Source organism: Marivirga aurantiaca (genome assembly GCF_016679925.1).
Lineage (GTDB): Bacteria > Bacteroidota > Bacteroidia > Cytophagales > Cyclobacteriaceae > Marivirga > Marivirga aurantiaca.
Genome location: NZ_JAEQBW010000003.1, coordinates 403,701 through 519,043, shown reverse-complemented (window position 1 = coordinate 519,043; position 115,343 = coordinate 403,701). Strand labels below are relative to the sequence as shown.

Genomic DNA, 115,343 nt, shown 5'->3' with positions numbered 1-115,343 from the left:
CAATCCCCAATAGCACCGTTAAAAGAGAGTGCTCCCTTAAACATTCCTGACATATATTCTACTGCTGAAAGATCCGGCTGATCTGTTGCATTATAAGTTAAGTTGTTACACCCCGAAAATGCATGAGCCATATTTGCCCAAGCTATATCTCCCCACTGCTCTATAGTCATTATTTTAGCCTTGTCACCTGCATTTGCAAAGTAAATCCGTGGAAAATCTCCTGAAATGCTTACGGTATAAGTACCTGCTGTTGCGTATTCATGTATAGCATTGCCAGTAAATCCATTTTCCACTGTGCCGTCACCCCAATCTACTGTATAGTTGTAGCCTATGCCTGTGGTAGGTATCGTTATGGTTTCACTGGGAGTTGTTGTTTGCCAGGTGGTGATAAAAGGTTGTTGAACAACTTCTACTACGTCATTGATAGAGATAGTAAATTGTTGTAGGTCAAAATCGCCAGACGCATCAAATACTGCTATAAGTATGCTGTAGCTGCTTTTAGTCTCATAATCGAAGGTGTTGCTTGCCCTCAGTTCGTTTCCAACAATATTGAAGACATTATTATTATCATCATCACCTGCACCTGTGGTGAAATCAAAAAACTGTGTATCTCCTGCATCTTCATCTGTAGCACTAAATGTACCTATTATAGCATTAATGGCATTTCCTTCATCTATTGATGTAGAGGATAAGGTTAGATTGTGAGGTGCATCATTAGCATTCTCAATGGCAACAGCAAATTGTCTTTCATAAAACAGTCCGTCCTGGTCTGTTGATCTTACTCTTATAGAATAACTTTCCTTAGTTTCAAAATCAAACATAATGCTGCTCCGAAGTTGATCCCCACTAATATTGAAGCTGGCATTATCAGTGCTGCCAACTCCTGAAACCAGGGTATATGTATGCGTGTCACCAGCATTGGGATCAGTAGAGGTTAGTTGACCTACTTCTGTGTTGGCAGCGAGGAGCTCAAAAATAGAGTTTGAAGAGATTTGAATACCCGTTGGTGCCTCATTTGACTTTTCTTCTGTTGTAAAAGTAGTGGTGGTAGAAATATTGCTGCCTGCTGAAGAGTTTCCTGAGGCGTCATAAAAAGTACCCGAGGTTAAATAAAACCAATATAAGGTATTATAATCAAGGCTTCCAGTTACTGGTATGGTAACTTGATTACCATTATAGATGGCATCGTCCCGATTTATATAAGTGTATTCATTTGTGCCGGTATTTTTTAATGTAAAAAGGTTCTCAGCTGGAGCTCCGGTGAATACAGGTTCATCAAACTCAATAGTAACATTTGTAAATACCGATATTCCCGTAGATGATGCGGCAGGTGTAACTGATACTATTTGAGGGCCAGTATTATCAATGGTAAACCTGTAGATATTACTTTCGAGTCGGAACAGGGTACCCTCAGTACTGGCAAAATAATCTGAATTTGTAAATATTTCATATTCAATTCCTTTAACAAAAGTAACATCCGACACATCAAATGACAACGTGTTTGTTCCCCATCCCGATATTCCAGTACTACTGTGCGCAAAACCTTTTTTAAGAGTTGCATTAGTTATATCCCGCACATATAAATATCCTGTTGTCCCTTGGTAAACCGGACGATCGAAATTCAAAGTGACCTGGCTTAAGGTGGCATCAACATCAGTATCATCTATAGTTGGAGAAGTGGCAACTAAGGCGGGAGGTGCTATATAATCAACAATGTTAATGGTGAAAACCTGTTCAAAAATTCCACCTCCAGTGTCATTAACCCTGACACGTATGCTGAAAGAGTTTTTAATGTCATAATCAAAAACTACAGAAGCCCTTAGGTTGTTGCCGCTTATATTAAAGCTACCATTATCTGTACTGCCAGCGCCCGCTACCAGAGCGTATGTATAGCTATCACTGTTATCTTCATCAACTGTAGAGAAGGATCCAATAATAGCATTAACGGCATTATTATCTTCTAAATTATTTGGTGATAAAGTAATGCCAGTAGGTGCTTCATCAAAATTGGTGATATTGATGGTAAAACTTTTCTCAAAAGTCCCATTAGGAAATCCGTCACTAGTACGTACACGGATACTGTAACTGCTTTTTTCTTCAAAATCAAATGATCTAGCCGCTTTTAAACTATTATTATCAATAGTGAAGTTTGCATTATCCTGATCCCCCTCACCTGACACTAAGCTGTAGGTATGTGTATCTCCTACATTAGCGTCAGTGGTAGAAAAATTACCAATATTGGCTCCAACCAAATTATTCTCAACTACTGTGGAATTACCCAATGTAATATTAGTTGGAGCTGAATTTCCTGCATATACTGAAGTCACTCTAAATTTTCGCGATATGTCACCCAAAGAAGCTGAATTTCCACTAAGATCAGTGGCCAATGGAAAACTCACATAATATTCTGCTATTCCATTACTGATCAACGGCTCTTGAGGGTCAATTGTCAACACTGTATATGGAATGGTTTCACTGTCAGTTGTAATTGTTACCTGACCAGCATTAATATCTACATTCTTCGTAACACCATTAGCGTCTAAAGCATGAAAAACGATATTACCTGCGGCAAAGTTGACAACTTCATCAAATAGAATTGTGAATGGCCCGGCACCATTTACGGATTTCATTTCACCCGGAGTAATATTTACTGTACTGGTATTTATAGAAGGATCAGCCGTATCAGAACCTGTAGTAAAAGAATGAAAATTACTCGTATTTCCCGGAAAATAGCTGACATTCTGTGAACCTGGAGTTTTAAATACTAAACCATTGCTGGCGGCCATATGGTAAGTGGAATTAGGAAGCAGCTGTGCCCCTCCCATTCTGAAATATGATTTATTATCTCCATTTTGATGTTCAATTATAAATCCTTTTACAAGAGTCATCGCATTATTATAAAGGAATACCTCATCGGAATTTACATATATTACATCCAATGCATGATCAAAATCTAACCTGATAACTTTCTGGTCAACAGGCACATTAGTTGTACCTGGCGTTGAACCTGTAATGTTCACCTGGGCTAATGACGTGTTGATGAAAGACATTAACAGTATCAGACAAAGACTGAATACTGCTTTTCTGGTGGCAGATATTTTCTTCCCGAGTCTCCCCTTCCGACTGGGAGAGTTGGACGAATCTTTTCGATGGTGATTGATCATAATGATTTGTACTTTAGTTTAAGTACAAAGCACTTAAAATCAACGGGGAATCAGAATAGGGGAAAATCCTTGAATCGGACAGGGAAAAATCCTTACCTCCTACAACTCCACTATCTTATTTCTGATAGCATACTTCACCAGTTCCGCATTGTTGGAAATATTCAGTTTGTCGAAAATGCTTCTTTTGTGGGTCTCAACAGTCTTTTTAGAGATATTAAGCTCTTCAGCGATATCCTGGTAGGATAAGCCATTGGCAAAACCTCGGACAATATCCACCTCCCTTTCAGTTAAGTCACGGTCAGGGGTGGAGTATTCTAAAGCTGATATATAATTACGCACCATGTCCTGGTTAAGGGAACGATCAATATAATAGTGTCCTGAAAAGACTTGCTCAATAGCAGAGATAAGCTCTTCTTTTTCACAGTCTTTGGATAAAAACCCTTTTGCTCCTGCTTTTAAAGAGGCCTCTAAAAAATGGCGGGCAGTATTAGCCGTGAGTACAATGATCTTAGATTTGGGATTTGACTGTAGCACTTTCCTTGTCAACTCTATACCTGACATCTGCGGCATTGTGATGTCCATAAGTGTAACATCCGGGCATGAGTTTTCTTCAAGCCATTTGAGAAAGGATATTGGATCACCGAAAGATCCTACAAGCTTAATATTCCTATTTCCAAGTAGTAGTGCTTTCAGCCCATCCCTTACAATCCGATGGTCATCTATGACGGTTATTTGAATTTCCATGTGCTAAAGATGTGGGCATTAACCTGCAAAAACCATCAGGAAAAACCCTTATAATTTAAAAGGCTATGAAGCTACTTGCATTTGCTCCTGTTTTACCGGAAGTAAGATTTTAAATACTGAACCTTCACCTACTTTACTCTCAACTTCTATTTTTCCACCATGTTTTTCTACCAAATCCCTGCAAATGATCAATCCCAAGCCTGTGCCATTTTTAGAAGAAGAGCTTAATCTTTTGCTTTCAAACAGCTCTGCCATTTCCTTTTTATTCATTCCTATTCCTGTGTCTTTTACTACAATTATATTATATCCGTTTTGGTCTTCATTAAAAACAGCAATACTTCCTCCTTCAGGGGTAAACTTGATAGCATTTGAAATCAGGTTTCTAATTATCGTTATAATCATAATATCATCAAAATATCCCAACCCTGAGGTTTCATTTATAAAAGAAAGATTTTTAAGTTTTGCACTAAGACGAAGAGGCTCGTAAGCTTTATCTACAACTTTCTGTATATCTTCGTCTTCAGGTTTGTAGATCATATTGTTACTTTGAATCCGTGCCCAGTCAAGCAGGTTTATGAGCAACTTATTAATGTCTTCTGAAGAGTCAAGTATTGTATTTAGGTATTCATCAAGCTCCGCTCTACTTAAGTTTCCACTATTCTCTTTAAGAGCTCCCACCAACATACTAAATGCTGAGAGCGGACTCTTCAGATCGTGTGCTATAATGCTAAAAAGTCTGTTCTTTGTATTATTCAATTCGGAAAGCTGCTCATTCTTAACAGAAAGCTTTCTTTCTGATTTGATTTTAATTCTATAACGACTGTATACCAGGCCAATCATCAATACAAGCGTAAAGGCTGTAAGTATCAGAAAATATCTATACTGTTTTTCCTGCCGTGACTGAAGTTCATTAATCCTATTTTTCTGTTCAAGCCCCGCTATTTGTTGCTCCTTTTTTTCAGTATCATATCTTTTCTCCAATTCATCTATTATAGCTGTTCTGTCAGCATTAAAAATGGAATCTTTATACATGGAAAATTGCAAATGATAGTTGTATGCATCTTTATATCTTCCTAACTGCGCTGAAGCTGTTGACAATGATTCATACGCCTTATATTTATTTACACGGTTAGTAGATGACGCCAAAATTGAACCAAGTTTTATTGCTTCCTCATTTTCATTGAAATGAATAAGAATTTCAAGAAGACCTATTTGATCATCCTCTAAGGCTATAGAATCATTTAATACTAAATCAAGATGTATTGCTTTTCTAATATAATGCAGGGCTGAATCCTTTTGATCCAGATCTTTAAAATTCAACCCCATAGTTCCATAGGTAATGGATAATCCTCTTTTATCATCAAACTTTTCTCTAATTAATCTGCTCTTTCTTAAATAAATTTGGGCAGAATCTTTTTGCCCCATAAGATAATAGGTTCTACCCAGGTTGTAATATCCGGAACCCAGCCCTCTATCATCTCCAATTTTTTCCTTCATCCACACTGATTTTTCTAAAAACTCAAATGCTTTTTCATGGTCATCAATAATACTATATAGAATGGATAGATTATTGTAGAGACGGGCCAGGCGATATTCATCATTCAATCTTTCAAATATCTTTACACACTGAAGCCAATATCTCATTGCCAGTGTATCGTTTTGTTGATAATAATTTAAATTTCCAAGTTCAGAGTAAGCCAGACCAATGCATCTTTCATCGCCAGAGAGCTCACAAAAATTCAATGCCGCATTAAAGATACTATCCGTTTTCTCAAATTCATTTTTATACAAGTGATATATGCCCCAGTTAATATAAGTAATACCCTTCTGATAATTACCAACTTTATCTTGTAATGAAAGTGCTTGTTGTAAAGCAGCATAATTTTGTTTTGGGTCAGCCCGAATTGCAAGCTCAGAAAACTCATTAAGTACGCTTACTTTTAAAGAATCACTAATCGCAGAATTATCAATTAGGGATTGAATTGAGTCCGGCAAATGTTGGGAGTACAAAGGAATTACAAAAAACAGGAGGAGCAATAAAAAGCCTATATTTTTCATTCTAAATTTATATTTAAAAATAAAAATAATACTTTTTATGAATATTCATCAGAAATACCTAGAGACTTTCTTTTTAAATTTAAGGGTTCAGCTTTTCTAAAAGATCAAAAGCAATTCATACATCAGCCACAGAAGTTTTTCCCTATGATAGAGCAACAATTCCAAAGTTATATGCTTTGGAATTGTTAATAGGGAGTGAAACAGATAAAATTTGTAGCACCTTCTTTCACACATGTTTTTAATTCATCTCTCCCCTCAGCTCATAGGCCATGTTCATTTTCCTGATCATAGCTGCTGATTCCTCAAAATACAAAGATTGCTGCCCATCGGACATAGCTGTTTCAGGATCAGGATGCAATTCGAAAATTACACCATCGGCCCCAGCCATGATACCGGCCAATGCTACCGGCTCCACAAACTTTCTGATACCAATTCCATGGGATGGATCTATGATAACAGGTAAATGTGTTTTATCTTTTAATACCGGGATTGCATTAATATCCAATGTATTACGGGTCATGTTTTCAAATGTACGTATACCTCGTTCACATAAAATCAGGTTTTCATTTCCTCCACTAAATACATATTCTGCTGAATACAGCAACTCTTCGATGGTGCCGCTTACCCCCCTTTTGATCATTACCGGTTTATCTACTTTACCCAATTCATCCAACAAGTTGAAGTTTTGCGTATTTCTTGCACCTACCTGATAGATGTCGATAAAATCATACATTTCCTCCACCTGGGAAAGCTGCATTACTTCTGTAATAATTAATATGCCGGCTGCCTTGGCTTTTTTATACCACATTTTTAAGCCTTCCATTCCTAATCCACGAAAAGAATAGGGAGAGCTACGGGGCTTGTAGACGCCACCGCGCATAATCTTTACATTATTTTCTACCAAATGAGCGATCACTGAGTCCACCTGCTCTTCACTTTCAATGCTGCATGGACCCGCCATAATGGAAAAGTCATTCTGGGAAATAACAGATCCATCTTTTAAATGAATTTGTGCAGGATTTACTTTCCATTTTTTAGATACCAGCTGATAATTATCAGAAACTACGTGTACATCTTTTACTCCCGGCAATTGTCCAATGTCACGGATATCAATATTGTTCTTCTCCAGAGCTACCAGGTAAAATCCTTTTTGAGTTTGTACCTCATTTACTGATTTGGTAAACTTCTGTAAATCTTTAATCAGCTGTTCTTTCTGATTTGTATCTATACTTTTTTCTAATTGGAGTATCATTTCTTTGTGTTTATAGCCTCACCCTCGTTCCCTCTCTCCCGGTTAGGCCGGGACAATGCAATAGAGAGGGATGACTCATAATGCTGAATTTCCAATATTTAAGCTTCTTCGGTTCTTATCCCTTTAATAAAAGTTTTTATGCTGCCTTCCAGATTATCCGGATCAAGGTTTCTTAAAAATGCGCTCCCTACAATAGCGCCATCAGTATACTGATTGACTAATTTAAGTGCGGCATAATCTGATATACCAAAACCTATCATTTGTGGCGTTTTCAAATTCATATCTTTTATTCTTTCCAGATAAGCTAGTCTTTCAGGGCTATCCTGCCAGCTTCCTCCGGTAGTGGATGAACTGCTTACCATATAAATAAAGCCCCCGTTTTGTGCATCCACTTCTCTGATGCGTTCTTCTGAAGTTTTAGGAGTGATCAGGAATACATTCTTCAGTCCGTACTGCTCAAAGAACTTCTTAAACTGAAGCTGGTATTCATTCATAGGCATATCCGGAAGGATTAGGCCATCCACTCCTACCTCCACACATTTTTTACAGAAAGCTTCTGTGCCATATTTAAGCACATTGTTGCAGTAACCCATTAGAAACACCGGCTTTTGAGTGATGCTCCTTAGCCCTTTCAGTTGTTCAAAAAGTTTATCCAGGTTCATACCGTTTTCCAGAGCTTTCATACTGGTTTCCTGAATGGTAGGTCCGTCAGCTATAGGATCGGAGTAAGGTATACCTATTTCAATAATATCAACATCTTCTTTCTCCAATGCTTTTAGAATAGTGTTGGTGTCTTCCAGGGCAGGGTATCCGGCAGTAAAATAGATAGTGAGTTTTTCTTTATCCTTTTGCTTGAAAGTTTGTTCGATTCTGTTGTTCATCGTTTGGCTTTGATTAATAGTTACCATAGTTAATGTAGGTTTGTAAATCTTTATCTCCTCTGCCGGACAAATTCAGCACTACGATATCCCCTTCTTTAAATTTAATATTGTTCAAAGCAGCCAATGCATGGCCTGTCTCCACAGCAGGAATAATTCCTTCCAGCTTACTTAGCTCTACACTTGCCTGCATGGCTTCATCATCAGTTACATATTCAAATTGGGCTCTTTTACTGGTATATAAAAAAGCATGAAGCGGGCCTATTCCCGGGTAATCCAAACCTGCAGAAATAGAATAAGGCTCCGTTACCTGACCATCATCGGATTGCATCAGCAGGGTTTTTGAACCGTGCAAAACGCCCGAACTACCTTTGGCAGTAGTAGCTGCTGTTTCTCCACTGTCAATTCCGTGACCTGCGGCTTCCACAGCAATTAATTTCACCTTTTCATTATTGAGGTAATGATAAAAAGCCCCGGCCGCATTGCTTCCCCCACCTACGCAAGCCACTACATAGTCAGGAGAATTTTTGCCTTCCTGCTCCTGTAGTTGTTGCATAATTTCTTCACTAATTACAGATTGGAAACGGGTCACCATATCAGGATAAGGATGAGGGCCCACGACAGATCCAATTATGTAATGAGTATCATTGGGGTTATTGATCCAGTGTCTCATAGCTTCATTAGTGGCATCTTTCAAAGTTTTACTTCCTGAACTGGCAGGTCTTACTTCTGCCCCTAGTATTTTCATTCGCTCTACATTGGGACTTTGTCGATCGATGTCTTTTTCTCCCATAAAAACGATACATTCCAACCCCATTAAAGCGCAAGCTGTGGCAGTAGCTACTCCATGCTGTCCTGCACCAGTCTCAGCTATAATTTTACGTTTACCCAATTTCTTTGCTACCAATGCCTGGCCTATGGCATTATTAATTTTATGGGCTCCTGTATGGTTCAGGTCTTCTCTTTTCAAATAAATTTTTGCTCCATACTTCGCAGAAAGCCTTTTAGCCAAAAACAAAGGGGTTGGTCTGCCAACATAATCTTTTAACAAACTCTTGAATTCCTCCTGAAAGCCAGGTTCCTCAATTATTTTCAAATACTGGTCTCTCAATTCTTCAATATTTGGGTGTAGCAATTCAGGAATATAGGCACCCCCAAACTCACCATAATATCCGTTTTCATCTACTTTAATATCTAGTTTTGACATAACTTTTATGTTTAATCAATCTTTTAGTAATTTCTCTACTTCATCCAAGTCTTTTAAACCTGGCAGTAATTCAATTTTGCTGTTATAATCCAGGGCTATCATATTATCAATTCCCATCAATTGAGCCAGCTTCAAGTCTGAAACTTCCAACCCCCCGCTCAAGAAAAACGGTTTGCTAATCTTTACCCCCTGAAGTACATTCCAATTAAATTTGACTCCGTTTCCACCGGGATTAAGGCCCTTGGTGTCAAAGAGAAAATAATCTGCTATCTGTTCATATTTCTTCAGTATTGCAGGATCAAAATATTCTCCCACTGAAAATACTTTGATGATTTCTATCCCTTCGTATTTCAGTTTTATAATATCTTCCGGACTTTCATCGCCATGTAATTGGATTAAATCAAAATATCCTTTCTCAAAAAGCTCAATGATTCTGTCTGGCGATTCATTCACAAATACCCCTACTCTTTTGGTGGCACCAAAATTGAGGTTCAACAGCTTATCCATCTGCTCTTCTGTCACTATTCTTTGAGACTTCTCATAAAAAATGAAGCCCATATAATCCGGCTGATGTTTGAGTACGTTTTTCACATTCTCAAAATCACGCATCCCACAAATTTTGATTTTAAGTTTAACTGGCAACATTATGAATGCTTAAGTTTCTTAACTGTTGTGAGAATTTCTGACAGGCTTTATCCGGTCTGGCACTTTTCATAAAAGCAGTTCCTATTAAAAAGCCCTGAAAGCCTGCAGTTCTTAACATCAAAACATCTTCGGGTGTTTTAATTCCGCTTTCCGCAACTTTAACATAGGAATCAGGAATTTGAGCTACCAAGGAACCTGCTGTTTCTAAACTGGTGGAAAAGGTTTTCAAATCACGGCTGTTGACACCCACTAAATCGGCATAAGTACCAAGGTGTGAATCCAGCTCTTCCTGATTGTGGATTTCCAATAGTACTTCCATACCTAGTTCATGGGCCAAACCTGCCAAATCTTCCGCTTCTGATTTATTTAAAGCAGAAGCAATTAATAAAACAGCATCCGCACCATGTGCTTTAGCTTCATAAACCTGGTAGGCATCTACCATAAAATCTTTCCTAAGAATGGGACAATAATTGAATTTCCGTGCTATTTCCAAATCTTTTAAACTGCCCCCAAAAGAAATATTATCTGTCAAAACTGAGAGTGCACTAGAACTTGCCTGCATATAGCCGATAGAAACTTCTTCCACGGAAATATGCTTATTGATAAATCCTTCTGAAGGTGATTTACGCTTTATTTCTGCGATAACCCCTGTTTTATCATCTCTTTTGATATAATCAGAAAGAGAAACAGCTTTAGCATTAAAAAACATTTTTTGTTTCAAAAGCTCAATCGGGTAAAGCTTTTTAGCTTCATTTACTTCATCTCTTTTATAAGCTATTATCTTTTCAAGTGTGTTCATTTGGTATCGGTCTTTATACTTTTAATTTATTTACAGCGCTAAATGAATAGCACATTTTAATTTCAATTCAGATTCAATAATTCTTTAAAAACTTTATAGGCTGAGCCTGATTTAATGGCCTCTTCGGCAGCTTGTACTCCACCTGTTAAATTTTCATGCATTCCTGCAGCTTGCAAAGCCAGCGCGGTATTTGCAAATACCACCTGATTTTGTGCTTTTGTCCCTTCTCCTTTTAAAATATCCGTAAATATTTTAGCCGCTTCCTCAATGCTTTCGCCTCCATAAATCTCGCTGACTTCAATGCGTTCCAATTTAAAATCTTTCGGGTTGATTACTGCCTCGCCTTTATTGGAAAATACTTTTGTCTGGCCTGTTAAGGAACATTCATCATAGCCTGCCAAATCGTAGACTATACCAAACTGCACATCGGTATCCTGAAAAAGGTAGGCGTAAATTCTGGCCAATTCATGATCAAATACACCTGCCAATTGTTTTTTAGGTCTTGCCGGATTTACCAGGGGTCCCAACATATTGAAAAATGTTTTTACACCCAATTCCTTTCGGATGGGGCCAACATGTCGCATGGCAGGGTGAAATTTTGGTGCATGCAAAAAGCAAATCCCACTTTTATCCAGCTGCTTTTCCAGTTCAGATTGCTCATTAGTAAATTCGTAACCGAAGTGCTCCAGTAAATTAGAACTTCCACATTTTGATGAAACTCCATAATTACCATGCTTCACCACATTTTGCCCACAGGCTGCTACCACAAAAGCTGATAAGGTGGAGATATTAAAGGTGTTTTTACCGTCTCCCCCGGTACCGCAAAGATCCATTCCATCATAAGATGAAAGATCAATCGGTACACAAAGCTCCATTAAAGCATCCCGAAACCCGGAAAGTTCCTCCACTGTAACGGGGCGCATCATAAACATTGTCATAAATGCTGCCAAATGGGAATTATTGAATTCTCCCTGGCCAATCCGCATCAGAATTTCCTTTGCTTCAGCCTGGCTGAGGGTATTATATTGTGATAATCTGTTAAGTATGTCTTTCATTTCTATTTGTATGTATAGAGTGATATATATTCAGTAGCTCATATAGAGTTATTGATTAATCCAGTTTTTCATCATTTTCGCACCTTCGGGAGTCATAACTGATTCAGGATGAAACTGCACCCCGCACACATCATATTTTTTATGTGCTACAGCCATTATTTGGCCTGTTTTATCTTTCGCTGTAATTTCCAGCTCTGTGCCCAATGTTAGTTCATCAATCATCCAGGAATGGTACCTGCCAACTTTAATATCAGCAGGCATGTCTTTGAAAAGATAATGATTTTGTAAATGGATATCTGTTTGGATGCCATGCATTACATTTTTCATATTGATCAGTTGGCTTCCGAACACTTCTCCTATGGCCTGATGACCAAGGCAAACCCCAAAAATTGGCTTCTCCTGAGAATATTCTCTAATTAAATCATTCATCAATCCTGCATTTTTGGGAATTCCCGGCCCGGGTGAAAGCAAGATTTTATCAAATTGAGTAACATCTTCCAAGTTTAATTTGTCGTTTCTCACTACTGTTACTTTAGCAGATGGAATCTCCTGCCTGATTACTTCCACTAAATTATAGGTAAAAGAATCATAGTTGTCCAGCAAAAGAATATTGATATGGCTCATAATTGTTTTGCTTTTTGCGTGTCAAACATGTTTTCAGCTTTTTCCATGGCCATTCTTAGGGCGTGTAATTTATTGTGTACTTCCTGTAGTTCGCTCTCAGGATCGGACAACGCCACAATGCCGGCTCCTGCCTGGTATTTCAGTTCATTGTTTTTACTCACGAAGGACCTGATGATGATAGCATGGTTCATATTACCATTTAAACCAATCAGGCCAACTGCTCCTCCGTATAATCCTCTGCCTGTCGGCTCATAATGATTAATTAATTCCAGGGCTTTATACTTAGGCGCCCCGCTTAAAGTACCTGCAGGAAAAGTGTCTCCCAATAAATTAATGGATGACTTAGGAGCCACATCAGCACTTACTTTGCTTACCAGGTGGATCACATGGGAATAAAACTGTACCTCTTTATACACCTCTACTTTCACATTTTTACCATTTTTTGAAAGGTCATTTCTGCCCAAGTCCACCAGCATGGTATGTTCTGCATTTTCCTTTTCATCATTCAGTAATTTTTCAGCTAAGGCTGCATCAGCCGTGTCATCTCCCGTTCTTTTATAAGTGCCTGCAATGGGATTAACAAAAGCTTTATTTCCCTTCACACTTACCTGAGCTTCAGGTGAAGATCCGAAAAGTTTGTAATCTCCATAATCAAAATAGAACAAATAAGGAGAAGGATTTAAAGACCTTAATGCACGATAAACGGTGAATTCATCTCCTTTAAATTTCTGAGAAAACTGACGGGAAAGCACCATTTGAAAAACATCCCCCAGTTCACAATGTTTAATTCCTTTTCTTATGATCTCTAAAAATTCTGAATCGGTCTGATTAGAACTTTCCTCCCCTGCTTTGGAAAATTTAAACTGAGGGATTGATCGGTTCAATATTACCTTTACCAAATCATCGAGCTTCAGGTCATATTCTTTATCCAATTGGTGTTCAAAAACATGCAATTCATCTTTGAAATGATCAAAAACAATTACGAAACGATAGAAGTGATATCGGAGGAAGGGAATATCGTCCCTTGTTTTTTCAAAAGAAATATCTTCAAAAAACTGAACACCATCGAAACCAGTAGCACCAAAGAAAACGCTTTCTTCAAAATCTTCATTTTTGAGGATGGGAGCGCACTCAAACTGAAAAATAAAGTCATTTAACCTTTGAGAAACCTGTAGAGGATCATTGATTACTTCTTCGCTCTCCTTCCCTTCAATATTGGTTTTCACATGATGCTTGTCAGCCTGAATGTCAATTATTGACTGTACACCAATATAAGAGAAGCTGTTTCTTCTGGTATGGTAATCAGAACTTTCCAAAAGAATGGTATTTGAAAACTGATCTCTCAATCTCAGGTATAAGCCAACAGGAGTAAAAGAATCCGCAGGCAGGGTAATATGTTGTTTTCGTATTTTCATTGGTTCTGTTAAAATTTAATCATAAAAAAAGGCTTGCCGGATGTCCGACAAGCCCTTAAAATTTCACATAGTGGCTTTCTTCATCCTTATTTCTAAGTTTCCAAATGCCACCACCATGCTTTGTTTATGCTTATTTTCATTTTTACTATTTTTCTTTAAAACAAAAAAACCCGCAGTGTGCGGGTTTCATGAATATCATTTATACCGGTACTGCCCTCTCAGTTATAAGAAGTCCACCACCAGATTTTATTTGTCATTTCTATTGCCATTGTTGCAAATGTATGTGCAGAATTTGATATCACAAAGTTTTTGTTAATTTTTATTTATTTCTTTTTAGTTGATTTTGTTGCTGCTGCTTTTGGCTCAGCTTTAGGTTTTTTTTCTGCTTTTTTAGTTGGCTCGATGGCCGTTGGCTCATTGGATTTCTTCGGTCTTAACACACCATAAGAACCCATTGAAATTTTGCCTTTTTTCGTTTTTCTATCTCCTTTTCCCATAAATAGTAAGTTAACGTTAAAAATTCGGTATTCAGTGTTAAAATAATACTTTTTATAGAATTTCGTAAATTATTTCTCTATATTTTATTTATCATATTAAATCTTGTATTAGATTTGATTAAAATTTAAATAACTTTTTTTGGATATACTTATCAACAGTGGTCTAGTTATTATAGGCTTCGTTTTATTGCTTAAGGGTGCTGATTATATGGTGTCAGGGGCCTCTTCATTAGCCAAAAAATTCAATGTATCAGAACTGGCCATCGGATTAACCATAGTAGCCATGGGCACCTCCGCCCCCGAGTTGGTCGTTAATTTAGTCTCGGGCTCTCAGGATCTCGATGATGTAGTTTATGGCAACATCATCGGAAGTAACATTTTTAATTTATTCCTTGTTTTAGGTCTCTGCGGAGTTATAAAACCTTTGGTGGTACAGTCTGATACGGTGTGGAAAGAAATCCCCTTCTCAATGGGATTGGTCTTTGTATTCTTCATTCTGACCAATGATGTGCTTTTCTTTGGAAGTGAAAGTAATAAGCTGGGAACCATTGACAGCATTATCTTATTACTCCTATTTGTAGGCTTTCTCTATTATGTTTTCTATAATGTCAAGCATAATAAGCATGAAATCAATATGCCTGATAATCTGAGACCCCACAGTAACCTGGCTACTTTTCTCATGATTTTCGGAGGTATTGCCGGCTTAATTATAGGGGGCAAATTGGTTGTTGACAATGCTGTGGAAATAGCAAGAAGTTTTCAATTGAGCGAAAAGTTAATTGGCTTAACCATCTTAGCAGCAGGAACCTCCTTGCCCGAATTAGCAGCATCCGCAGTTGCAGCTTATAAAGGCAGGGCCGATATAGCAGTAGGTAATATTATTGGCTCCAATATATTTAATATCACATTTATCCTGGGGCTTAACAGCCTAATTACTCCATTAGATTATAATGTCGATTTTAATGCTGATTTATATTTCTTAATGGGTGGTGCTGTTCTACTTTTTCTCTTTATGTTTACTATGACAAAAAGGAAACTGGATCGCTGGGAGGCTATTCTCTACTTGCTAGGTTTTATAGGTTATATGATATATATTTTCATTCGAAAATAAAAATGGAACCACTACAACCATGCGAAGTGTTCTTCGTTGAAAATCACATTTCCAAATAAGAGTTGAAAAACAAGTTACTATCGCTGGATATATCCAGACAACCAACAGACACGACATGCGGCCCCACAAGCTTACATGCGGTCTATAATTTTTTTGATGTTCATTTACCCCTACAGGAAGTAATAAGCTCCATTGAATATTTAGATGATGGTGGTACTTTAGCAGTTATGCTGGGTATTGATGCGCTAAAAAAAGGCTTTAATGCTGAAATAATCACTTTCAATTTAAGGGTTTTTGATCCCAGTTGGTTTAAAGAAGCGGATATCAACTTAGTTGATAAACTAAAACAACAATTAAAATACAAAACATCTCCGAAGTTTCGGCAGGCCTCCAAGGCTTATATTCAATTTTTAAGTTTAGGAGGAGTGATCCATTACAAAACTTTAAATAAGGAGTTGCTGGAACACTATCTGTTAAAGAACGTTCCTATCTTGACTGGATTAAGTGCCACTTACCTCTACAATGAGAAAAGGGAAATAGGAGATCCGGTATATTTTGATGACATTAAAGGAATCCCTTCGGGCCACTTTGTAGTGCTGAATGGAATTGATTTGAAAAATGGCACTGTAAAAATATTGGATCCTTTACATGCCAATCCATTCGAAAAACAAAATTACTCTGTTAACATAGACCATTTGATCTGTGCCATTTTACTGGGAGTAATTACATATGATGCCAATTTATTAATCATTGATAAAAAACCAACATGCGAATTATAATTACAGTTACTAATCTCAAGGATTGGGATTTTAATATACAAGGAGTAGAAGTAATTACAGGCAAACAGTACCTGACTGACTCCCAATATTCTAAAATAAAGAATGCCAGAGTATTTAATCTTTCACGCAACTATAAATACCAAAGCACCGGTTATTATGTATCTCTTTTAGCCGCAGCAAGAAAACATAAGGCTGTTCCCAGCATTTCCACCATTCAGGATATGAAATCGGCTGCAGTAATCAAAATACTGTCTACTGAGCTGGAGGCACTGATTCAAAAATCTCTAAAAGATATAAAATCAGATAAATTCACATTAAGTGTTTATTTTGGAAAGAACCTCTCAAAGAAATATGATGCTTTAAGTGGCCAGCTTTTTAACCTGTTTCAATCCCCTTTTATCAGAGCACACTTCAGTTATGCTAATGATAAATGGTTTCTTCAGAATATTTTCCCTATTACAGCTGGAGATGTGCCGGGAGAGCACAAAGAATTTGTAGAAATGGCAACCAAGAAATATTTTGAAGCCAAAAGATTCAGTGTACCCGTGAGGAACACATCCGGCTATGATATGGCTATTTTATGGGATCCACTGGAAAAAACAGCCCCCAGCTCAGAAAAGACACTACAGAAGTTTATTAAAGCTGCTGCACAGAAAGGTATTCAGGCTGAACTCATTACCAAAGATGACTACAGCGAGCTTTCATCTTATGATGCCCTTTTTATCAGGGAAACTACAGCCGTAAACCACCACACTTTCCGATTTGCACAACGAGCTAAAGCTGAAGGACTTGTGGTAGTGGATGATCCGGAAAGTATTATTAAATGCAGCAATAAAGTTTATTTAGCTGAACTATTGAAAATGCACCAGATGGATGCTCCTGAAACCATCATTATTCATAAAGATAATGTAAACCTTGCACCGGACATTCTGGGGTTTCCAATTATATTGAAACAACCGGACAGTGCTTTCAGCCAGGGGGTAAGCAAGGCTCAAAATTTGGCCGAATATGAGCTGAAAGTAGCGTCTCTCCTTGAAAAATCTGACTTAATTATAGGTCAGCAATTTCTACAGACAGATTTTGACTGGCGAGTAGGGGTATTTAATGGGGAGGCCATTTACGCGTGTAAATATTTTATGAGCAAACAACACTGGCAAATTGTGAACTGGAATAAAGAAGGTGGTGGAAGTTACGGGAAAGTAGAAACTTTACCCGTAGAAATGGCTCCTCAGGCACTTATTAAAATGGCTGAAAAATTATCAAAACTGATAGGCGACAGCTTATACGGAGTGGATATCAAGCAAAAAGGTCAGAAATTCTATGTGATTGAAATCAATGACAATCCTAATATTGATACCGGTATTGAAGATGCCATATTAAAAGATAAACTCTATCTGAAAATGATGGACGTTTTCTTAGAGAGAATACAAAAGTCAAAGCAAATAATATCTTAAATATAAAAATGCCAATGGAAGCATCTACATCCAAAACCTACCACTTATTTGAGTGCATTGGGATAGAACTTGAATATATGATTGTGAATACAAGCAATCTAACACCACAACCAATTACTGATGAAGTAATCATTAGAAAAAATGGACAAATAACAGACGAATTGTCGAACGGCCCCATTAGCTGGTCCAATGAATTGGTTTTACATGTCATAGAATTAAAAACCAGCTTTCCGGCAGAAAGTGTAGAAAACCTATCTCATCTGATGCATCAAAATGTACTTGAGATAAATAATATTTTGGCTCCGTTAGAAGCGAAATTATTGCCCACAGCCATGCACCCTTTATTAAACCCAATGACTGATGTGAAACTATGGCCACATCACAGAAATGAAATCTACGAAAAGTATAATGAGATTTTTAATTGCAAAGGCCATGGGTGGGGGAATTTGCAAAGTATGCACATCAATCTCCCTTTTGGGAATGATGAAGAGTTCTATGTTTTGCATGAGGCTATCAGACATTTAATGCCATTAATTCCTGCATTAAGCGCTTCCTCGCCATTATTTGAAGGTGGAAAAGGAGAATTTTTGGACAACAGATTAGCTTTTTATGAAGAAAATCAGAAACGAATTCCTTCTATTGCAGGCAAGGTAATTCCTGAATCGGTAAAGACTAAAAAAGAGTATGAGCAGAAAATATTACAAAAGCTCTATACAGATATAGAACCTTTTGATAAAGAAGGGATTCTGCAGGAAGAGTGGTTAAATTCGAGAGGAGCAATTACTCGTTTCGACCGTAATGCTATTGAAATCAGAATAATAGATTTGCAGGAATGTCCAAAGGCAGATTTGGCCATAGCAGAATTAGTTGTAGAAGCCATCAAGGTGCTGGTAAAGAAAGTTAAAAATTTCACTCCTATTTCAGAAAACAACCTCTATAACATTTATAGAGCCTCTTTAGAGAAAGGGTCAGAAAGTATTATAGATGATTTGGAGTATTTGAAATTATTTGATCCTGCTATCAATACTGCAATGAGTATAAAAGACCTGTGGAAAAAAATAATTACCCAACTCTATTTATCAGAAGATAGTCAGGGAATTATCCATTACATCCTGGAAAATGGGAATTTGTCGCAAAGAATATTGAAGAACCTTTCCGGCTCAACAATTAATAATGAAAGTATCATAAAAGAATATCAGAAATTGGCGGAATGTCTAAATAACAACATGATTTATCATGTAAAATAATGATAAAATACCTTGTTAGTTGTGAGCATGGAGGCAATCAGATTCCTACCACTTACAAAGCTGATTTTATGGCCCATGAAGAAATCCTGCAGTCCCATAGGGGTTGGGACAAAGGAGCATTGCTTTGCGCTCTGCTCATTTCCAAAAGATTGAATTACCCTATTTACTACAATGAGGTAAGCAGGCTTTTAGTAGAGTGTAACCGTACATTGTCGCATCCCGATTTATTCTCCTTTATCAGCAAAGAGTATTCAGATGCTATAAAAGAAACAATTATCAACCAATACTACCTTCCTTACAGGAATAAATTAGAGACTTTTATTAAGGGAAATATTGAGCAAGGCCACCAGGTAGTCCATCTTTCGATTCATAGTTTTACTCCCATTTTGAATGGAGAAACACGTAAGACAGAAATAGGCATATTGTTCGATCCTGCAAGAAGTGTAGAAACTATGTTTGCACTGAAATGGCAAAAACGCATTCTGAAGAAAAATGATACCTGGAGGGTAAAACTCAATTATCCTTACTTAGGCACGGATGATGGACTTACTACCTACTTTAGGGAACTTTTTCCTGAAAATTATGCCGGGCTGGAATTGGAGATTAATCAAAAATTATTCGATTGCTACCCCACTCATCAAGTAAGTAATATGGTGATTCCGAATTTTAAGTTTGAAGTAATATTTGACTAAATTTATTATGCATGCATAATACTTTTTAATATCTTTAGGTATGATTATTACCGAAAGTCATTTTATAGATAAGGGCCAGTATCAATTACATGCCAGGAGATTTTACACCCCTACTGCCAAAGAATCCATTTTCTTGCTTCATGGCAGTATAGAAGATGGGCGCATTTTCTATTCCAAATCAGGAAAAGGATTAGCTCCATTTCTGGCAGAAAGAGGATACGATGTTTTCGTTGGTGATTTAAGAGGGAAAGGGAAAAGCACACCCAAAATAAGTCCCGGCTCTAAATTTGGCCAGAAAGAAGCCATTATGGAGGATATGCCTGATTTTATCAGTTATATTCAATCAATAAAAGGAAATAAACCGGAATATATGATGGCTCATAGTTGGGGAGGGGTCATTATCCTTTCCTATTTAGCCAGATTTAAGCACGAAGGTTTAAAAGGTAAAGTTTTCTTTGGCTCCAAAAGAGATGTGAAAGTAAATAATATTCATAAGTGGTTCAATATCGACTTGCTCTGGAACAAAGTGGGTACTTATTTGGTCAAAAAACATGGTTATTTGCCTGCTACCAAATTCAAGATTGGTAGTGATAATGAAGCCAAAGATTTTTATTTACAGGTGAACCGTTGGGTCTATTCCGATGAATGGAAAGATCATGAAGATGGTTTTGATTATGCCAAAGCATTGCAGAAACAAAACCTTGCCCCTTTACTTTCACTTACAGGATCTAAAGATACACATTCAGGTCACCCAAAAGATGTTGAACGTTTACTGAAGGAAATAGGTGATCAGCCGAATCACCACTTTAAAGTGGTGGGCAGGAAGCATGGCTACAAAAATGACTATGATCATATTAATTTACTCATACATCCTGATGCTCCAAAAGATCATTTTATAGAAGTGGCAGACTGGATCAGCCAACGTTGCTGAAAAAGGCGGAAATAGGTTTATACTGGTAATCCGAGAAAGGACACTTTTATTTAACAGAAAAAACCACCCTTAAAAACGCATTATACGTTAGATAAAGTATTAACACAATGTAAGCCCATGAAATGAGCATCCCGAGTTGAAGATGAATATTTACATTCTCCCAAAGGGATTCCTTTAGGCATAGCCTCTCACAACTAAATTGGAGCGGGCATTAAAAAATAAACAATATACATATGAAAAATTTATACTCTCTACTATTCATCTTTTTGATTATTAGCTTTATTACTGCCTGTACATTGGAAAGACAACTACCCGGCACCTGGCAAATTGCTTCCTATTCTGAGGAGGGGGTAACCGGGCGCTCAACCAGTGCAACTAATGTAGGAACTATTGAATTCGATTCAGATGGAACCGGAACAAACGATTTGGAATTTAAGATTTTCGGATCCAAACAAACTGACCAGCGTGAATTCACTTATGACATTGGTGACAATTATATTACTATTAAACCTCAGCAGGAAAATGATTCATCATCAGTTAAGTCCTGGATAGTGATGGAGAATAAAAGAAATTCACAAAAGTGGAAATCAACAGACGATGAAGGCAATGTTCAAACAATAGAATTGAAGAAAGAAGATTGAGGTATGAATCCGGTATAACTAAAATGAACTTGTCATATTAGAACAAATATTATTTTAGTTATACTTCTACCTATTTGATTAAATTAACAAAAGAAGTCCCCAGGTTATCTGCCACAATTTTCTTATACACTATGCTGGATTTGAATTCAGGAGTTAAAAATTCATTCCAAACTGTTACCCAATCCGAATTCTTAGGGAAAATAAAGCCTAATTGATCCTCCAATTCATTGAGAGGCACAATATGTCTTTTCACATTCAGGTTCTTTTTCACAGCATCATAATATTCAGTGAAATCAATCAACGTCACATAATTGGCTTTGCTTCCTAGCCTTTTATTCACTTCGTTTCCGGAAGTAACCAATTCAACTTTCAACTCAGGATAATATTGCTTCTTTATTTTCTCAAGATATTTTTCATGTGTAGAGCCTTTAATGACTACTATTGTATAATCTGCAAAAGCTTTAGGCATCTCTTCAAGGTTTTTAATGCCTCTCGCCTCATTATTGGACAACAAAACAGATGGATTGTTCATATAGGATGGTGAAAAACTTAAATATTTTTTCCTCTCTTCTGTAATGCTTGTGTTGCATACTCCCATAACATTTTCAGCTGTTTTTATGCTGTTAATGAAATTAGAAAAAACCTGCTCTTTTTTCAGAAATTTAAAGTCAAGTGTGACACCATGTGCTTGCTTTACATGTTTTTTAAATTCCTCCATGATATCAATGCAAACTCCTTTCATTTGACCGTTCTCTTCAAAAACCAGTCCCGGAGTAGAATAATATATCGCAGAGAGAGAGCCTGAACCCTTACTTTTTACTTGCTTCCAACTTTCACCTGTAAAAGTTTGTGCTAGTATGGGAGAGTACCCTATAAAAAGTAATATGGTAGAAATGGTAAGTAAACGCATAATTAAAGAGTTCTAAATTTCATTTAAATATCCTTACAATATAAAAAGTAAATCTTAAAAACATCCTGTTTACTCTACAAAAGTTTTTCAGGCATGCCTCACTCCCATCAAATCAAGTTCCGGTATATACTGCAGGTTTTCTTCAGTAATAGAATCAGGTACAAATACGAACTTCTTATCAAATACCTGATTCAGAATAAAATAACTTACCCAATATTCATTATTGAGTTTAAAAACCGCAGGGTCAATAGGTTCTACTTTGGCATAACTTTGCTCTTCTAATTTTTCAATTAAATGCCGCAGGGTAGATGTTTTCTTTTTTTCGCCATTCAACTTGCCATATCCTTTAGAAGTAACCATTACAGTTTCCAGTTCAATCAAATTTCTATTGATCAAATACACATCCCATTGTGCCTCTGGTTCATCTGCCGATTTGGCAACTACCAAATCCACACCTGTAACCGGTGAAAAATCAATATCCTTTTTCATAATTATTCATATAATTCCATTTCAAACAACAAAGCAATGTTTTTTTTCAATTTGGACGAAACCTCTTCTATATTCTGTCGAGCCTTTAATTCATGTTCCATAGAAGTCACTGCTTTATCATCAATCCCACAAGGGATGATATTATTAAAGTAAGACAAGTCAGTGTTTACATTAAATGCAAAACCATGCATAGTTACCCATCGGCTTGATTTAACTCCTAAAGCACAAATTTTCCGAGGATTTTCTGCGCCTTCTTCAAAATCAACCCATACGCCTGTCAAACCGGGGATTCTTCCTGCACTAATTCCATAATCTTTTAAAGTCAGTATAACAGCTTCTTCCAATAAACGTAGGTACTTGTGAATATCTGTAAAAAAATTATCCAGGTCAATTATGGGATATCCTACAATTTGCCCGGGGCCATGATAGGTAATGTCTCCTCCCCTATTGATTTTGTAATAAGTGGCATTCTTCTCTTTTAACCCTTGCTGATCTAACAATAAATTTTCTTCTGATCCGCTTTTCCCTAATGTGTATACATGAGGATGTTCCAGAAATATCAAATAATTAGGTGTAATATCCTGCTTACCTGATTTCCTATTTGAAATTTTAATCTCAATCGTCTTTTTAAACAACTCTTCCTGATAATCCCAGGCTTGCTGGTAATCCAACTCCCCAAGGGAAAGAAATTTTGTTCTTTTATTGATACTGCTATTCACTCAGCTACATTTAACTTTAAATAAATGAGAAATATTCCCTAAAACTGTGATAAAAACTTTCATTTCAACAATTTCATGATTAAAGTAAATTCCTTACTTTAACATTTCGGTACAAATATAATACTTGATAACTTCATAGCACTTGAATACGAAAAAAATAGGTGACTTGGGAGAAGATATAGCTGCTACCATACTGGAAAAAGCAGGCTATGAAATATTGGAGCGAAACTATCGCTACAAAAGGTCCGAAATTGACTTGATCTGCCTTAAAGATAACCTCCTGGTTTTTGTGGAAGTAAAAGCATTAAAATCGCATCATTTTGGCCATCCGGAAGAGCGGGTAAACGATCATAAAGTGCAAAAAGTAATGGAAGCAGCTGAAGATTACATTTTTGCCATCAACTGGAAAAGTGATATCCGCTTCGATATCCTCAGTATTGATTTAAGAAACCATGCCAATTACCTCCACATTAAGGATGCTTTTTACTAAATGATACTCAATCAAGGCAAATAAAAATCAAAAACAATTTTGTTCATACAATTGAAATGGCCCTTGGGACATTTCTGATAACCAATTTTTGAGCAGGGTCTGCAATTCACTTTATTATTTTCCAGAACAGTAAATTTTGTTTTATAAGGATACATCCCAAACATGGGAATAGTATTTCCCCAAATACTGAAAATGTTTTTCTTAAATGCTGCTGCAATGTGCATTAAGCCTGTATCATGGGAGAAAACATAAGTGGCATTTTTCACAAGAGAAGCCGATTGATTGAGGTTGAATTTTCCACAAGCATTGAAAATATGTGCTTTTTTACCCAATTCCAACAATTTCTCCTCGTAAGGAGCTGATTTTTCTGTGCGCTCAAAAAAGTTTACAATCTCCTCAGCAGTTGCCACATCATCAGGCCCACCTACCAGTATAATAGGTTTATTGATCTTATCGCACAATTCAATCATGCGCTTAACAGGTAGTTTTTTTGTGTTATGTTGGGCACCTATCACATAAGCCACATATTCCTTTTGATGTGTTTCCGGGAGCCAACTCTTTTCCACTTCATCCTTTTCAGGAATAAAATAATCCAATCCGAAGCTGTCTGTTTTTACTCCCAAAGGGGAAGCCGCCTTCATGTATCTTTCAACAATATGCGTATTGGGCAATTTATTGATTTTGAAATTCACCATTAACCATTTCTCCCAATTGAGTTTATTGAAAGCTTTGGATGGAACACCTAATCTTTTTTTAATGATTTTAGTACGGAGGTTATTATGCAAATCAATTACAAAATCAAAAGATTCAGCTTTTAATTCACGAACCAGACCAGACAAGGAATCACCCAAAGTATGTACTTTATCTACATAAGGATTATTCTCCAGCATATCCGAAAATTGCTTCTTGGTACAATAATGCACCTCCACATCCTGCATTTGTAATTTTACTGCACGAATAACCGGTGTAGTTAAAACAATGTCCCCAATAGAGGAAAAGCGAATGATAAGGACTTTCTTAACGTTTTTCAAATGAGTATTTTTACTATTAAGCCTTTGAGAGGGCCACTTGTTTTCTTTTTTCGAAATACTTTTCAAGTTCTGCTTTACCCAAAGCATTAAAAGTATCCTTTGCTGTAAGTCCTGCTTTTCTCCCTACGCATACGCCATAGTACATATCATGATAACCTGCTTTTTCATGTGCATCCGGATTAATCGAAATCTTCACACCTTTTTCAATGGCATAATGTACATAACGCCAATCCAGATCTAATCGGTAAGGATGTGCATTAATTTCAATGACTACACCAAATTCCGCACAGGCATCAATAATAGCTTCATGGTTAACCGGGTAAGCTTGTCTTTGCAACAAAAGCCTTCCGGTCGGATGTCCCAAAATAGTTGTAAAGGGATTTGAAATAGCTTTAATGAGTCGGTTAGTAGCTGTTTTCTCATCCATATTGAGCTGGGAATGAATGGAAGCGACTATAAAATCAAAGCTTGCCAGCACGTCTTCTGAATAATCCAATGAACCATCTCCCAGAATATCCGATTCAATTCCTTTGAACACCTTGAACTCACCTAATTCAGCATTTAGTTTGTCAATTTCAATTTGCTGTTCCTTAACACGAAACTCCTGCAATCCATTGGCATAAGCAGCTGTTTTACTATGGTCACTTATACCCAGGTACTCATAACCTAATTCTTTACAATATTTAGCCATAGCTTCCAATGTATGAATGCCATCACTGTAAGTACTATGGTTGTGTAGAATACCTTTTAATTGTCCTGTTTCAATCAAATCTGGCATTTTACCCTCTTTGGCCCACTCAAATTCCCACAGACCTTCCCTTAACTCAGGAGCTATAAAGGGTAATTTTACTGCTTCATAGATTGCCTCTTCAGAATCAAAATTCTGCTGTTTCAAAAGCTGCATCAAATTTCCTGCTCCATCCAGCGGATGAGCCAGATGCTGTGGGCTTGCCGTTGTACGGAACAATTCGTTGAAAAACTGCTCAGGTTTACAAATGTGGATAGATATTTCTCCCATAGTCGTTAAATGAGAAGCACGAAGATTTCGTGGACCAGACATTTTTTCATAAAAGTCCAACATTTCCGAGTTTCTTAAATAATCCCTCAATTGGGAAGCATCATTGGTAGCTACTAATATTTCTATGGGTTTGATAACCTCCATTTTACGCCTGAGCTCAGCTGTTAGAGATACATTCTCTACCCCCACCAGTGATTTCAAATCTTCCACCAACATATTCCCTAGCTTTTCAGCTTCTCTGAAGTGCAAGAAATGTCTACTATTGATTTTAAAAAGAGCCGCCATTTTAAGTTTCTCCTGGGTTTTATCCCCAAAACCTTTTAAGGCTGCTATTTTGTTGGAGTCACAAGCCAGAATTATATCCTCAAGGGTTTCTATTTTTAATTCTTCCCAAATCAATTTGATCTTTTTAGGGCCAAAACCACTCAACTTCATCATTTCCTGCACACCTTTAGGAGTATTGGCCAAAAGTTCCTGATAATACGCCAGATTTTGTGTTTCATTGATCTCATTGATTATTTTGGCAATGCTTTTACCAACTCCGTCAATCCTTTCCAGCTCCTCAATTGATAACTCAGCCAAATTCACATCAAGTTTCTCCAAATTAAAAACAGCAGAATTATAGCTCCGTAGTTTAAAATCGTTTTCACCGTATAACTCCATGAATTTAGCGGTGTCTTTTATTAGCCTAATGATGTACTTGTTCTCCAAAACGTTTATTTTTTTTGTAAAATTAAAAGATATATCGTTAATGATAAGTATGTATAACCTAAAATAAAGACTCAAAATGTTCTATGGCTATTTTTTCAAATACATATAGCAAGTAGTATGTAACAATAGGCCAGCCATAAAGGTTGTTGAATATATAATCAGAAAAATATTAAGGCGCAAAAAACATGCTCTACAAAAGATTGACTCAATAATAAATTAAAAAGTATAACTTTCTTTAATTTTTGCAAGCTTTCATTATTATCTTTAGTAGACAAAGCCGGAATTATATATGCAATACTCAATCACTTTATTTTTTATATTTTTCAGCCTATCTGTCTTTTCACAGATTACACAACCTTTAAGATATGAAATTGAAATAGATGATTTTTACGATCCCTATTTTATTGTATCAGCAGAAGAGAAAGGGATTTTTATCTTTAAAGAAATGCCTAAAGAGAGCACCTTTAAGGAAAATGTGTGGGAAATCATAAGACTGGACACCCTACTTCAGGAGGTAGACAGACAGGAAATTATAATTGATAAGAAATTCAACTTCAAGGGATACGACTACCAGAAAGGGAGATTTGTGATGCTTTTCCAGGAAGGGAGGGATTATGCAGAAGATTTACTTTTTATCTCATTTATGGCAGATGAATTCCATATTCAGACTTATATATATGACAATTTAGTCCCTATTAACCTCACTGAATTTGAAATGAAAAATGATGCGGTGGTCTTTGGAGGCAATGTCAATACAAGAGCAGCTTTAATGATGTACAATTTCACTGCAGAAAGAGGCGTAGTTTTACCTGGATTCTACAACGATAGAAGCAGTTTGTTGCAGATAGTTACAAAATCTGATGATGAATGGGTGAGAATTATTACCAGTGAACGCAGATATGACAAATCTTATGGCATCACAGTGCGGGCGTATTCTACACAAGGAGAATTGATGTTTACGCAGAACATTGATGGGGAAGAAAACATAAGCCTAACTGATGGCCGAATAGTTGACAGCAGTAAAGGCGGGGACTTATTGGCGGGAACATATTCCACCAAACGAAGACGTGAAACGTCAAGAGGACTGTATATTGCCGATTTAAGCGATCCTGATGAAAAAGAAATCAATTTTTATAATTATGCTGATCTGGATAATTTCTTCAATTACATGAGAGAAAAAAGGAAGGACAGAATAAAAAAACGGATTGCCAGGAAAAAAATAAAAGGCAAAAAATTACGGTTCAGTTATCGCTTATATGTCCAGGACATAGTTAAACAAAAAGACCAGAATATCTTAATCGGGGAAGGTTACTACCCTACTTACACTAACAGTAGCAGTGGTTTTATGCCATATAGTACAGATGCCTTTATGACCAGAAATTCGGCCCAGGTTTTTGACGGCTATAAATACACTCATGCCGTTTTAATGGGATTTAATGATGAGGGTAAGTTATTATGGGACAATAGCTTTGAAATTAATGATTTGAAGAGCTTTCAACTGGAAAAGCATATCCACCTGGCTTTTACAGAAGATCAAATTATCATGCTTTATCTGTTCAAACAACAATTGAAAGTGAAAGTAATAAAAGGACAGGAAATTGTAGAGGGTAAATTCTCCGAGGATTTAAAGCTTCTTTACGATGACGATGAAGTAAAAGCCAATAATGACGAATTGGAGGGGCTTGAAAATTGGTATGACAATACTTTTTTTGCCTATGGAGTCAATAGGGTCAAGAATTTACGAGATAACAATATTGAACTCAACAGAAAAGTATTTTTTATCAATAAAATAGTGGTTAAATAATTTAGTAGTTTTATATCTTTGCCCCCAGCATTATGGAAAAACGTCTGATTTTAGATACAGAACTTTTACAAATCACTATCAACCGCCTCGTAGAAGAGTTAATTGAAAACCATACTGATTTTAGTGACACCGTGCTCATAGGCCTACAGCCAAGAGGTATTTACCTTGCCAACAGAATTCAGAAAAGACTTGAAGAACGATTGGGTAAAAGCATATCCATTGGATACCTGGACACTACTTTTTATCGTGACGATTTCCGTAGAAGAGAAACACCCATCCAGGCAAATGCCACCAAAGTACCCTTTTTGATTGAGGACAAGAAAGTAATTTTAATTGATGATGTGCTATTTACAGGAAGAACTGTAAGAGCGGCTTTGGATGCCATGATTGCTTTCGGAAGGCCCCGCTTAGTAGAACTCCTTACCTTTATAGACAGGAAATATACGAGAGATCTTCCTATTCAACCGGATTATGTAGGAAAAAGAGTCAATACATTGAAAACACAGCGGGTATTGGTAGAATGGATGGACCAAGGTGCTGAAAGTGACAAAATTTGGTTAGTGACAAACGAATAAATATGGCAAATTTAAGTGTAGATCATTTATTGGGCATCAAAGAGTTAAGCAAAGATGACATCCAATTAATATTTGAAACTACAGATCATTTTAAAGAAGTGATCAACCGCCCCATTAAGAAAGTACCCTCATTAAGGGATATTACCATTGCCAACATCTTTTTCGAAAATTCTACACGCACTAAACTTTCTTTTGAACTAGCTGAAAAAAGGCTTTCTGCTGATGTAGTGAATTTTTCCTCCTCCAATAGCTCTGTAAAGAAAGGAGAAACCCTGCTGGATACTGTCAACAATATTTTATCTATGAAAGTTGATATGGTGGTGATGCGTCATGCAAGTCCGGGAGCAGCACATTTTCTTTCCCGCCACATAAAAGCCAACATCATTAATGCCGGAGATGGAACACATGAACACCCAACACAAGCTTTGTTGGACACTTATTCCATACGGGAAAAGCTAGGTGATTTGACTAATAAAAAGGTGGCTATTATTGGCGATATACTTCATTCAAGAGTGGCACTTTCCAATATTTATGCGCTACAAAAATTAGGTGCGGAAGTAATGGTTTGTGGGCCTAACACTTTACTGCCAAAATACATTAAAGAACTGGGAGTGAAAGTTAGCCTGGACGTAAAAGAAACGCTGGAATGGTGTGATGTAGCCAATATTTTACGAATTCAACTGGAAAGACAACAATTAAAGTATTTTCCTTCATTGAGAGAATATTCATTATACTATGGCATTAATAAGAAGTTGCTCAATAGTATCAATAAAGAAATTATAGTGATGCACCCGGGGCCTATCAACAGAGGGGTGGAGATTAGTACTGACGTAGCCGATTCCAAACAATCTATTATACTCAATCAGGTAGAAAATGGTGTAGCCATCAGAATGGCAGTATTGTTTCTATTAGCACAAAAAAAGCAAAACTAAGAGTCTGCCTTCATTAAAAATTCTGCTAGTTCAGGCGAACCCGAAATACCATACCCATCAACAATAGATCCTTTTGTACCATCATTGGTTTGTATCAGGTACAAAATTGACATGTCATCTGGATTAGAAGGTCCTTCGAAGCGGAATTCATTTACTATTTCAATCTTGTCTGCAGTGTATTGATTACTATCCGATTTTAATACACCTTCGCTTTCATCAAACTGAAAATCAACTGTATACCCATCCGATTTAATCTCTTCCAATCTCTGGGAAATAGTTTTCATTGCGTTTCTATCTTTCATGTGTCTATGTTTGTTTTAAGTTATCACATGGAATTCGCGATAAATATTCACCTGGCGGTTGGTATAAATTCGCCCTCGAGTATTTATGCTCATTTCATAACTTTAGTGGGTCTATGAGCTATTATTTAACGATAGAAAAGACTGCAGGTTATCATAAAAAAGGGATGGACTCTGAGAGTACCATCCCTAATTTAATAGATAACCCATTTTAATACAACAAATAAAGAAACAGAATAATTAATATATAAAAGCCAAATACTTACCCTCATAACCATTTAGAGAGAATTATGGCAACAATTATTTAAAATTTTCAATCGTCCAAAGCTTCATAAAAATTAATAAAAGGAAATTCCCCGGTAGAATTCATCTTATCAATTACATAGCCCAATTCCCCATCATTGGTCATTAGAGTAATCACCGCGGAACCTTTTTCTTCATATAGGAATTCTGCCTCTATGGAAACTTGTTCAGCTACGTAGTCCTTTACAATTTTTTGATCATCAACTTCTTTTTCAAGTATCAGGTGTCCATCTTTAAATAAAAAATTATGAATGTAACCATAGTTCGAGAGCTCGTTAATTTTCGATTCTATAATAGCGTTATACCTTTTCATAATTTTTTATTTTAGTAACATTATAAATATAAGTATAGCTACTATAGCTATTCTTTATAAAAGAACATGAATATTACACGCGTCACTTTTCAATGATGATTATAAATAATTAACTTTGCACAAAGAAAAATAAAAACATGTACTATAACTCCATTATAGATACCATCGGAAATACACCTTTGGTTAAACTTAATAAAATAAATAAAGGCATTTCGGGTACTATACTTGTAAAAGTGGAATATTTCAACCCCGGAAATTCCATGAAAGATAGAATGGCTATCAAGATGATTGAAGATGCCGAGAAAGCAGGTATTTTGAAGCCCGGTGGCACTATCATAGAAGGAACATCCGGAAACACCGGAATGGGACTTGCATTAGTGGCAATATCCAAAGGGTATAAATGTATTTTCACACTTGCCGATAAACAATCGAAAGAGAAAATGGATATCCTTCGTGCTATGGGTGCTGAAGTGATAGTGTGTCCTACCAATGTTTCACCGGAAGACTCTCGCTCTTACTATTCCATTGCGAAAAAATTAAACCAGGAGATCCCTAATTCATTCTACCCCAATCAATATGACAATACTTCCAATGCGGTAGCCCACTATGAAACAACTGGCCCGGAAATTTGGGAACAGACAGATGGTAAAATCACTCATTGGGCAGCTGGTGTTGGTACTGGTGGTTCTATGTGTGGAACCAGTAAATACCTCAAAGAACAAAACCCTAAAGTAATAAGTGTAGGAATAGACTCTTACGGTTCCGTATTCAAAAAATATAAGGAAACTGGCATATTTGATGAAAAAGAGATTTATCCTTATTTAACAGAAGGAATAGGAGAAGACATCCTGCCTAAAAACGTAGACTTCTCTTTAATTGACCATTTTGTAAAAGTAACAGATAAAGACGGTGCCATAATGACCAGAAGACTGGCGCGTGAAGAAGGCTTGTTCTGTGGTTGGTCATGTGGATCGGCTGTTCATGGAGCTTTGGAATATGCCAAAGAAAACATGAAAGAGGATGATGTAATGGTGATCATATTGCCAGATCACGGAACCCGTTACCTCGGCAAAATCTATAATGATGACTGGATGAGGGACCACGGCTTTCTGGAGAACAATGAATATGCTACAGCAAAAGACATCATCGCTAAGAGAAACGGTTCTTTCAAGTTAATTTCCGTTAATAGTGATACCAAGGTAGGCGAGGTTGTTAAACTATTGGACGAATTGTCTATTTCCCAATTGCCGGTTCAGGAAAACGGTCATTTTGTTGGAAGTATTTCCGATACTAAATTATTGAATAAATTAGTAGAGAAGCCTGAATTAAAGAATAAACCTGTGTCTGAGATTATGGATGATTCATTTAAATTCATTGCCATGAACACTACTGTGGACACCATATCATCAATGATGAATCGTGGTGATAAGGCCCTAATGGTAATGGATGAACAACAAACCCCGCATATCATAACCAAGCAAGATTTATTAATGGCTTTTTCTGATTAATTTTATTAGAAAACCTGGCAAAGAAAAAGGCTGCAAATCGAGAATTTGCAGCCTTTTTTGTTGATAATAATTCTAAACGGAATTGTGCGCACGAGAAGATTCGAACTTCCACAGGGTTGCCCCCACCACCCCCTCAAGGTGGCGTGTCTACCAATTTCACCACGTGCGCATGGCTTATGCCTGCAAATATACAGTCATAAAGCAAAAAACCCATCCGAAGATAGGTTTTTTGTGACTCGCTTGGGGTTCGAACCCAAGACCCCATCCTTAAAAGGGATGTGCTCTACCAGCTGAGCTAGCGAGTCATTTATATTGTTTATCATTTAAATCTAAGAGATTGAAGTCCAATCCTCCTGATTCTTTTAATCAGTATAAATCCTATAAGAAAAAAAATGCTCCAATATTTAATTATTGGAGCCTAATAGTGACTCGCTTGGGGTTCGAACCCAAGACCCCATCCTTAAAAGGGATGTGCTCTACCAGCTGAGCTAGCGAGTCAAACAGAACGGAAACTAATTTCCATCGTAATACTTAACTCAAAATCCTTCCGTTTCTTTCAAGCAGAAGGTATCTGTTTTTTTGCTTTTGAGGAGTCGTTTTCCTTAATTGCGTTGCAAATGTAAGCACTATTAAATAAAATGCAAAAGGTAATTCTCAAATTTCTCGTTTCTATTTTTGTCAGCCTCTCTTTTTTCTTAAATGTAAACGCTAATACTGTTGAAAATGAATTAGTTAAAGCCGATTCTTTATATTCAATAAAATTGTATACCGAGTCTATAAAAATCTACGAATCAATTTTGGAAGAGGGAAAAGCCAGTCCGGCCATGCTTTTAAAGATGGCAAGGATAGAGGAAGGACTTACCAATTATGGGCTAACCATTTACTATTTGGAAAAATATTTCGAATTAACCGAGGACAAAAAAGTATTAAACCATATCCAACAAATAGCTGAAAAAGAAAAGCTAAGTGGCTATTCATATGATTTCCCATTCTACCTGGAATACTTTTATGATAAATACCAACCATTACTCATATTAGCACTTTCTCTGTTACTTATAATTGTGTTGGGCTTCATGATCAAAAACTATCAATCCAGGCAATTAAAAAAGCAGTACTTTTCGTTCGTTGTCATCATTGTTCTGTTGGCGGGTGTCGCCAATAATGTCTCAAGCCCTGAATACGCTATTATTCTCAACACACCTACCTTTTTGTTAGAAGGACCTTCAGCTGCTTCTAATGCAGTTGACAAAGTGAATGGCCATCATAGAATAATAGTTAAGGATCATGTAGATGTATGGACAGAAACAGAATGGAATGAAAATAAAGCTTATATAAAAACAGATCATTTGAAAAAGCTTTAATTTTTCGGAAATATTGCACTAATTTTGCCGCTTATGGCAAGAAAGAAACATCCCATCATTGAAAAATTACGAATAGAAAAGATTGCTGCTGAAGGAAAAGCACTAGGCTATTTTAACGATAAAGTTGTTTTTGTACAAGGCACAGCACCCGGGGATGTAGTGGATGTAAGGGTTCACAAAAAGAAAAAGAGTTTTTTGGAAGGAAGTGCCATTAAATTTCATGAAAGATCTGGCCTAAGAGTAGAACCATTTTGTACCCATTATGGAATTTGTGGTGGATGCAAATGGCAACACCTGGGATACGAAGATCAATTAAAATTCAAGGCTCAACAAGTAACTGATGCGCTGGAAAGAATAGCTAAAGTAGAGTTACCTGCTATTCAGCCTATTTTAGCCTCGGCCAATACTACCTATTATCGTAACAAATTAGAATTTACCTTCTCCAATAATCGCTGGTTAACTGCCGAAGAAATTGCCACTGGTGAAAATTTCAGTTCATCGGCTCTGGGCTTTCATGTACCGAAAAGGTTTGATAAAATTGTACAGATAGAACATTGCTATTTGCAACCTGAGCCATCAAACAAAATCCGTATGGCAGTTGATAAAATCGCAAAGGAAAATAACATCTCCTATTTTGACATTGTCAACCAGGTAGGATTCTTACGGAATTTGATCATTCGCACAACATCCACAGCTCAGGTAATGGTGATACTACAAGTAGCTGAAGACAATGAAGAATGGTTGAACCTGATTTTATCTCACTTGAAAAATACATTTCCGGAAATTACAGCCTTACTATATGTAATCAACCAGAAGGGAAATGACACTTTCCATGGTTTAGAAGTTCAATCCTATTCCGGACAAGATCATATTCTGGAAGAAATGGAAGATCTGAAATTCAAAATTGGTCCAAAATCATTCTATCAAACCAATTCTGAACAAGCCTATGAATTGTATAAAGTAGCCAGAAACTTTGCGAAACTGAAAGGTGATGAATTAGTTTATGACTTATATACAGGTACTGGCACTATCGCCAACTTTGTGGCCGGTAATGCCAAAAAAGTAATTGGCGTAGAGTATGTGGAAGAAGCAATTGAAGACGCTAAATTCAATTCACAATTGAATGGTATTGACAATACTGATTTCTATGCCGGTGATATGAAAGATATCCTAAACGATGAATTCATTCAAAAGAACGGGCAACCTGATGTAATTATTACCGACCCTCCACGCGCAGGAATGCACCCCGATGTAATCAATATGCTATTAAGAATTGAAGCTCAGAAAATAGTGTATGTCAGCTGTAATCCTGCAACCCAGGCGAGGGATTTGGCTTTGCTCGATGAAAAATATAAAGTAACAGCCGTGCAGCCTGTAGATATGTTCCCCCAAACACACCATGTAGAGAATGTGGTATTACTGGAAAGGAAGTAGTAAATCCGTGAGAGATATTTTTTGACAAAAAAACTTTCCTATCCGAAAAATCTGCCTTTTGACTAAAAGTATCTCGCAAGCATTTGTGGAGCTGAATTTCTTTGGCCTTTTTAATTTCTCAGCAAGCCCTTTTAATTGAATGCTTTTTAACCAAAAAATAGAATAACTCGTTAGAGGGGAAATACTCGTTAAAATATCAGGCTTTTGGTGTTTAGTATTAAAGTTTAATTATTAGCAGAACTGCTGATAAGGTTGATTAAGATAAGTATTGTATCAATTAAATAAAGGAAAACCAAATGGCAGATTTGAGAGAATTGAATGAAGAATTAGAAAATTATTTTCGAAATACAGTCATCCCACAGCTATTTTTTGATGCTCATTTTATCCTTCGGAAATTTACCCCACCAGCAATGAAGCTTTTTAACCTGTCTCAAAAGGATTTGGGCAGGCACATCAGTGATATTTCCGATAACATTCGCTATCCCACTATACTAGAGAATATTACGGAAGTAATGGAAACCCAGCAGGATTTTGAGAAAGAAATCCAAACAACAGATTTCAAGTGGTACCAGATGAATATTTTACCCTATATTACCCGCAAAGAGGGCAAATCCAATGGGGTCATTATAACTTTTGTAGACATCACTGATCGCATCGAAACACTGAAAGCATTTGAGAAACTCAATCGAAATTTTGAAAATATTTTTTACACCGTTTCTCACGACCTCAAAGGTCCTATAGGGAATGTAGAAGTTTTAATTCAGTTGTTAAAAGATGCTCCTGATAAGGAGTCGGAAGATGCTAAATCCATTATTGAATTATTGATTAAATCAGTGAAAAACCTAAAACAGACCATCGAAGAAATCACAGATATTAGTGATGGAATTGATAGTCATAGCCTTGACAAACAAGTAGGAAGAATCTATTTAGAAAAAATAGTGAGGGATGTTCAACTTTCACTAAAAGACAAAATCGCACAGTCTAATGCGAGAATTACGACTGAATTTAATATACCCGAAATAAAATTCTCCAGAAGAAAAATCAGAAGTATTATTTACAATCTTTTGAGTAACGCCATTAAATATACCGCATCAGAACAGGTTCCTGAGATTTTCATTAAAACGGAAAAATTAGATGACTTCATTCTCCTGACTGTTAAGGATAATGGTATTGGTATTGCAACTGATAAACATGAGGCGGTCTTTTCCCGATATACCAGAATAGTTGAAGATGTAGAAGGGACAGGGGTAGGATTGTTTATAGTAAAAAGGATGGTAGAAGATAGTGGAGGGAAAATTGAAGTAGAAAGTTCCTTAGGGAAAGGCTCAACTTTTAAAGTTTATATTAAGGAGTAGCGAAACTGTGAGGAAGGAAAAATTATTTTCACTTTATTTTAACATTACCAATATCTAAAAAGTTGGCCTCCTCTGTCATCTGCAAAAGCCTCATTCCTTTAGGAAAGGGAATAACGTGAAAACCTGATAGATAAATGGGTGATTATTAAAAATTAAAATTTATTACTTCAATAAGTCAGACAGCGTTTAAGCGTTTCCTTTTTTGTCACACATTTTATAGATGTTCAAAATAATCATATCCTTTCTGCTTGTACCATCGAAAAAATAAATGACAGTGTTATTTCCCATAAAATAAAGTACTTTTAAAGCCATAAATAAGAGTTGAATTTAAGAACATGGCAAAAAAAGCACTTTGGATATTATTTGTGTTCCTGGCAATAGCAGTGGGCCTTTACCCATTAATCTATTTTATTATTGATAGAAAATTTGGACTCTTGAGTTCTAAGGATATAGAGCTCTTAGTTAATGTGTACTGGAATATCGGATTTTATATGCACATTATTCTTGGGGGAATTGCATTGCTGGTGGGGTGGATTCAATTTAGTTCAAAGATTCGTGCTACCAGATTAAAATTGCACAGGCAAATTGGGAAAATCTATATAATATCCTCATTATTAAGTGCTTTAGCAAGTTTGTTCATTGCTTATTTCGCAACTGGCGGATTAATAAGTGCATTAGGGTTTGCTTGTCTGGGAGTCATCTGGTTTTACACTACCCTGAAGGCATTTTTGGTGATTAAAAAAGGAAACATCGTAGCTCATGAAAAAATGATGATCTACAGTTATGCCTGTTGCTTTGCAGCTGTAACACTCAGAATCTGGCTGCCTATTTTAATTAATATATTTCATGACTTTATTCCTGCCTATCGTATAGTGGCCTGGCTATGTTGGGTGCCTAATCTTTTAGTAGCATTTTTAATTATCAGGAAAATAAAAGTACCTGTATTGAAGGAGGCAAAACGATAGAACACTCCTGTTTTGTGAATCTGGAGCTCTAAGATAAAGAGGTTGTGTTTGAAAAAGTTAGGTAACGTAAGTCTATTTGGAACAACAATGTTCGTTATCTTCAAAAAGCACTACCATCTCTTTCAGCACCATCTTCAGAAACTAAAGCTATTCATCAACATAAAATTGATATATTTACTCCTAGGGTAAATATATCCAAAGTTCAAACCATGCAAAATGAAAACAAACCTCCTCTTATTTCAGTTTCTTTTTTTACTTTCTAGCACTATATCTGTTAATTCATTTGCCCAGGAAAGTATTTCTCCTCCCCTTACTGTTTCTGCAGGAACTCCAATAATTAAACAAATCTCTTCCTATCCGCCAAAAGCTAATTTCACCAATTTCGACACGGAGGAAGGTCTGGCTCTCGGCACCATTACATGTGGGTTTATGGATAAAAAAGGAAACCTCTGGTGGGGAACTGATGGTGGAGGCGTATCACATTATGATGGAAAAAAATTTACCAACTTTACTACAGAGCAAGGGCTGGCCCACAATAGTATTTATAGCATTACAGAAGACAGAAACGGGAATATTTGGTTAGGAACGTTGGGAGGAGGAGTATCTCATTATGATGGCAAAACTTTTACCACATTTACTACAGAGCAGGGATTAGTACATGATCGTATATTCAGAATTATCGAAGACAAAGCGGGGAATATTTGGATGGGCACCGATAGAGGAGGTGTATCTCGCTATGATGGGAGCTCATTTGCGAATTTCACCACCGAACACGGCCTTGCCAATAATCGCGTTTTCAGCATCATGGAAGACAGCAAGGGGAATATTTGGCTGGGCACGCTTGGAGGTGGTGTTTCCCAATATGATGGAAAGAACTTTACCAATTTTACTACCGATCAAGGTTTGGTAAGTAATGTTATTACAAGCATCACTGAAGATGAAAATGGAAACTTATGGTTTGGCTCCTTAGGAGATGGTGCCTCACGTTATAATGGCAGTTCTTTTAGCAGTTTTACCACAGAGCAAGGACTGGCTGACAACAGCATTTACAGCATTACGAAAGATAAAAGTGGTGACATATGGTTCGGAACCGATGAAGGTGGCGTGTCGAGATATAACATGAAAAGCAGCAAACTTCCTTGCCAGTCAAATACCTGCAATCATAATCTACAACTCAGACAAGAACTTGAGAAGCATAATCAGGAACTGCGTAAATCTTTTACCACTTTTACCAATGATCAGGGATTAGCCCACAGCAGTGTATGGAGTATCACAGAAGACAACAGTGGAAGTATTTGGTTTGGCACCTATGGTGGAGGTGTGTCACGATATGACGGGGAATCATTTGTAAGCTATAACACGGAACATGGGCTTTTCGAGAATAGTGTTTTCAGTATTACAGAGGACAGAAAGGGAAATCTGTGGTTTGGAACTTCCGGAGGAGGGGTTACCCGCTATGATGGTGAAAACCTGGCTACTTTTACCACTGCGCAGGGCTTGCCTAATGACCGGGTGTATTGTATCATTGAAGATAAAAGTGGAAATATGTGGTTCGGCAGTAACGGAGGGGGTGTCACTCGTTATGACGGGGAATCTTTTACCATATTCACTACAGCACAGGGTTTAGCCCATGATGTGATCAATACTATCTCAAATGATTCTAAAGGAAACATCTGGTTGGGTACAGCTGGTGGCGGTGTTTCCCGCTATGATGGAAAATCTTTTACCAACTTCACAACAGAAGCAGGACTGGCTCACAACAGTGTATGGAACATTACGGAAGATGAAAGTGGCGATATTTGGTTTGGCACAGCAGGAGGAGGAATATCCCGTTATGACGGGCACTCTTTCACTAATTTCAATACTCAACACGGATTGGCAGATAATTTCATCAACAATATTACTAAAGATGTAAAAGGAAACCTTTGGATTGGTACATCCGGTGGTGGGCTTAGCGTATTGAAACAGGAAACTATTAATGAATTATCAACAGAAAATACGACCACTCTAGAGAAAATAAAAAGCGGGGATAAAATCTTTCACAATATCACCAAGGCTGATGGTCTGGCAGATTTAGTTGTTTACGATATGATAGAAACTCCTGAAGGCAATATGGTTTTCGGTACCAACTTGGGTTACAGCATATTAATAGGAGGAGCCAAAAACCTCGATAAAGAAAAAATGGAATGGGAATATTATAACAATAAAACCGGCTACCCTATTAAAGACCTAAACACAAATGCCATGTGTATTATCAAAACAGGCTTTCCTTATAAGAAGTCAACAGAAAATGTAGGAATCATCTGGGGTGGCTGTGGAGATGATAAATTAATTCGGTTTGACCCCAAAGCAGTAAAGAGAAATGCCAATCCTCTTCCAGTATTTATTCAAAAAGTAAAAATTAATGAAAACAACATTGATTGGTATAATCTGGAAGCAAATACCCATGACAGTACAACCCTCTCTCAACAGGAAGTAATCACACACGGTCAATTGTTATCCGCGGAAGTAAGAGACAGTCTTCGTACGAAGTATGCTGATATACAGTTTGAAGGCATCGATAAGAATTTTTTCCTTCCCGAAAATTTAATACTCCCCTCCCGGCACAATAGTATTGGTTTTGATTTTGCAGGAATAGAAACCGCCAAGAATTTCATGGTACGTTACCAATACATATTGGAAGGCTACGATAAAGATTGGAGCCCGGTCACTTCAAGAACATCTGCCACCTTCGGTAATATGTATGAAGGGGATTATATTTTCAAATTGAGAGCCAGAAGTCCTGAAGGCATTTGGAGCACTCCGGTTTCTTACGCATTTACTGTACTGCCCCCCTGGTGGAGAACCTGGTGGATGTACTTAATATATGGCACCTCTGCCATTGGCTTGATTGGTCTTATTGTCTGGTGGAATGGAAGAAGATTGAGAAAAAGGGCGAAGGAACTTCAAAAAGAGGTACGAAAGGCCACAAAGGAAATTCAAAAAAAGAATAGAAACCTTGAAAGCGCCAATAACGAAATCACTGAACAAAAAAAGGTGGTGGAAGAAAAGCATAAGGAGATAACTGATAGCATCCATTATGCTAAACGCATACAAGATTCTATATTGCCATCGGAAGAAACCTTGAGCAAGGATTTGAAAGATGGATTTTTGCTCTACCTTCCAAAAGATGTGGTGGCGGGGGATTTCTACTGGATGGAGCAATACCATGGCAAAGTATTCTTCGCAGCAGCTGACTGCACGGGTCATGGAGTTCCGGGAGCTTTGGTAAGCATGGTTTGTAGCAATGCATTAAGCAAGACACTTCTGGAAGAAAACATTACGGAAACAGGCAAGTTGTTGGACAGAACAAGGGAATTGGTAATTGAACGCTTTGCCAAAAGTGGTGGCGAAGTGGAAGATGGAATGGATATTTCACTATGTGCGCTGGACATGAAAACGATGATATTGCAATGGAGCGGGGCCAATAACCCACTATGGGTAATGCGCAATGGAAACCTGCTTAAACACAAGGCCGACAGAATGCCTATTGGGAAATATCCGGCTCCCAGGCCTTTTTCCACTCATAACTTTCAACTGGAAAAGAATGATATTATTTACGTTTTTTCTGATGGCTACCCTGACCAGTTTGGAGGGCCTAATGGAAAGAAGTTCATGTTCAAGCAACTGGACAAGTTACTGATTTCCATTTACACAAGGAAAATGAATGAACAAAAAGAAATTCTTCAGAAATCTTTTGAGGATTGGAAAGGAGATCTGGAACAAGTGGACGATGTTTGCATAATTGGAGTGAAAGTGGGTTAAGGTATTGATACGGAATCTTTAAAAACGAGGAAAACAAAAGTGATGAATTAACTACTTTAAGTCCTTATACCTTAACCAAAGATCAGGTAAACCGGCATTTATTTAATACCAATGTTACTTTATCCTATACTACCAGGTATGTCACAATTTTCTACAACTGGTTTAGCTTTAGTCCCGAAACTCATTTAGGAAGCCTGAATACCTCCGATGAAAGAGTAAAAGATATCAATTTATCAAAAAGAAGACATCATTTTGCTGAAATAGGTTTGACTTTTAATATACATTAGTGGCAATTGTTTTATAATTTGAGGTGGATGTATAATAGTAAATAGTCTAATAGTAGATCATAACATGAAAACTTTAGTTTACTTTTTAGTTCTTTTACTGTCAATTTCGGGTTGCAGTAAAAATGACGATGGAATCCTGCCAATAACGGATTCTATGTATTTTCCTTCAACTACTAATAATGATTGGGAGACTAAATCTATTTCCAGCTTAGGTTGGAATCAAAGCGCTATTCAACCCCTGAAAGATTTTCTTGCTCAAAAAAACACAAAATCCTTTATGATACTTGTAAATGGAAGGATTGTAATGGAAGAATATTTTAATGGGCACAATTCTTCTGCTGAATGGGAATGGAACAGTGCAGGTAAAACATTAGTGGCAACAACAACGGGAATTGCACAGCAAGAAGAATTGCTGAATATCAATGATAAAGCGTCAGATTATTTAGGAACAGGATGGACAAACATGCCATTGCCAAAAGAAACCTTGATTACAGTAAGAGACTTATTGTCAATGACATCAGGAATTGATGACACAAAACAATTAATTATAAAATCCAACTTGACTTATGTGGCTGATGCAGGAACGAGGTGGGCTTACGGCAATGTTTTTCAAAAATTGACAGATGTAGTTGCCAACGCAAGCAATAAAAACTTTGAAACCTATTTCAATGAAAAACTGGCGAGCAAAATAGGGATGGAGGGAAATTGGAATTTCGGGATAATTTTCACTATATACCACAGTAACACAAGAAGTATGGCAAGATTTGGTCTTTTGGCTTTGAACAAAGGAAAATGGAACAATGAACAGGTAGTAAATGAAACTTTTTTTAGTGAGAGTACATCTTCTTCACAGCGTATCAATACTTCTTACGGATACTTCTGGTGGTTAAATGGGAAAACGAGTTTTATGATTCCTGGTGAGCAAACTGTTTATCAGGGTCCATTACTATCCAATGCACCTGTGGATATGTATGCTGCAATGGGAGCAAATGACCAGCGTATCTATGTTATCCCAAGCAAAAAAATGGTGGTTATAAGAATGGGAGAAGCCTCTGACCCTGTAAATCCTAATTTTGCAGTATCTGGTTTTGACAACGCTCTTTGGGAGAAAATAAATACAGTTATAAACTAACAAGAGAAAATAAACAACGAACCACCAACGCCTGAGATAGAGTGTGCTGATTTCAGTGGTTTTCTCCACAATTAATCATGAAATTACTGCTAATTGGGTAAATCACTGACGATTCGTTAGCATCACCACCAATTAATAGAATTGTATTGCTTAATTCCTTTAGTTGTGAGATAAGGGTAAATTGACTGCATAATCATTTCCAAATATTCAGCTATTATGTTTTTGGCAATTTGATCCTTTTCAATTTCAGCTGATGCCATCCAGAAATCTCCAAAAATCTGAATCCTTTTATAGAGATAATAGTACTCTTGAGGCAATTTTTCTTTACGCATTATTCCATCTTCAATCATCATATTAAATAATCCGATAATTTGCCCTTGCCTCACTTTAGTAAGATCTTTGAAGTGCTTTTTAATTTTTGAGTTTTCTCGCATAACCTGAGTGAAATCAAGAAGGAAAAAGCGATACTCATATGAATTCCGCATGATAGCAGACGAAATATCATACATTAATTGTAAACCAATTGTTGATTGCTGGATTTTAGCCATGCTGCTATCCATATCTTTAACTAACCTATGATATAACGCTTCAATAATGTCATCTCTTTTTTTATAATGATAGTTCAAATTACCTTGACTTATCCCCATTTCCTGAGCAATGGTTCGCAAAGTAACCTTTGCCAATCCTTGTGAATTGAATAAATGTAAGGCTGTATGTATTATTTTTTCACTGGTACTTTCCATATGCCAAAGATAATAATATTAGTAACATTGACCTAAATTGAATTAATTTTAGTAACTTTGACCTAAATTAAAATATTATGAACTATACAAAATTAGGATACAAAATTGGCTCTTGGGCTTTTATCATAGTAGGAACTGGTCATATCCTTACGGATCAATTAAGTCCGAAAACACCAGACCAACATCAGTCTATCCAAACAATGAAAGGCTTTGCCATTCAATTAATGGGAACCGAAACAACTATTTTTTCTTTTCATCAAGGGTTTAGTTTAATGATGGGACTATTATTGTTCAGTTACGGATTATTGAATCTAATGATTTTAAGCATTAACAAAGAGGTCAACTTACCCACTAATATTTTAGTGCTTAACATCATGGTCTCTGTAACATGTGCCATATTATCTTTTATGTATTTCTTTATTGTTCCAATTGCGCTAATGAGTGTAGCTTTCTTAGGTTTTACATTTTCAATTCTTAAAAGAAATACAACAAAACAAATGGCAGTATAAGAGCAGCGACTATATGAGCAAAACATGCATTCTGACAGTGATTGTAGCAGAAATGGGAAAAAGAGCAAAAGACCTATTCCCGAAATAATATTAATTGAATTGAAGTGTCAAAAAAAAACTGCCAACCATGATCAATTATGAAATGAGCATAAATATTCGAGGGCGAATTTATACCAACCGCCAGATGAATATTTATCGCGAATTCCATGTGACCTATAGAAATAAACATATACACATGAAAGATAATTTTTCTTCACAATCAGACAAGTATATGAAATTCAGACCGACTTATCCGTTGGATTTCTTTAACTATCTGAACTCAGTGGTTACCAACAAACAAAACGCTTGGGACTGCGGAACGGGAAATGGACAAATTGCATTTGAATTGGCAAAAACTTTCAACAATGTTTTCGCTACCGACATCAGCCAAACGCAAATAGACAACGCCTTACAAGCGAATAACATAAAATATTCGGTTCAACCAGCCGAGAAAACTAATTTTGACAATCAAAAGTTCGACTTAACTGTAGTCGCCCAAGCTGTCCATTGGTTTGACTTTGAAAAATTTTATAAAGAAGTAAAACGTACCTCCAAAACCAATGCCTTGCTTTGTATAGTAGGCTACGGTAGAATTGAAATCTCTTCACAAATAGATGATATAATTAAGGACTTTTACACTAATGTCATCGGGAAATATTGGGATAAAGAACGGAAATATATTGACGAAAACTATGAAACCATTCCGTTCCCTTTTGAGGAAATCCAATCCCCAAAATTTGAGAACAAACATCAATGGACTTTAGAACATTTAATTGGATATTTAAATACATGGTCAGCTGTAAAACATTTTATCAAAAAAAATGGATATAATCCGATTGACGAATTAGAAGGCAAACTAAAACAACAATGGAATAGCGAAAGAATAAAAGAAGTAAATTTCCCGATACTTTTAAGAATTGGGAAAATATAAATGGCCGTACATAATATTGGTGGTTATGAATAATAGCCATTCGGAGGCTAGATAACTTCATGCGTTAACAGTTGTTCACTACATTTCGATAAGCCATTTGATTTCAATACAGAAGGAAGTAGGTTGAAGGTTAGAAGAGGAAGAGTGTAGCGTTAATATTGTTGCCAACTTGTGTTTCATGTCACAAGCTAGCCTCTTAATAATATTCGAAATAAATGAAACTATATTTCGTTTATTTTGTTTATAATTGCAACTAATATTAAAAACACTCGGGCATGAAATTCACAGAAGAAATAAAAAAACCTTCAAAGGAGGAGCAAAAAGCAGCTATGGAATCATATGATGCGCTATCTTCAATGCTGAAAGAGATTCATACTGATTACCCTGAAATTGAAATTGAAGAAACTTCTGAAAGAATAAAAATTCCACTCAATGCATTAAAACTTTTAGCTGAAATTTTAAAAGAAACAAGTCAGGGAAAACTGGTTTCAATTGTTCCTGTGGCAACTGAAATAACCACGCAAGCTGCTGCAGAACTTCTCGGGTGCTCAAGGCCTCATTTAGTAAAACTATTGGAAAGTGGAGAAATTAATTTCACTAAAATAGGCAAACACAGAAGAATTAAATATGATGATGTTATCCTATACAAAAAGAAACTCAAGGATAAGCAAAAGAAGCTTTTAATAGAAATAATGAAGTCAGACGAAGAATCTGGTTTATATGATTTATAGTGTAAGATTCACATGTGTTTTAGATACCAATGTCATTGTCCCCATAGATGTTCGTGACTTATTATTTTGGTTTGCCCACTATGACTTATTTACCCCTAAATGGAGTAAACACATTTTTGATGAGTGGAGAACGGTCATGGAACGAAAAAACATTCCTGAATCTGAAATTAAAAAGAGGGTTCATAAAGCCCAATTAGCCTTTCCTGATGCTTTAGTGGAAAACTACGAACCACTTATAGATTCACTACAACTACCGGACGAAAAAGATAAACACGTCCTGGCTGCAGCCATCAAAACAAACGCTAATATTATTGTCACCAATAACTTGAAAGACTTTCCTGCTGATTATTTAAGTAAATTTGGTTTAAGTGCTAAAAGTGCAGATGATTTTTTAACAGATACGATTGATTTAAACCAACAAATTGCTGCTCAGGCTTTTCGGGAATTAGTAATGAACCGTACGAACCCCAATCTGGACGAGTATCAAATTCTTGACATTTTCAGAAAAAACGGCCTTCAAGATGCTGCCAACTATCTACATTCATTAATATAATCACAGCACCCCCCTTCCTGAGGAAAACACACCACTAACTCAAAACCCAAAGAAGCCCTAAAAGAAAAATTCAGCTGCCCTGAATGTGGAATTAAACAAGAAAAGCTTTTCCAGCCCCACTGTAAAATACCACTACCTACATATAGGTAATTTACACCGCATTTCGGGAAGCCATTAGGATTTCAAATGAGAAGAAAGTATGTTGAGGGTTAAAAGAGAAAGGATGATAATTGTTATGTTATTAATTGTTACAGTACAGAATCTCACATGAACGGACTTGCAATTTTTGGATTAATTCTCCTCGCTTTAATTGGAAACATCCTATGGTATTGGCTCAAATTTGATCTCAAGAACAAAGGGTACAAAATCCAATACTTCTATGGACATTTTAGCGATTTAGCAAAAGCTACTGAGGTCATTAAAAAAACAGACGAACCTCGAACAAAACGAACATATCGAGGAATTCTATTCTCGCTAATCTTAGTAATTATCCTTATGCCTATAATATTCTTTATGAACATGGAATCAACCGAGAATAGGCGTTGCAGAAGGTTTAATGACTATAAGCTGTATAGCTTGAATGGGACAATCGCATTCAAATACATTGATAAACCAAATCATGCAATGGAAACGCTTTCATTTGAGGATGGGACTGAGGAAAATGAAGTGCCCATTTTTGTGGATGAACTCTTTGAATTCATACAACCAGGTGATAGTATTTGCAAAGTTTCAGGCAGCACTGAACTCCTTGTATACAGAACTGGTAAACTGACTACCTTCAAAGTAGACCAAAAAAAATATTGTACCGAATAAAGACGTGCCGTAAAATGCTCTATGAGCTCATGGTTGTTCAGTGGGGCATTGTGATTTTAGCTCTTTACTGAAAGCCCGTCAATCCGCAGGATTGACTTACTGTATAGAAATAATCTAGTAAAGAAAATGAAATCGGTAATACTACTTAACCAACACATCACCCCCCCTTAGGCCTGAAAATCTCAAATTCCACCCTCCTGTTCAGTCTTCTGTCGTCATCGGTTTGCTCATTTTTCACAATCGGTCGGGTATTACCAAAACCCGTGGCGTCTACCCTATCCGGTTCTATGGGATGCAACATGATGATGTAATCCCGAATGGCATCGGCTCGCTCCTGCGAAAGCGATTTATTCTTACGCTCATCCCCCGAGGAATCAGTATGACCGGTGATTTTCAGCCTGAACTCCGGGTAATCCAGCAAAAAATCCACCACCTTATCCAAATCAGCATACATATCCGGTCTCAGCTTGGCTGAATTCTCTGCAAACTCCACTGATTTAAACCTGATTTTGCTGGCCAGCGGATCCACATTTTTGTTGATCACCGTATCTCCCTTAAGAAAAAACATCTCTTCAATTTTAAACAAATCTCCCGCCTGCACCACCATTACGTATTTGGTATTATTGATTAGGTCAAACTCGAAACTACCATCTTTGCGGGTGAATTTAGGAGCAATTTCTATTTCATTTTCCAAATCTATAATGGAAACAATTCCCCTGAAAGGTGTGCCAGCCACCGTATCCTGCACTGTTCCTGACACCTTAGTGGTGGCTCCGGGCTGGGCTTCCATCGGCAGGGGAAATGAAAAGAGGTCCAAATTTTTACTGCGCAAAGAAGAGGTGCCTGCATAAAACAAGTCTTTGGAATCGGAATCAATGGTGAAATAGTATTCATCACCTTCATTATTGATCAGTGGGCCAATGTTTTTGGGTTCTCCCCACAAAAAGCCTTCTGCCATTGTTTTGTAAATATCGAAACCTCCGAAATTGAGTAAATGCCCGTTAGAGCTAAAATATAGGATCTTATGCCGCGGATGAATAAACGGACTCACCTCATTGCCACGAGTATTCACCACCGGCCCCAGGTTGGTAGCTACACTCCAATTGCCTGATTTGTCTTTAACCGCCATATAAATATCCGACAGTCCAAATCCACCAATTCTATCGGAGGCAAAGAAAAGTGTATCTCCTGAAGTAGAAAGACTGGGGTGCGAGTCCCAGGCCTTGGAATTGATATTGGCGCCCAAATTTTTCGGTTTGCTCCAAACGCTGTCTTCCTGTAAAACGGTTTGGTAGATGTCGCAATTGCCAAACCCATCCGGAGATTCACATCTCGTAAAAATAATTAAATCCCCTTCCGCACTTAAAGTGGCAGAGCCCTCATTATACTTACTATTTACATCTTTTAAAGGCCTGGCCTCCTCCCATTTCCCATCCTTTTGCCTTGAAATGTATAAATCTTCATTCCTGTCAGATGAGAAAAAATCGCCCGTAATGCTTCTTTGGGAGGAAAAAAGTAAAGTTTGGTTATCCAAAGTAAGGGCAGGTGCATAGTCTGCCATATTGGAATTAATGGCTTTCCCCATACTTAACAACACTCCTCTGGGCGGTACCAAAGTATCGATCGATTTTCTGAAATCCACCAGTTCATAATAATAATCAATGGGTACGTAATCATCCGTTTGCTCCAGTTTGACGGAATCAAGAAAAATCTCCATTTGCTTCAGGTCAATATTGGCCTGATGATGTTTTAGTGCCAGGCGGTATAAAGATTTGGAAGTTTCCAGTTCACCATAAAGTTCCTCCAGCTTTGCCAATTGCCAGATCAACTCCGTATCTTTGTAGAAATTTTCAATGCCGAATTGTTGCACATATTCTATTTGAAGCGATCGTAATCTTTCCCATTTTTGCGATTCCTTTGCACGCTTAATTTTTTCTATGGCAGCATCATCATGATAATAATTGATTTTATTTACATTGGGAAAATAGAAAGGAAATAGTTGACTGGCCTCCTTTTTTTTGAGATCCACCTGCTCATTAAACTGGGCAAAACCAGCGCTACTGATAAGGAAAAAGAAGCAAGTGAATATGGTGTGTAAGTGATACTTCAAGACAATTTGATAGTTTTGCGGTAATTATGTCAGTATATTATAAAATTAATAGATAAAAATGGAGTAAATATTTTGATTTTAACCTGCAATATTAACTAATTATTGTTTGGCATAACAATTGACTTATTTCATCTCCTAAAATTATAAGTAAGTAGAGACATTAAAACGCCAATATGGCGCATTAGATATAAAAAAACAATATGGATTCAATGTTTAAAGATGCTCAATTTTTTTCTGAAGTAAGTGATGACGAAACAGGCGAATTAATACAACTGATTTCTACGGATGAAGAAAATAGCATGAAGGAAGAGGAATTACCCGATAGCTTACCCATATTACCTATCAGAAATACTGTATTGTTTCCCGGAGTAGTGATTCCCATTACCGTTGGCAGGCAAAAATCCATTAAATTGGTAAAAAAGGCCTACAAAGGCGATCGTATTATAGGGGTTGTGGCGCAGTCCAACAATAAAGTGGAAGATCCGGGCAAGGATGATATTTATAAAATTGGTACCGTAGCGCGGATATTGAAAATGATTGTATTGCCTGATGGTAATACCACTATTATTATTCAGGGAAAGCAAAAGTTTGAAGTAAAAGAAGTATTACAGGAAGATCCTTTCCTTATCGCTTCTTACCAGGAGCTGAACGATCAGGAATTAAATCCTTCTCAAAAATCGAATAAAGCAGTTATACAGTCTTTAAAAGATGCTGCCAGCAAAATACTCAAGTTAAACCCTGAAATTCCTCAGGAAGCACAGGTAGCACTTGACAATATAGAAAACCCCAATTTCCTCACTCATTTTCTTTCTTCCAACATTAATGCGGAAGTAAAAGACAAACAGAATTTGCTGGAAAAGACTGATGCCAAGGAAAGAGCCACCATGCTTTTACAGTTTATGTTGAAGGATATCCAGATGCTGGAACTGAAGCAGGAAATTCATAAGAAAGTGCATACTGATATTGATCAGCAACAAAGGGATTACTTCCTGAGACAGCAGATTAGGGTATTGCAGGATGAATTAGGCCAGGACAGCCCCGATCAGGAAATTGACAACCTGAGAATGAGAGGCGAAAAGAAGAAATGGCCTGAAAGTGTTAAAAAACATTTCGAAAAAGAGCTGGACAAGTTGAGTCGCCTCAATCCACAATCTGCTGAATATCCGGTTTCCATGAACTATGCAGAATTCATGGTAGATTTGCCCTGGGGCGAAGTAACGGAAGATAATTTCGACCTGAAACGCGCCAGAAAAATACTGGACAAAGATCACTTTGGTCTGGACAAGGTAAAGGAAAGGATTGTTGAATATTTGGCTGTTTTAAAGCTGAAAAAAGACATGAAAGCACCTATACTTTGTTTGTACGGCCCTCCGGGAGTAGGTAAAACTTCTTTGGGAAGATCGGTGGCCGAGTCTTTAGGCAGAAAGTATGTGCGTATGTCCTTAGGTGGCGTGCACGATGAAGCAGAAATCCGTGGACACAGAAAAACCTATGTAGGCGCCATGCCCGGCAAAGTGATTCAAAACATGAAGAAATCCGGCAGCGGAAATCCCGTTTTTATTTTAGATGAAATTGATAAAGTAAGTTCAGATTTTAGGGGAGATCCATCCTCTGCCTTACTGGAAGTACTTGATCCGGAGCAAAATGAAACGTTTCAGGACAATTATCTGGAAACGGAATACGATCTTTCGAAAGTACTTTTCATCGCTACTGCCAACACTTTGGACACCATCCATCCTGCCCTTCGTGACAGAATGGAAATCATTGAAGTGACAGGTTATACTTTGGAAGAAAAAGTAGAGATCGCCAAAAAACACCTGGTACCGAAACAGAAAAAGGATCACGGCCTAAAAGCCAAAGATATTGTATTCAGTAAAAAAGCCCTGGCCAAAATTATTGAAGATTACACCCGGGAATCAGGAGTGCGTGGCCTGGAAAGAAGGATAGGTAAAATAGTAAGAAATGTTGCCAAATCCATTGCCATGGAAGAAGAATACAATGGCAAAATAGAGGAAGAAGATGTAGTAAGGGTATTGGGCGCTGAAGCATTTGAAAAGGAAATCTACACGGACAATGATACGGCCGGTGTAGTAACAGGTCTTGCCTGGACGCAAGTAGGTGGAGAGATCCTCTTTATTGAATCAAGCTTAAGCAGGGGAAAAGGTAAATTGACTTTATCCGGCCAGCTGGGTGATGTCATGAAGGAGTCAGCTGTAACAGCCCTCTCCTATTTAAAATCACATGCTGAGGAATTAGGCATTCACTACAAAACTTTTGATAATTACGACCTGCATGTGCACGTGCCTGCCGGTGCTGTGCCTAAGGATGGGCCATCAGCAGGTATTGCCATGATTACTTCTTTAGCTTCTATTTACACACAAAGAAAAGTGAAAAGTAAACTTGCCATGACGGGTGAAATCACCCTGAGAGGAAAAGTATTGCCCATTGGTGGCCTGAAAGAAAAAATTCTTGCTGCCAGAAGAGCAGGCATTAAAGATGTAATACTTTGTGACAGAAACAAAAAGGACATTGAAGAAATTGATGATCGTTACCTGAAGGATTTAAACATTCACTTCGTTGATAAAATTAATGAAGTGTTGGAAATTGCCTTATTGGACGAAAAAATCAAGAACCCAATAAAATTTGTAACTGCCACTGAGCCACAAAGCGCTGAAGCTACAGTATGACAGGTAGAAAATTCATAGGATTACTCTTTTTACTGATTGCCTCACAATATGATGCTTTCAGCCAAATAGGAGGTAAAAGGTCTTTTGAATTTCTGGAAGTACCTAATCATGCCCGCGTGGCAGGTTTGGGTACAGTCAATGTCAGCTCAAATGCAGGAGATGTGAATATGGTATGGCAGAATCCTGCTTTATTACGTTCGCAAATGGATGGGCAGATGTCATTTACATTTTCTCCCTATCTGGCAGGAATTTATAGTTCCACTGCCACTTATGCAAAAGAGTTTGAAAAAGCAGGACTCTTTAGTCTGGGCGTATTTTATGTGGATTATGGGAATTTTGAGGGCTTTGATAATACCGGAGCTCCCACCGAGGATTTTGGCGCCAATGATTTTAGCATACAACTAAGCCATAGCCGTAAGCAAGGTGTTTTTCAGTACGGAGCCAGTGTAAAATTTGCAGGTTCACAAATCAGCGGATATAATCAATCAGCTGTAATGATGGACCTTGGGGGTGCTTTTTTACATCCTGAAGAAGATTTAAGCCTTGGGATGGTCATCAAAAATGTGGGCTTCTACACCCAAAAATTAGATGGGGAAGACAGGAGTTTACCATTTGATGTACAGCTGGGGGCGACTTTTAAGCCGGAGTTTATGCCATTCAGATTTTCACTGACAGCCAACAGACTCTATCAGTATGATTTGAGCTATTTTGACTACACTCAGCTGGATGATGATGGTAACAATTTATTCACCAATGAAAATGATGATGCGCCCGGAAATCTGGATAAAATATTTCAGCATCTAACGATTGGTACTGAAATTATCCTGGGAAAAAGCATCAATCTGCGAGCAGGCTACAATCACCTGATCAGACAATCACTTAAAGGTGAGCAAGCTGCAGGCGGAGGTGGTTTCACCTTCGGATTTTTATTTCAGACCAAAAAATTAAACCTCGCATATTCAAATGCGATATACCAAATAGGTGGGACTTCACATTTCATCACATTGGGCACAAACTTTAACCACATTTTAAAAAAGAAATCATAATGAATAGTAAAAGTTTTCTTACACCAAAAGAGATAGTAGCGGAATTAGATAAATATATTATCGGTCAAAATGATGCCAAAAGAAATGTGGCCATTGCGTTGAGGAACCGCTGGAGAAGAATGAACACCCCTGAAGATATTCAGAATGAAATAGTACCCAACAACATATTAATGATAGGTGCTACGGGGGTAGGTAAAACAGAGATAGCCAGAAGACTGGCCAAAATTGCTGATGCACCATTTACCAAAGTGGAAGCCTCTAAATTTACCGAGGTGGGTTATGTAGGCCGTGATGTGGAAAGCATGGTGCGTGACCTGGTAGAGCAATCTGTGAACCTGGTAAAAGCAGCTAAAAAAGAGGAAGTAAAAGAAAAAGCAGGGCAAGCTGTGGAAGATATTATCCTGGATTCACTCATTCCACCGATGAGAAGTACTTCTCAAAAACCGGTGAATATCACCAGTGAAAGCAGTAGCACCTCCGTTCCGCATGATGATTATGAACTGAATCAAAAGACCAGAGAGCGTTTCAGAGAGAAATTGCGCAATGGTGAAATGGAAGATCGCAAAATAGACATCAATGTAAAAGCTCCGGCCGGAAATGGCATGGGCGTAGTAGGCGGTGGTATGATGGACGAAACATCCATGATCAACATTCAGGACATGTTGAGTAATATGATGCCAAAGAAAAACAAGCGAAGAAAAGTAACTATCGCTGAAGCCCGTAAACTATTGCTTGAAGAGGAAGTTTCCAAGCTCATCGACATGGATGAAGTGAAGGAAGAAGCCATTGCCAAAGCACAAAATACGGGAATGATCTTTATTGATGAGATTGATAAAATTGCCAAAAGTGGATCAAATTCCAGCGGTGGAGATGTAAGCCGTGAAGGTGTACAAAGGGATTTGCTGCCAATAGTAGAAGGTAGTGCTGTAAACACCAAATATGGCATTATTCATACTGATCATGTGCTGTTTATAGCAGCCGGAGCCTTCCATGTAAGCAAGCCTTCAGATTTAATACCGGAGTTGCAGGGCCGTTTCCCAATCAGAGTAGAGTTAGACAGTCTGACAAGAGAAGACTTCTTACAGATTTTGAAGGCACCTAAAAATGCATTGACCAAGCAATATATCGCCTTACTAAAAGCAGAGGAAGTAGAGCTTGAATTCAATGATGATTCATTGGAAGAGTTAGCCAATATGGCCTTCCAGATCAATTCGGAAGTAGAAAATATTGGAGCCAGAAGATTGCATACGGTCATGAGCAAGCTCTTAAATGAATTGTTATTTGATGTACCGGATAAAATTGGCCCTAACGCCAGAGTGGTTGTTACCAAAGAAATGGTGACAGAAAGATTGGCCAGCTTAATCAAAAATAAGGATCTGAGCCATTACATATTGTAAATTCAGAGAGGTTAAAGCACAATGATTCCATTGTCAATAGCTAAAGTTTATGGTTTTCTACTGATGTAAATCTGTGAGAACTATCCTCTGGGAGGGGATTATAGGGGTGTATCTCTTTAGGCAACTACCAATGCTATTAAGTTAAGACAATCCTCCTTCTCTCTTTGGGGAAGGATGCAAGGAAGGGGTTTTAAATAAAGCTTAACTTAATAGCATTGAAGGGACTACAGGGGTGTTATTTGTGGAAATAATAGTGGTATCAGCTGAGAAATCAAATCTTGTTATTTAGTAGACAAAAGATTAAGATATAAAAGCACGAAATCTCAGCGGAGGTAAATTAAACAAATACTTTATTCATTTTCTAAACCTTGAAATAAACTCAATATGAAAACTCTCTTTTTTATCACCGGAAGCAGCAAAGGAATTGGAAAAGGATTAGCAGAGCGTGCTTTACAGGATAAAGCTTCAAAAGTTATTGGACTGAGCCGTACCCACACCATTGAGCATGATCATTACAAAGGCATCAACATCGATTTATCGGAGATATCTCAACTGGAAAAAAACGCATACGATTTATTGAGTGCAGAAGGAGAATTTGAGCGGATTGTATTAATTAATAATGCGGGAACATTGGGTGATGTAAAGCACATGGGAAATATTGATCCGTCTGCCATTACACATCTCTTCAATCTGAATGTCACAGCTCCTATTATACTCATGAATGCTTTCATGAAGGTTTTTAAAGATTTTAAAGGAGAAAAAATCATCATTAACGTAAGCTCCGGTGCCGGTAAAAGTGCTGTTGATGGCTGGTCAGGTTACTGCGCATCCAAAGCTGCCTTGGACATGGCCACAGAAGTAACCGCCAAAGAAAATAAAATGGACAATGGAGGTTTTAGGATCCATGCCATTGCTCCTGGTGTGGTAGATACAGAAATGCAAACGCAAATCCGCTCCACTGATAAGAGCGATTTTAGCGGAGTAGAAAGGTTCAGAAGCTTGAAAGAAGATCAACAGCTAAGCTCAGAAAGTGAAGTAGCGGAGAAATACTTCAGCATATTGAACAATCCGGACAAATATACAGAAGCAATTCTGGATGTGAGAAATGTGTAGGAATTTGGCTATTTTGCGCTGGGTATGAAGCTACACATTAAAAATATGGTTTGTGACCGCTGTGTGATGGTGGTTCGATCAGAACTTGAAAAGCTGGAATTAAATCCTATAGCAGTAAATTTAGGTGCCGCTGAATTTTCGGAAGAGCTGAGCAAAGCTCAAATAGCCCAAATTGGAGATGTGCTGAAACCTATTGGTTTTGAGTTGATTGACAATAAAAAAAGTCGTTTAATAGAGGAAGTCAAAAATTCAATCATTCATCTGATCCACAAAGAAAACAACCAGCTCAAAAGCAATCTGTCAGAATATTTAAGTCATCAACTTGAGCATGACTACGACCATCTCAGGCATCTGTTCTCAGAAGTAGAAGGCACCACCATTGAAAAGTTTTACATCAACCAGAAAATAGAAAAGGTGAAAGAGCTATTGGTGTACGATGAGCTAAATTTAAATGAAATTACTTACAGGTTAAACTATTCAAGTGTAGCACACTTAAGCGCTCAATTCAAGAAAGTGACAGGTTTTACGCCCTCCTATTTCAAAAAAATCAAAGAAAACAAACGCATTTCTATAGATAAATTGTAGCCCCTTAACCCCCAAAGGGGGAATTGACCCTATTCCTAAGTTTGTGGAACACACCTTCAGAGGGTCTGCCAGCATCTCTTTCCAAATCCTATAAATCTGCCTCCACATAATGTAATACTTCCCATCTAAAGTTAGAGTTACTTTGTTAACTGAATAGTCAAACTTACCAAGTATTAAAGTAAATCATGAATCCCTATTAATTCTATTTATTAGAGGGTTCTTATAAACTGAATAACAGATGAAACACACTTATAAAATCACAGGGATGACTTGCAATGGCTGTCGCTCACATGTAGAAGAAGCGCTTAAAAAGGCTCCTCATGTAACCGCTGTTTCTGTGGATCTGCAAAAAGCTGAGGCTACTATTGAAATGGATAAACATGTGGAAATTGAACAGTTACAGGAAAGGCTAAAGGATAGCAATTATGAAATTTCCCTACCTAAGGATCATGCAGATATGCCTGATCAGCAGCACATGACCCACGTTTATAAAATAACAGGAATGACTTGCAATGGCTGTCGCTCACACGTGGAAGAAGCGCTTAAAAAAACTCCGCATGTAACCAATGTTTCTGTAGATCTGCAAAAAGCCGAGGCCGTAATTGAAATGGACAAACATGTGGAAATTGAACAGTTACAGGAAAGGCTGAAAGATAGCAGTTATGAAATCTCCCTGCCAGGGGAACATCCTCCTCAGCCAAAACAGCAGAAAGAAAAGCAAAAAAACACAGGAAAAGGTTCCGGTGTTTATTATTGCCCAATGCATTGCGAAGGGGATAAAACCTACGATAAAGCGGGCGACTGCCCTGTTTGTGGGATGGACTTAGTAGAGCAGCCAGCCGCAAAGAAAAAGATACAATATACCTGTCCTATGCATCCGGAAGTAATAAAAGATGGACCAGGATCGTGCCCTAAATGTGGAATGGATTTGGTGCCCATGGAAGCAGATGATACCGAGGAAGAAGATAAAACTTATCTGAAACTAAGACGCAAATTGCGTTGGGCAGTAGCATTTACCTTGCCCATTTTCATCATAGCCATGGCAGAAATGTTCCATAATAACCCCATGTATGGCTGGATGGAAGTTAAATACTGGAATTTTGTACAGTTAGCTCTTTCTATCCCCGTTGTGTTTTATGCTACCTGGATGTTTTTTGAGCGGGCCTGGCGCTCCATTGTCACCTGGAACTTGAATATGTTCACATTAATAGGCATTGGTGCGGGAGTAGCCTGGCTTTTTAGTGTGGTGGCCATATTTTTTCCGGATGTTTTCCCTGATCAGTTCAAAACAGCGAGTGGCACCGTATATGTCTATTTTGAGGCCGCAACAGTAATTCTAACACTGGTACTATTAGGTCAGGTACTGGAAGCCCGTGCGCATGGAAAAACCAATTCTGCCATTAAGGAATTATTGAAACTGGCACCTAATAAGGCCACTAAAATAATCAATGGCAAAGAAACAGTAGTAGCCATTGACGATATTGAAAAAGGAGATGTTTTACGTGTAAAGCCTGGTGAAAAAATACCTGTGGATGGTGAAATCAAGGAAGGAGCCTCCTCCATTGATGAATCCATGATATCGGGAGAGCCTATTCCTGTTGATAAAAAAGCAGGAGATAAAGTTAGTTCAGGCACCATCAATGGTAACAAAACCTTTACCATGACCGCTGAGAAAGTAGGTTCGGAAACTTTGCTCTCCCAGATTATTGAAATGGTCAACAATGCCAGCAGATCAAGAGCTCCAATTCAAAAGTTAGCGGATAAAATCTCAGGTTACTTTGTACCTATTGTAGTAATTATTGCTGTTCTCACATTTATCGTTTGGGCTGCCTATGGCCCTGAACCCTCTTACGTGTATGCTTTAGTAAATGCCATAGCAGTATTGATTATCGCCTGCCCTTGTGCTTTAGGATTAGCCACGCCTATGTCGGTAATGGTAGGTGTTGGTAAAGGTGCTCAGTCCGGTGTATTAATTAAAAATGCCACCTCATTAGAGGAAATGAACAAAATAGATGTGGTTATTATTGATAAAACAGGTACAGTAACCGAAGGAAAACCTTCTGTGGAGAAAGTGATCAGTACTTCAGCAGAATACTCTGAGGCAGACTTAATACAGAAAATTATCTCCCTCAACAGTAGCAGCGAGCATCCTTTGGCACAAGCCACCATGCGATTTGGTGCTGAAAAGAAGATAGAAGCCATTGAAGTAAGTGATTTTGAATCGGTAACAGGTAAAGGTATTACCGCAATATTGGAAGGAAAAAAGCTGGCTTTAGGCAATGAAAAGTTGATGGAAGAAGTAAATGCTACTATTTCCGATGAGTTATTAAAACAAGTTAAAGCCGAGCAGCAACAAGGAAAAACTGTCTCCATTTTGGCTGAAGAAAATACTGCACTTGGTTTCGTAGTAATTTATGATAAAATAAAGGAATCAAGTAAGGAAGCTATTCAAAAATTGCAAAATGAAGGCATTAAGGTAGTAATGTTAACCGGAGACAACCATGACACTGCCAAAGCAGTAAGTGAAAAGCTAAATTTAGATGGTTTTAAGGCACAAATGCTTCCTCAGGATAAACTGGAAGAAGTAAAAAAATTACAATCTGAAGGTAAAAAAGTAGCCATGGCAGGCGATGGTATTAATGATGCCCCTGCCCTCGCACAAGCAGATATTGGTATTGCTATGGGCACCGGAACAGATGTTGCCATAGAAAGTGCTGCGATTACTTTGGTGAAAGGAGACTTAAAAGGTATAGCCAAAGCCAAACTTTTGAGTCATAAGGTAATGCGCAATATTAAAGAAAACCTATTCTTTGCGCTGGCCTATAATACGTTAGGCATTCCTATTGCTGCAGGTGTGTTATACCCTGTGTTTGGATTATTGCTTTCTCCTATGATTGCCGCGCTAGCCATGAGTTTTAGTTCTGTTTCGGTTATTGCAAACTCGCTGAGATTAAGGAGTGCGAAGATATAATTATTAGTAACAAGGGAATATTCTTGTAGAACCTATCGCCCAAATAACCTCACTGACCCTGCAAGGAAAATGAATCCCTTGCAGGGTTTACTTCAATGTCGTTAAGTTAAGGCAAACCTCCTTCTCCCTTTAGCTTGTCCCGACCAATCGGGAGAGAAGGATAAAAGGTTGAGGTTTTAGTTTAAAGCTTAACTTAATGACATTAGGGTTTACTTTGAGTATCAAAAATTAGATGCTACTGGCTTTCATTCATGTGGATCAACCTATCCTAATCCAGGGAAATTAAGAATGCCGAAGCGTACATTCTTCCTTCCTGTTAAAAGATTAAGCACCTGAATTCAGCCTCACATTATTATTTACACTTAATTTTATTAAATTGTATATTCGCTGAGTTCGCAAAATAATTTATCGTTTTTTCAGTATATCTTTGAGCAGCTTTTATTTCTTTTAAACTATCAACTTCATGCGTAAAGCAGTTAAACCTATACTGAAGATTATTGCCATTACCGTATTGGTTTTAGCAGCAGTTTTCTTCGTGAATGATAAATTGAAGGAAATTGGTAACGAGATTTCCGAACAATTTCTCGTGGATTTAATCAGAAAGGAAAGCAATGGCCTTTATGAACTGAGTTTTGAAAAATTAGAACTTAATCTGATCAGTAACAGGCTTCGGATCTTTAATGCCCAACTTGTTCCCAACTATAAATCTATTACAGATTCCAGTACCATTTCCAACCTTTATCAGGTTCGTATAGATTCTGCAGACATCAATTTGAAATCAGTTTTTAAAATATACACCAAAAAAGAACTGATAGTAAAAGGAGTTGAAGTGGTGAATCCACAGATTTTAATGACAAAAATTAACCCGGAAAAGAAAGAGATTAAACTCGGCCGGGAAACAGGTGAAATTTACGAAATCATTTCTGACTACCTCAGCCTGTTGCAAATAGACTACTTCCAGGTGCGTGGCGGATCACTCAACCATTCTCCAAGCAAGCTGTCACTGAATACTATAAATTTTGGGATTTCTGATTTTGTCATAGACCCTAGCCAAAAGAAAAGAAAGGTATTCTATTCAGAATCCATTAATCTGGGACTACAAAATCAGTCAATTGACCTGCCTGATAGCATTCATGTGCTCACTTTTGATGGCTTCAGGCTATCAACCACTGATTCAATACTCAGCTTTACTAACCTAAAAATAAAAGCCAGGCCTCATATTAATACGCAGGAAAGTTTCACCGAAAAACGTAAAAATATCTACGACATCATTATTCCTGTTTTGGAGCTAAAAGGCATTAACTATTTAAAAGCCTATCAGGAAAATCATCTGCTAATTGATAAAGTAAGCATTCCTGAACCCATTATAAATATTCAATCCGTATCCGGAACAGACAATACGGAGAGTACCTCTGACAATACTATTGGGAAATCCCTTCTCGCTTTATTTGACTTAATTAAAGTGAAGAATTTTAAAATTAATGAGGCCGCTCTGGATCTGGTAGTGAAAATTAAAAACCAGCAACAATTTAAATCCAACAATATAAGCATTGAGCTTTTTGATATTATGCTGGATTCCAGCAACTATGAAATCAACAGCAGAACCAACTATTTTGAAAATGCAAAAATCAGTATACAGGATTATGATTATAAATTGCCTGATAGTGTACATATCATGGCTTTCAAAAATCTAACCATCAATACCTTTAACTCTACCTTAAGGGTAGAGGATTTTATTATTAACCCCTCAAGAAATGCCAGTGATAGTCTGTTGACTAAATTTAATTTTAATATTCCACTCATCAATCTGGAAGGTATTAACTATAAGGAAGCCCTCATCAAGAAGCGCATGTTCCTCAAAAGCATGGAATTTACAAACCCTTCTATTTATGTTGATCCTACCACAGAGTTGGGACAGACTAAAATGGATTCAGTTTTCACTCCTGCCAAGCTACAATCAGTTTTGAAAAATTATTTTGAGGAAATTAAAGCAGACCAAATCCAGGTGATCAATGGAAAAGTAGAAATTAGCAATCAATTCTTTGTTGATGAAATAAGTCTCAAACTGGAAAAATTAGCTATTGATACTGCCGTAAACTCCTGGCACAACCTGGCTGACAGCATTTATTTACAGGCTAACCATCTGCAGTTAAAGCTAAAAGAGGGGGGGCTCGAGATTGGACATATCAATGCAGGCAGGAAGCTCCATGAACTTGAACTGGAAGATCTGACTTATTTTGAACCCAAAACGGAAACCCATATAAAAAGCAAGAAACTAAAAGTGCATGGTGTGCAACTGGATAGCATTATTGAAAATAGCATAGTACAAATTGAAAAGGTTTCTTTACACCAGCCGGAGTTTATCCTTCATCCTAATTCAAATAGTGACAAAGAAGAAGACATGAATTGGAAGTGGCCCAAAAAACCCATGATTCTTAACATCAATGATGGCAAGCTTATCTATCATATAGATACCTCCAATTATTTCAGTATAGGTAAGTTCAATACAGAACTGGTTATTCAAAAACAGCTTTCCTTACGTTATTTCTTATCAGAAAGTCTCTCTGTAAATCATAAGGCTTTGGAACACACACTTAACATCGCAAAAGTGAATTTACCGGGAAACAGCACTACGCTTTCCATTCACAATATTTCACTAGCACCCTTTGAGATGAACGACAGTATGAAACTCAGTGCACATATTCCTTTGGTTCGTTTAACCGGATTCAACAAAGAAACCCTCATCCGGAATAAAAATGTGCTGGCAGATAGTATGATCATCAATGTGGCAAATATGGATATGGAATGGATAACGAAAGTGCAGGAAAAAGTATCTCAAACCAAGGACAGAAAAGATGAGAACGGGTTTACAATTGACTTAAATACTGTTCAATTAGAACTTAAACAATCCACCCTACAAGTAGTGAATAGTAAAAATGAGAGGTCCTTGTGGTCGAACCGGAAAACTACTCTTCTTCTACAGAACCTGTCTTATCCAACACAAAAATTAGCTTCGGATGGATCCTTGCTTTACGCGAAAAATTTCTCTTTTGAATGCTCAGGTTTAAGTGGGGTATCCTTTACAGGAGACTTACTCAATTTTGAGCATATTGCTTACAACAGTAAAAACAGAAAGGGGAAAATCAACAGCTTCGATATCCAGAAACAAGGTGGTACTTCCTCAGCAAAAATAGAAAATATCTCCCTTGATAACTGGGCTGCACAAAAATATATTGAGTCCAACGAAATCAATATTGGTAGTTTAACTACACATAAAGCAGACGTTTTTCTTACCATTAAAGATTCCCGCGAGGACTCATTTAAAAACAAATACTTTATCCCTTTTAAGAATCTATTTATCAGACAAATAATTTCCAAAGACCTCAATCTACGGGTCTACCACCAGGAAAAGGATCGCAATTATTTTGTGAGACAAGCAGATTTAAAAATCAACAGGCTCAACCTTGATTCTGCCATATACATTAAAAGCCTGCATCGGCAGCTGGCTTCTCTCTCCTTTAATGGCAAAGACTATCGGGAAGATATAGGTAAAAATTATACGCTGACAGCTGACAGCTATGCCTTCTCCTATCCCAATGCCACATTGTCTGCCTCCGGAATTGCTCTAAAATCACGTTATGACCGCTTTAAGTTCAGCCAGCATATCAAATACCAAACTGATTGGTTTGATCTCAAACTGGCTTCAGTCAATTTCTCCGGCATCAACCTTGATAAGTTGGTAAATAAAGAACTCCATATCCAGAAAGCATCCATAAACGATGGAAAATTTACGGTATTAAGGGATCTCAATGTACCACTGGACACCACAAAATATGTACCCTTGCCGCAAGAAGCGCTTCAAAAATTAAAAATCCCACTTCAAATTGATACTGTTTCCGTTAGTGCCCACATTAATATTTACATCGTTCCAAAGGATGGCGGTGGATTGGGTTTTGTGTCATTTGATGAACTTACCGGGACTATCTTCGGACTCCGTTCGAGGCCTGCGAGTGGCCAGCCTATAGAGTTGTTTGCCCGGGGAAAACTTAATAAAATGGGAGAATTTCAGGCAAAAGCTGAATTCCCTTTTCCCTCACAAAAGAGTAAGTTTACTCTTAGCGGATCAGTAGGGCCAATGGATATTTCTACCCTTAATGAAATGCTCGTGCCTATCGCTGCCGTGGAAGTACGTTCAGGAGAAAATGAGCAACTCAATTTTGAATTGAGCGGAAACAATGAATATGCTGAGGGAAACATGATTTTCAGGTACAATAATTTGAAGGTAAATATATTGGATCGCCATACATATCAATCCTCAGGCCTGAGCAATAGTCTAAGAACTTTTTTTGCCAATAGCTTTGTAGTGAGAGGCAAAAATCCCAATCTCTTTAAGCTCAATGAAGGGAAGATTTTCTTTGAAAGAAACAAAAGCAGATCCATTTTCAACTATTGGTCCAAATCATTATTAAGTGGGGCAGTAAGCAGCATTGGAATCAGCAATAATGAAGAGGACGCTAAAGAATATAAAGAAGAAGAGGGTGTTGACTAAGCTATTAATAGATGATGTCCAATATTAAGAGAATTAATTTTACCTTGTGAACAGTAATTCCAATTTTGTAAAAAATCCAGTTACTGGTCTCGAAAAAACAAGACATTGAAAGACATACTTTTATTTTTATCTGCCGCAGTTTGTGAAATTTTCGGCTGTTATACATTTTGGCTCTACCTAAGATTAAATAAATCAATTTATTGGGTAATCCCCGGTATTCTCTCGCTTATGGTTTTCGCTTTCCTTCTAACTAAAGTCCAAAGCGAATTTGCCGGAAGGGCTTATGCTGTATATGGAGGAATTTATATAGTTTCTTCTCTGTCATGGCTTTATTTTGTAGAAAACATACCTCCTGACAAATGGGACATTATTGGAGCATCCGTTTGTATAATAGGTGCCATGATCATCCTGTTTATGCCCAGATAGAATTTTTCATGCATCAGTATTTATTTAACACCTGTCTTGGAAAAACAGTCTTACCCGACAATTAATGGTGCTTAAGTTTAAAATCGACCAAAGCTCAATCTCACTGATTATTGCTAGCATGCTATTCCGCGCCAACGGAATTCATGAGAAGCAATCTGTTGGTTGAGCTACACCTTTATACTCTCCGATTGAAATATCAAATATAAAACTTAGCCATCCCCACCTTAGGTATAGGCACCATAGTTTATTTGTCGGACTCAAGGAAAGAGGAATTCTCAAGAAGCCAAATAGCCCCCACTCGACCCGATGAGGCAATCCACTGAAAACCATCAATTTAACCATTGCCTCAATAAAAATAAATTCACTCCTATTCAACTTATTAAACACAATTACGTTGGTGCATCCTACAATCACCAACTATTAACCAAAACAGGGAAAAATGAAAAATTTAGTAATAATAATGTCTTTACTTGTTGTATTTACAGCATGTAATACGGAAGTAAAAGAAGAGAATGAAACATTAAAATCAGAAAATGCCGCATTAAAGGCACAAAATGATTCTCTCAGGGAAGTCAGTCAGGAAAGGAAAGCTTCAGTTGAGAACTATCAGCAAAGGTTGGCAGAAATAGATAAAAACCTTGCTGAAATTACTGCTGATCAATCCATGGTGTCAACATTACAAACAGACATTGAAGAAGTAGACAACAAAGAGGTGGCAGAAGCCATCAATCAAAGAATTGCCAATATGCGCACTTTGATGGAAAACTCAAGAAACAAAATAATGGCTCTGGATAGATCTTTGAGCCAACTTCGTAAACAATCAGGTGCCAAAAGTGAGGAAATTGAGGCATTGGAACAGCGATTGGAGGAAGCAAGCCAGAATTTGATAGATAAACAAGAAGAAATTACTCAACTTACCACTTCCCTGGAAGAACGACTGGCCGAGTTGGGACAACAACTAGAAGAGGAAGTGTCTGTTTCTGAAGAATTAAGAAGAAATTTAAACAGGGCTTATTATTACGTAGGTGAATCTAAAGAGCTTCAGGAAAAAGAAATTGTGACTAAAGAAGGCGGATTTATTGGTTTAGGCAGAGTAAAAGTGATCAATGCCAATGCAGCTGACACTCTATTTACCAGAACTGATAAAACAGATTTGGAGACTATTTTTCTGGATGCTAAAAAAGCCACTCTTATCACCAATCACCCGGAGGGGAGTTATGAACTTGTTGAAGAAGGCGATAAAATAGAAAGCTTCAGAATTACAAACCCAGCGGAGTTTTGGAAAGATTCCAATTACATAGTTATTGAAGTAGACAGATAACAAAATAAAAATCACATCGCTGGAAAGCCCTGTTGTAAAAAACATCAGGGCTTTTTTTGTTATATTAGAGGCATTTGAGGATTTGAGAGGTTAAAATTTTATTCCATTGGAATAAAAACCTCATTATTTACTTTGACGTAGGTCAGAGAATTACATTACTGCTAATTATCTTAATATGACGATTTCCATCCTACTCATTATTTTAGGTTTTGTTCTATTGATAAAAGGTGCTGATTGGATGGTAAATGGGGCAACTTCCCTCGCCAAAAAAAAGCGCGTTTCTGATTTGGCCATCGGTTTAACTATTGTGGCCTTTGGCACCTCTGCTCCCGAATTGGTTGTGAATTCAATTGGCTCTTTTCAAAACCAATCGGATATAGTTTTTGGAAATGTCATTGGTAGTAACAATTTCAATTTATTCTTCATACTGGGCATTGTAGGCCTTATTTTGCCCATCACTGTTCAATCAAGTACCGTATGGAAAGAAATTCCCATATCATTTATAGCTGCTTTATTAATTCTCGGGCTATCCAACTCTTACCTTTGGCAGAACGACCCCATTCTTTCAAGACTGGATGGAGTCATTCTTTTACTCATGTTCGGGTTCTTCTTATTCTATGTGTATAAACAAATGAAAAATGAAGGCATCGCTTTGGAATCCGCACAAATATCCATCGCTATTGAAAATCAGTCAAATCGGAAAATCTGGGGCCTGATTATTATTGGATTAGCCGGACTGGTTATCGGTGGAAAATTAGTTGTTGATAACGCCATAGAAATAGCCACCGAATTGGGGATTAGCAAAAAGATTATCGGATTAACCATTATTGCAGCGGGTACTTCTTTGCCTGAATTGGTAACTTCAGTAGTGGCTGCATTGAAAAAGAACAGTGATATAGCCATCGGAAATGTTATTGGTTCCAACATTTTCAATATTTTCTTTATCCTTTCAATAAGTTCACTCATTAACCCGATAGAGTACAACCGGAATTTTAATATGGATATCTACCTGCTTTTGGGTGGCACCTTCTTACTTTTTATTGCCATGTTTACCGGTAAAAAGAGAAAACTCGATCGCTGGGAAGCAGGCTTACTGCTACTGATATTTATTGTATACACTCTTTTCTTAATCGGAAATGAAACATAATGTTTAAAATAAATCTTCTTAAAATTCAGAATATTTGAAGAAACTACTGCTTTCTAGTGGGATTTTGATTACAGACAGATTAAAGTTCTTAGCTTTCACTGCCGTGGTGAGTGTCTTCACTCACCACTTCTATCTTAATTTTTAATATAATACCTGATTAATCAACTAGTTTATTGTCATTTTTGCCAACTATCCTTTGTATCCACCTCTTTTCGCAAACTACAGTGGTGAGTATCTCCACAAATTGCCGTGGTGAGTGTCTCCACTCATCACTTTCTATTAATAACTCCTAAGACTTCACCCTCTCGTAAATCAGACTTGCTGAAGTTTGCGAAGTTTCCATATCTCCCAATATCTCCTTTAACTGCTTATAATCCTGAATCACCTGCTCACGCTTTGGTTGACCAGGTAAAATAGCATGGAGTTCTTTCTTCAGCTTTTCAACTGTAAACTCCTGCTGAATCAGCTCACGAACAGCTTCCTTATTTAAAATGAGGTTCACCAAAGAAATATAATCCACCTTGATCAGACGCTTTGCAATAGCGTAGGAAACCCCACTAGTTTTGTAACAAACCACTTGTGGGACTTCAAACAAAGCAGTTTCAAGTGTAGCTGTTCCGGAGGTTACAAGGGCCGCTGTGGCACAATTAAGCACATCATAGGCCTGATCGTAAACCAGGCTTACGTTTTCCAGGTTCATTACAGTTTCATATAATGTTGCCTCCAGGTTGGAAACACCAGCTACAATAAAATGATAATCAGGAAAATGGGGCACTATGGCTTTCAGCTTAGCCAGCATATGTAACACCTCTTGTTTTCTGCTCCCGGGCAGAATAGCAATAATTGGTTTTTCAATTTGTTTGGCTACAAAATTCTGATCCGGCTCAAAAGCTTTAATGGCATCCAATAAAGGATTACCAACATAATCCACCTCGTAGTCAAACTTCCTGTAAAACTCCTTCTCAAAAGGTAGGATCACATACATATAATCCACTGATTTTTTAATTTTAAAAGCGCGATTCTGGTTCCAGGCCCAAATTTTAGGAGAAATATAATAATGGGTAGGGATGTTATTCTGATGGGCAAATTTGGCCATCCTCATATTAAAGCCGGCATAATCTATTAAAATCAGGGCATCTGGATTATAATCAAGAATATCTTTTTTGCAGAATTTAATCCGCTTTTGAATAGTATTCAAATGAGTAAATACTTCCCAAAATCCCATAAAAGCCATTTCTTTATAATGCACTACCAGGTCAGCTCCCGCTTTCTGCATGGCTTCGCCACCCCAACAGCGAACCTCAGCTTCCGGATCTGCATTTTTTAAGGCTTTGATCAAATTTCCGCCATGCAAATCGCCTGAGCGTTCACCGGCTATGATATAATATTTCATCGGTTTGCTGGTTCTGTGCGTTTTAGTTCATCCAGACATAGGTGAACGTAAAATTAAGGTATTCCTTTGTAAAACAATGATCGAAATTAATTTATATAAAGTCTGAGATTAAATCTCACAAGAGCGCTCATCTTACTATTGAAAATCAACAGGTTACCTCTTACTCTCACGCAATTTCCTCACAGGACATATACATCAAGGGAAGTAGCTTTCGTACTATTTTTAAAAAATTATTGGTACCTGTTCCAACCAATCATTGCATAATTGGGTCATTATTTTATAAATTACATGTAAATACACATAATAACCGGGCAATAGAAAATTTTTTACCCATTCAAGCATTTAAATGTACATTGGGTGTAACCTACAGTTCTATTATTCAGTTAGTCAAGATAGTTAGTGATGAAAGGGTGCTGCCTGCAAAGGCAGTGCTTTTTTTTATGTTTTTAATGGTAATTTGCCATGCCTCCTTTATCACAATCCCCAACAACAATAATTATTAATAGCAAAGCAGAAGTGGAGTAAATCCTTAGTGATATCATTAAATCTCCTAAATTTGCGGGAATGAAAAATCGTTTTTTCTTTGTCGGAATAATAATGCTATTATGTGTGCAATCCCATGCCCAGCAAAAAAGTAGCTGGGAAGCTTTCTGGAATGCAGACACCACTCATATAGGTTTCAAGGATCATAATGGAGAGGTAAAAATAACCCCTAAATTCATGGGCTTTACCATAGCCAGAAAATTTGATGACATTATTGCCGTAATGGAAGAGAAAAATGGGGAATATGAAAGTTACTATCTCACCAAATCCGGCAAAACTGCAGCTTATGGAGATTTGTTTATCTCAGACAATTCAGCGGATTGTGAGAGCGAAGGCTTCATCAGGTTTCAGGATAAGGAGACTGAGCACATCGGCATGTTGAACAGCGAGGGGAAAGTAGTGGTGCCTGCGGAATACAATGCACTATCCAGGGTAAGAAATGGATATATAATTGCCCTGAAGAATGCACGGAAACATTTCTGGGAAAAACGAAAGCATTCCGGCTGCAATCATTACAGTTGGAAGGGTGGAAAAACCTACCTTATTGATACCAGTAATCAGATCATTATCAAGAAATTTAAGAATGAAAACGCTCTTGACTTCTATTCTCTGGAAAAGACAGCTGAAGTACATCCTGATCAGAACCGGGAAAGTTATCTTGCTAAAGATGGACAGTATTATTCTTTTATTGATTTCAAAAAAACATTCCAGGATTGGCTTTTCAACAATCTGATCAATTCCCTCTCAATGGAAAAGCTGTCTGGTGCTTCTTACAAAGAAATCTATTACTGGAAGGATAACGAAGGATGGGTAAGCCAACCCAAGGAAAAATATCTAGCTGATCATTTTGACCTATTGAAAAAGAGATTACAAGAAACTCAAAAAGAAGGTGCCGATTATTTCATTTCAACAGAAGGCCTTACTATTTACGATTATGAATCAGGGGAATTCAGCCAATTTTTCAACAATTGTGGTCAGGCCAAAGACTGGAAATACCCATTAATGACTTTAGTGATCAGTCATGACACTGATGATGGAGATTTCTATCAGGATCACATAAGCTTCCTGAAAACTGATGAAGGTTATCAATTAATCAATGTGATCCTCCGAAATACTGAAGAGTAATAGTACCAATAGATGATGTTTCCACAATGTATGGAATAGCTCTGCTATTGGATAAATAACACAGACTTGTCCCGTGTCAAAAATACCTCGCCAGTCACAGCTTTATTATTTATTAAAATCCGCAGAGCCCTTGCAGAACTCTGCGGGTAGAAATTTATTTGGAAAGGCTGATTATTTTCCTCCGAGAAGCAAAAGCTCATTCACCTGTATGTCGGTGACATACTTCTTCTCCCCTTGTTTATCTTCATAGCTTCGGTACACCAGTTTGCCGGAAATAGCCACTTCCATCCCTTTGTCGGTATACTTCTCTGCAATCTCAGCTATCTTGCCCCAGGCAGTAAGTCTGTGCCATTGGGTTTCTTCCACCTTCTCCCCTTGTTGGTTTTTGTAGGTTTCATTGGTGGCCAGGTTAAAGTTGGCAAGCTTCTTTCCATTTTCAAAAGTTTTGATTTCAGGTTTTGCGCCTAGTCGCCCAATCAGTTGCACATTGTTTTTTAAATTGTACATGGTTTTTAAATTTTAGTAAAACATTTATTTATTTCAGCTGCCACTTATTCAGCAGCAACATCACAAAGGTGCAGGATGGAGCAAAAGCTAGTCGGGTAATAAATGTTTGAGGTCTTTTGTAGTCGTTTGTAAACGGTTGTAAGCGATTACTAACGAATATTAATAACAGCTAAACCCTATAAAGTTGATGTTGCATTAAAATATAGCGGTAAATGTCTTTGACATCTTTCTTCAGCAAAAAAGGCCACATATGCTCAGACATTCCTTCCTTGCTCTGCCGTAGCGGCTACGCGAAGGTGCAGTGCCACACATTTGCTAGAAGCTGGAACAGATTTACGATATATCCAGCTATTTCTGGGACATGCTTCAACAAGAACAACTGAAGTTTACACGCACGTTGCTACAAATGCTTTTGAAACAATAATAAATCCATTAGATTGCTAAAAATACATTGCGAATAAAACACACTATGGCTATTTTATTCGGATGTTATAGGCTATCCCTGCAAATCGCATAATGAAGAACTCGATAATTTTGCTTTCTGTTTTGTTAACTGCCCTTGGCTGTGCATCAACCAAAAAATTATCAACTCCGCTGGATTTCAACTCTGAAACTGGACTGAACAACATCATGAGAGGGACAACAGAAGAAACAATTCTTCGAACCTTAGGTGAGCCTGAATTTATTGACAGGGAGTGGGAACAGACTGAGAACTTAAAATACTATAACTATTACAGTAAAGGTGTCCAAATTTCGGTCAAGGACAAGAAAGCTCTATGTGTGTTCCTCTTTTATAAGTCGAAAAAATTCAAAAAGTATTCTGGATCGAACAACATTTTCCCACTCGTTCGAACAATAGAAGGGGTCAAATCAACTTTTGGTGAACCGGATTATTTTTCCCAATCAACGAACAAAGAATACGGTGAATTTCCCAGACAAGAGGAAACTTACATTTCGTACGAACAACCTGGTATTTCATTCACATTCTGGAACGGTGAACTGGGAGACATCAGGTTTACTAAGAACCAAGAAGACAGCCTATAACATTGGATAGAGCCGAATGGCCTTAACTACCTTCGAGCCATTTTTACTGCAATTCGGCCACTAAATCTGCCCTGGGAAAGGATGTGGTTATCTGCTGGGTGATTTACGCAGGAGTTTTTGACTTTCCTGGCGCACTGCGAACTTGCCAGTTGCATCACTCGGCAGATTTAGCTACTTTAGATTTTCATAGAACCGGGAGGGCCACTCCCTCTATCCAGGCGTTATGCTTAATTACTTATACAATGAATAAATTTTTAGTTATAGTCCCTTTATTATTTTTGGCTTTATCTTCTACTGCCCAGACGTCAGACAATACAGTCAACAAAACAAGCGAATATAAAACACTTGATTTTAGCTCTTTATTTGTAGGCAAGGAATTTTATTCGGACAACCGAACGGAGAAATACAATAGGGTTGAGCCAATAGGATATTTTGGAAGCACTTATCAAAGAGTTTTTGTCCATTTCATTTCTGTAATTCAGGACCAAGATAATCCCTTAGTATATTTCGTTTATGGTAAGACAAAGCTCAAAGACAATATATCAGTATTTCAGGGTAAAATCATTATTGACGAGATAATTGAATTTAAAAGACATGAATTTCCAAAATTCAATCGTGGAGAAATTACTGGTAAATATATCTTTTTTGAAGACACAAAAAAAAATGGTTCTGGAAAATTCCAAGGACAATTTACTTCTAGCTGGTTAATAAATGAGGAAGAAAGGGTTGAATATGATGGTATGATGCTAGCAGCGGACGGATTTTCAAATAATCAATTTGAAGGAGTTTGGATAAGTTATAATTCGGGGAAAGAATATATCTGCAATTGGGGTGATTACAGAATTCCTAATAGCGGTGATCTTGATAATGGAGCTGGCGAGTTTTTCCCAAGTAAGGAATATCTTAATAGAGGCTGGCAGACTTATCTTGATCAATACGGAGACCCGAGCGAAGCTAAAACCAAAAGAGCGCGAGAATTAGAAAAAGCAAATTGGTGGTAAAAATAAGCATAATCGAGTAGACGGCCGTGAGCCATAAAGCCCACGGTGCGCCTCTCACACCACTGTACGTACGGGTCTTCCCGCTGGTGGCGGGACAGGCTGTATACAGCGGTTCGTCAAGCATAATATAGTCGCTCTTCACACCAACTATATCTCGATTCTACTTTTAGGATAGGGCTAGCAAAGCCTCCCTATCGAATTTTCAAATCACCTGACGTTCAGTCCTTCATCATTTTGTGAGACCTCCGTAGCTCTTACGGCTCGTTACTCATGACTACTATGACTTGCGCCACCGCTAAAGCTAAGGCGACACGCGGTCTGCTGACTTCTTGGCTCATAGAAACCGAATCTATTCAAGACCTCCCCAGAGCCTGTCCCGCCATAGCGGGATAAGGACATATTCCTTCCTCCGATCCCTGCGACATCTACCTAATAGAGATTGTTGGTTACGGGCTTTGCAAAGATGTGCTTGCTTACCCTCTCTATCTGGCCTCCGTATGCCGTTTCTGTTTGTCAGTACCGGATTTTGTAGTCCCACTTTCTTCACTGCATTCCTCACGGAAAACCAGCTTGTGCTTACGCTAAAGCTTCAGCGACACGCGTGCGGCTTACTAACAGGCTTCACCAACTTGCCTGTAAGGGACTTGCACCCTCTGGAATAATATGGTATCTTCGATACCGGATGCCCATACTGGGCACACACAATGGCTAAGATAACATAGGGCAGATAAGGCTTTCGGCAAGGTTCGTTCATTTAGCAAACTTTGGTTTCGGTGGACAAGTAATCGCTTCGAAAGCCCTACGTTTCTTAGCTTGGCGTTATGCGCAACAGCGTTGATAAAATTTAGATGAACTCTTTTCAAGAAGATGTTAAGAAACACCCCTACAAATGTCTTGCGCCTTCGTTTCAGCGCATTGATGATCTGACTCTGTCCGATAATTTCAGAATTTTTACACCCAAAGATTCATTAGTGAATGATTGTGAAATTTCTCTTTCCAAATCAAGTACTAAACATAAATTTCAGTTTGAAATAAAACTGAAGCAACAAATTGTACCATGGAGTAAATTTAGTTTCGAACAATTTGGTTTGAATCAAGAACTTGCTCTTTTGGGAAATGAAAAATCCTTAAATGCATCAGCAAAATCTGTAACAAAGATTTCACTCAGTCTGGGAACTAAAGAAAAGGATTACAAGAGCCTTTTAGGTGAACTATCTGAATTGGATTCAACTCAAGTGGATAACAGTTCTTACTTTCATAGGATAATAGTGCCAACAGAAAAAGAGGTAGAAACTACATTGATAAGTGGCACTTCGTACACAGATAAGAAGACGATATATGGTTATGGCCTAGTGACTGTGTTAATTGATGGTAACTCGTACCATATGTATCGTTTCAGTAACAGAGACAATAAGAAATTTTATTTGATTCTAGAATCTCTTCAAAAAGTTTCATTTGAGACCTTCTCGCTGGATACTGATAGTGCAATCAAAGCACTAAGTCTTATTACTGGGAATTGGTACGGTGACGAAAGATATATTGTACGTTCATCTGAACAGCTATTTAACACTATTGATTCTATTCATTTCCGAACAGCAAGCTATTCGATCATTTCGGGACACAAAATAATTGATCCACATGGTTTTGTAGAGTATATGAAGGCAATGGGTAGAAGTGAATTTAAGAATTCAACTTCAGTTGTTCCGGCCATTTCCTTTTCCAGAATATGTGCAATGATGAAACATGTAGATGAGCTTGAGAGAAGTCTTTTCTTAATTCTAGAGGGAAATAAATCTAAATCTCCAATGTCTAGAATTACATCTTATTTAGTAGCATTAGAGACTTTAGCTTCCTCGATTTCATCTAAGTATCCTGAACATTTCAAGACAATAAAAAACTCTAAGCTTTCTGGAAAAGTGAGAAATTCATTGATAAAAAAACTTGAAGACTATAAGGATGATTTGCCTCCTAACGAATACGAATTGATGACAAGGAAATTGCAGAACATTAATTCCCCTTCCAACATGGATAAAATATTGAAGAGCTTTGAATTATTTGGCATTAAACTCCCTCCTAAGATGAAAAAAATAATTAAGACACGGAACGTGTTCCTTCATGGGAAAACACCTTTTGAAGAAAATGAAGTTAAAGAGAAACAGAAGGAACTTGGTATTGACTCATTGCGAATGCATATGTTGGTATCTGTTCTTTTTTTAAAATTCTGTGGTTACTCTGGCCACATCAAGAATTTGGCAGGGTGGAGACTTTATGACGATAACAGAACCGATCCTAATTTTGAACTAACTGAAGGAATCTACTTTACGATATAAGCGCATAACAAACGATATAGCACATGCCTCTACTGAGCTACTTGAAACTGACATGGAAAACAGAAACTTTACCGATATTTGAAAGAACAGAGGCACGTGCCATATCTGGTCGTTAGCTGCAAAAAAAAATTAAAATATGTACATAAAGCCAGTTTACTCACTAAAAATTGTACTCCTATGGACGAGGAAGTATATCTACTTTTTTTTTCTACTATCTATTGTACCTGTTTTACTGTATGATGTTGTTGGCTTAAAGTGGCTATATCTACCATGGCTTCCAATTGGACTTGTAGGGACATCTCTCGCTTTCATAACCGGATTTAAAAATAATGCTTCATATGAAAGGCTTTGGGAAGCCCGAAAGATATATGGAGGCATTGTAAACGCATCAAGGCTATTAGCAACAATGAGCAATGACTTTATCACTAATGAATTTGCCAGAACAGTGAGAACTGATAATGAATTTCTTAAAATCAAAAAGGTGATTATAATGCGTCATGTAGCTTGGATGACTTCTCTGAGGCATGCTCTTAGAGTCAAAAAACCATGGGAAATGAATAAAGAGCAAATGAAAACCGTAAATGTAGCAGAACACAAAATCTCTCTCGAAGAAGAACTAGATGGATATTTAGATAAAGATGAGAAAGAGTTTGTACTAAGCATGACAAATAAGCAAGCAGCCTGTCTCAACCTTCAATCCCGCCATTTTAAGGAATTAAAATCAGAAGGATTGATTGATGTCTTCCGCCACATGGAGTTTAAGAATATGATTGGCGAACTATTTTCTTTGCAAGGCAAAGTTGAAAGAATTAAAAACTTTCCGTATCCAAGGCAATTTGCCACTCTAAACTTGTTTTTTATTTGGATTTTTATAATACTAATACCCTTTGGAATGATGCATGAATTTCATGAGATAGGACTCGTTATGGCTGAAGACGAAAACATAAGCTTTTTGAATCGTCTTGTTGCTGAGCATTTTGTGTGGATGACTGTTCCAATTAGCATTATTATATCATGGGTGTTTATGCTTATGGAAAGAGTAGGTGACGTATCTGAAAATCCTTTCGAAGGAAGTAGAAATGATGTCCCGATTACTACAATTTCAAGAGCTATAGAAATTGATATTCGAGAAATTATTGGAGATGATAAAAAGGACATACCAAAGCCTTTTCAAAATACTGCTGATACTGAAATGTAAAAAGGAACCAGCAGCTAATCGAGTAGCCCGACCTGAGTCAAATTGACTCAGGTTGAGGCTCTCACACCACTGTACGTACGGGTCTTCCCGCTGGTGGCGGGACAGGCTGTATACAGCGGTTCGTCAAGCATAGTATAGTCGCTCTTTACACCAACTATACCTCGATTCTACTTTTGGGATAGGGCTAGCAAAGCCTCCCTATCGGATTTTCGAATCACCTGACGTTCCGTCCTTCATCATTTTGTGAGACCTCCGTAGCTCTTACGGCTCGTTACCCATGACTACTATGACTTGCGCCACCGCTAAAGCTAAGGCGACACGCGGTCTGCTGACTTCTTGGCTCATAGAAACCGAATCTATTCCAAGACCTCCCCAGAGCCTGTCCCGCCCAAGCGGGATAAGGACATATTCCTTCCTCCGATCCCTGCGACATCTACCTAATAGAGATTGTTGGTTACGGGCTTTGCAAAGATGTGCTTGCTTACCCTCTCTATCTGGCCTCCGTATGCCGTTCCTGTTTGTCAGTACCGGATTTTGTAGTCCCGCTTTCTTCATTGCATTCCTCACGGAAAACCAGCTTGTGCTTACGCTAAAGCTTCAGCGACACGCGTGCGGCTTACTAACAGGCTTCACCAACTTGCCTGCAAGGGACTTGCACCCTCTGGAATAATCTGGTATCTTCGATACCAGATGCCCATACTGGGCACACACATTGCATAAAACCCATTTGCTCACCACCTTGTAGCGAATTGAGTGCTAAATAGCCTGTAATTTATGATTGCTTTTCATAGCTGGCAATCAAGGATAGTGCCTTGGCAAACTGTGGAGCTTAACTATTCTAATGTATTGCAATTAATGAAGTGTATCAGTTTGTGGAGAAAGCATAAATTACTACTTTCAGTATTTCATAGCCTAGTATAGCAAACGGGTTTTATACAGGCGTTAGCAGCAATTTGAAAGAATGACCGAAGAATACAAATATCGACCACCAATTAAATACTTGTACACTGGACTCGGTGGGCTTGTAATATCTGTCATATTTGGACTTGCAATGATTAAAGGAGATGAAATATGGTTTTCGATAATTGTAGGAATATTTTGTTTAATGGGTTTAGCATTGGGAATTGGCTTTTTGACAATATTCTTTAGAAAACTCAATGTTGGAAATCTAAAATTGGGAAATGACTTTCTTGAAATACCAGGACGGTGGAAAGAAAGAACAAAAATAAACTTTAATGATATTTTGGACATTGGAGAAATTGACTCCTACGATAACGTGATTGAGATTGAAAGCAAGCTTGGTATTCATTTAATCGAGCGAAATTGGATGAAACAGAAGGAGTTTGATAACGTCAAAAGGAGACTTCAAGAATATTGGATGAATAAATAAAAAAATTACCTACAAGAGTTTAGGTCATACTTACAAGCATCCAGATTGGCATTAATTTGTATATTTGTTTCGGATGAAAAAACTATACGTCATAGCTGGATGCAATGGAGCAGGTAAAACAACTGCTTCTTACACAATCCTGCCAGAAATACTTGATTGCAAGGAGTTTGTGAATGCAGACGAAATTGCTAAAGGTATTTCACCTTTTCAGCCAGAAAAAGTGAGGATAGAAGCAGGTAGAATGATGTTGAAAAGAATTAAAAACCTGCTGGAGGCTGGTGAGAGTTTCGCATTCGAAACTACACTTTCAACAAGAAGCTATGTTACATTTATTGAGAAAGCCAAGCAACTAGGTTATCAAGTAACCTGTCTATTCTTTCTGCTGGACTCAGAAGAATTGGCTATTTCAAGAGTAGCTACTAGAGTAAAAGAAGGAGGTCATCATATTCCAGAGGAAGTGATAAGAAGAAGATATAAAAGTGGATTGAAGAATTTTTTCAATCTGTTTTTGCACCGAGTGGACAACTGGTTATTTGTAAATAATTCTGGTGACAGCTATGAAATTATTGCAGAAGGTTCATTGAATGATATTACCGTCAACAATGTTTTACAGTGGGAAGAGTTAAAAGAAAAATATTATGGGAACTAAGGAGCAATTAAAAGAAGAACGCGATAAAATTGTAAAAGGACTTGAAGAGACTTACAGAAAACTAGTTCTGTTCAAAAAAGAAAAGAATAGTCCGATGATTGTATTGAGAGAAGGGAAAATTACTGAAGTAGACCCGAACGATATACTACCCACAACATTGTATAAGCGTAATGCGGGTTAAACAGTGAAATTAAGCATTTTTGCTCTTAAGAAACTTTGCGCTAGGCGAAAAATGAATCGCTCTAAAAGCCGCACAACGCTTATACTAATCGTTAGCAGTAAAAACACATCTACCTATGAATGTAAAAATTAAGTTTGTATTATTTAATTTCATATTGTTTGTAAGCTATGCTTGTAAAAATACAGACTCTAAACCGTCCACAGTCGAAGAACTAGCAAATAAAGTCACCATCTTTAGAGATATCTATGGCATTCCACACATTAAAGGCGAAACAGATGAAAGTTTGCTTTTTGGTCTTGCCTACGCACAAGCAGAAGATCATTTTGATAGAATTGAGAAACAAATCATTCGATCTATTGGAAGGTTAGCAGAAGTGGAAGGTGAAAGTGGCAAAGCCAATGATATGCGTGTAAAAGCTTTTGAAATTGAACGGATTTCCAAAGAAGAGTATCATGCGCTTGAGCCACAAATCAAAAAACTTTTCGATGGGTTTGCTGCGGGCTTAAACTACTATCTTAACCAAAACCCAGACGTAAAGCCACAATTAATCACTCATTTTAAGCCTTGGTATTTCATAGCTGACCATAAAGGCAATGCTTTTGGAACTTTAGGGCAAGTGCGAATAAATGATGACATGATTGTGAAATATTTGGAGGATGATGTTAAAGGAATTGGGTCCAACGCTTTTGTAGTAGGTAAAGGTAAATCAAAATCTAAAAATGCCATTTTGGTAAGCAATCCGCACATGGATTATGAGGACCCATATGAATTTCAACTAACGAGTGCCGAAGGCTTGAATTTTTATGGGGCAGTGCGTAAGGGGGGAACGATTTTTCCTGTAGTTGGTCATAATCAGCACTTAGGTTGGACCTGGACTACTAATAACCCAGATGTAGCCGATGCCTATGAAATTCAGTTTGACTCAAAAGACTCTTCAATGTATAAATATGGAGCGCAATACATAGAAGTAGAAGCATATCAAGATACGATTAAGATAAAAACTGATTCGGGCATCTTTTATCAAAATGTAAATTTCCGAAAAACCATTCATGGTCCTATTCTAGCAGAGTCGGAAAGTGGAAAACCCATTAGCATAAAATTAGCCTCCTTACAAAAAGGTGGTATGTTGGAACAACTCTATCGAATGGCTTTATCTCATGACCTCGAATCTTTCAAGAAGGCTTTAGAATTGAATGCGCTTTACGCTCATAACATTTCTTATGCCGATGATCAAGGCAATATCATGTATCTTTATAATGGTCTCATTCCAAAGCGCGATACTTCTTTTAATTGGCAACTGCCAGTCGATGGAAGTCTTACAGAAACGGAATGGCAAGGATTTCATACAATAGAAGAATTACCACAATTACTTAATCCGGCATGTCAATATATTCAAAACTGCAATAACAGACCTTTTGAAACTACTACAAAGGAAAACCCGGACCCAGCCAATTTTCCTGATTACATGACCTACTATCAGCGAAATAGCAATAGAGGCAGGCGGGCTAAAACCCTATTAGACACCTTAGATAATGCAACTATAAACTCTTTAGAAGCAGCTATTTTTGACAGATATGTTGAAAGTGCTCAAGAAGATATTGAAGCGATCAAAAGAGAAGCATACTTAATCGAGAAATTAGACCCGAAGCGTATCGATAATATCCGTGAACCGCTTCAAATGTTAGTTTCTTGGGATCGATACAGCAGCAGTACTTCTGCGGCAACTTCAATTTATTATATCTGGAAATTCAAAAGTTTTCATTTAAAAAGAATAAAGACTGAAAATCACAACATAGTAGCACTGGAACAAACCATTGAGAAGTTAAAAGCAGAAAAAGGTAGTTGGAAAGTTGCTTGGGGTGATATTTACAGACATCAGCGTAGCTTGCAGCCACTTCAATACGATTTTGATAAAGAAAAAACGAGCCATCCCATAGATGGTGGTATTTCATTGACTGGTATCATGTTTGCTTCTGCAGGTCATTTTGAGGGTCATTTACCCGATGTTGGTCTAAAGGGATTAAGCATTCGCGCACAAGGAGGAGATTCTTATGTTTCAATTGTTGAATTTGGAGAGGAAGTCAAGGCGAAATCCATCACTCCTTATGGTGCCAGTGATCACCCGGAATCAGAGCATTATGATGATCAGGCAGAGCTTTATGCACAAGGAAAACTTAAACCAGTCTTTTTTACTGAAGAAGAAATACTAGCGAATTTAAAAGTGAAATATAATCCAGGAGAGATAAAATGGAGATAGCCAGAGCCTAACACTACATATAGCTTATTGCGGGTGAAGTGGTAAACGAAAATTTTGTACATTCAATCAACTTTGGTGCGGGCAGACAAGAAAGCACTTTGAAAACCGTCACCAAGCCATATGCTTAGCGCTGGGTTCAATTCATACCCATCGGAGCTATCACCTTCTTAAAACTAAGAACTTCCAAGAAAATAGGGACAATCATGAAAATTGATTATTTTTTTGAGCATTTAAGGATAATAAAACATGAATAGGCTTTTCATAATTGTAGGACTGACTTTTTTTATTTCTTGTAAAACTCAGCAAATAAATGAAAATATAAGTGGCGTTTGGATTTTTGAAAGTGAGGTGAATGATTTGCACCTAAATGATACTTCACGATTTTTTGTTCATCAGTATCCAATTATTTATGATTTTAAAGAAGATGGGGCTTTATTATTTAAACATTACCCAAAGAAGGACACCATATATAGTTGGCTTCAAAAAACAGATACCATTTTGACAATTAATGGTTTAGATTATACTATTCATTCATTAAATCAGGACAGCATAACACTAATTGACTATAATAGAGCTGACAATTATTGGCTTACATTTAAAAGACCTAAGGAAACCTTTATTGATTACAGTAAAACTGAAATTGAAAAAATATTACTTTCTAATATTTGGTCTACTGACGACACATTAAATCGTAAATGGGCAACTCGATTCGAATATTTTCCTAATAACATAATGATTTATCGTTACAGGATTTTCGACAGAAATCTAAATGACAGTGCTGATAATCTTCAACTTGAGAGATGGGGTGTAGCCGAATACAAGGATTATTATTTTATATATAATTATACTGACATGTATGGCAATGGTAACTTTGAAAGCATAAATCAAATAATAGATATTAATCCAAACTCATATACTATATCAGATTCAAATGTTAATGATAAAAAAGCAGGGTTTCATTCAATAATGGAGGGAGTAAATAATGAACATAAGCTTAAAAAGATAATAGGGGAATGGATAAGTTACAACTCAGAAAATAGAACCTACGGCAAATATATTCCTGAACAAGAAATTGAATATGGAAGAGTAGGACTATTTCTAGGGGACTTACATATGACATTCAAAGAAAAAACAATATCCTTAAAAATTGACGCTTTGGAGCCAATGATATATCATGATTGGCAATTAAGTCAGGACGGCAAAACCTTGCTCCTTGAATATCACTTTGACGGCTCAGAAAGTGGAGGGATACAGTTCGAATATGCTACCATTTTGGAATTAAATGATACTAAATTAAAAATAAGGCTATTTAACAATAGATATTATACAGGTAAGGAAAAACCAAACCAATATATTCTTAACTTAATACAAGAATTTGAGCGAGTAGAATAAAGTAAACTAAACTCAGCATTAGCTAAAATCAAGCGGGCAAAATGTGCTAAATTAAAAATTCCTATATTTAACAAACTTAGGCACAGGTTGACAGTAGTTCAGTTTTAATGCCCGCCAACTTTTAGCCTTAACGTTGGCATCAATTATGAAGAGCTACGAGATAAATATAAACTCAAATTTGAGAGCAATTCCTGTTGCCATTATCTTCTTTGGTTTGTCATTCTATCTGATGACTTTAATTCCAAGAGATTGGCCAGATCTTGTGAAATTCGGGATAATTGCAGTTCTATTCTTCTCTCCTGTAATACCGGTAACAATCCTTTCACGTGGTAGGATTAGAATTGATCTAACAGAGGAAGCTTTTCGATTTATTTGGATTAAGCGATTTTTTCTAAGTAAAGAATCCAATATTGAACTAGGTTGGGACAGAATTATAGACTACGTGAACCAAGAAGATCGTGGACTAGACTCGTTCCGTTTAACAATTACAAATAACCAACAATTAAAATTTTATCGATACACCTATTTTCCTCAAACAGATGATTTTGACAAGTTTTTAACTCAATTCCCAAAATTCATCAAGACTGTGGACTTAGCGAATGAACGAACAATCGAACAGGGGAAAACTGAATTCCAAACACGATCTTTCAAACGGGTCCTTGCAGTACTAACAATTTTGGCTGTCGGACTACTTGTGAACACACTATTGAATCCGGACTCAGGAACTCGTTGGGCCAGTCTTGGAGTAATTTTCTTAGGAATTCTCTTTTATTGGATGCAGGCAACTAGAAAGTACTGATGTCAACATTTTGTATAAATCATAGCTGTTCAGTGCTTAACGAAACTGCAACTCTTCGTAGAAAGCCTATCAAACCGCAGGATTGACTTACTGTGCAGAAATAATTTAATAAGTCAATCCTGCGGATTGCCTCGGTAGTTAACTGAAATTTTTATACTTTTAATCAGCCACGAATTTATACAGTGACGTTATCCTCATTTAAATATAGAGCAAAGAGAAATGGGAATGAATGTTGAAGATTACATAATAAAACAAAAATCTCCACAAAAGGAAATATGTCAAAAACTAAGACAGATTCTTTTTAAGACTTTTCCTCATGTTAAAGAGGAGTTGAAATGGGGAGTGCCATCATATGATAATGGTAAGTATTATTTTGTTTCCCTAAAATCACATGTCAATCTTGGTTTTTCTATGAAAGGTTTATCAAAAGAAGAGAATACTCTGTTCAAAGGTAGTGGCAAAACAATGAAGCATATTGAAATTCATTCCTTAGACGAGATTGATGAAAAAAATATTGTGAAATTGTTGAGATTGATCAAGAATGAATAACTCAATTCAGCATATTCAATCACACGATATCAATGAAGTTATAAAATGGCTTCTTGAAGGTGATGTATCCATCCAATACCTGGTTTACCGCGATTTGTTAGAAATCGACAGAAAGGATTTGCAGGACAGAATTGGATCTGAAGGTTGGGGAAAGCAATTTTTATCCAAAAGAAAACCAAATGGACATTGGGGAGACAGGTTTTATCAACCCAAGTGGATTTCAACCCATTATACGCTTCTCGACCTTCGCAACTTGAATTTGAGCCCAAACCACAAACTTGTAAAGGAATCTATCGAACTGGTTCTGAATACTTCGAAAGCCAAGGATGGTGGGATCCAACTTGGACCATCAACATTTCATCGTAGTGATGTTTGTGTTAATGGTATGTTTTTAAACTATGCATCTTATTTCAATGCTCCTGAAAAGGAATTGAAATCCGTTGTAGATAGTCTTCTCAATGAAATAATGCCTGATGGTGGATTCAATTGTAGAACAACAAGAAGCGGGGCAAGTCATAGTTCTTTGCATTCAACTATCTCGGTTCTTGAAGGACTGCTTGAGTTTCAAAAAGCAGGTTTCATTTACAGAAAAGATGACATTTCAAACGCCATTAAAAGTGCTGAAGAATTTATACTGATTCATAGACTATTCCTTTCTGACCGAACGGGTAGAATCATTCACAAGGACTTTTTGAAATTATCGTATCCGAGCAGATGGAGGTATGATATTCTTAGAGCATTAGATTATTTCCAAAAAGCTGAAACAAAATGGGATAATAGAATGGAGGAAGCTGTTATGATAATTCTTAAAAAACGGAATAAAGATGGATCTTGGAATATGCAAGCCGCTCATCCCGGAGAAGTACACTTTATAATGGAACAAGCTGGCAAACCGAGTAGATGGAATACATTGAGAGCAATGCGGGTATTGCAACATTTTGAAAAAAATAAAAACTACAGCCAATGAGTAGACGGCCGTGAGCCATAAGCCCACAGCTTGCCAGATAAGGGATGTCGATAATCGGCATACATATTTTGTATAAGTAATGGCAGACGAAGTGCTAAATGTTTTTAGTCCTCCAAAACTAAGTTATGGATTGACAGGCAAGCGCCATGCATTCTGCCACCAATCATACAATTTATGTTACCCGCCATTTTAAAGCCACACTCTAAAAAAATACTTGTTAATTTTTCGGTTGTATGACGACAGTGCCGAGGAGTACCTTTGTACAAACAAATTAAGAAATGACAACTTATTTAAAATTTAAAGAATTACATAATCAGACACAGCCCTTGATTATTGGAAATGTTTGGAATGTGCAGAGTGCAAAAATATTTGAAAAGTTAAACTTTCAAGCAATTGGAACTTCAAGTGCTGCGATTGCCTATTCGTTAGGTTACGAAGATGGAGAACAAATGCCATTTTCCGATTTATTATTTGTAGTAAAAAGGATTAAAAAAAGTGTTACGCTTCCTCTCTCTGTGGACATTGAGTTTGGTTATGGAAAAACTTCAACAGAAATTGCTAACAATATCATTGCATTAGAAAGGTTAGGTGTTGTAGGAATAAATATTGAAGATAGCTTTATAGAAAATGAGGAACGAAAACTTAAAGACATTCTTCAATTTTCTCAACTATTACAAGAAGTAAAAAGTATCTTAACTCAACAAGAAATTTCAATTTTCATCAATGTAAGATGCGATGTTTTTCTTTTGAATATTCCCAATACACTACAAGTGGCAACGGAAAGAATAAAGAATTATGAACAAGCAGGTACTGACGGAATATTTTTGCCCTGCATTATACAAGAAAGTGATATTGCAGAAATTGTTTTACAAACTAAATTACCACTAAATGTAATGTGTATACCACAATTGCCAAATTTTGAAACACTTGAAAAACTTGGAGTAAAGAGAATAAGTATGGGGAATTTTTTAAATGATTATGCCTATACTTCATTGGAAAATATGACAACAAAAATTTTGACTGAACAATCATTTAATGCCTTGTTTTAACAATGGAATTGACAAAAGAAATAATGTATAAAGCCATTGTTGAAAAAGACACTTCGTTTGAAGGAGTATTTTTTACGGCAGTTAAAACAACAGGAATTTTTTGTCGCCCTTCCTGCACAGCCCGAAAACCTAAATTAGAAAATGTTGAATTTTTGAAAACCTCAAAAGAGTGCATACTCAAAGGTTATAGAGCATGTAAAGTTTGTAATCCTTTAAAAACGTTAAATCATACGCCAATAGAATTTCAACAAATTATAAATGAACTTTCAGAAAATCCGACTTTAAAATTCAAAGACTATGACCTTAAACAAAAAGGAATAGAACCAAGCCAAATAAGAAGATGGTTTTTAAAAAATCACGGAATTACTTTTCAAGCCTATCAGAGAATGTTTAGAATAAACTCGGCATTTAAAAAAATACAAAATGGCGAAAGCGTAACACATACTGCTTTTGACACAGGCTTTGAATCTTTGAGTGGTTTTGGCGACAGTTTTAAAAATATTTTTGGCGTTTCACCAAAACAAGGCAGACAGCAAAGTATAATTGACTTAAAAAGAATAGAAACACCCTTAGGAACAATGCTTGTTTGTGCTACTAATCAAGGAATTTGCCTATTAGAGTTTACCGATAGAAAAATGTTGGAAACAGAATTAAAGTCGATATCCAAACTCTTAAATGCAACGATTATTCAAGGAAATAATAAACATTTTGCCCCATTAGAAGTACAGTTAGAAGAATATTTTAAAGGTAATAGAAAAGAATTTTCTGTTCCACTACATACACCCGATACTGATTTTCAAAATAAAGTTTGGACTGCATTGCAACTCATCCCTTACGGACAAACAAAATCATATAAAGAGCAAGCAATAGCACTTGGAAGCCATAAAAGCGTAAGGGCAGTGGCCAATGCAAATGGAATGAACAGAATTTCTATTCTAATTCCGTGCCATAGAGTTATTGGCTCTGACGGACAATTAACAGGTTATGGTGGCGGACTCTGGCGAAAAAAATATTTATTAGAACATGAAGAAAAAATGGCAGGTAATGAGTAGAAAGCCATAAGCTATAAACCCCAGCCTGGATGTGCTTTTGAGAATATTCTTCATATAACCAACAATATTATTTTTATACCATTGGTAAAGGTACTTCTACTATTAAGCTAGATCCATTGACTTAAGATAAGAAATAGAATGTTGAGTATTATACTAATAAGAAAGCCTGAATCTTTGACAGCACCTGCTCAAAAGTGGTGGCTCAACGGTTAAATCACTTTTCCGTTAAGGGACAAGTTATGCATCTTTGATTAACACTTGATTGCCTCTAAAAACCGCCTTGCAAAGCGGCAAAACGAATGGTGAAAAAATGATAAAACGTAAAGAAAACATATCGCTTTTTGATCATCCATTCTTTATAAACATGGATACACCATCAGAAGACAGACTAAACCTCCCTTGACACTTGTGTGGCATATATCATCGAAGGAGACGGACAGACATTTTCGGTAACTGAAAGCATGTGGTCATCTGTGAAATGAAAAATACTTGCCACTAGCACTAATAAAGTGCTCAATAATTAAATAAAAAGACATGAACCCGAAAGAAATGAACTTTCAGACAAAGTTGGTTTGACTTTATTGAACCTCTCAATACTAAAAACAGGTAAAAGCGAAGGCAATAAGGTTTAGTACTTTAGAAACAATTTGTAGTGTATTGAAATGCCAAGCGGGCGACATTTTAGAATATGCTTAGTAGTGGTTTGATGGGTAATCGCTTTGAATTGCCAAACCGTTTCATATACTTGTCCGTTGTTTCCAATAGAATTAAATACTCGATCTGGTACGGTTGTAATAACTAAAGATACTTTCTAACTAGTTGAGGATAAACTTAAATGGGACGTAAGCATGAGAGTTGAAACAGAAAAAGGTAATTCTACATCAAATCGTAAAAAAGAGTTAGTGAGGCTTTCACAACAAGGAGATATTCAATGTTTTACAATTCTTTTTAATCAAACTAAACCGGCTCTCTACGCAAAGGCTCTTCAGTTTTTTGGTTCCAGCCCTGAAGCCAAAGATGTGTTACAAGATACGTTTATTAAGGCTTTTTCCAGGATAGGGCAGTTGAGGGATGCAGGTAAATTCAATACATGGCTGCATAGTGTGCTCAACAATGAATGCCTGCTAGTGAAGCGAAGCCAGAGTAAATTTGTAAAAGATGGAAATACTCTTCAAGCTAGACTTTCTGATAAATGGATCCAACCCTCAGATTTTGAAAAATTGCAGGAAAAAAAGGAACTTCACCAGGGTGTAATGCATTGGATTTCTCATTTAGACGAAAAGAAACAGGCTGTAATCCTGCTACGCTTTTTTAGCGAGTATAGCAGCTATCAGGAAATCGCGACACTGCTTTCCATCCCGGTAGGCACTGTACGCAGCAGAGTAGCCATAGCCAAAAAGGAACTACGTCAGCTGGTTGAAAAAATGGGTGATTTAGAAAATCTTGACATCTGCGATGGTGCCCGAAGTGAACAGGAAGAGCAGTTCCGTGAAGCCTGGCCTGCTTTTTATTCGGGAGAACAGCATCGGTTTTTAAATCTTTTTAAAAAAGATCTTTATATACGCTTTACAAGCGGAAAAATAAGCCGGGGTTTACAGCGCTGGGCACAGGAGTGGGACGAAGACCTGGAAAGCGGAGTGCGTTTTCGGCCCAATCAAATTACTAACTCAAACAACCTGGTGATTGTAGAAGGTCCTATCATCAATCCGCCAGATAAGCCATATCATTGCCCGCCTTATGGTAGTATGGTGCTGTTCCATCATCATGGAAAAGTACATAAAGCCCACATTCATTATGCCTCTCGAAAAATAAATCCTCATCAAGCGACATAAAAAATGAACTTTTCTCTAGCCTTATGTATCCCTCTAGTATAAAACAAAAAAGGATACATATGGACTTTATAAAAACTGTAAGTAAAGACAATACTTTAAAAAAACTATCGGAAAAGGAGATTTCAGATTTTCGAAACCACCTTCAGGGCACTCTACTATTAGCTGGTAAAGAGGGCTATGACGAGTCCAGAAGCGTTTGGAATGGGATGATAGACCGTAAGCCGGCTCTCATTGTTCAGTGTCAAAATTCGGCCGACATCCAGACTGCTTTGGCTTTTATACGAAAACACAATTTTATCCTCTCGGTAAAAGGAGGCGGGCACAACGTAGCGGGAAGTGCCGTGTGTGATGGTGGCCTGATGATAGATTTTAGTAAGATGAAGGAAATATCGGTGGATGCTGAAAGCAAAAAAATAAAAGTGGAAGCAGGTGCCACCTGGGCAGAACTGGATACCGCTGCCCAAAAACAAGGCTTAGCCGTGCCGGGAGGCGTGGTTTCTACCACCGGGGTGGCCGGTCTCACGCTAGGTGGAGGCATAGGATGGCTACGCAGAAAATACGGTCTGGCTTGCGATAATTTAATTAGCGCGGAAGTGATCACGGCTAATGGCGAAAAAATTATAGCCAGTGAGCAGCAACACGCTGACTTATTTTGGGCCATAAAAGGAGGTGGTAGTGGATTTGGCGTGGTCTCAACATTCGAATTCCAGGCACACCCCGTGGGTCCGGAGGTGTTCTTCAGCCCCGTATTTTATCCGGCTACTGAAGCCGAACAAATAATAAAGTCTTATCGTGAAAAGTCCCGTTCCATGCCAAATGAGGTTAGTACATTTCTAATTTATGGAACAGTACCAGCCGGGGAACCTTTTCCTGATAAGTGGCACAACGAAGATTACATCTTAATCGCTTCTATGTACACAGGCAAAGTGGAAGAGGGCGAAAAAGTGTTAAAGCCTTACCGTGAGTTAGGGCAGCCCATTGCTGATTTCAGCGGAATTATGCCTTATACTAATGTCCAATCCTTTTTTGATGAAGACTACCCCAAACAGGAATTGCACTACTACTGGAAGTCAATAGTGGCTAAAGAACTTAGCGATGCAGCCATTTCAATGTTTATTGAACTAGGTAAAAACCGTCCATCACCTCTTACAACGGTGGATATCTGGCAACTGGGAGGAGCCATTGATCAGGTTCCTCACTCCCAAACTGCCTACCCGCACCGTAATGCCCAACACCTTATAGCAATAGAATCGAACTGGGAAAAGCATCTTCCTGACCAGGAAAATATAGAATGGACAAAAAATGCCATCAGGGAACTGTTGCCCTTTACGGAAGGAAGTTCCTACCTTAATTTCGAAGATGCCGAAACTGAAGATGTGAAAAGAGCACAAGGTAGCCACCATAAGAAACTACAGGAAATCAAAAATAAATATGATCCGGAGAATATTTTTAATTGATATTAAGAATTTGTCAATTAATAAATGATGATAACAAACAATATAGTAAGTTCTACATATTTAACTACCAATTAGAGAGCATCATATAGACTAACTGCATACAATTATTTGACAAATCTAACAGCCGCTAAAAATCTATAAGCTACTTGCAAAAAGTTTTTCAAACAGATACTTTTATGAAAAAAAACAAAGTCCAGACCTATGGATTTTGAAAATCAGAAGAAAAGTAATCATAAAAAATATTTAATGAAACACTTAACATTCATCCTTTTGCTATTAGTATTAGCAAGTTGTAAAAATACATCTAACCCTGAATCAGTAGCTCAGAACTCATTCAATAATACAAGTAAACAGCGAGTAGAACTTTCTGAAAATGTGCTTAAATATGTAAAGCACAATTCTAAAACCCTGGCATTAACTAATGCAACAATTATTGATGGCAACGGAAATCCCATAAAAAAAGACCAAACGCTCATCATTTCTGATGGTTATATTCAGTCGGTTGGTGAAAATACCGAAATTGACATCCCGAAAAATGCCACTACAATTGATTTGAGTGGAAAAATCATAATTCCCGGAATTGTGGGTGTGCATAACCACCTTCATATTCCCCGTTTTCCATTCGTTGGAGAGGTTGCCTCAAAGCTTTATTTAGCCTCTGGTGTAACAACTATTCAAACTTGCGGTTCGGCATCTCCACAAAAGGAAATTGAATTAGCTGAAAAAATTGAAAGAGGTCAAGTTATAGGACCTGATATAATAACCAGTGGCCCGTATTTTACAGGCCCCGGTGGTAATCCAAATATGATTATTCCTCGAGATGAAAAACATATTAGAGATACTATTCAATATTGGGTCAATAAAGGCGTCCGGTGGTTTAAAGTATATCGAAATACACGTCCAAATGACTTAAAGATTATCATTGATGAAGCGCATAAACAAAATGCAAAAGTAACAGGCCATTTATGTTCAATCACCTTTGAAGAAGCTACAAATTCTGGTATTGACGGAATAGAACACGGACTAAACAGTACAAGCGACTTCAGAGGAAATAAAACTTTCGGCAAATGTGATGGATCAAGGGAATATATCGACATTATTATTATTTCCAGCAGGGAGGTTAAGCAACTTCATCAACTAATGATTGATAAGGACGTGTTTTTGACTTCCACTTTGGCGATCTTCGAATCTAGTATTCCCCATAGGGCTTTTGCAGATGAGCGAACTTTAAATGCAATGTCACCCTTTTTAGTTACTCAATATCAGGAAAGCAAGGAACGATATGGCAGTCTCGATTCAAAAGATAGTTTAAGAGAAAACAGGTTAAAAAGAATAATGGCATTTGAACACCAGTTTTTTAAAATGGGCGGCACTTTGACGGCAGGTGTAGATGCGGGCAGACATATACTGCCTGGTTTTGGAGACCAGCGAAATTTTGAACTGCTAAAAGAAGCCGGCTTTACTACAGAAGAAGCCCTCAAAATTATGACAAGCAATGGTGCAAAGGTGCTTTCGAATACAGAAATAGGTTCAATCGAAAAAGGTAAAAAAGCTGATTTTATGATCATCGATGGAAATGTTGAAAACCACATCAGAAAAATAGAATTGGTTTTCAAAGATGGATACGGTTACGATCCCCAATTAATCTTAAAAGATGTAAAAGGCCAATTTGGTGTAGAATAACTCATACAGCATCATACCTAAACAGCTAAATATAGGGTACTAAGTCAAGTGCCCCACTTCCTACATAGGCTACTCATGGAAAATGAATTTAAACTCAAAAACTGAATATGCTGACCTTAATGAATGTTTTTTAAGCTTTAAACTTAAGTACAAAACCTTAAAAAAGAGAAATTTCACTAAATATTGAGGTTTCAATTAAAGTTCTAAATGTTTAAAGCCAAATTTTATTCCTTATCTTTTGCCTTGATGCAAAAGATACAAAAAATCAAGACAAAAAGATGCTCCCATGCTACAATTCAACGCACTCCCCGCCTTTTTGTCGACCAGCCCGCTCGCTCTTAGCAAACATTATTTGGTTTTCTAATATTGTAGTATTTATAATGAGCTTCCTACGTACCTTCAACCATTCCTCCAAAAGCCAGGACAGTTTTAAAAAATAACGAAGAAAATTCGAAAATTTCAATTTCCTACTCCTTAAGGAATAATACCCAAATCCAATCTTTTATAAATGTATGATGTAGTGGAATTTACTTCAAAAGGATCGAAAACATACGCAAATAAGTAGAGGCTATTGCCACTTTCTATTTGTGGCCCGTATATTAAAGAACTATAATGAGAGGTCAGATCTACTTTATGAAAAGGGCCTTCAGTTCCCAACTCAAACCCATTAGCGTTTAAATCAATAACCCTCGACCAATAGCCGTTATAAACTTCAAAATGATTACTAGTTCCCTGTACAGGATTATTTGAAGAGGTTGTAAAATTTAAAGAAACCACAGAACCCAGTTCACCTGAAAGGGTGGAAACATCAAAGTCTAACTTTAGATATTCCTCTCCCATATAAACCTCCTTTGAAAGTGCTGAATTTGTGATAGAGACTTCATCAGGAGTCAGATAAAAATCGAGTTCCTCACTACTGAACTTGTTTTCTTCAGCATCATCTTCAACTTCAATAATTAAGGAGATGAGATTGGTTTCTGCATCGGGGTAAATAAGCTCGGAAAGACCACTGGAGAACCGAATAGTATCAGGTTCATCGTCATAATATTTGGGGTCTTCATTTAAGGCAAACTCTGCAGTTCCATTTCCGGAAACCCTCAAAAACTTTCCGTTTTTGTCAGGATCGGTAAGTTTAACAACCATGTAAGATGGAAAATCTAAAGAGGTTTTGATATAGGATTTCCCTTGTTCCGGGTAAAGAATTTCTATAGTGGCTTTTTCATTTTCCTTATTAAAAAGGCTCTTCTCCCCGCAAGAAGGAATTAAAAGGAGCAATATTGATAGAGATATCAAATAAATTATTCTTGTTTTCATCACCTCTAAAGTTAGAATTTTTTTCTTCCCCATGTAGCTTTTTCCTGGGAAAAATTGGTAAAGCTTAATGAAATAGAGGATTAATTGAACAATCGGCAAATCAATATTAATCTCCAAGCAAACAGAAAGCTGTTTTTTTATTTGGTAAGGCCAGTATAGAACCTGTCCAAGCTCCTTGGGCTCAATTAATCATTGGAAGGCGTGAAAATCTGAAAGAAAAAAGTAACTTGACAGTTGAAATATAAAAAGACCAAAAGCAATACAAGCTACTTGGAAAACCAAATAGGATAAGAATTGTATGGGTTAAATGAAGCAGATAGTAAAACTGTGTAGGGGGAATTTTCTCTGTAATCAGATTTAAGAGAAAATTTCCTCATTGTTAATAAAGCTAACTATTATGAGATTCACCAAAGAAGATTTTTTAAGGAAAGCAAAAAAGGTTCATGGTAATCAATATGATTATTCTAAAGTAGATTTTAAGAGCGTACAAACGAGGGTAATTATTATTTGTAATCAACATGGTGAGTTTGAGCTTCGACCAAGGGCTCATTATGCGGATAAAAGAGGATGTCCAGATTGTGATACTTCTGGAAAAAGTGGTTTTTCAAATAAAAACTCCTGGGCTTTAGATAGACCAAAGTTTTTTTATGTGGTAAAATTGCACAAAGGAACAGAGGAGTTTCTAAAAATAGGTTTAACAGTAGATGATATTTCTAGCAGAGCTTTAAAAGGGTTTTATCCCTATCAATACAAAATGCTGTTTAATGAAAAAATAGTTGGTGGGTTAAAAGAAGAGACTCAACTGAAAAAAATGTTTGAAAATGAAAGTTATATACCTCGATACAAATTCAAAGGTTATACTGAATGTTTTGTCATGGAAATTGAGAAACAATTAATGGAAGCAGTAAAAGAGAGTATTAAATAAATAACCGATAGAATGGCAGAATTTTTAGAAGGTAGTGAGCTGAACCTAGCAATAGAAAATCTATTCAAATCAGCTAATGAATACGCTGTAATTATCTCCCCATTTGTAAAAATGCACTCAAGAATTAAAGATGCATTATTAACTCAAATTGAAAATCAGAATTTTGAATTGATTGTTGTTTTTGGAAAAAATGAAAACGATTTAAGTAAAAGTATTTCAAAAGAAGACTTAGAGTTTTGTACTCAATTTTCTTCTGTAGAAATAAGGCACGAGCCAAGGCTCCATGCTAAATATTATGCTAATGATGATAGGGCGATTCTAAGCTCAATGAACCTTTACGATTTCTCTCAAAATAATAATATTGAATTCGGAATTTTAACCTCACAAGAGAATAAAGTTAGTGAGAATTTAGACCAGGATTCCTTCACATACTTTGATGGAGTAATTGATAAAAGTAAATTGATTTATAAAAAGGTAGCTAGGTTTGATAAAAAGCTATTTGGTATCAAAAAAGAATACAACGGTTCTGTGGTGGAGCTTGATTTAATTGATCAATTATTCAAAAGTAATGCTAGTGGAACAAATAATAATGATCGAACAGGTTACTGCATCAGGACAGGAATTAAAATACCCTTTAATATGAAAAGGCCAATGTCTGAAAAAGCTTATGAATCGTGGTCCAAATATCGAGATGAAAACTATAAAGAGAAATATTGTCATTATTCTGGAGAAGGATCTGAAGGCCAGACCTGTTATGGTAGACCCGTTTTAAAGAAAAATTGGAAGAAAGCTGTAGCTTGATTTACAATTGTTTTTTAAAAAGTACACCAAATCGAGCAAAAAAGACTAAGAAATGACAAAGAGTACACTACAAAAAGGTGATGAATTCGAAGAACAATCCTTGCTAATAATTAATAGGATGATCAATGAATCACAAATTCCTCATCTAAGAGAATATATAAAAATATATAATCGAAAAGACAAAGGGTACTATTCAGCACTGCGTGAGAAAAACATTTTTTTTGACATTACAGTTGAAGTTTGGCCACCTGGGGCAAATAAACCTTCATTTACTTATTTTATTGAATGCAAAAATTATGGGAAAACAATCCCTGTTGATGATGTAGAGGAATTCTACACCAAAGTTTGTCAAGTAAGTGGTTTAAACGTAAAAGCAATTTTAATTGCTAATGCCCCACTTCAACAAGGAGGTTACAATTTTGCAAAAAATAAAGGGATCATGTTTGTTCAAAGTGGAACATCTGATAATTTTAATATTGTACTTTACAATTCCAATGTAAATCATCTTCTAAAAATCCCCTTAGTCAATAGTACAATTGAAAATGAAGTAATTACTGAGGCAACATTGCCACTGGAGGAGCTTATCGATAATGTGATATTAAGCTCATTTCAAAAAATAGAAAATATTAATCATGTTTCGTACAACATTGATAAACTCACAAGAGAAGACATAATTGAACAAGCAAAGAATGAATTACTATCTATAGTTCCTGATGCTTTTGAAGTAGGAAAGGGGTTGAATGCTAAAAAATTAAAAGAGTTTCTAAACTCCAATTATAAAATACAGATTAAGGAAATAAAGGGATCTTCAGCACTCCTAGGAAGTTTTAATAGAAGTGAAAACGTTATATACTTACATGAATCGATATTAGATACTGAGCGTGAGTTATTTATTTTAGCGCATGAATTTGGTCATTTTATATTGCACAGTAGGCTTCAAATAGGACAATTAACCTACGAAAAATTTGAGGACTCAAAATTAAATTTTAAAGAGGGAAAACGAGACCTAATAAACCCTAAAAATTGGATTGAATGGCAAGCAAATCAATTCGCATCATCTTTAGTGCTACCAGATCCTTGCGTAATGGCCTGGTTATTCAGGACACAAGATGCGATAGGTGTGAGTAGAGGTGCAATATACCTTGATGAACAGAACAGCAATCAGAGGCTCTTCATGCAGATCATAAATAGATTAGCACTTAATTTTAATGTAACAAAAACTTCTGTCATTTATAAATTAAAAGAAATGCAAATGCTCAAAGATAAAACAAGGTTAAAAACTATAGGACAAATATATGAAGAGTATAATAGTGAAATGCTTATTTAAAAAATGGATAACATAAGGAAAAAGTATTGATAGGGTTTAAGAATTAAAAGTCGGGATTAAATTTAAATGAAAGGTTTAGTTTGAATTAATTAAGATAATTGAATTAAAATGGCGAAAAAGAAAAAACAGCATTACGGACCACAAATGATCCTGCGAAATTTTTCCTCAGATCTGGAAAAAAAATTGATAGCGATATTTAATGTAGAAAATGGATTTTACAAAACTGATTGTGCTATAAAAAATCAAGCTCAAGATGACTACTTCTATGGAAATGATGCGGTGATTGAAGAGTATTTAGCCAAAAATGAAAATGAAACCGCACCAATAATTAAGGCTATTATAAATACCGAAAATCTGCCCAAAAGAGATTCAACAGAATATGTTAATTTATTTACATTCGTCTTTCAATTAGCATACAGGACACAAAGCTCAGTAGAATTGATAAACGAAATTGTAAATAAAAATTTGCAAGAAATAATTAAACATGATGTACGTTTAAAAAAATTAGAAGTGAGGGCTTTCAATTCAGATTAAAAAACGCAGCTGAACAGTCTATAAAAACTTTATCAGAGGGTATGATAGGGGCTTATGATCTAGAAATGAAACTTTTGGTAAATAAGACTAAAAAAATGTTTATAGTCTCTGATAACCCAGCCGTTAAATATAACCAATTTTTAGAAAAGCGAAATCATCCTGGAGGTCATTTAGGTATTTTTACAAAAGGACTACAGCTTTTTATCCCACTATCACCTAGCTTAATGCTAGTTTATTTTGATAAATGGGCTTATAAATATGGAAATAAAAAGGAAAAAATAATCCTTATTAAAAATGAAGTAGACATTGATCAACTTAATTACCTTCAATTTATGAATTGTTATAAAATTATTTTTACAAAGCAATTAAATCAATTTTATTTAAACCAATTAGCTTTAAAAGCAAAAAAGAAAAGGAGCATAGATTTTACAGAATTGAAAGAGGTAAAAAGATTTATTGATGATGAAGGGCTCGAACATATTCAATATATTGGTCAAGGAATAAATAATGGTTTTAACATGGCTCTATCGTTCATCAGACAACCACAACCCGCGAAAGACCATGTTCTAGATGATTTTGTGGTCCAATTAAGAGATGAAAGAATGCGAAATTATGGTAGGCACTAAGATTACTGTCTGCCCAAAATTGGATTTATGCGGTTTCTCAATTGACTTTCAACCAAGGGCATAATAACGTTGTAATTTTTAACATCAATTTTGATACAGCTTAGCCGAAAGGCTAAGTCCTGAATATTTTTTCTAGCTCTTAATTTTAAAGCAAAAGTAGGCTTGTCCAAACCTAAATGAATATGTTGATGAACTCTCTTGCCAATATTTCTGGACTTCCCCAAATAGAGAGGAATCCAATCCATATTGGAAGATTCTAGATGAGCTTTAAGCCTCATTTTACGACTATTAGGAGTGAATTTTTTTCTATAGGCCTCATCATGCCATTTACCTAAAAAATTCTCTGACCACTCATTAAAATCAGTCACTCGATCTGAATTACTCACTTCTATGAGGTAAACACCAGGATGATGTAATTCATTGAAGTTTATGAGGTCATCTGCTTTCTCAATGGTAAAGCCAACAGAATCCTTAAATTGTATTGTATTTATTGCATCTGACAATCCCTCTAATGAAGTAGAAATAGATTGGTCAATGTTAGAAATTTGCTTATAATTCATTTTAGATGTGTTTGTTATAGACAATAAATATAATTTAAATAGGAATGATTAAAAAATTAAAGCTAAAGTGGTCATTAATAGTAATAAAAAAAATAAGTCATTTATGCATTGCTCCATTAACAGAATCCTAGAAAAATAAATGGAATAAATAACAACCTGGGAATCCGCCTATGGACAAAGGAAATGATGTATGTAGCAAACTTATCATGCTCCTAATGCCTGAGTACTGTACATCAATAGGCAGTAAACTTAGGGCATGTTAATAAAAGATGTTGAAGACTTGAAAAATCTCTCCTATAATCCCAACGGATGTAAGAATTAACCCAAGCGCTAATAATTTTCGATTGGGAAGAATTCTATTATAGAATTCGTAAAAATGTAAGGCCAAGTTTAAACCCACAAAAAACACAGCAAGAAATTCTATTACTGTAAGCAAATAGGTATTAGTAAATTCAAAAAAGAATTGTGTAGATAAAATTACGAAAACAAACATACCTAATATATAAGCAATGGTTAATTTATTGTGCTTTTTTACTGGAAGGGTTTCTAAAATATGGAAATAGCTTGATAAGCGTTCTTCTAGCTTCGAACTAGTGTCATGATAAAAGATTTCTAAAATTGTTATCGTAAGCCCCACAATTTCAAGAGGTAAAGAGAAAAGTTGAACTACATCAGTAATATTCATTGCATATTGTAAGATGAGTAATAGTAAAGTAAAAAACTAAACAATTACTATCAACCTTGTAAAACTAAATATAGAGCAAAAAAAAGAGCCACATTTCTGCGGCTCTTTCTTTCCTCTTGCCCAACATTTTGACCAACATTTCAGTTAAGTCTCTGATAATCAAGCTTTAAAGTGGGCCCACCTGGACTCGAACCAGGGACCACTTGATTATGAGTCAAGTGCTCTAACCAGCTGAGCTATAGGCCCGTTTTTTCTTTAATCAACTAAGTTCTGAAAAGGATCAGAAAGCTCAAATAGCTAACTATCACCCAATTAAACCTGCATGTTTACAACACTGCTTATTTGGGACTGCAATGTTAAATATTTATACTTAAATCAGCAAAGGTTATCTGAAAAATAAATGGATATTTTTCCATTCACAAATGCTAAGCATTTCCTTAGCTGGCTTTTCATCATCTCTTCCGGTAGGTTTCTATAAATAATGATCCAACAACAAAATTTTCTATTTCATCATATTTTTGGTAATCATTCCTTTTATATCGGCACGACTCACATAGTTGCTGTCATATAATACATCACTGATTTTTTTCACTATTTCATCCAGTTCCTGAGTAGCCAGGGACAAAGCCTCCAGCAGTTGTCTATCATTGTCCAACTCTACCTGGGAAGTAATAATGGTTGCTAAACCCAGAATACGTGCAATGGGAGCACGCAATAAGTGGGAATTGATAAAAGCATACTCAATCAGTTGTTCATTCTGCGTTTGAAGTGTTGAGGTCCTATCCTGAACAACTTTTTCAAGGCTTTCATTAACCGACATCAACTCCTCGTTCAATGAATTTAATTCTTCATTCATTGTAATGTTTTCCTTTACCTGAGCCTCCAGATTACTATTGTTTTGCTTTATTTCTTCCAGCAAGAATTTGATCTGTTGATTTTTATTGGCAATGGCAATGTAATCGGCAAGCGATTGCACAAAAAGCACATCCTCAGTAGTCCAGTTGATGAATTTCCCCTGAGATTCGCAACAAATAATGCCCGCGGGTTCCCCATCCAAACGGAAAAGACAATCCAACATTGAGCAAATATTCAATGGCTCAAGGTAAGAATCAGTAAACTCTTTGGTATCAGCATTTGTGTAGACATTGTTGGCCTTTATGAACAACTTATCCTTCATGGCCCGGAAGTAATTAGGGTAATCTTTTGATTCTACCAGGAGCATTTCATTTTCATCATGCTCATGTGTATACAATGTTTTACGCACTAAAACTGTGGAATTTTCTCTCAACAGCCAAATACTAACACGTTCAATCCCAAGGCATTTACCAGCTATCTGACAAATATTTACATAAACTTCCTCCAACTCCTGATTATAGAGTTTGTCGGCTTTTGTCAGATTGATCAAGGCATTCTGGTAATTTTCTAATTTCCTTGTTTTAATAATGTTTAACTTTCTCCTTTTCTCGGATTCTATAACAGCTTGATTTAAGCCATCGGTAAATTGCTGGATTGTTTTTACAAGAAAAAAACATACAATGATAAATCCCACCGAAGCTAAAAGGTTCACAAACAAATTATCAACAAAAAAAGGATTTTTTAAATAGAATGTATAGTACAGAATCATCAAATTCAATAGAATTCCCTGGATCACAATATGCTTCTTACTGATAACAAAACCACTGATAGTCATATATATGATCACAAAATAGGCATCCCTGAGACCAATATTGGTGTGGTCAATTTGATGGCTCAATTTAAAATATTCATAAAAGTAGCTAGTGGAAAGGATAGCCAACAACATTCCATAAACACAAATCAAGTATGCTGTATGATAGAATCTTTTTCTATTGGCCATTATTAATACCAATGCAAGAAAACTAGCACCAATGGAAAGAAACTGAACTATTTGTTGACCTAAAGGATAGATATTGAAATACACCACAGTATCTATAGTCATACCTACTAAAGAGACAAGAATTACAATTAACACTGTAATTTGCTTCCCCCTGATATAACTTCCTGTGAGTTTTTCGTAGTCCATTTTCCCCCTAATAAATACTTAAATCCCTAATAAAAATATTAATATAATTGTAATTATCGACAATTATGACTTAGAATATTTTTTTCTATGAACGGTAATATTAAAAGGGTAAAGTGACTAAAGAGAGCCTAACTTGGAATTCAGCGGCTTTATATAGGAGACAAGTAAGTAATAGTGATTTCCATAATATATCCGCCTGATTCCAAACTTGAGCCCAATGTCATTAAGTTAAGCTTTAAAATAAAACCTCAACCTTTATCCTTCTCTCCCGATTGGTAAGCTAAAGGGAGAAGGAAGTTTGTCTTAACTTAACGACATTGAACTTGAGCCTGTCCCTATCTTTCATTGCAGAAAGATAGGAACAGGGATTACATAAAATATGATGCTGTTTTTATGATGCAAGTTAATGGAGAATGAACTTATTTGGCAGGTAAAATCTCAGTTTTCACTTCTCCAAAACCAATTCTTACACCATTTTTCAATCCATGGCCTCTCATGATGACAGTATCATGGTCATTGATAAATTTTCTTTCTGTACCATCAGACATTTTAACAGGCTTAGTTCCTTTCCAGGCTATTTCCAGCATGGAACCAAAAGCACCCTCTTTGGGACCGCTAATAGTTCCGGAAGCGTACACATCACCCGTATTGATGTTGCAGCCATTGATCGTATGATGTGCCAACTGTTGAGCAACATTCCAGTACATATGCTTGAAGTTGGAATGAGTCACTACTTTTTCAGTACTTTCTTTTGGAGCGATAGCTACTTCCAATTCAACATCAAAATGGTAATTGCCCTCAAATTTCAAGTAGGGCAAAACCTCAGGATCTTGCTTTGGGCCAGCTACTTTAAAAGGTTCCAAAGCCTCATAAGTAACAATCCATGGAGACATGGAAGAACCAAAATTCTTCGCCAAAAAGGGACCTAATGGCACATATTCCCATTTCTGAATATCCCTGGCCGACCAGTCATTAAATATGGTAAATCCGAAAATATACTTTTCCGCTTCTTTTGTACTGATGGAATCGCCTAGTTTATTACCTCCGCAGGTAATAAAAGCCATTTCCAATTCAAAATCAACCCTTTTGGAGGGGCCAAAATCCGGTTGTTTGGCGTCTGGTTCAATGGTTTGTCCTTTAGGTCTGTGCAATGGCGTTCCTGAAATGACGATAGAAGAAGCCCGCCCGTGATAACCTACCGGAATATGTTTCCAGTTTGGTAACAGTGCATTTTCAGGATCACGGAACATGGTTCCCACATTGGTCGCATGCGATTCAGAAGAATAAAAATCCGTATAATCGCCTACACGAATAGGCAAATGCATTGTAGCTTCAGCTTGTGGAATTAAAGCTTTCTCCCTTAACTGATCATTCCCCTGCAATTCCTGATTATCTCTATTTAATAATTCAGCAATACGCTCTCTCACAGGTACAGTGACTTCCTTCCCCAAATCCATGAAGTCGTTTAAAACAGGGCGATCAAAAACCCTATCCGGCAACTCCAAATCATTCAATAACTGTGCAGATTGTATTTCTGTCAGGTCTAAAATGTGATCACCTATGGCAACTCCTGCCCTAGGAGACTTTTCTTTAGTGGAAAAAATTCCATAAGGAAGGTTTTGAATAGGGAAATCAGAATTTTCCGGGACAGAAACCCACGATTTTAAAGAAGGATCATTAGCTTTATAACTCATAAATTGGATTCGTTTTGAAATTAATTCGAAATTAAAGATTTATTAATGGATATAAAAACCCTTACGGGTTTCCCTGATTTTCTGTACAATAAATCTGAAAAAACATGAGAATCATCTTTGATAAATTGATAACAAGTTTGTGAGGACACAAACTTGCCGACCTCCAATGCCCGCCCTCGTCTTGTGTCTCACAGACGAGTATAAAACAAGTTTGCTTACACCTCTCACTCACAGTAAGTTTATGAAGGCACCTTTGGCAACTGTAGTGACAAATTGCACACTTATTAGACATGTTTTGGAATAGCTCTAACCAAACTTCTGACGGTTCAAAACCGTCTGACGCCTCCCGATAGCATCTGGCGTCAGAAGGCTATAAGCCGTCAGACGCCTAGCGGTTGGCACAAGCTGGAGCCAGAAACTAACTACCATGCCCATCCTCGTCTTGTTTCCCCACAAACGAGTTAGGTCTAGTTTGTTAAAACGCACCTTTTCAATTAGCAGAAAGTTTGTGAGGACACAAACTTTGGCAAGAGGAGGTGCCAGAAAGTTGGGAAGCACACAAACTTGGCGGCTCGGTGCCAATTTAGTCATCACCTTATAAATTCTTCAACCACCAGTCAGTCATCATATGAAACAAATGAGGCCTTGCACCCTGCTCATAAATTCCATGTGTTCTATCAGGGTAATAGAATAGATCAAACTGCTTTCCTGCTTCTAATAAAGCATCCTGAAAAACAATGGTATGTTGCACATGCACATTATCATCACCAGTGCCATGTACTATTAAATACTTACCTTTTAGTTTATCCACTTTACTGAGCGGGGAATTATTATCATAACCTTCCGGGTTGTTCTGTGGAGTATCCATATAGCGCTCGGTATAAATGGTATCGTAAAACCTCCAATTAGAAACCATGGCGACAGAAACAGCTGCCGCAAACACTTCATTCCCGTCCAAAATAACATTTCCAGCCATATAACCTCCATAAGACCAGCCCCAAATCCCTATTCTATCTGCATCAACGTAATCTAGCCCGGCTAAATATTTTCCTCCGGAGATTAAATCAAGCGTTTCATATTTACCCAAATTTCTATAAGTGATTTTCTTAAAAGCCTCTCCCCTGGCGCCTGTTCCCCGAGGATCAATCACTGCTACTATATATCCTTTCTGCACCATCATTTGATGCCAATAATACTGTGAGCCAGCCCATGCATGTTGCACATTCTGACTACCGGGCCCACTATATTGATAAACAATCACCGGGTATTTTTTAGCCGCATCAAAATCTGCAGGTTTTAATAAATAGCCGTGTAAATTGATGCCATTCTCTATTTCAAATTCAAAAAATTCTTTATCTACCAAACCGTATTTCTCACCGGCCTTTTTCAAATCAGCATTATCTTTCAGTACTTTAATTTCTTTATTCCCTGTAGTTTTGAATAAACTCACCTTCAGTGGAGTGGTGGCATTATGATAATAATTTAAATAATACTGGTAATCACTACTCATATTAATCTGTGTGTTCCCTTCCAGCTCCCCCAAGGCTTTTTTATTCTTTCCATTCAATCCAATTTCGTAAAAAGTTCTGTCCAATGGTGAAACTTCCGTACTGATATAATATGCTTTCCCGGCCTTTTGGTCTATACCCACAATGCTTTCCACTTCCCAATTACCATCAGTAATTTGCCTCACTAGCTTGCCATCTAACTGATACATATATAAGTGCTTATACCCACTCTTTTCGCTGGTATGAAGAAAATGTTTCCCATCATTTAAATAGGTTAAATCGTCATTATAGTTGAGGGCCACGTATGTATCAGAAACTTCCTTCAGGACAACTTTAGATTCACCTGTAGAAGCATTGGTATGCAGGATTTCCATTACATTCTGCCTTCTGTTCATTCTAATAATACTCAACAAATTAGAATCCCGAGTCCATTGTACTCTTGGAATATACTGGTCTTTCTCTTCACCAATATCCATTTTGGTTGTTTCCTCAGTTTTTAAATCATACACTGAAATCCAAACCTCCGAATTTTCTTCACCGGCTTTAGGGTATTTATACACATAGTTTTCAGGATAAAGCTCTCCATCGTTCCACCTCTGCAAGGTATATTCTTTCACAGGTGTTTCATCCATTGTATGAAAAGCCAGTTTCTTGCTGTCCGGTGACCAATAAAAAGTTTTGGTAATGTAGAATTCCTCTTCGTATACCCAATCGGAACCACCATTGATGATCCCGTTTATCGTTCCATCATTTGTGACTTGTGTTTCATTACCTGAAGCTAAATCCACTATGTAAATATTGTTTTCAAATACATAAGCCACTTTAGAAGCATCAGGTGAAAAAGTAGCATACATCTGCACACCATCCGAAAGTGCTTTTAGAGATTCGTCAGCAAAATTATACACATAATATTTTGCCGTAAATGATCTTCTGTAGATGTAATTTACCTCTGTCGCCAATAAAATCTTACTTTCATCTTTACTGAAACTATAGCTTTTAATTTTTAGCTCGGGGCTCAGGTTTTTACCTTTCACCAAAATTTCAGCAGACTTCCCTGTAGCAACATCTATTTTCTTTACCTGATTATCTTCCAAAGCACTATAATATTTTCCATCATTCATCCAGTTAACATTGTAAACGGACTCCTGATTAAAGGTGCCTTTTCCATAAAGATCTTCAATAGTGATTTTTTGCTGAGCCAGTAAGCCTGTTGAGCAAAATAAGATGATTGCCAGAAATAACTTTTGCATGTTTTTGAGTTTAATTTCTTAAAAATAATAAAGCATTGGGGAAATAAAATGGTTTATACCAATGAATGGTAATTGGATCATTTGAATGGTTATCCCAATATAATAACAAGGCGGAAAAGAAAAATAATTAGACCCGCAAATAGGATTATCAATCTATACTCTTTATAAAAAAACAATGTACTCATTGCGTTTAATCGCACAATAAGTACATTGGGATGGTCTAATAACCTGCAATGGAAGTAAAATTATCCCCAGTACATCAAATAATAGAGCACCAGGTGTGAAATTGAGATCAGGACAATTCTTGCATAATCAATCTGCGTTCTTTCATCCTTTGGTGTTTGTTTTATCAGGTAAAATGCCACCACGTAATATGGAATGGGCAAAGCGAGAAATACATAATGCGGAAGTACTACTCCTCCTATTATCACTATTATAGCAGGTATCCAATAGACAAAAGACACAAATCTTTTTGCTTTTACTAAATCCATAAGAATTATTTAAAGTTTTTCAAAAATAACAGCAGCACCCTGGCCCACTCCTATACACATGGTAGCCAAACCATATTTGGTATCAGCTCTTTTCTGCATTTCATGAAGCAAAGTTGCTGTGATTCTTGTTCCACTTCCACCAAGTGGATGCCCTATTGCAATAGAGCCGCCATTAACATTTACAATATCCGGATTTAAATCCAAGTCTTGCATACAGGCAATTGACTGTGCGGCAAATGCTTCATTTAATTCAATGAGATCTAAATCTGATACTTTCAAGCCTGCTCTTTTTAATGCTTTTAGAGTGGCTGGAACAGGACCAACTCCCATACAGTCAGGAGAAACACCTGCAATGGCCATAGAAACCACACGAGCCATTGGTTTTAGGTTAAATTTCTTGAGCACCTCTTCCGAAACCACCAGACTGGCTGCTGCCCCATCGTTTACACCACTGGAATTTCCGGCAGTTACAGAACCACCTTTTCTGAATGCTGGATTGAGATTACCTAATTTCTCTAATGACGAAAGCCTCGGGTGCTCATCCTTATCAAAAACAATATCATCCGCTTTCCTTTGCGGAATGTTAACTGCTACTATTTCATTACTGAATTTACCAGCTTTATGTGCTGCATCGTATTTTAGTTGGGAATTATGTGCAAACTCATCCTGCGCTTCTCTGCTGATTTTATATTTTTCGGCTACATTTTCAGCCGTTTCACCCATTGCATAAGGATAATGCTTTTCAGATAAGCGGGGATTAATAAAACGCCATCCTATGGTAGTATCATAAATTTCAGCAGTACGGGAATAGGCACTTTCTGCTTTTGCCATTACAAAAGGAGCGCGGGTCATACTTTCCACACCACCCGCAATATAAGCTCCACCTTCATTGAGCATAGTCGCTCTGCTGGCATCCATTATAGATTGCAAACCTGAAGCACACAGCCTGTTAACAGTTACACCTCCTACTTCTATTGGTAGTCCGGCCATTAATGAGGCCATTCGTGCTACATTGCGATTATCCTCACCTGCCTGATTGGCTGCTCCAAAAATAACATCTTCCAATAAGCTTTTATCAAAATCCGGATACCGTTCCAACAATGATTTAATGACGTGTGCGGCTAAATCATCAGGTCTGATGCTACTTAGCATTCCTCCAAATTTTCCAACAGGTGTTCTTATAATATCTACTATATAAGCTGTATTTGACATATCTTCTGTTTAAAAGTTGTGCAAAAATACATCATTTAATACCAAGGAGAAAGGAAGAGTCATGTTTTGTTAAAACAGAGGAGAGATCACAATGGAAACGGAAGTCAGTAGCAGAGCAACAGAAGCTAGTGATTATTTTCTTTCACTTAATTATACTACTGCGAAATTACCTTAATCTTTTGAATACATCCGGGCATTTGCCGGCATACTTATAGTTCTTATTCGACTTCTTCACCTGGAACCTGTAAGAAACAGAAAATTCATTGGTAGAACCAAAAGTACTGGCTGATTGATTCACAGTATAATCATAACTGTAGCCAATATTGATTTGATTAATTGAAATTCCCGCAGTAAAGACCACTGCCTGGTTCACACGGTACCAACTACCAAAAGTAAGTAATTCATTATTCCAGTAGCCACCGACATTTAAGTAGCTTAATCCGGCTTGATTTTCATAAATAACTGAGGGAGTAATATGGTACCCATTATTTGATCTGCTTATTTTCTGAAATGAATAGGCCACATGCAATGTATATCTTCTTGGAAGCACTACTTCCGATTCAGGATTGAACCTTTCTACCGGCTGATTGATGTGTGCAACATTGATACCGGCCATCAGTTTTTCAGAGGCATAAACCATGCCGATCCCTACATCATACATTACTGTTTTTGATTCTCCTATTCGCTCGGCCGTAGGATAAATATTATTACTACCTGATCTTAATTGGTCCTCAAAAACCAAATTTCCCCAATTGAAAGATTTTTGTCGGTAAGCTAAGGAAATCCCCCCACCTAAAACTGCGCCCTTGTTTAAAGCTATTCGGTGCGAAAGAGTAGTACCCGCAGCCAAATTATTGATTACACCATCCAGTTGCGTATCTTTCATAGCGTGGACAGCCCATCCGGAATTTTTACCTAAAGAATTATCAAAAGAGAAAAATGAAGAGTTAAAAGCATTGACTGCATTCCATTGTTGCCTGTGAATAAAAGTCAACCTTGGATTTCCCTCCGAACCAGCCAGTGCAGAATTTAAATAAATAGGATTGGCATAAAATTGAGAGAAATAAGCATCCTGGGTAAAGCTTGTTTTAGGCACTAAAGACAGCCCCAGACTTAAAACAGCAAGAATGTAAAATTTCCTCATAATGTATTATTTTATTATGAAGTAAAATTCTACATTTTAGCGGCATTAAACATGGGCATAAAACCCAAATTTAATTTAGGCAAATCACCTATTTTTACTCATTTTTTATATAAAAAGTGTGGTGTTAAATTCACAGTTTGATTAATTTACCATCTTTCATCTCATGCCTCTCATCAGCCATTGCAGACAATTCCTGATTATGGGTCACTATTACAAAAGCCTGACCTAATTCATCCCGAAGGTTAAGAAACAAATGGTGCAATTCATCTGCATTTTTGGAATCCAGGTTTCCACTGGGTTCATCAGCAAAAACAATAGCAGGATCATTCATCAAAGCCCGGGCAACGGCTACTCTTTGTTGTTCGCCACCACTTAATTGAGCAGGTTTATGGCTTGCCCTGTTGCTTAAACCCAAAACCTTTAAAAGTTCTTCCACTCGTTTGCCAATTTCCCTTTTATTCTTTTTTGCAATATAGGCTGGGATGCAAATATTTTCTTCTGCTGTAAATTCAGGCAACAGATTATGAAATTGAAAAATAAACCCAATGGTATTATTCCTGAAATTAGCTAATTCATCACCTCTAAAATCACCTATATTTTTATTATTGATAATTAAAGTGCCTGAATCGCTCTGATCCAAAGTACCCAAAATATGAAGCAGGGTACTTTTTCCTGCCCCACTAGGTCCCACGATAGCACTTAATTTGGCTGCGTTCACTGAAAAATCAACGCCACTCAACACCTGAAGATCATCGTAACTTTTATATATGTTTTTAGCAGTAAGAATACTCATAGGGCAAAGATAATAATGTTATACAGAGTTAGGGAAAAATAAAAAAGGAAGTTTAACATGTGTTGAAGTATTGAAGTCTGAAGGTGTAGGTGTATAGGAGTTTTAGCTTTTAATTAAATGACTTATTTAAGAATTGGGTTATTCTTTTTACTCGGAAAACATCTTTATGATTTTAAAACCAGAAATACTAATTGTTAATCCGGTTCTGGTTGAATAATAATTTATAAAATCGTACATTCGCACAAAAATTATCCAAGAATGAACATACACGAATATCAAGCCAAGGGAATACTTGAAAAACATGGAGTAACCATTCAAAAAGGAATTGTTGCTTCCACACCGGAAGAAGCCACTGCAGCGGCCAAAAAGCTCAACGAAGAGACTGGCACTGAATGGTTTGTGATAAAAGCACAAATCCATGCAGGTGGAAGAGGAAAAGGAAAAGTGAAAGAAACAGGCTCAAATGGCGTGGTATTAGCCAAAAATTTGGATGAAGTTCCTACAAAATCAAAAGCTATCTTAGGTGGTACTTTAGTCACTCATCAAACCGGAGAAGAGGGTAAATTAGTCAGCAAAGTGTTAATTGCACAAGACGTTTACTATCCTGGTGAAAATGAGCCTAAAGAATATTATGTAGGCATATTATTGGATAGAGCCAAAGGTTGTAACGTTATCATGGCATCTACTGAAGGTGGGATGGATATTGAAGAAGTTGCTGAAAACACACCTGATAAAATTTTTAAAGAGTGGATAGACCCTCGTGTAGGTTTACAAGGATTTCAAGCCAGGAAAGTAGCTTTCAAATTAGGTTTGGAAGGTGATGCTTTCAAAAATATGGTGAAATTTATTTTCTCCTTATATAAAGCATACGACTCTACTGATGCTTCTATGTTTGAGATTAACCCTGTGTTAAAAACATCTGATAATAAAATATTGGCCGTTGATGCAAAAGTTAATTTAGATGACTCAGCATTATACCGTCATAAAGATTTAGCTGAGATGCGTGATATTTCTGAGGAAGATCCTGCTGAAGTAGAAGCTGCTGAATCAGGCTTAAACTATGTGAAATTAGATGGTAATGTTGGTTGTATGGTAAATGGTGCCGGTTTGGCAATGGCCACAATGGACATAATCAAATTATCCGGTGGCGAGCCTGCTAACTTCCTGGATGTTGGAGGTAGTGCCAATGCAGAAACTGTAGAAGCAGGTTTCAGAATTATTCTGAAAGACCCTAAAGTAGAAGCCATTTTGATTAATATTTTTGGTGGGATTGTTCGTTGTGACAGAGTAGCCAAAGGTGTGGTGGAAGCTTACAAAAACATTGGAGACATAAAAGTACCTATCATTGTTCGTTTGCAAGGAACAAATGCTGAAGAAGGTGCAAAAATTATAGAAGAATCAGGCTTAAAAGTAACTTCAGCTATTGTATTGAAAGATGCAGCAGAAAGAGTGAAAGAAGCACTGGCCTAAAAATAATCAATTGACAGTAAGCAGTTGACAAATTGTTAATCACTTACTGTCAATTTAATATGCACCTGTAGCTCAATTGGATAGAGTATCGGATTTCGGCTCCGAGGGTTAGGGGTTCGACTCCCTTCAGGTGCACTTTTTCTCTTGTCATTTTTCTTTAACAGGCATATTTCCAATTATGAAAACCCCATATTCCAGACCTGTGATGGGGCTTGTTTTCTAATTCCATGGTTATTCAACTCAGATAAACATGATAATTTCATCAAAGCATTAAAAGCTTATTAAAGTTATTCCCATGTTGACACCCCCAGGCTCCTTGGCCGGAGCCCAAGATAATTTCAACACACCTTTACACAAAAAAGGCCTATATTATTAGTATAGGCCTGCTCTTCTCCAATTAAGGTAGTCGTATCGCAATAGTATCGCTTAATTAGTAAAGTATATTTTATTTACTGGACACAATTTAGTTAGAATTGCTTATTTTCGTTTCCTTTTATAGAGTCCGTGTGGAAATCACCTGAGAAACGGGTTTTTAAATTGTTGATTTTCAGCAACAAACCACCAGTCTTTTTGAAATTTAATATATTTTTTGAATTAGGACACTGCCAGTAAAAGGACTAACTTAAAATTGAGGTAATCGTTGTGAGACAATGTCTACTCAAACTTAAAATCTTTTGATTGTTCCTGCTGCCCATAGCACTGGTATTGATTGATTTTTTGTTGAATTTCATTTTTTTTACATTGCTTAGCTTCTTCATGTTCTTATAGTTTGGTTAAATAGTATCATGAAGTACATTAAAAATTATATCTGATAAAATTTTTTTGTCTATACAGTCCTATTGTTGATACATATTGCATGATTTTAAATATGAATAAAAAAGTCTTAATCCATGGTAGTATTTGGTTGGTATATCTTTGTTACGATTTACTCACAAGGATTTTGCTCAAAATCCCGTTAGACAATTTACATTTAATCTTATACAACCTTCTTAGCTCAGTTGCCATTTTCTATTTATTCCCTGGTTTCATATTTCCAGGCTTCAATAAAAAAATCAACAAATTAGCTTCATTTCTAAAATTCATTATCTCATTTGGAATATTTCTATTGGTGAGACATTTATTTGACACATATGTGTTCGATGTACAAATGGATTTTACAGAATTTGTTATTTCAGAAAGCTTGAGGTTTATTTATTTTGGTTTATTAGGAACAGGTTATTGGTTTACCAAAAGCTACATAAAATCGCTGAAGGAAAAGAAAGAAATAGAACTCCAATCCGTAAGAGACCGATTGGAAATTTCCAACAATAAAATTAGCCCGCACTTTCTTTTCAATACGCTTAACCTGATTCATGGTGATATCTATAGTAGCTCTCCTGAAGTTTCGGAAAAGATCATTGTCTTATCTGATATTTTAAGATATAGTTTAAACAAAGATAATGAGTTGGTGGGTGTTGTAGAGGAAATTAATATCATGAAATCTTATCTTCACTTACAAAACATCAGGTTTAATAACTCAATGTTTATCCAATTAAAATTATCTTTAAACCATGAGCATTCTTGCATAAGACTCCCAAAGATGCTATTGATCAATGTTTTGGAAAATATTTTTATCCATGGGATTTATAATGATGTCGAAAAATCTCCATTAGTAGCAATTGAAACCTCTAAAAATAAATTTCAATTGCATATTGAAAATAAAATTAATAATTTGACTAGAAAATCACCATCAGGTGGTGTTGGAATGTCACATATTGATAAAAGCCTGAACTATTTCTTTAAAGGCCAATATACTTTTGATAAACAAATATCATCAGACACTTTTAACCTTAACATTACTATAAACTATTGACATGAAATGAGCATAAATTTTAGAATCCTTAACATACCAACCGAGGATGAATTTTTACCATGCGAATTCCATGCGGCCGTTAAAAAACAAATAATATGCACATGAATTATACAGTTGGAATTATCGATGATGAAAAAGCATCAGTTGACTTGCTAAAAGCTTACACAGAAAAAATCCCCAGTCTAAAATTAGGCTTTGCATTAGAAGACCCACTGGAAGGAATAAACAGGTTAATGACTGCAAACATTGACATCTTGATTATTGATGTTAATATGCCTCAGATTAATGGAATTGACCTCATCAATTCTATGAACAGAAAGAATATGCTTATCATCATGATTAGTGCTTATTCTGAATATGCTGTAGAAGGATTCAACCTGGAAGTTCAGGATTTCATACTGAAGCCATTCGATTTCAAACGATTTCTATTGGCTATCAATAAATGTATGAATCACCTGGAGAACAATTCTGATAGTGACGAAAAATTTTACTACGTGAAAAGTAGTGGAAAATCCAATTTTGAGAAATTCAAATTAAACGATATTCTCTATTTTGAATCGGTAAAAAATTATATAAAAATAAAAACGCGTTGCAATACTGATCCTATGATATACTCATCAATGGATAATTTGTTAAAATCATTAAATCAACAATATTTCCTAAGAACCCACAGATCTTTTATTGTGAACAAAAACTCTATTCGTAGCATCAGGCATTCTGAGGTGCTATTGGAAGATGGAATTTCAGTACCCATTAGCAATACTTACAGGGAAGAACTGGCAACCAGTCTTTCTATTCGTTATTTAGGTGAATAAATTAATTTGAGCAAGAGCCTGTTGAGGTTATAGTATATTTGATTTTCAGCCCTGGCCGACTTTTCAAGAAATGCCCTATTAATAAAAACATGCATGTGGTTTAGAATTACCTTGTCCAAACCTTTAATAGGATAATTTTTAATTAGTTTCCTGTAAGTGTCACAAAAATCTGTATCCTCAGTTGAAAGGTTTTCCTGATAACTTTCATAATCCTTTTTGAAACTATTCCGATCTTCGGTGCTGATAATATTTCTCTTGATGAGCGTATCGTAGTATGTACGGAACACATCAATTCTTATTTCATGAAACTCAAAAAATATGGCTTGAAAAAGATCTGTCATTATGACCACTCTGTCTAAATAGTCTTTATTAAAGAAATCATTTTTTAATAAATAAGCAGTTTCGAGAATAAAAACTGATTCAGTAATAGGGTATTGCTTTTTACCATACTTAGAAAATTCCGGATAATAAGGAGCTTTTGATATTTGGGAAAGCTCACTATAGCCATACAAAAAATATAGAATTTCTTTTTCCACATCTTTTTTAATGGCTTCATTAAGACGAAATCGAATCCTTAAATGAAAAACAGGATCGCTGTAAGCTATATAGAAAAAATCAATCCCAAGTTTTTTACACATTTTATCCAGCTTAAGAAAGAAGTTATCCAGGCTAAACCCTTCTACACTATTCTTGAAGAAAAATATTTTAAAATATAACCATTTCTTATTTTCTTTCTCAATGGCATTAACGAATGGAATCACCGATAATTCCGCCTCCGGTTTTTCAAGGATTTTTGTATAGTTCCACTGAGGGTAAATTGATTTTCCATTTTGTCCGGTAAAATCATGGTCCCATAAACACTCCTTAATAATAATTTCTCCTTTCTTCTTAAGTTCAGTTTCAAAGAATTCCAATGAATTCCTCTCATTGAGGTCTATGTAAAACTCCTTGTCGAACTCCCCAAATAAAAATTGATGAGGGTAATTGAGTATTTCAAAAGCTTTTTTCAGATCAACATCAATACTTAACTTTTCATATGAAATATTCCAGGTTCTTGGGCTAAGAATAAAATTTTTAAATGTAATTCTGGGACAGTTCCCTTGCGAATCGGAGAATTCTGCAAAGCTTTTGGAATTTAAATTGTATTGGTTGGCTATTTCATATAACAGGGTCAAAACCGGGTTGGTTGTGAGCCTGTAATTAAATGCTGAGTGAATGATTGGAATAATTCTTTTTTTCAGAATTTTATGATAGAGAATAAATTTATTTTTGCTATCAACGCCAATAAGCAGATCCTTTAAAGCTAAATCTGTCTCTTTCATTACCGGAGAAATAGTTTTAAGAACATATTCCGTGACAGGCTTGTGCTTTAATATATTATTGTATTCCGGCTTGTCAAAAGTTTCAATATCGGCATAAATGACATTTTTATCTTTCAGGTCATTAATTAAGCCTTTTAGTTTGCCATACACTCTGGGACAATGACCAAACCTTCCGTTCAATCCTATAGAAAATCCCACACTAAAGTGTTCCAATATCAATTGCTGGTTTTCCCCTAACCTGAATAAAACATTGAAAATTTCAGATTGATAGCTGAGAGCTGAGTTTTCCTGAGGAAGTAGTTTTATTTCCTCACGGGATTCTTCATAGAGGACATTGGATTTTCTAAGCTCTTTATTACCTGAAGAAACCTGGGGATCAGGTAAATTTCTGCCCATATTTCCTACTGCCATACAGAAAGGAGTAAACCTATCGTCAAATTGATCCCTGAAAGTTTTACTATACTCTTTAAGGTAGCCGGACTCATAAGCCTCAAACAAATATGCGGCTTCTTCCGGTAGTTTATCCAGTTCTCCCCTGATTGATTTTTTCAGGGTAGTAGGGCTATCCAGTATGGAATCAATGAAATAAGATAAATGGGAATTACCATTTTCTTTGGCATTATCTGTCACTAAAGGAAAACTTAGGGTAGTGAGGAAATTTGCCGGAACCAAAAAACCGGTACCTATTATAGAACTCCACATTTCATCCATTTCCTCTTCGTATGCATCATCAAAAAAACCTTTGAATGAAGCTTTCTGTAAGCTTCCATATTTTTTGCAATAGGATATTATTCTATCCAAAACAGGATTTCTATCAATGGATGACCATTTGTATTTCTTCGACTCAAAATCAAATTCAAGAAATGTATATTTACCATCATTCAAGTGCCAAACAGATGGCAATGAATAGGTCTGCACTAAATGAGCATCAGTTGCCATTAACTGGACAAAATCCTCATGGATGCTACTGTAATCCCGAAAGCTAATTTCATTTATAGAGCTGACCTCCAAATGGGAGTCATTATCAAATTCTGCGATCCCCATACAACTCCATCCTCCAAAAGGAGTGGCTCTGTACCGACCTCTCAAGTAATATTTGAACACCTTATTTTTCTCAAAAGTGGTAAGCTCTTTGATTTCCCTATGTCTGATGCTATGATAAAGCGAGCTGGAAGAATGTTTTATTTTATTGAGTATTAAATCGTAATGAGAATCAATTTCACTAAAATTAAAATGAAGGATGGGAGATCTAACGATAAGCATATTGATGGTTCTGGTTCTTGAAATTCAATCTAAATAAATAAAAATAATTGTCAATAAATATTTATTATCTTATTTATATACCAATGATAGTATTTTATGGGATAAATCCTTATAATTAAAATCCTTTTAGTTGCTTACGCTTGTTAATAAAAATTTAACTTCATGGCGTGCAGCAATAAGCTGGTAGATTAGAGGCCATCAATTTGAAGTCCACTAAGTGATCTTTAGCTAAGGAATATGGGGGAACTATACAAGAAGCTTTAAATGTAAAAAAAATTGAAATTGCTTTATGAATGAAGAAAAATGGTATGTTCTGTATACAAGTCCAAGAGCGGAAAAGAAAGTGGCGGATCGTTTATTAGAGAATGGAGTAAATGTTTACCTGCCTATTATTGAAGAAGTCCGGCAATGGAGTGATAGAAAGAAAAAAGTAAAAAAAGCTTTATTTGATGGATATCTTTTTATCAAATCGACCAAACCTAATTTATGGAAATGTCTAACAGATCCCGGAGCGCTAAAGTTTATAAGCTTTTCAGATGATTATGCAACTGTTAGTGAAGAAGACATATCCTCAATAAAAAGAATAGTAGAAACAGGCATGGCCATTGAGCCTATGGTTTCCAATATATCTACCGGTGAGAAGGTGAAAATTATTGGAGGACCGCTTGAGGGCATGGTGGGGGAATGTGTTCAAAAAGAAAATCAGGATTATTTTATAGTCAATATCTCTGGGATTAAGAGACAGCTTGTAGTGAGTATTCCCCGGAAATTTTTAAAAGTTATAGAAGGCTGATCAACTAAAATCAGTTATAAAACTGATTTCTACCCAACAAGAAATGACAAAAAAATAGCCCGGCTTGTTCAATCTCAATTGAACAAGCCGGGCTATTAAGTTTTACAAACACTTATGGTTTGGATTCTGAAAATCATCAAATTACCTCATTTCGTATTACCTTATAAGCTACAGGTGGTTTGCTTACTTTAGGAACAACAGAAAAACCAAGTTTCTTATCT

96 protein-coding genes, 5 tRNA genes and 1 pseudogene (2 of these 102 cut by a window edge) are annotated in these 115,343 nt (G+C 36.8%); 63 read left to right on the top strand and 39 right to left on the bottom strand.

All coding sequences use genetic code 11. The features are described from left to right. From JKA74_RS10250 to JKA74_RS20955, 12 genes are all read right to left on the bottom strand, one after another. A protein-coding gene (locus JKA74_RS10250) for a BspA family leucine-rich repeat surface protein (protein WP_201431080.1) crosses the window boundary here: on the bottom strand, nucleotides 1-3,164 show its 5' portion. Its footprint begins 2,965 nt before the window's first position; 3,164 of the gene's 6,129 nt are visible here — the first part of the coding sequence; the start codon lies at nucleotides 3,162-3,164; its stop codon lies beyond the left edge, outside the window. Nucleotides 3,165-3,263: 99 nt separating this feature from the next. Next, nucleotides 3,264-3,908, bottom strand: coding sequence for a response regulator (locus tag JKA74_RS10245; RefSeq protein ID WP_201431079.1), 645 nt, complete (start codon nucleotides 3,906-3,908; stop codon nucleotides 3,264-3,266). A 63-nt stretch (nucleotides 3,909-3,971) separates the two neighbouring features. After that, complete coding sequence (locus JKA74_RS10240; protein ID WP_201431078.1) at nucleotides 3,972-5,966, bottom strand: tetratricopeptide repeat-containing sensor histidine kinase; 1,995 nt, start codon at nucleotides 5,964-5,966, stop codon at nucleotides 3,972-3,974. 238 nt (nucleotides 5,967-6,204) lie between these two features. After that, nucleotides 6,205-7,218: a bifunctional 3-deoxy-7-phosphoheptulonate synthase/chorismate mutase gene (locus tag JKA74_RS10235; RefSeq protein ID WP_201431077.1), complete on the bottom strand. Its 1,014-nt coding sequence runs from the start codon at nucleotides 7,216-7,218 to the stop codon at nucleotides 6,205-6,207. Nucleotides 7,219-7,316: 98 nt separating this feature from the next. Further along, entirely contained in the window at nucleotides 7,317-8,099 is a 783-nt protein-coding gene (gene trpA / locus JKA74_RS10230; protein ID WP_201431076.1) for a tryptophan synthase subunit alpha, read from the bottom strand. A gap of 13 nt (nucleotides 8,100-8,112) precedes the next feature. Further along, complete coding sequence (gene trpB, locus JKA74_RS10225) at nucleotides 8,113-9,303, bottom strand: tryptophan synthase subunit beta (RefSeq protein WP_201431075.1); 1,191 nt, start codon at nucleotides 9,301-9,303, stop codon at nucleotides 8,113-8,115. Nucleotides 9,304-9,318: 15 nt separating this feature from the next. After that, a complete protein-coding gene (locus JKA74_RS10220) occupies nucleotides 9,319-9,912 on the bottom strand; it encodes a phosphoribosylanthranilate isomerase (RefSeq protein WP_236587670.1) in 594 nt (197 codons plus the stop codon). 22 nt (nucleotides 9,913-9,934) lie between these two features. Then, nucleotides 9,935-10,747: an indole-3-glycerol phosphate synthase TrpC gene (gene trpC, locus JKA74_RS10215; protein WP_201431073.1), complete on the bottom strand. Its 813-nt coding sequence runs from the start codon at nucleotides 10,745-10,747 to the stop codon at nucleotides 9,935-9,937. Nucleotides 10,748-10,809: 62 nt separating this feature from the next. Beyond that, nucleotides 10,810-11,802 (bottom strand): anthranilate phosphoribosyltransferase, encoded by a 993-nt coding sequence (gene trpD, locus JKA74_RS10210; RefSeq protein WP_201431072.1) that lies wholly within the window; start codon nucleotides 11,800-11,802, stop codon nucleotides 10,810-10,812. Between the two features lie 48 nt (nucleotides 11,803-11,850). Beyond that, nucleotides 11,851-12,426: an anthranilate synthase component II gene (locus JKA74_RS10205; protein WP_236587668.1), complete on the bottom strand. Its 576-nt coding sequence runs from the start codon at nucleotides 12,424-12,426 to the stop codon at nucleotides 11,851-11,853. After that, complete coding sequence (locus tag JKA74_RS10200; RefSeq protein ID WP_201431071.1) at nucleotides 12,423-13,841, bottom strand: anthranilate synthase component I family protein; 1,419 nt, start codon at nucleotides 13,839-13,841, stop codon at nucleotides 12,423-12,425. The genes JKA74_RS10205 and JKA74_RS10200 overlap by 4 nt, the downstream gene beginning before the upstream one ends. Nucleotides 13,842-14,164: 323 nt before the next feature. Continuing rightward, nucleotides 14,165-14,338, bottom strand: a complete 174-nt coding sequence (locus JKA74_RS20955) for a 30S ribosomal protein THX (RefSeq protein WP_201431070.1) — start codon at nucleotides 14,336-14,338, stop codon at nucleotides 14,165-14,167. A gap of 139 nt (nucleotides 14,339-14,477) precedes the next feature. Here JKA74_RS20955 and JKA74_RS10190 point away from each other — a divergent pair, with 139 nt between their 5' ends. From JKA74_RS10190 to JKA74_RS10160, 7 genes are all read left to right on the top strand, one after another. Then, nucleotides 14,478-15,449: a calcium/sodium antiporter gene (locus tag JKA74_RS10190; RefSeq protein WP_236587666.1), complete on the top strand. Its 972-nt coding sequence runs from the start codon at nucleotides 14,478-14,480 to the stop codon at nucleotides 15,447-15,449. Between the two features lie 62 nt (nucleotides 15,450-15,511). Continuing rightward, nucleotides 15,512-16,228, top strand: coding sequence for a peptidase-C39 like family protein (locus tag JKA74_RS10185; protein WP_201431069.1), 717 nt, complete (start codon nucleotides 15,512-15,514; stop codon nucleotides 16,226-16,228). Then, on the top strand, nucleotides 16,216-17,682 hold the full coding sequence (locus JKA74_RS10180; protein ID WP_201431068.1) for a RimK family protein: 1,467 nt from the start codon (nucleotides 16,216-16,218) through the stop codon (nucleotides 17,680-17,682). Before JKA74_RS10185 ends, JKA74_RS10180 begins: the two co-directional genes overlap by 13 nt. A gap of 14 nt (nucleotides 17,683-17,696) precedes the next feature. Further along, nucleotides 17,697-18,929, top strand: coding sequence for a glutamate-cysteine ligase family protein (locus JKA74_RS10175; RefSeq protein WP_201431067.1), 1,233 nt, complete (start codon nucleotides 17,697-17,699; stop codon nucleotides 18,927-18,929). Beyond that, nucleotides 18,929-19,621, top strand: coding sequence for an N-formylglutamate amidohydrolase (locus JKA74_RS10170; protein ID WP_201431066.1), 693 nt, complete (start codon nucleotides 18,929-18,931; stop codon nucleotides 19,619-19,621). The genes JKA74_RS10175 and JKA74_RS10170 overlap by 1 nt, the downstream gene beginning before the upstream one ends. Before the next feature lie 40 nt (nucleotides 19,622-19,661). Then, nucleotides 19,662-20,552 carry an alpha/beta fold hydrolase gene (locus tag JKA74_RS10165; RefSeq protein WP_201431065.1) on the top strand — a complete coding sequence of 297 codons (891 nt, stop codon included), beginning with the start codon at nucleotides 19,662-19,664 and terminating at the stop codon, nucleotides 20,550-20,552. A gap of 233 nt (nucleotides 20,553-20,785) precedes the next feature. After that, nucleotides 20,786-21,193 carry a lipocalin-like domain-containing protein gene (locus JKA74_RS10160; RefSeq protein ID WP_201431064.1) on the top strand — a complete coding sequence of 136 codons (408 nt, stop codon included), beginning with the start codon at nucleotides 20,786-20,788 and terminating at the stop codon, nucleotides 21,191-21,193. Between the two features lie 70 nt (nucleotides 21,194-21,263). Here JKA74_RS10160 and JKA74_RS10155 read toward each other — a convergent pair whose 3' ends face one another. The 3 genes from JKA74_RS10155 to lipB all read right to left on the bottom strand — a co-directional run bounded on the left by JKA74_RS10155 (nucleotide 21,264) and on the right by lipB (nucleotide 23,311). Beyond that, nucleotides 21,264-22,103, bottom strand: coding sequence for a substrate-binding periplasmic protein (locus tag JKA74_RS10155; protein WP_201431063.1), 840 nt, complete (start codon nucleotides 22,101-22,103; stop codon nucleotides 21,264-21,266). Nucleotides 22,104-22,190: 87 nt separating this feature from the next. Beyond that, on the bottom strand, nucleotides 22,191-22,592 hold the full coding sequence (locus JKA74_RS10150; RefSeq protein ID WP_201431062.1) for a hypothetical protein: 402 nt from the start codon (nucleotides 22,590-22,592) through the stop codon (nucleotides 22,191-22,193). A 2-nt stretch (nucleotides 22,593-22,594) separates the two neighbouring features. Continuing rightward, nucleotides 22,595-23,311 (bottom strand): lipoyl(octanoyl) transferase LipB, encoded by a 717-nt coding sequence (gene lipB, locus JKA74_RS10145; RefSeq protein ID WP_201431061.1) that lies wholly within the window; start codon nucleotides 23,309-23,311, stop codon nucleotides 22,595-22,597. Nucleotides 23,312-23,453: 142 nt separating this feature from the next. Here lipB and JKA74_RS10140 point away from each other — a divergent pair, with 142 nt between their 5' ends. Continuing rightward, nucleotides 23,454-23,801, top strand: coding sequence for a YraN family protein (locus JKA74_RS10140; RefSeq protein ID WP_201431060.1), 348 nt, complete (start codon nucleotides 23,454-23,456; stop codon nucleotides 23,799-23,801). Nucleotides 23,802-23,812: 11 nt separating this feature from the next. On the opposite strand, the gene JKA74_RS10135 is transcribed toward JKA74_RS10140, so the two are convergent. Next, entirely contained in the window at nucleotides 23,813-24,832 is a 1,020-nt protein-coding gene (locus tag JKA74_RS10135; protein ID WP_236587664.1) for a glycosyltransferase family 9 protein, read from the bottom strand. A gap of 16 nt (nucleotides 24,833-24,848) precedes the next feature. Then, on the bottom strand, nucleotides 24,849-26,561 hold the full coding sequence (locus tag JKA74_RS10130) for a DNA polymerase/3'-5' exonuclease PolX (protein ID WP_201431058.1): 1,713 nt from the start codon (nucleotides 26,559-26,561) through the stop codon (nucleotides 24,849-24,851). Between the two features lie 289 nt (nucleotides 26,562-26,850). Here JKA74_RS10130 and JKA74_RS10125 point away from each other — a divergent pair, with 289 nt between their 5' ends. From JKA74_RS10125 to JKA74_RS10115, 3 genes are read left to right on the top strand one after another with little or no spacing between them, the layout of a single operon-like run. Further along, nucleotides 26,851-28,365 (top strand): hypothetical protein, encoded by a 1,515-nt coding sequence (locus tag JKA74_RS10125; RefSeq protein ID WP_201431057.1) that lies wholly within the window; start codon nucleotides 26,851-26,853, stop codon nucleotides 28,363-28,365. Between the two features lie 32 nt (nucleotides 28,366-28,397). Next, entirely contained in the window at nucleotides 28,398-28,940 is a 543-nt protein-coding gene (gene pyrR, locus JKA74_RS10120; RefSeq protein WP_201431056.1) for a bifunctional pyr operon transcriptional regulator/uracil phosphoribosyltransferase PyrR, read from the top strand. Nucleotides 28,941-28,942: 2 nt separating this feature from the next. Next, entirely contained in the window at nucleotides 28,943-29,872 is a 930-nt protein-coding gene (locus JKA74_RS10115) for an aspartate carbamoyltransferase catalytic subunit (RefSeq protein WP_201431055.1), read from the top strand. On the opposite strand, the gene JKA74_RS10110 is transcribed toward JKA74_RS10115, so the two are convergent. Next, a complete protein-coding gene (locus JKA74_RS10110; protein ID WP_201431054.1) occupies nucleotides 29,869-30,174 on the bottom strand; it encodes a hypothetical protein in 306 nt (101 codons plus the stop codon). The genes JKA74_RS10115 and JKA74_RS10110 overlap by 4 nt on opposite strands. 310 nt (nucleotides 30,175-30,484) lie before the next feature. Then, complete coding sequence (locus JKA74_RS10105) at nucleotides 30,485-30,787, bottom strand: hypothetical protein (protein WP_201431053.1); 303 nt, start codon at nucleotides 30,785-30,787, stop codon at nucleotides 30,485-30,487. A 137-nt stretch (nucleotides 30,788-30,924) separates the two neighbouring features. Between JKA74_RS10105 and JKA74_RS10100 the strand changes: the two genes are divergently transcribed. After that, entirely contained in the window at nucleotides 30,925-32,295 is a 1,371-nt protein-coding gene (locus JKA74_RS10100) for a cystathionine beta-synthase (protein ID WP_201431052.1), read from the top strand. A gap of 85 nt (nucleotides 32,296-32,380) precedes the next feature. Here the strand turns inward: JKA74_RS10100 and JKA74_RS10095 are convergent. The 3 genes from JKA74_RS10095 to JKA74_RS10085 all read right to left on the bottom strand — a co-directional run bounded on the left by JKA74_RS10095 (nucleotide 32,381) and on the right by JKA74_RS10085 (nucleotide 32,793). Then, a tRNA-Leu gene (locus JKA74_RS10095) sits at nucleotides 32,381-32,464 on the bottom strand. 63 nt (nucleotides 32,465-32,527) lie between these two features. Further along, nucleotides 32,528-32,600: transfer RNA gene (locus JKA74_RS10090), tRNA-Lys, on the bottom strand. A 120-nt stretch (nucleotides 32,601-32,720) separates the two neighbouring features. Continuing rightward, nucleotides 32,721-32,793: transfer RNA gene (locus tag JKA74_RS10085), tRNA-Lys, on the bottom strand. Between the two features lie 140 nt (nucleotides 32,794-32,933). Between JKA74_RS10085 and JKA74_RS10080 the strand changes: the two genes are divergently transcribed. From JKA74_RS10080 to JKA74_RS10055, 6 genes are all read left to right on the top strand, one after another. Beyond that, nucleotides 32,934-33,656: a hypothetical protein gene (locus JKA74_RS10080; protein WP_201431051.1), complete on the top strand. Its 723-nt coding sequence runs from the start codon at nucleotides 32,934-32,936 to the stop codon at nucleotides 33,654-33,656. Between the two features lie 33 nt (nucleotides 33,657-33,689). Beyond that, a complete protein-coding gene (gene rlmD / locus JKA74_RS10075) occupies nucleotides 33,690-35,090 on the top strand; it encodes a 23S rRNA (uracil(1939)-C(5))-methyltransferase RlmD (RefSeq protein ID WP_201431050.1) in 1,401 nt (466 codons plus the stop codon). Nucleotides 35,091-35,386: 296 nt separating this feature from the next. After that, the gene (locus JKA74_RS10070) at nucleotides 35,387-36,445 is read left to right on the top strand and encodes a sensor histidine kinase (protein ID WP_201431049.1); all 1,059 of its coding nucleotides are present in this window, start codon (nucleotides 35,387-35,389) and stop codon (nucleotides 36,443-36,445) included. Between the two features lie 335 nt (nucleotides 36,446-36,780). Next, the gene (locus tag JKA74_RS10065; RefSeq protein WP_201431048.1) at nucleotides 36,781-37,410 is read left to right on the top strand and encodes a DUF2306 domain-containing protein; all 630 of its coding nucleotides are present in this window, start codon (nucleotides 36,781-36,783) and stop codon (nucleotides 37,408-37,410) included. 216 nt (nucleotides 37,411-37,626) lie between these two features. Continuing rightward, nucleotides 37,627-41,214, top strand: a complete 3,588-nt coding sequence (locus tag JKA74_RS10060) for a two-component regulator propeller domain-containing protein (RefSeq protein ID WP_201431047.1) — start codon at nucleotides 37,627-37,629, stop codon at nucleotides 41,212-41,214. A gap of 351 nt (nucleotides 41,215-41,565) precedes the next feature. Beyond that, nucleotides 41,566-42,633, top strand: coding sequence for a serine hydrolase domain-containing protein (locus JKA74_RS10055; RefSeq protein ID WP_201431046.1), 1,068 nt, complete (start codon nucleotides 41,566-41,568; stop codon nucleotides 42,631-42,633). 122 nt (nucleotides 42,634-42,755) lie between these two features. Here the strand turns inward: JKA74_RS10055 and JKA74_RS10050 are convergent, their stop codons facing one another. Then, the gene (locus tag JKA74_RS10050; RefSeq protein WP_201431045.1) at nucleotides 42,756-43,376 is read right to left on the bottom strand and encodes a TetR/AcrR family transcriptional regulator; all 621 of its coding nucleotides are present in this window, start codon (nucleotides 43,374-43,376) and stop codon (nucleotides 42,756-42,758) included. A gap of 77 nt (nucleotides 43,377-43,453) precedes the next feature. On the opposite strand from JKA74_RS10050, the gene JKA74_RS10045 reads away from it, so the two are divergent. The 5 genes from JKA74_RS10045 to JKA74_RS10025 all read left to right on the top strand — a co-directional run bounded on the left by JKA74_RS10045 (nucleotide 43,454) and on the right by JKA74_RS10025 (nucleotide 46,952). Continuing rightward, entirely contained in the window at nucleotides 43,454-43,885 is a 432-nt protein-coding gene (locus JKA74_RS10045; protein ID WP_201431044.1) for an LIC_13387 family protein, read from the top strand. 235 nt (nucleotides 43,886-44,120) lie between these two features. Beyond that, nucleotides 44,121-44,855, top strand: coding sequence for a class I SAM-dependent methyltransferase (locus JKA74_RS10040; protein WP_201431043.1), 735 nt, complete (start codon nucleotides 44,121-44,123; stop codon nucleotides 44,853-44,855). Between the two features lie 275 nt (nucleotides 44,856-45,130). Then, nucleotides 45,131-45,586: a helix-turn-helix domain-containing protein gene (locus JKA74_RS10035; protein ID WP_201431042.1), complete on the top strand. Its 456-nt coding sequence runs from the start codon at nucleotides 45,131-45,133 to the stop codon at nucleotides 45,584-45,586. After that, complete coding sequence (locus tag JKA74_RS10030) at nucleotides 45,576-46,139, top strand: PIN domain-containing protein (RefSeq protein WP_201431041.1); 564 nt, start codon at nucleotides 45,576-45,578, stop codon at nucleotides 46,137-46,139. The genes JKA74_RS10035 and JKA74_RS10030 overlap by 11 nt, the downstream gene beginning before the upstream one ends. 267 nt (nucleotides 46,140-46,406) lie before the next feature. Continuing rightward, a complete protein-coding gene (locus JKA74_RS10025; RefSeq protein ID WP_201431040.1) occupies nucleotides 46,407-46,952 on the top strand; it encodes a hypothetical protein in 546 nt (181 codons plus the stop codon). 157 nt (nucleotides 46,953-47,109) lie between these two features. Here JKA74_RS10025 and JKA74_RS10020 read toward each other — a convergent pair whose 3' ends face one another. Then, the gene (locus JKA74_RS10020) at nucleotides 47,110-49,062 is read right to left on the bottom strand and encodes an OmpA family protein (RefSeq protein ID WP_236587660.1); all 1,953 of its coding nucleotides are present in this window, start codon (nucleotides 49,060-49,062) and stop codon (nucleotides 47,110-47,112) included. Between the two features lie 200 nt (nucleotides 49,063-49,262). Between JKA74_RS10020 and lon the strand changes: the two genes are divergently transcribed. The 10 genes from lon to JKA74_RS09970 all read left to right on the top strand — a co-directional run bounded on the left by lon (nucleotide 49,263) and on the right by JKA74_RS09970 (nucleotide 66,304). Then, nucleotides 49,263-51,749: an endopeptidase La gene (gene lon / locus JKA74_RS10015; RefSeq protein WP_201431039.1), complete on the top strand. Its 2,487-nt coding sequence runs from the start codon at nucleotides 49,263-49,265 to the stop codon at nucleotides 51,747-51,749. Then, nucleotides 51,746-52,795, top strand: a complete 1,050-nt coding sequence (gene porQ / locus JKA74_RS10010; RefSeq protein ID WP_201431038.1) for a type IX secretion system protein PorQ — start codon at nucleotides 51,746-51,748, stop codon at nucleotides 52,793-52,795. Before lon ends, porQ begins: the two co-directional genes overlap by 4 nt. Further along, a complete protein-coding gene (hslU, locus tag JKA74_RS10005) occupies nucleotides 52,795-54,192 on the top strand; it encodes an ATP-dependent protease ATPase subunit HslU (RefSeq protein ID WP_201431037.1) in 1,398 nt (465 codons plus the stop codon). Before porQ ends, hslU begins: the two co-directional genes overlap by 1 nt. Before the next feature lie 384 nt (nucleotides 54,193-54,576). Continuing rightward, nucleotides 54,577-55,305 (top strand): SDR family NAD(P)-dependent oxidoreductase, encoded by a 729-nt coding sequence (locus tag JKA74_RS10000; protein WP_201431036.1) that lies wholly within the window; start codon nucleotides 54,577-54,579, stop codon nucleotides 55,303-55,305. Between the two features lie 24 nt (nucleotides 55,306-55,329). After that, a complete protein-coding gene (locus JKA74_RS09995) occupies nucleotides 55,330-55,890 on the top strand; it encodes an AraC family transcriptional regulator (protein ID WP_201431035.1) in 561 nt (186 codons plus the stop codon). 238 nt (nucleotides 55,891-56,128) lie between these two features. Continuing rightward, entirely contained in the window at nucleotides 56,129-58,861 is a 2,733-nt protein-coding gene (locus JKA74_RS09990) for a heavy metal translocating P-type ATPase (RefSeq protein ID WP_201431034.1), read from the top strand. Nucleotides 58,862-59,324: 463 nt separating this feature from the next. Further along, complete coding sequence (locus tag JKA74_RS09985; RefSeq protein ID WP_201431033.1) at nucleotides 59,325-63,410, top strand: hypothetical protein; 4,086 nt, start codon at nucleotides 59,325-59,327, stop codon at nucleotides 63,408-63,410. Between the two features lie 105 nt (nucleotides 63,411-63,515). Further along, nucleotides 63,516-63,836, top strand: coding sequence for a YnfA family protein (locus JKA74_RS09980; RefSeq protein WP_201431032.1), 321 nt, complete (start codon nucleotides 63,516-63,518; stop codon nucleotides 63,834-63,836). A 439-nt stretch (nucleotides 63,837-64,275) separates the two neighbouring features. Continuing rightward, a complete protein-coding gene (locus tag JKA74_RS09975) occupies nucleotides 64,276-65,157 on the top strand; it encodes a Cbp1 family collagen-binding glycoprotein adhesin (protein ID WP_201431031.1) in 882 nt (293 codons plus the stop codon). 175 nt (nucleotides 65,158-65,332) lie between these two features. Beyond that, nucleotides 65,333-66,304, top strand: a complete 972-nt coding sequence (locus JKA74_RS09970; protein ID WP_201431030.1) for a calcium/sodium antiporter — start codon at nucleotides 65,333-65,335, stop codon at nucleotides 66,302-66,304. A 289-nt stretch (nucleotides 66,305-66,593) separates the two neighbouring features. Here JKA74_RS09970 and lpxB read toward each other — a convergent pair whose 3' ends face one another. After that, nucleotides 66,594-67,697, bottom strand: coding sequence for a lipid-A-disaccharide synthase (gene lpxB / locus JKA74_RS09965; protein WP_201431029.1), 1,104 nt, complete (start codon nucleotides 67,695-67,697; stop codon nucleotides 66,594-66,596). Between the two features lie 564 nt (nucleotides 67,698-68,261). Between lpxB and JKA74_RS09960 the strand changes: the two genes are divergently transcribed. Continuing rightward, the gene (locus tag JKA74_RS09960; protein WP_201431028.1) at nucleotides 68,262-69,365 is read left to right on the top strand and encodes a WG repeat-containing protein; all 1,104 of its coding nucleotides are present in this window, start codon (nucleotides 68,262-68,264) and stop codon (nucleotides 69,363-69,365) included. 171 nt (nucleotides 69,366-69,536) lie between these two features. Here JKA74_RS09960 and JKA74_RS09955 read toward each other — a convergent pair whose 3' ends face one another. Then, nucleotides 69,537-69,872, bottom strand: a complete 336-nt coding sequence (locus JKA74_RS09955) for a single-stranded DNA-binding protein (protein WP_201431027.1) — start codon at nucleotides 69,870-69,872, stop codon at nucleotides 69,537-69,539. A gap of 312 nt (nucleotides 69,873-70,184) precedes the next feature. Here JKA74_RS09955 and JKA74_RS09950 point away from each other — a divergent pair, with 312 nt between their 5' ends. The 19 genes and pseudogenes from JKA74_RS09950 to JKA74_RS09860 all read left to right on the top strand — a co-directional run bounded on the left by JKA74_RS09950 (nucleotide 70,185) and on the right by JKA74_RS09860 (nucleotide 90,702). Then, nucleotides 70,185-70,316: a tyrosine-type recombinase/integrase gene (locus tag JKA74_RS09950; RefSeq protein WP_201431026.1), complete on the top strand. Its 132-nt coding sequence runs from the start codon at nucleotides 70,185-70,187 to the stop codon at nucleotides 70,314-70,316. Nucleotides 70,317-70,388: 72 nt separating this feature from the next. Beyond that, nucleotides 70,389-70,916: a hypothetical protein gene (locus JKA74_RS09945; protein WP_201431025.1), complete on the top strand. Its 528-nt coding sequence runs from the start codon at nucleotides 70,389-70,391 to the stop codon at nucleotides 70,914-70,916. Between the two features lie 242 nt (nucleotides 70,917-71,158). Further along, nucleotides 71,159-71,917 (top strand): hypothetical protein, encoded by a 759-nt coding sequence (locus JKA74_RS09940; RefSeq protein WP_201431024.1) that lies wholly within the window; start codon nucleotides 71,159-71,161, stop codon nucleotides 71,915-71,917. 1,088 nt (nucleotides 71,918-73,005) lie between these two features. After that, nucleotides 73,006-74,247: a hypothetical protein gene (locus JKA74_RS09935; RefSeq protein ID WP_201431023.1), complete on the top strand. Its 1,242-nt coding sequence runs from the start codon at nucleotides 73,006-73,008 to the stop codon at nucleotides 74,245-74,247. A gap of 136 nt (nucleotides 74,248-74,383) precedes the next feature. Further along, the gene (locus tag JKA74_RS09930; RefSeq protein WP_201431022.1) at nucleotides 74,384-75,445 is read left to right on the top strand and encodes a bestrophin family protein; all 1,062 of its coding nucleotides are present in this window, start codon (nucleotides 74,384-74,386) and stop codon (nucleotides 75,443-75,445) included. Between the two features lie 961 nt (nucleotides 75,446-76,406). Beyond that, nucleotides 76,407-76,835, top strand: coding sequence for a hypothetical protein (locus JKA74_RS09925; protein WP_201431021.1), 429 nt, complete (start codon nucleotides 76,407-76,409; stop codon nucleotides 76,833-76,835). Nucleotides 76,836-76,908: 73 nt separating this feature from the next. After that, nucleotides 76,909-77,484, top strand: coding sequence for a zeta toxin family protein (locus tag JKA74_RS09920; RefSeq protein WP_201431020.1), 576 nt, complete (start codon nucleotides 76,909-76,911; stop codon nucleotides 77,482-77,484). Further along, nucleotides 77,474-77,665 (top strand): hypothetical protein, encoded by a 192-nt coding sequence (locus JKA74_RS09915; RefSeq protein WP_085519221.1) that lies wholly within the window; start codon nucleotides 77,474-77,476, stop codon nucleotides 77,663-77,665. Before JKA74_RS09920 ends, JKA74_RS09915 begins: the two co-directional genes overlap by 11 nt. A gap of 115 nt (nucleotides 77,666-77,780) precedes the next feature. After that, nucleotides 77,781-79,922: a penicillin acylase family protein gene (locus tag JKA74_RS09910; protein ID WP_201431019.1), complete on the top strand. Its 2,142-nt coding sequence runs from the start codon at nucleotides 77,781-77,783 to the stop codon at nucleotides 79,920-79,922. A 246-nt stretch (nucleotides 79,923-80,168) separates the two neighbouring features. Beyond that, nucleotides 80,169-81,314 (top strand): hypothetical protein, encoded by a 1,146-nt coding sequence (locus JKA74_RS09905; RefSeq protein ID WP_201431018.1) that lies wholly within the window; start codon nucleotides 80,169-80,171, stop codon nucleotides 81,312-81,314. 145 nt (nucleotides 81,315-81,459) lie between these two features. Beyond that, a complete protein-coding gene (locus JKA74_RS09900) occupies nucleotides 81,460-82,113 on the top strand; it encodes a hypothetical protein (RefSeq protein WP_201431017.1) in 654 nt (217 codons plus the stop codon). Nucleotides 82,114-82,338: 225 nt separating this feature from the next. Beyond that, on the top strand, nucleotides 82,339-82,662 hold the full coding sequence (locus JKA74_RS09895; RefSeq protein WP_201431016.1) for a DUF1801 domain-containing protein: 324 nt from the start codon (nucleotides 82,339-82,341) through the stop codon (nucleotides 82,660-82,662). After that, nucleotides 82,655-83,629, top strand: a complete 975-nt coding sequence (locus JKA74_RS09890) for a hypothetical protein (RefSeq protein WP_201431015.1) — start codon at nucleotides 82,655-82,657, stop codon at nucleotides 83,627-83,629. Before JKA74_RS09895 ends, JKA74_RS09890 begins: the two co-directional genes overlap by 8 nt. A 278-nt stretch (nucleotides 83,630-83,907) precedes the next feature. After that, on the top strand, nucleotides 83,908-84,678 hold the full coding sequence (locus JKA74_RS09885) for an isocitrate lyase/PEP mutase family protein (RefSeq protein WP_201431014.1): 771 nt from the start codon (nucleotides 83,908-83,910) through the stop codon (nucleotides 84,676-84,678). Between the two features lie 2 nt (nucleotides 84,679-84,680). Further along, nucleotides 84,681-85,730, top strand: a complete 1,050-nt coding sequence (locus JKA74_RS09880) for a bifunctional transcriptional activator/DNA repair enzyme AdaA (RefSeq protein WP_201431013.1) — start codon at nucleotides 84,681-84,683, stop codon at nucleotides 85,728-85,730. Nucleotides 85,731-86,254: 524 nt separating this feature from the next. Next, nucleotides 86,255-86,426 (top strand): annotated as a pseudogene (locus JKA74_RS09875) (helix-turn-helix domain-containing protein). A 152-nt stretch (nucleotides 86,427-86,578) separates the two neighbouring features. Beyond that, the gene (locus JKA74_RS09870; RefSeq protein WP_201431012.1) at nucleotides 86,579-87,562 is read left to right on the top strand and encodes an RNA polymerase sigma factor; all 984 of its coding nucleotides are present in this window, start codon (nucleotides 86,579-86,581) and stop codon (nucleotides 87,560-87,562) included. 59 nt (nucleotides 87,563-87,621) lie between these two features. Then, complete coding sequence (locus JKA74_RS09865) at nucleotides 87,622-89,019, top strand: FAD-binding oxidoreductase (protein ID WP_201431011.1); 1,398 nt, start codon at nucleotides 87,622-87,624, stop codon at nucleotides 89,017-89,019. A gap of 246 nt (nucleotides 89,020-89,265) precedes the next feature. Continuing rightward, nucleotides 89,266-90,702, top strand: coding sequence for an amidohydrolase family protein (locus JKA74_RS09860; protein ID WP_201431010.1), 1,437 nt, complete (start codon nucleotides 89,266-89,268; stop codon nucleotides 90,700-90,702). A gap of 474 nt (nucleotides 90,703-91,176) precedes the next feature. Here JKA74_RS09860 and JKA74_RS09855 read toward each other — a convergent pair whose 3' ends face one another. Beyond that, on the bottom strand, nucleotides 91,177-92,016 hold the full coding sequence (locus tag JKA74_RS09855) for a hypothetical protein (protein ID WP_201431009.1): 840 nt from the start codon (nucleotides 92,014-92,016) through the stop codon (nucleotides 91,177-91,179). A 397-nt stretch (nucleotides 92,017-92,413) separates the two neighbouring features. Between JKA74_RS09855 and JKA74_RS09850 the strand changes: the two genes are divergently transcribed. The 5 genes from JKA74_RS09850 to JKA74_RS20865 all read left to right on the top strand — a co-directional run bounded on the left by JKA74_RS09850 (nucleotide 92,414) and on the right by JKA74_RS20865 (nucleotide 96,229). Continuing rightward, nucleotides 92,414-92,941, top strand: a complete 528-nt coding sequence (locus tag JKA74_RS09850) for a hypothetical protein (RefSeq protein ID WP_201431008.1) — start codon at nucleotides 92,414-92,416, stop codon at nucleotides 92,939-92,941. A gap of 12 nt (nucleotides 92,942-92,953) precedes the next feature. Continuing rightward, complete coding sequence (locus tag JKA74_RS09845) at nucleotides 92,954-93,742, top strand: phospholipase D-like domain-containing protein (protein ID WP_201431007.1); 789 nt, start codon at nucleotides 92,954-92,956, stop codon at nucleotides 93,740-93,742. Between the two features lie 52 nt (nucleotides 93,743-93,794). Beyond that, nucleotides 93,795-95,069 carry an ImmA/IrrE family metallo-endopeptidase gene (locus JKA74_RS09840; protein WP_201431006.1) on the top strand — a complete coding sequence of 425 codons (1,275 nt, stop codon included), beginning with the start codon at nucleotides 93,795-93,797 and terminating at the stop codon, nucleotides 95,067-95,069. Between the two features lie 108 nt (nucleotides 95,070-95,177). Beyond that, a complete protein-coding gene (locus tag JKA74_RS20870) occupies nucleotides 95,178-95,603 on the top strand; it encodes a DUF4238 domain-containing protein (RefSeq protein ID WP_201431005.1) in 426 nt (141 codons plus the stop codon). Then, on the top strand, nucleotides 95,573-96,229 hold the full coding sequence (locus tag JKA74_RS20865) for a DUF4238 domain-containing protein (RefSeq protein WP_201431107.1): 657 nt from the start codon (nucleotides 95,573-95,575) through the stop codon (nucleotides 96,227-96,229). The genes JKA74_RS20870 and JKA74_RS20865 overlap by 31 nt, the downstream gene beginning before the upstream one ends. 2 nt (nucleotides 96,230-96,231) lie before the next feature. On the opposite strand, the gene JKA74_RS09825 is transcribed toward JKA74_RS20865, so the two are convergent. The 10 genes from JKA74_RS09825 to JKA74_RS09780 form a co-directional block, all read right to left on the bottom strand. Further along, a complete protein-coding gene (locus tag JKA74_RS09825) occupies nucleotides 96,232-96,789 on the bottom strand; it encodes a hypothetical protein (RefSeq protein WP_201431004.1) in 558 nt (185 codons plus the stop codon). A gap of 259 nt (nucleotides 96,790-97,048) precedes the next feature. Beyond that, complete coding sequence (locus JKA74_RS09820; protein WP_201431003.1) at nucleotides 97,049-97,474, bottom strand: hypothetical protein; 426 nt, start codon at nucleotides 97,472-97,474, stop codon at nucleotides 97,049-97,051. Nucleotides 97,475-97,646: 172 nt separating this feature from the next. Beyond that, nucleotides 97,647-97,720, bottom strand: a tRNA-Ile gene (locus JKA74_RS09815). A gap of 256 nt (nucleotides 97,721-97,976) precedes the next feature. Next, a complete protein-coding gene (locus JKA74_RS09810; RefSeq protein ID WP_201431002.1) occupies nucleotides 97,977-99,515 on the bottom strand; it encodes a GAF domain-containing protein in 1,539 nt (512 codons plus the stop codon). A gap of 419 nt (nucleotides 99,516-99,934) precedes the next feature. Beyond that, a complete protein-coding gene (fahA, locus tag JKA74_RS09805) occupies nucleotides 99,935-101,209 on the bottom strand; it encodes a fumarylacetoacetase (protein ID WP_201431001.1) in 1,275 nt (424 codons plus the stop codon). Between the two features lie 595 nt (nucleotides 101,210-101,804). Beyond that, a complete protein-coding gene (locus JKA74_RS09800) occupies nucleotides 101,805-103,967 on the bottom strand; it encodes a S9 family peptidase (RefSeq protein WP_201431000.1) in 2,163 nt (720 codons plus the stop codon). A 245-nt stretch (nucleotides 103,968-104,212) separates the two neighbouring features. Continuing rightward, on the bottom strand, nucleotides 104,213-104,458 hold the full coding sequence (locus tag JKA74_RS09795; RefSeq protein ID WP_201430999.1) for a hypothetical protein: 246 nt from the start codon (nucleotides 104,456-104,458) through the stop codon (nucleotides 104,213-104,215). Between the two features lie 9 nt (nucleotides 104,459-104,467). Beyond that, complete coding sequence (locus JKA74_RS09790; protein ID WP_201430998.1) at nucleotides 104,468-105,670, bottom strand: acetyl-CoA C-acyltransferase; 1,203 nt, start codon at nucleotides 105,668-105,670, stop codon at nucleotides 104,468-104,470. A 166-nt stretch (nucleotides 105,671-105,836) separates the two neighbouring features. Continuing rightward, nucleotides 105,837-106,814, bottom strand: coding sequence for a PorP/SprF family type IX secretion system membrane protein (locus JKA74_RS09785; protein ID WP_201430997.1), 978 nt, complete (start codon nucleotides 106,812-106,814; stop codon nucleotides 105,837-105,839). Between the two features lie 130 nt (nucleotides 106,815-106,944). Then, complete coding sequence (locus JKA74_RS09780) at nucleotides 106,945-107,601, bottom strand: ABC transporter ATP-binding protein (RefSeq protein ID WP_201431106.1); 657 nt, start codon at nucleotides 107,599-107,601, stop codon at nucleotides 106,945-106,947. Nucleotides 107,602-107,865: 264 nt separating this feature from the next. On the opposite strand from JKA74_RS09780, the gene sucC reads away from it, so the two are divergent. The 4 genes from sucC (at nucleotide 107,866) to JKA74_RS09760 (ending at nucleotide 111,744) form a co-directional block, all read left to right on the top strand. Continuing rightward, entirely contained in the window at nucleotides 107,866-109,077 is a 1,212-nt protein-coding gene (gene sucC, locus JKA74_RS09775) for an ADP-forming succinate--CoA ligase subunit beta (protein ID WP_201430996.1), read from the top strand. 61 nt (nucleotides 109,078-109,138) lie between these two features. Then, a tRNA-Arg gene (locus tag JKA74_RS09770) sits at nucleotides 109,139-109,212 on the top strand. Nucleotides 109,213-109,945: 733 nt separating this feature from the next. Beyond that, nucleotides 109,946-110,929, top strand: coding sequence for a sensor histidine kinase (locus JKA74_RS09765; protein ID WP_201430995.1), 984 nt, complete (start codon nucleotides 109,946-109,948; stop codon nucleotides 110,927-110,929). A gap of 101 nt (nucleotides 110,930-111,030) precedes the next feature. After that, nucleotides 111,031-111,744, top strand: a complete 714-nt coding sequence (locus JKA74_RS09760; RefSeq protein WP_201430994.1) for a LytR/AlgR family response regulator transcription factor — start codon at nucleotides 111,031-111,033, stop codon at nucleotides 111,742-111,744. Here JKA74_RS09760 and JKA74_RS09755 read toward each other — a convergent pair. After that, complete coding sequence (locus JKA74_RS09755; protein WP_201430993.1) at nucleotides 111,729-114,329, bottom strand: thiopeptide-type bacteriocin biosynthesis protein; 2,601 nt, start codon at nucleotides 114,327-114,329, stop codon at nucleotides 111,729-111,731. The genes JKA74_RS09760 and JKA74_RS09755 overlap by 16 nt on opposite strands. Before the next feature lie 289 nt (nucleotides 114,330-114,618). On the opposite strand from JKA74_RS09755, the gene JKA74_RS09750 reads away from it, so the two are divergent. Continuing rightward, complete coding sequence (locus JKA74_RS09750) at nucleotides 114,619-115,122, top strand: UpxY family transcription antiterminator (RefSeq protein WP_201430992.1); 504 nt, start codon at nucleotides 114,619-114,621, stop codon at nucleotides 115,120-115,122. Between the two features lie 215 nt (nucleotides 115,123-115,337). Here JKA74_RS09750 and JKA74_RS09745 read toward each other — a convergent pair whose 3' ends face one another. Then, nucleotides 115,338-115,343 carry the final stretch of an LA_2272 family surface repeat-containing protein gene (locus JKA74_RS09745; protein ID WP_201430991.1) on the bottom strand. 1,041 nt of this gene lie beyond the right edge of the window, so 6 of the gene's 1,047 nt are visible here — the last part of the coding sequence; its start codon lies beyond the right edge, outside the window — the gene reads right to left on this strand; the stop codon is at nucleotides 115,338-115,340.

Coding starts and splice junctions, on each gene's coding strand:
- JKA74_RS10000 (WP_201431036.1), top strand. CDS start 54,577: ATGAAAACTCTCTTTTTTATCACCGGAAGCAGCAAAGGAATTGGAAAA.
- JKA74_RS09845 (WP_201431007.1), top strand. CDS start 92,954: ATGGCAGAATTTTTAGAAGGTAGTGAGCTGAACCTAGCAATAGAAAAT.
- trpB (WP_201431075.1), bottom strand. CDS start 9,303: ATGTCAAAACTAGATATTAAAGTAGATGAAAACGGATATTATGGTGAG.
- JKA74_RS10170 (WP_201431066.1), top strand. CDS start 18,929: ATGATAAAATACCTTGTTAGTTGTGAGCATGGAGGCAATCAGATTCCT.
- JKA74_RS10060 (WP_201431047.1), top strand. CDS start 37,627: ATGAAAACAAACCTCCTCTTATTTCAGTTTCTTTTTTTACTTTCTAGC.
- JKA74_RS09930 (WP_201431022.1), top strand. CDS start 74,384: ATGTACATAAAGCCAGTTTACTCACTAAAAATTGTACTCCTATGGACG.
- JKA74_RS09860 (WP_201431010.1), top strand. CDS start 89,266: ATGAAACACTTAACATTCATCCTTTTGCTATTAGTATTAGCAAGTTGT.
- lpxB (WP_201431029.1), bottom strand. CDS start 67,697: ATGAAATATTATATCATAGCCGGTGAACGCTCAGGCGATTTGCATGGC.
- JKA74_RS09825 (WP_201431004.1), bottom strand. CDS start 96,789: ATGAATTATAAGCAAATTTCTAACATTGACCAATCTATTTCTACTTCA.
- JKA74_RS09960 (WP_201431028.1), top strand. CDS start 68,262: ATGAAAAATCGTTTTTTCTTTGTCGGAATAATAATGCTATTATGTGTG.
- JKA74_RS09820 (WP_201431003.1), bottom strand. CDS start 97,474: ATGAATATTACTGATGTAGTTCAACTTTTCTCTTTACCTCTTGAAATT.
- JKA74_RS10050 (WP_201431045.1), bottom strand. CDS start 43,376: ATGGAAAGTACCAGTGAAAAAATAATACATACAGCCTTACATTTATTC.
- JKA74_RS10205 (WP_236587668.1), bottom strand. CDS start 12,426: ATGAGCCATATCAATATTCTTTTGCTGGACAACTATGATTCTTTTACC.
- JKA74_RS10065 (WP_201431048.1), top strand. CDS start 36,781: ATGGCAAAAAAAGCACTTTGGATATTATTTGTGTTCCTGGCAATAGCA.
- JKA74_RS10165 (WP_201431065.1), top strand. CDS start 19,662: ATGATTATTACCGAAAGTCATTTTATAGATAAGGGCCAGTATCAATTA.
- pyrR (WP_201431056.1), top strand. CDS start 28,398: ATGGAAAAACGTCTGATTTTAGATACAGAACTTTTACAAATCACTATC.
- JKA74_RS10155 (WP_201431063.1), bottom strand. CDS start 22,103: ATGCGTTTACTTACCATTTCTACCATATTACTTTTTATAGGGTACTCT.
- JKA74_RS10045 (WP_201431044.1), top strand. CDS start 43,454: ATGAACTATACAAAATTAGGATACAAAATTGGCTCTTGGGCTTTTATC.
- JKA74_RS09970 (WP_201431030.1), top strand. CDS start 65,333: ATGACGATTTCCATCCTACTCATTATTTTAGGTTTTGTTCTATTGATA.
- JKA74_RS09925 (WP_201431021.1), top strand. CDS start 76,407: ATGACCGAAGAATACAAATATCGACCACCAATTAAATACTTGTACACT.
- JKA74_RS10245 (WP_201431079.1), bottom strand. CDS start 3,908: ATGGAAATTCAAATAACCGTCATAGATGACCATCGGATTGTAAGGGAT.
- JKA74_RS09945 (WP_201431025.1), top strand. CDS start 70,389: ATGAAGAACTCGATAATTTTGCTTTCTGTTTTGTTAACTGCCCTTGGC.
- JKA74_RS10125 (WP_201431057.1), top strand. CDS start 26,851: ATGCAATACTCAATCACTTTATTTTTTATATTTTTCAGCCTATCTGTC.
- JKA74_RS10035 (WP_201431042.1), top strand. CDS start 45,131: ATGAAATTCACAGAAGAAATAAAAAAACCTTCAAAGGAGGAGCAAAAA.
- JKA74_RS10040 (WP_201431043.1), top strand. CDS start 44,121: ATGAAAGATAATTTTTCTTCACAATCAGACAAGTATATGAAATTCAGA.
- JKA74_RS09900 (WP_201431017.1), top strand. CDS start 81,460: ATGAAGAGCTACGAGATAAATATAAACTCAAATTTGAGAGCAATTCCT.
- JKA74_RS09750 (WP_201430992.1), top strand. CDS start 114,619: ATGAATGAAGAAAAATGGTATGTTCTGTATACAAGTCCAAGAGCGGAA.
- JKA74_RS10200 (WP_201431071.1), bottom strand. CDS start 13,841: ATGAAAATACGAAAACAACATATTACCCTGCCTGCGGATTCTTTTACT.
- JKA74_RS09880 (WP_201431013.1), top strand. CDS start 84,681: ATGGAATTGACAAAAGAAATAATGTATAAAGCCATTGTTGAAAAAGAC.
- JKA74_RS10030 (WP_201431041.1), top strand. CDS start 45,576: ATGATTTATAGTGTAAGATTCACATGTGTTTTAGATACCAATGTCATT.
- trpC (WP_201431073.1), bottom strand. CDS start 10,747: ATGAACACACTTGAAAAGATAATAGCTTATAAAAGAGATGAAGTAAAT.
- JKA74_RS10235 (WP_201431077.1), bottom strand. CDS start 7,218: ATGATACTCCAATTAGAAAAAAGTATAGATACAAATCAGAAAGAACAG.
- JKA74_RS10100 (WP_201431052.1), top strand. CDS start 30,925: ATGTACTATAACTCCATTATAGATACCATCGGAAATACACCTTTGGTT.
- lon (WP_201431039.1), top strand. CDS start 49,263: ATGGATTCAATGTTTAAAGATGCTCAATTTTTTTCTGAAGTAAGTGAT.
- JKA74_RS09870 (WP_201431012.1), top strand. CDS start 86,579: ATGAGAGTTGAAACAGAAAAAGGTAATTCTACATCAAATCGTAAAAAA.
- JKA74_RS09910 (WP_201431019.1), top strand. CDS start 77,781: ATGAATGTAAAAATTAAGTTTGTATTATTTAATTTCATATTGTTTGTA.
- sucC (WP_201430996.1), top strand. CDS start 107,866: ATGAACATACACGAATATCAAGCCAAGGGAATACTTGAAAAACATGGA.
- JKA74_RS10175 (WP_201431067.1), top strand. CDS start 17,697: ATGGAAGCATCTACATCCAAAACCTACCACTTATTTGAGTGCATTGGG.
- JKA74_RS10110 (WP_201431054.1), bottom strand. CDS start 30,174: ATGAAAGATAGAAACGCAATGAAAACTATTTCCCAGAGATTGGAAGAG.
- JKA74_RS10240 (WP_201431078.1), bottom strand. CDS start 5,966: ATGAAAAATATAGGCTTTTTATTGCTCCTCCTGTTTTTTGTAATTCCT.
- JKA74_RS10055 (WP_201431046.1), top strand. CDS start 41,566: ATGAAAACTTTAGTTTACTTTTTAGTTCTTTTACTGTCAATTTCGGGT.
- JKA74_RS09905 (WP_201431018.1), top strand. CDS start 80,169: ATGAATAGGCTTTTCATAATTGTAGGACTGACTTTTTTTATTTCTTGT.
- JKA74_RS10105 (WP_201431053.1), bottom strand. CDS start 30,787: ATGAAAAGGTATAACGCTATTATAGAATCGAAAATTAACGAGCTCTCG.
- JKA74_RS10150 (WP_201431062.1), bottom strand. CDS start 22,592: ATGAAAAAGGATATTGATTTTTCACCGGTTACAGGTGTGGATTTGGTA.
- JKA74_RS20870 (WP_201431005.1), top strand. CDS start 95,178: ATGGCGAAAAAGAAAAAACAGCATTACGGACCACAAATGATCCTGCGA.
- JKA74_RS09785 (WP_201430997.1), bottom strand. CDS start 106,814: ATGAGGAAATTTTACATTCTTGCTGTTTTAAGTCTGGGGCTGTCTTTA.
- JKA74_RS09765 (WP_201430995.1), top strand. CDS start 109,946: ATGAATAAAAAAGTCTTAATCCATGGTAGTATTTGGTTGGTATATCTT.
- JKA74_RS10025 (WP_201431040.1), top strand. CDS start 46,407: ATGAACGGACTTGCAATTTTTGGATTAATTCTCCTCGCTTTAATTGGA.
- trpD (WP_201431072.1), bottom strand. CDS start 11,802: ATGAAAGACATACTTAACAGATTATCACAATATAATACCCTCAGCCAG.
- JKA74_RS09890 (WP_201431015.1), top strand. CDS start 82,655: ATGAATAACTCAATTCAGCATATTCAATCACACGATATCAATGAAGTT.
- JKA74_RS10070 (WP_201431049.1), top strand. CDS start 35,387: ATGGCAGATTTGAGAGAATTGAATGAAGAATTAGAAAATTATTTTCGA.
- rlmD (WP_201431050.1), top strand. CDS start 33,690: ATGGCAAGAAAGAAACATCCCATCATTGAAAAATTACGAATAGAAAAG.
- JKA74_RS20955 (WP_201431070.1), bottom strand. CDS start 14,338: ATGGGAAAAGGAGATAGAAAAACGAAAAAAGGCAAAATTTCAATGGGT.
- JKA74_RS09990 (WP_201431034.1), top strand. CDS start 56,129: ATGAAACACACTTATAAAATCACAGGGATGACTTGCAATGGCTGTCGC.
- JKA74_RS10160 (WP_201431064.1), top strand. CDS start 20,786: ATGAAAAATTTATACTCTCTACTATTCATCTTTTTGATTATTAGCTTT.
- JKA74_RS10115 (WP_201431055.1), top strand. CDS start 28,943: ATGGCAAATTTAAGTGTAGATCATTTATTGGGCATCAAAGAGTTAAGC.
- JKA74_RS09915 (WP_085519221.1), top strand. CDS start 77,474: ATGGGAACTAAGGAGCAATTAAAAGAAGAACGCGATAAAATTGTAAAA.
- JKA74_RS10180 (WP_201431068.1), top strand. CDS start 16,216: ATGCGAATTATAATTACAGTTACTAATCTCAAGGATTGGGATTTTAAT.
- JKA74_RS09795 (WP_201430999.1), bottom strand. CDS start 104,458: ATGGATTTAGTAAAAGCAAAAAGATTTGTGTCTTTTGTCTATTGGATA.
- JKA74_RS09810 (WP_201431002.1), bottom strand. CDS start 99,515: ATGGACTACGAAAAACTCACAGGAAGTTATATCAGGGGGAAGCAAATT.
- JKA74_RS09885 (WP_201431014.1), top strand. CDS start 83,908: ATGACAACTTATTTAAAATTTAAAGAATTACATAATCAGACACAGCCC.
- JKA74_RS09920 (WP_201431020.1), top strand. CDS start 76,909: ATGAAAAAACTATACGTCATAGCTGGATGCAATGGAGCAGGTAAAACA.
- JKA74_RS10220 (WP_236587670.1), bottom strand. CDS start 9,912: ATGCGTGATTTTGAGAATGTGAAAAACGTACTCAAACATCAGCCGGAT.
- JKA74_RS09790 (WP_201430998.1), bottom strand. CDS start 105,670: ATGTCAAATACAGCTTATATAGTAGATATTATAAGAACACCTGTTGGA.
- JKA74_RS09985 (WP_201431033.1), top strand. CDS start 59,325: ATGCGTAAAGCAGTTAAACCTATACTGAAGATTATTGCCATTACCGTA.
- trpA (WP_201431076.1), bottom strand. CDS start 8,099: ATGAACAACAGAATCGAACAAACTTTCAAGCAAAAGGATAAAGAAAAA.
- hslU (WP_201431037.1), top strand. CDS start 52,795: ATGAATAGTAAAAGTTTTCTTACACCAAAAGAGATAGTAGCGGAATTA.
- JKA74_RS09975 (WP_201431031.1), top strand. CDS start 64,276: ATGAAAAATTTAGTAATAATAATGTCTTTACTTGTTGTATTTACAGCA.
- JKA74_RS09755 (WP_201430993.1), bottom strand. CDS start 114,329: ATGCTTATCGTTAGATCTCCCATCCTTCATTTTAATTTTAGTGAAATT.
- JKA74_RS09955 (WP_201431027.1), bottom strand. CDS start 69,872: ATGTACAATTTAAAAAACAATGTGCAACTGATTGGGCGACTAGGCGCA.
- JKA74_RS09760 (WP_201430994.1), top strand. CDS start 111,031: ATGAATTATACAGTTGGAATTATCGATGATGAAAAAGCATCAGTTGAC.
- JKA74_RS10080 (WP_201431051.1), top strand. CDS start 32,934: ATGCAAAAGGTAATTCTCAAATTTCTCGTTTCTATTTTTGTCAGCCTC.
- JKA74_RS09855 (WP_201431009.1), bottom strand. CDS start 92,016: ATGAAAACAAGAATAATTTATTTGATATCTCTATCAATATTGCTCCTT.
- fahA (WP_201431001.1), bottom strand. CDS start 101,209: ATGAGTTATAAAGCTAATGATCCTTCTTTAAAATCGTGGGTTTCTGTC.
- JKA74_RS09840 (WP_201431006.1), top strand. CDS start 93,795: ATGACAAAGAGTACACTACAAAAAGGTGATGAATTCGAAGAACAATCC.
- JKA74_RS09995 (WP_201431035.1), top strand. CDS start 55,330: ATGAAGCTACACATTAAAAATATGGTTTGTGACCGCTGTGTGATGGTG.
- JKA74_RS09850 (WP_201431008.1), top strand. CDS start 92,414: ATGAGATTCACCAAAGAAGATTTTTTAAGGAAAGCAAAAAAGGTTCAT.
- JKA74_RS09940 (WP_201431024.1), top strand. CDS start 71,159: ATGAATAAATTTTTAGTTATAGTCCCTTTATTATTTTTGGCTTTATCT.
- porQ (WP_201431038.1), top strand. CDS start 51,746: ATGACAGGTAGAAAATTCATAGGATTACTCTTTTTACTGATTGCCTCA.
- JKA74_RS09865 (WP_201431011.1), top strand. CDS start 87,622: ATGGACTTTATAAAAACTGTAAGTAAAGACAATACTTTAAAAAAACTA.
- JKA74_RS09800 (WP_201431000.1), bottom strand. CDS start 103,967: ATGCAAAAGTTATTTCTGGCAATCATCTTATTTTGCTCAACAGGCTTA.
- JKA74_RS09895 (WP_201431016.1), top strand. CDS start 82,339: ATGAATGTTGAAGATTACATAATAAAACAAAAATCTCCACAAAAGGAA.